At 64.5% G+C, this 113,009-nt stretch carries 103 protein-coding genes, 2 tRNA genes, 1 other RNA gene and 1 pseudogene (2 of these 107 running past the window's edge); 45 read left to right on the forward strand and 62 right to left on the reverse strand.

Annotated features, from left to right (window positions below; genetic code table 11):
* The 4 genes in view from ACOCG7_RS25795 to ACOCG7_RS25810 are tightly spaced (at most 25 nt apart) and all read right to left on the reverse strand, a layout consistent with a single transcriptional unit that may run on beyond the window.
* Positions 1-75, reverse strand: the beginning of a protein-coding gene (locus tag ACOCG7_RS25795; RefSeq protein ID WP_073431785.1) for a S49 family peptidase. It extends 930 nt beyond the left edge of the window; the window shows 75 of its 1,005 coding nt (coding positions 1-75); the start codon lies at positions 73-75; its stop codon lies off the left edge, out of view.
* A 25-nt stretch (positions 76-100) separates the two neighbouring features.
* Positions 101-502: a Rieske (2Fe-2S) protein gene (locus ACOCG7_RS25800; protein WP_083086578.1), complete on the reverse strand. Its 402-nt coding sequence runs from the start codon at positions 500-502 to the stop codon at positions 101-103.
* Positions 499-1,158 carry an HAD-IA family hydrolase gene (locus tag ACOCG7_RS25805; RefSeq protein WP_073431783.1) on the reverse strand — a complete coding sequence of 220 codons (660 nt, stop codon included), beginning with the start codon at positions 1,156-1,158 and terminating at the stop codon, positions 499-501. Before ACOCG7_RS25805 ends, ACOCG7_RS25800 begins: the two co-directional genes overlap by 4 nt.
* A complete protein-coding gene (locus ACOCG7_RS25810; protein ID WP_083086577.1) occupies positions 1,151-2,176 on the reverse strand; it encodes an RluA family pseudouridine synthase in 1,026 nt (341 codons plus the stop codon). Before ACOCG7_RS25810 ends, ACOCG7_RS25805 begins: the two co-directional genes overlap by 8 nt.
* Before the next feature lie 732 nt (positions 2,177-2,908).
* Between ACOCG7_RS25810 and ACOCG7_RS25815 the strand changes: the two genes are divergently transcribed.
* The 6 genes from ACOCG7_RS25815 (at position 2,909) to ACOCG7_RS25840 (ending at position 10,358) form a co-directional block, all read left to right on the forward strand.
* Complete coding sequence (locus tag ACOCG7_RS25815; RefSeq protein ID WP_083086575.1) at positions 2,909-6,205, forward strand: Rne/Rng family ribonuclease; 3,297 nt, start codon at positions 2,909-2,911, stop codon at positions 6,203-6,205.
* Positions 6,206-6,398: 193 nt separating this feature from the next.
* Entirely contained in the window at positions 6,399-7,508 is a 1,110-nt protein-coding gene (gene moaA / locus ACOCG7_RS25820; RefSeq protein WP_083086574.1) for a GTP 3',8-cyclase MoaA, read from the forward strand.
* 10 nt (positions 7,509-7,518) lie between these two features.
* Positions 7,519-8,133 (forward strand): molybdenum cofactor guanylyltransferase MobA, encoded by a 615-nt coding sequence (gene mobA, locus ACOCG7_RS25825; protein WP_083086572.1) that lies wholly within the window; start codon positions 7,519-7,521, stop codon positions 8,131-8,133.
* 74 nt (positions 8,134-8,207) lie between these two features.
* Positions 8,208-9,512, forward strand: coding sequence for a gephyrin-like molybdotransferase Glp (gene glp, locus ACOCG7_RS25830; protein WP_083086654.1), 1,305 nt, complete (start codon positions 8,208-8,210; stop codon positions 9,510-9,512).
* An 82-nt stretch (positions 9,513-9,594) separates the two neighbouring features.
* Positions 9,595-9,870 carry a hypothetical protein gene (locus ACOCG7_RS25835; protein WP_073431778.1) on the forward strand — a complete coding sequence of 92 codons (276 nt, stop codon included), beginning with the start codon at positions 9,595-9,597 and terminating at the stop codon, positions 9,868-9,870.
* Complete coding sequence (locus ACOCG7_RS25840) at positions 9,870-10,358, forward strand: GNAT family N-acetyltransferase (RefSeq protein WP_073431777.1); 489 nt, start codon at positions 9,870-9,872, stop codon at positions 10,356-10,358. The genes ACOCG7_RS25835 and ACOCG7_RS25840 overlap by 1 nt, the downstream gene beginning before the upstream one ends.
* Positions 10,359-10,399: 41 nt before the next feature.
* Here ACOCG7_RS25840 and ACOCG7_RS25845 read toward each other — a convergent pair whose 3' ends face one another.
* The 5 genes from ACOCG7_RS25845 to pncB all read right to left on the reverse strand — a co-directional run bounded on the left by ACOCG7_RS25845 (position 10,400) and on the right by pncB (position 16,359).
* Positions 10,400-11,848 carry a DNA recombination protein RmuC gene (locus ACOCG7_RS25845; RefSeq protein ID WP_083086571.1) on the reverse strand — a complete coding sequence of 483 codons (1,449 nt, stop codon included), beginning with the start codon at positions 11,846-11,848 and terminating at the stop codon, positions 10,400-10,402.
* Entirely contained in the window at positions 11,845-12,834 is a 990-nt protein-coding gene (locus ACOCG7_RS25850) for a 2-hydroxyacid dehydrogenase (protein WP_083086569.1), read from the reverse strand. Before ACOCG7_RS25850 ends, ACOCG7_RS25845 begins: the two co-directional genes overlap by 4 nt.
* Before the next feature lie 54 nt (positions 12,835-12,888).
* On the reverse strand, positions 12,889-14,319 hold the full coding sequence (locus ACOCG7_RS25855) for a sodium:proton antiporter (protein ID WP_083086652.1): 1,431 nt from the start codon (positions 14,317-14,319) through the stop codon (positions 12,889-12,891).
* 63 nt (positions 14,320-14,382) lie between these two features.
* The gene (locus tag ACOCG7_RS25860) at positions 14,383-15,045 is read right to left on the reverse strand and encodes a LutC/YkgG family protein (RefSeq protein WP_083086567.1); all 663 of its coding nucleotides are present in this window, start codon (positions 15,043-15,045) and stop codon (positions 14,383-14,385) included.
* A gap of 117 nt (positions 15,046-15,162) precedes the next feature.
* Positions 15,163-16,359: a nicotinate phosphoribosyltransferase gene (gene pncB, locus ACOCG7_RS25865; protein ID WP_073431812.1), complete on the reverse strand. Its 1,197-nt coding sequence runs from the start codon at positions 16,357-16,359 to the stop codon at positions 15,163-15,165.
* 281 nt (positions 16,360-16,640) lie between these two features.
* Between pncB and fdxA the strand changes: the two genes are divergently transcribed.
* The 8 genes from fdxA to ACOCG7_RS25905 all read left to right on the forward strand — a co-directional run bounded on the left by fdxA (position 16,641) and on the right by ACOCG7_RS25905 (position 21,609).
* Positions 16,641-16,964, forward strand: coding sequence for a ferredoxin FdxA (gene fdxA / locus ACOCG7_RS25870; protein ID WP_006052862.1), 324 nt, complete (start codon positions 16,641-16,643; stop codon positions 16,962-16,964).
* 82 nt (positions 16,965-17,046) lie between these two features.
* Positions 17,047-17,122, forward strand: a tRNA-Asn gene (locus ACOCG7_RS25875).
* A 62-nt stretch (positions 17,123-17,184) separates the two neighbouring features.
* Positions 17,185-17,260: transfer RNA gene (locus ACOCG7_RS25880), tRNA-Asn, on the forward strand.
* 184 nt (positions 17,261-17,444) lie between these two features.
* Positions 17,445-17,924: a CreA family protein gene (locus ACOCG7_RS25885; protein ID WP_083086566.1), complete on the forward strand. Its 480-nt coding sequence runs from the start codon at positions 17,445-17,447 to the stop codon at positions 17,922-17,924.
* A 100-nt stretch (positions 17,925-18,024) separates the two neighbouring features.
* The gene (locus tag ACOCG7_RS25890) at positions 18,025-18,855 is read left to right on the forward strand and encodes a helix-turn-helix transcriptional regulator (protein ID WP_083086564.1); all 831 of its coding nucleotides are present in this window, start codon (positions 18,025-18,027) and stop codon (positions 18,853-18,855) included.
* Positions 18,856-19,401: 546 nt separating this feature from the next.
* On the forward strand, positions 19,402-20,226 hold the full coding sequence (locus ACOCG7_RS25895; RefSeq protein ID WP_143326727.1) for an AzlC family ABC transporter permease: 825 nt from the start codon (positions 19,402-19,404) through the stop codon (positions 20,224-20,226).
* Entirely contained in the window at positions 20,223-20,546 is a 324-nt protein-coding gene (locus tag ACOCG7_RS25900; protein WP_083086560.1) for an AzlD domain-containing protein, read from the forward strand. Before ACOCG7_RS25895 ends, ACOCG7_RS25900 begins: the two co-directional genes overlap by 4 nt.
* Positions 20,547-20,847: 301 nt before the next feature.
* Positions 20,848-21,609 carry a DUF4088 family protein gene (locus ACOCG7_RS25905; RefSeq protein ID WP_073427218.1) on the forward strand — a complete coding sequence of 254 codons (762 nt, stop codon included), beginning with the start codon at positions 20,848-20,850 and terminating at the stop codon, positions 21,607-21,609.
* A 22-nt stretch (positions 21,610-21,631) separates the two neighbouring features.
* On the opposite strand, the gene ACOCG7_RS25910 is transcribed toward ACOCG7_RS25905, so the two are convergent.
* The 3 genes from ACOCG7_RS25910 to ACOCG7_RS25920 all read right to left on the reverse strand — a co-directional run bounded on the left by ACOCG7_RS25910 (position 21,632) and on the right by ACOCG7_RS25920 (position 24,963).
* Complete coding sequence (locus ACOCG7_RS25910) at positions 21,632-23,878, reverse strand: ATP-dependent helicase (protein ID WP_083086558.1); 2,247 nt, start codon at positions 23,876-23,878, stop codon at positions 21,632-21,634.
* A gap of 201 nt (positions 23,879-24,079) precedes the next feature.
* Positions 24,080-24,343: a hypothetical protein gene (locus tag ACOCG7_RS25915; protein ID WP_083086556.1), complete on the reverse strand. Its 264-nt coding sequence runs from the start codon at positions 24,341-24,343 to the stop codon at positions 24,080-24,082.
* A gap of 164 nt (positions 24,344-24,507) precedes the next feature.
* Positions 24,508-24,963, reverse strand: coding sequence for a hypothetical protein (locus tag ACOCG7_RS25920; protein ID WP_073427216.1), 456 nt, complete (start codon positions 24,961-24,963; stop codon positions 24,508-24,510).
* Between the two features lie 307 nt (positions 24,964-25,270).
* Here ACOCG7_RS25920 and ACOCG7_RS25925 point away from each other — a divergent pair, with 307 nt between their 5' ends.
* The 4 genes from ACOCG7_RS25925 (at position 25,271) to fumC (ending at position 30,615) form a co-directional block, all read left to right on the forward strand.
* On the forward strand, positions 25,271-25,489 hold the full coding sequence (locus tag ACOCG7_RS25925; protein WP_083086555.1) for an RNA-binding S4 domain-containing protein: 219 nt from the start codon (positions 25,271-25,273) through the stop codon (positions 25,487-25,489).
* A 313-nt stretch (positions 25,490-25,802) separates the two neighbouring features.
* Complete coding sequence (locus ACOCG7_RS25930; protein WP_083086553.1) at positions 25,803-27,230, forward strand: MATE family efflux transporter; 1,428 nt, start codon at positions 25,803-25,805, stop codon at positions 27,228-27,230.
* Positions 27,231-27,533: 303 nt separating this feature from the next.
* A complete protein-coding gene (locus ACOCG7_RS25935) occupies positions 27,534-29,198 on the forward strand; it encodes a phospholipase D family protein (protein WP_083086551.1) in 1,665 nt (554 codons plus the stop codon).
* A gap of 16 nt (positions 29,199-29,214) precedes the next feature.
* Entirely contained in the window at positions 29,215-30,615 is a 1,401-nt protein-coding gene (gene fumC / locus ACOCG7_RS25940) for a class II fumarate hydratase (protein WP_083086549.1), read from the forward strand.
* A 126-nt stretch (positions 30,616-30,741) separates the two neighbouring features.
* Here the strand turns inward: fumC and ACOCG7_RS25945 are convergent, their stop codons facing one another.
* The 3 genes from ACOCG7_RS25945 to ACOCG7_RS25955 all read right to left on the reverse strand — a co-directional run bounded on the left by ACOCG7_RS25945 (position 30,742) and on the right by ACOCG7_RS25955 (position 33,660).
* Positions 30,742-31,248: an acyl-CoA thioesterase gene (locus tag ACOCG7_RS25945; RefSeq protein ID WP_073427211.1), complete on the reverse strand. Its 507-nt coding sequence runs from the start codon at positions 31,246-31,248 to the stop codon at positions 30,742-30,744.
* Between the two features lie 169 nt (positions 31,249-31,417).
* Positions 31,418-32,488: a GlxA family transcriptional regulator gene (locus tag ACOCG7_RS25950; RefSeq protein WP_083086547.1), complete on the reverse strand. Its 1,071-nt coding sequence runs from the start codon at positions 32,486-32,488 to the stop codon at positions 31,418-31,420.
* A complete protein-coding gene (locus ACOCG7_RS25955; RefSeq protein WP_244744792.1) occupies positions 32,488-33,660 on the reverse strand; it encodes an MFS transporter in 1,173 nt (390 codons plus the stop codon). Before ACOCG7_RS25955 ends, ACOCG7_RS25950 begins: the two co-directional genes overlap by 1 nt.
* Before the next feature lie 82 nt (positions 33,661-33,742).
* On the opposite strand from ACOCG7_RS25955, the gene ACOCG7_RS25960 reads away from it, so the two are divergent.
* Positions 33,743-33,964, forward strand: a complete 222-nt coding sequence (locus ACOCG7_RS25960) for a hypothetical protein (RefSeq protein WP_143326726.1) — start codon at positions 33,743-33,745, stop codon at positions 33,962-33,964.
* On the opposite strand, the gene ACOCG7_RS25965 is transcribed toward ACOCG7_RS25960, so the two are convergent.
* Entirely contained in the window at positions 33,948-34,091 is a 144-nt protein-coding gene (locus ACOCG7_RS25965; protein ID WP_193615300.1) for a hypothetical protein, read from the reverse strand. The genes ACOCG7_RS25960 and ACOCG7_RS25965 overlap by 17 nt on opposite strands.
* Before the next feature lie 193 nt (positions 34,092-34,284).
* Here ACOCG7_RS25965 and ACOCG7_RS25970 point away from each other — a divergent pair, with 193 nt between their 5' ends.
* Positions 34,285-34,998: an ArsR/SmtB family transcription factor gene (locus tag ACOCG7_RS25970; RefSeq protein WP_083086543.1), complete on the forward strand. Its 714-nt coding sequence runs from the start codon at positions 34,285-34,287 to the stop codon at positions 34,996-34,998.
* A gap of 216 nt (positions 34,999-35,214) precedes the next feature.
* Positions 35,215-38,076 carry a DUF6600 domain-containing protein gene (locus tag ACOCG7_RS25975; protein WP_083086542.1) on the forward strand — a complete coding sequence of 954 codons (2,862 nt, stop codon included), beginning with the start codon at positions 35,215-35,217 and terminating at the stop codon, positions 38,074-38,076.
* Between the two features lie 116 nt (positions 38,077-38,192).
* Here ACOCG7_RS25975 and ACOCG7_RS25980 read toward each other — a convergent pair whose 3' ends face one another.
* Together ACOCG7_RS25980 and ACOCG7_RS25985 are read right to left on the reverse strand one after the other, a co-directional pair.
* The gene (locus ACOCG7_RS25980) at positions 38,193-39,164 is read right to left on the reverse strand and encodes a thymidylate synthase (RefSeq protein WP_083086540.1); all 972 of its coding nucleotides are present in this window, start codon (positions 39,162-39,164) and stop codon (positions 38,193-38,195) included.
* Positions 39,165-39,447: 283 nt separating this feature from the next.
* Entirely contained in the window at positions 39,448-40,845 is a 1,398-nt protein-coding gene (locus ACOCG7_RS25985; protein WP_073427204.1) for a sigma-54 dependent transcriptional regulator, read from the reverse strand.
* A gap of 789 nt (positions 40,846-41,634) precedes the next feature.
* Here ACOCG7_RS25985 and ACOCG7_RS25990 point away from each other — a divergent pair.
* Positions 41,635-42,135 (forward strand): dihydrofolate reductase, encoded by a 501-nt coding sequence (locus tag ACOCG7_RS25990; protein ID WP_073427203.1) that lies wholly within the window; start codon positions 41,635-41,637, stop codon positions 42,133-42,135.
* Positions 42,136-42,239: 104 nt separating this feature from the next.
* Here ACOCG7_RS25990 and pmbA read toward each other — a convergent pair whose 3' ends face one another.
* Positions 42,240-43,610, reverse strand: coding sequence for a metalloprotease PmbA (pmbA, locus tag ACOCG7_RS25995; protein ID WP_073427202.1), 1,371 nt, complete (start codon positions 43,608-43,610; stop codon positions 42,240-42,242).
* Positions 43,611-44,009: 399 nt separating this feature from the next.
* On the opposite strand from pmbA, the gene yjgA reads away from it, so the two are divergent.
* Together yjgA and mog are read left to right on the forward strand one after the other, a co-directional pair.
* Positions 44,010-44,621 carry a ribosome biogenesis factor YjgA gene (gene yjgA / locus ACOCG7_RS26000; protein ID WP_083086651.1) on the forward strand — a complete coding sequence of 204 codons (612 nt, stop codon included), beginning with the start codon at positions 44,010-44,012 and terminating at the stop codon, positions 44,619-44,621.
* The gene (gene mog, locus ACOCG7_RS26005) at positions 44,602-45,246 is read left to right on the forward strand and encodes a molybdopterin adenylyltransferase (protein ID WP_083086538.1); all 645 of its coding nucleotides are present in this window, start codon (positions 44,602-44,604) and stop codon (positions 45,244-45,246) included. Before yjgA ends, mog begins: the two co-directional genes overlap by 20 nt.
* Positions 45,247-45,268: 22 nt before the next feature.
* Here the strand turns inward: mog and orn are convergent, their stop codons facing one another.
* Entirely contained in the window at positions 45,269-45,877 is a 609-nt protein-coding gene (orn, locus tag ACOCG7_RS26010) for an oligoribonuclease (RefSeq protein ID WP_073427200.1), read from the reverse strand.
* Between the two features lie 145 nt (positions 45,878-46,022).
* Between orn and ACOCG7_RS26015 the strand changes: the two genes are divergently transcribed.
* The 3 genes from ACOCG7_RS26015 to ACOCG7_RS26025 are packed head-to-tail and all read left to right on the forward strand — an operon-like array spanning position 46,023 to position 48,581.
* The gene (locus tag ACOCG7_RS26015) at positions 46,023-47,282 is read left to right on the forward strand and encodes a M48 family metallopeptidase (RefSeq protein ID WP_073427199.1); all 1,260 of its coding nucleotides are present in this window, start codon (positions 46,023-46,025) and stop codon (positions 47,280-47,282) included.
* Positions 47,279-48,229, forward strand: coding sequence for a ribosome small subunit-dependent GTPase A (gene rsgA / locus ACOCG7_RS26020; protein WP_083086535.1), 951 nt, complete (start codon positions 47,279-47,281; stop codon positions 48,227-48,229). The genes ACOCG7_RS26015 and rsgA overlap by 4 nt, the downstream gene beginning before the upstream one ends.
* A 31-nt stretch (positions 48,230-48,260) precedes the next feature.
* The gene (locus ACOCG7_RS26025) at positions 48,261-48,581 is read left to right on the forward strand and encodes a DUF2007 domain-containing protein (protein WP_073427197.1); all 321 of its coding nucleotides are present in this window, start codon (positions 48,261-48,263) and stop codon (positions 48,579-48,581) included.
* A gap of 41 nt (positions 48,582-48,622) precedes the next feature.
* On the opposite strand, the gene ACOCG7_RS26030 is transcribed toward ACOCG7_RS26025, so the two are convergent.
* The 6 genes from ACOCG7_RS26030 to rpsP all read right to left on the reverse strand — a co-directional run bounded on the left by ACOCG7_RS26030 (position 48,623) and on the right by rpsP (position 52,925).
* Entirely contained in the window at positions 48,623-49,561 is a 939-nt protein-coding gene (locus tag ACOCG7_RS26030; RefSeq protein WP_083086533.1) for a CobD/CbiB family protein, read from the reverse strand.
* A gap of 114 nt (positions 49,562-49,675) precedes the next feature.
* A complete protein-coding gene (locus ACOCG7_RS26035; protein WP_083086531.1) occupies positions 49,676-50,398 on the reverse strand; it encodes a CoA pyrophosphatase in 723 nt (240 codons plus the stop codon).
* Positions 50,399-50,490: 92 nt separating this feature from the next.
* On the reverse strand, positions 50,491-50,880 hold the full coding sequence (gene rplS, locus ACOCG7_RS26040; protein ID WP_073427194.1) for a 50S ribosomal protein L19: 390 nt from the start codon (positions 50,878-50,880) through the stop codon (positions 50,491-50,493).
* A 152-nt stretch (positions 50,881-51,032) separates the two neighbouring features.
* Positions 51,033-51,800, reverse strand: a complete 768-nt coding sequence (trmD, locus tag ACOCG7_RS26045) for a tRNA (guanosine(37)-N1)-methyltransferase TrmD (RefSeq protein WP_083086529.1) — start codon at positions 51,798-51,800, stop codon at positions 51,033-51,035.
* 24 nt (positions 51,801-51,824) lie between these two features.
* Complete coding sequence (gene rimM / locus ACOCG7_RS26050; RefSeq protein ID WP_421377862.1) at positions 51,825-52,550, reverse strand: ribosome maturation factor RimM; 726 nt, start codon at positions 52,548-52,550, stop codon at positions 51,825-51,827.
* 120 nt (positions 52,551-52,670) lie between these two features.
* The gene (rpsP, locus tag ACOCG7_RS26055) at positions 52,671-52,925 is read right to left on the reverse strand and encodes a 30S ribosomal protein S16 (RefSeq protein ID WP_006050280.1); all 255 of its coding nucleotides are present in this window, start codon (positions 52,923-52,925) and stop codon (positions 52,671-52,673) included.
* A 170-nt stretch (positions 52,926-53,095) separates the two neighbouring features.
* Here rpsP and ACOCG7_RS26060 point away from each other — a divergent pair, with 170 nt between their 5' ends.
* Both ACOCG7_RS26060 and ACOCG7_RS26065 read left to right on the forward strand, forming a co-directional pair.
* Complete coding sequence (locus ACOCG7_RS26060; RefSeq protein WP_244744791.1) at positions 53,096-54,286, forward strand: PQQ-dependent sugar dehydrogenase; 1,191 nt, start codon at positions 53,096-53,098, stop codon at positions 54,284-54,286.
* 124 nt (positions 54,287-54,410) lie between these two features.
* Positions 54,411-54,878, forward strand: coding sequence for an NINE protein (locus ACOCG7_RS26065; RefSeq protein WP_083086525.1), 468 nt, complete (start codon positions 54,411-54,413; stop codon positions 54,876-54,878).
* 14 nt (positions 54,879-54,892) lie between these two features.
* Here ACOCG7_RS26065 and ACOCG7_RS26070 read toward each other — a convergent pair whose 3' ends face one another.
* The gene (locus ACOCG7_RS26070) at positions 54,893-56,020 is read right to left on the reverse strand and encodes a PA0069 family radical SAM protein (protein ID WP_083086523.1); all 1,128 of its coding nucleotides are present in this window, start codon (positions 56,018-56,020) and stop codon (positions 54,893-54,895) included.
* A gap of 82 nt (positions 56,021-56,102) precedes the next feature.
* Complete coding sequence (locus tag ACOCG7_RS26075; RefSeq protein WP_073427188.1) at positions 56,103-56,591, reverse strand: Lrp/AsnC ligand binding domain-containing protein; 489 nt, start codon at positions 56,589-56,591, stop codon at positions 56,103-56,105.
* Positions 56,592-56,756: 165 nt separating this feature from the next.
* Here ACOCG7_RS26075 and ACOCG7_RS26080 point away from each other — a divergent pair, with 165 nt between their 5' ends.
* Positions 56,757-58,043, forward strand: coding sequence for a D-amino acid dehydrogenase (locus ACOCG7_RS26080; RefSeq protein WP_083086521.1), 1,287 nt, complete (start codon positions 56,757-56,759; stop codon positions 58,041-58,043).
* Positions 58,044-58,135: 92 nt separating this feature from the next.
* On the opposite strand, the gene ACOCG7_RS26085 is transcribed toward ACOCG7_RS26080, so the two are convergent.
* From ACOCG7_RS26085 to ACOCG7_RS26110, 6 genes are all read right to left on the reverse strand, one after another.
* Positions 58,136-59,926 (reverse strand): acyl-CoA dehydrogenase, encoded by a 1,791-nt coding sequence (locus ACOCG7_RS26085; protein WP_073427186.1) that lies wholly within the window; start codon positions 59,924-59,926, stop codon positions 58,136-58,138.
* 100 nt (positions 59,927-60,026) lie between these two features.
* On the reverse strand, positions 60,027-60,962 hold the full coding sequence (locus ACOCG7_RS26090) for an electron transfer flavoprotein subunit alpha/FixB family protein (RefSeq protein ID WP_176035728.1): 936 nt from the start codon (positions 60,960-60,962) through the stop codon (positions 60,027-60,029).
* Between the two features lie 22 nt (positions 60,963-60,984).
* Complete coding sequence (locus tag ACOCG7_RS26095) at positions 60,985-61,734, reverse strand: electron transfer flavoprotein subunit beta/FixA family protein (protein ID WP_073427184.1); 750 nt, start codon at positions 61,732-61,734, stop codon at positions 60,985-60,987.
* Positions 61,735-61,972: 238 nt separating this feature from the next.
* Complete coding sequence (locus ACOCG7_RS26100) at positions 61,973-62,773, reverse strand: MetQ/NlpA family ABC transporter substrate-binding protein (RefSeq protein WP_073427183.1); 801 nt, start codon at positions 62,771-62,773, stop codon at positions 61,973-61,975.
* Positions 62,774-62,826: 53 nt separating this feature from the next.
* Positions 62,827-63,480: a methionine ABC transporter permease gene (locus ACOCG7_RS26105; protein ID WP_073427182.1), complete on the reverse strand. Its 654-nt coding sequence runs from the start codon at positions 63,478-63,480 to the stop codon at positions 62,827-62,829.
* Positions 63,470-64,504 (reverse strand): methionine ABC transporter ATP-binding protein, encoded by a 1,035-nt coding sequence (locus ACOCG7_RS26110; protein WP_073427181.1) that lies wholly within the window; start codon positions 64,502-64,504, stop codon positions 63,470-63,472. Before ACOCG7_RS26110 ends, ACOCG7_RS26105 begins: the two co-directional genes overlap by 11 nt.
* 256 nt (positions 64,505-64,760) lie before the next feature.
* On the opposite strand from ACOCG7_RS26110, the gene ACOCG7_RS26115 reads away from it, so the two are divergent.
* Positions 64,761-65,663 (forward strand): alpha/beta hydrolase, encoded by a 903-nt coding sequence (locus ACOCG7_RS26115; RefSeq protein ID WP_073427180.1) that lies wholly within the window; start codon positions 64,761-64,763, stop codon positions 65,661-65,663.
* A 90-nt stretch (positions 65,664-65,753) separates the two neighbouring features.
* On the opposite strand, the gene ACOCG7_RS26120 is transcribed toward ACOCG7_RS26115, so the two are convergent.
* Both ACOCG7_RS26120 and ACOCG7_RS26125 read right to left on the reverse strand, forming a co-directional pair.
* The gene (locus ACOCG7_RS26120) at positions 65,754-66,554 is read right to left on the reverse strand and encodes an enoyl-CoA hydratase (protein ID WP_073427179.1); all 801 of its coding nucleotides are present in this window, start codon (positions 66,552-66,554) and stop codon (positions 65,754-65,756) included.
* A gap of 54 nt (positions 66,555-66,608) precedes the next feature.
* The gene (locus tag ACOCG7_RS26125; RefSeq protein ID WP_073427178.1) at positions 66,609-67,532 is read right to left on the reverse strand and encodes a histone deacetylase family protein; all 924 of its coding nucleotides are present in this window, start codon (positions 67,530-67,532) and stop codon (positions 66,609-66,611) included.
* A 210-nt stretch (positions 67,533-67,742) separates the two neighbouring features.
* On the opposite strand from ACOCG7_RS26125, the gene mltB reads away from it, so the two are divergent.
* Positions 67,743-69,011 carry a lytic murein transglycosylase B gene (mltB, locus tag ACOCG7_RS26130; RefSeq protein ID WP_421377875.1) on the forward strand — a complete coding sequence of 423 codons (1,269 nt, stop codon included), beginning with the start codon at positions 67,743-67,745 and terminating at the stop codon, positions 69,009-69,011.
* Positions 69,012-69,157: 146 nt separating this feature from the next.
* On the opposite strand, the gene cysM is transcribed toward mltB, so the two are convergent.
* From cysM to gyrA, 17 genes are all read right to left on the reverse strand, one after another.
* On the reverse strand, positions 69,158-70,060 hold the full coding sequence (gene cysM, locus ACOCG7_RS26135) for a cysteine synthase CysM (RefSeq protein WP_073427176.1): 903 nt from the start codon (positions 70,058-70,060) through the stop codon (positions 69,158-69,160).
* A 338-nt stretch (positions 70,061-70,398) separates the two neighbouring features.
* Positions 70,399-70,791, reverse strand: coding sequence for a ComEA family DNA-binding protein (locus ACOCG7_RS26140; protein WP_073427175.1), 393 nt, complete (start codon positions 70,789-70,791; stop codon positions 70,399-70,401).
* A gap of 77 nt (positions 70,792-70,868) precedes the next feature.
* Positions 70,869-71,861, reverse strand: coding sequence for an ADP-glyceromanno-heptose 6-epimerase (gene rfaD / locus ACOCG7_RS26145; protein ID WP_073427174.1), 993 nt, complete (start codon positions 71,859-71,861; stop codon positions 70,869-70,871).
* 145 nt (positions 71,862-72,006) lie between these two features.
* Positions 72,007-73,014, reverse strand: coding sequence for a D-glycero-beta-D-manno-heptose-7-phosphate kinase (gene rfaE1 / locus ACOCG7_RS26150; RefSeq protein WP_073427173.1), 1,008 nt, complete (start codon positions 73,012-73,014; stop codon positions 72,007-72,009).
* Positions 72,968-74,383, reverse strand: coding sequence for a UDP-glucose dehydrogenase family protein (locus tag ACOCG7_RS26155; RefSeq protein WP_073427172.1), 1,416 nt, complete (start codon positions 74,381-74,383; stop codon positions 72,968-72,970). The genes rfaE1 and ACOCG7_RS26155 overlap by 47 nt, the downstream gene beginning before the upstream one ends.
* Before the next feature lie 159 nt (positions 74,384-74,542).
* The gene (lapB, locus tag ACOCG7_RS26160) at positions 74,543-75,718 is read right to left on the reverse strand and encodes a lipopolysaccharide assembly protein LapB (protein WP_073427171.1); all 1,176 of its coding nucleotides are present in this window, start codon (positions 75,716-75,718) and stop codon (positions 74,543-74,545) included.
* Positions 75,719-75,790: 72 nt separating this feature from the next.
* Positions 75,791-76,084, reverse strand: a complete 294-nt coding sequence (locus tag ACOCG7_RS26165) for a LapA family protein (RefSeq protein ID WP_073427170.1) — start codon at positions 76,082-76,084, stop codon at positions 75,791-75,793.
* Between the two features lie 260 nt (positions 76,085-76,344).
* Positions 76,345-76,668, reverse strand: coding sequence for an integration host factor subunit beta (locus tag ACOCG7_RS26170; protein ID WP_073427169.1), 324 nt, complete (start codon positions 76,666-76,668; stop codon positions 76,345-76,347).
* Positions 76,669-76,778: 110 nt separating this feature from the next.
* On the reverse strand, positions 76,779-78,512 hold the full coding sequence (rpsA, locus tag ACOCG7_RS26175) for a 30S ribosomal protein S1 (RefSeq protein ID WP_073427168.1): 1,734 nt from the start codon (positions 78,510-78,512) through the stop codon (positions 76,779-76,781).
* Positions 78,513-78,676: 164 nt separating this feature from the next.
* A complete protein-coding gene (gene cmk / locus ACOCG7_RS26180; RefSeq protein ID WP_073427167.1) occupies positions 78,677-79,363 on the reverse strand; it encodes a (d)CMP kinase in 687 nt (228 codons plus the stop codon).
* A gap of 34 nt (positions 79,364-79,397) precedes the next feature.
* On the reverse strand, positions 79,398-80,702 hold the full coding sequence (gene aroA, locus ACOCG7_RS26185) for a 3-phosphoshikimate 1-carboxyvinyltransferase (protein ID WP_073427166.1): 1,305 nt from the start codon (positions 80,700-80,702) through the stop codon (positions 79,398-79,400).
* An 18-nt stretch (positions 80,703-80,720) separates the two neighbouring features.
* Entirely contained in the window at positions 80,721-81,662 is a 942-nt protein-coding gene (locus ACOCG7_RS26190; RefSeq protein ID WP_073427165.1) for a prephenate dehydrogenase, read from the reverse strand.
* 51 nt (positions 81,663-81,713) lie between these two features.
* Entirely contained in the window at positions 81,714-82,826 is a 1,113-nt protein-coding gene (gene hisC / locus ACOCG7_RS26195) for a histidinol-phosphate transaminase (RefSeq protein ID WP_073427164.1), read from the reverse strand.
* Between the two features lie 71 nt (positions 82,827-82,897).
* The gene (gene pheA, locus ACOCG7_RS26200; protein WP_073427163.1) at positions 82,898-83,980 is read right to left on the reverse strand and encodes a prephenate dehydratase; all 1,083 of its coding nucleotides are present in this window, start codon (positions 83,978-83,980) and stop codon (positions 82,898-82,900) included.
* Between the two features lie 63 nt (positions 83,981-84,043).
* On the reverse strand, positions 84,044-85,126 hold the full coding sequence (gene serC, locus ACOCG7_RS26205; RefSeq protein ID WP_073427162.1) for a 3-phosphoserine/phosphohydroxythreonine transaminase: 1,083 nt from the start codon (positions 85,124-85,126) through the stop codon (positions 84,044-84,046).
* A 282-nt stretch (positions 85,127-85,408) separates the two neighbouring features.
* Positions 85,409-86,011, reverse strand: coding sequence for a DUF2059 domain-containing protein (locus ACOCG7_RS26210; protein ID WP_073427240.1), 603 nt, complete (start codon positions 86,009-86,011; stop codon positions 85,409-85,411).
* A gap of 123 nt (positions 86,012-86,134) precedes the next feature.
* Entirely contained in the window at positions 86,135-88,723 is a 2,589-nt protein-coding gene (gene gyrA, locus ACOCG7_RS26215) for a DNA gyrase subunit A (RefSeq protein WP_235004793.1), read from the reverse strand.
* A 523-nt stretch (positions 88,724-89,246) separates the two neighbouring features.
* On the opposite strand from gyrA, the gene ompA reads away from it, so the two are divergent.
* The 6 genes and pseudogenes from ompA (at position 89,247) to ACOCG7_RS26245 (ending at position 92,990) form a co-directional block, all read left to right on the forward strand.
* Positions 89,247-89,894 carry an outer membrane protein OmpA gene (gene ompA / locus ACOCG7_RS26220; protein ID WP_073427160.1) on the forward strand — a complete coding sequence of 216 codons (648 nt, stop codon included), beginning with the start codon at positions 89,247-89,249 and terminating at the stop codon, positions 89,892-89,894.
* A 211-nt stretch (positions 89,895-90,105) separates the two neighbouring features.
* Positions 90,106-90,804 carry a bifunctional 2-polyprenyl-6-hydroxyphenol methylase/3-demethylubiquinol 3-O-methyltransferase UbiG gene (gene ubiG / locus ACOCG7_RS26225; protein WP_073427159.1) on the forward strand — a complete coding sequence of 233 codons (699 nt, stop codon included), beginning with the start codon at positions 90,106-90,108 and terminating at the stop codon, positions 90,802-90,804.
* 31 nt (positions 90,805-90,835) lie between these two features.
* Positions 90,836-91,549, forward strand: coding sequence for a phosphoglycolate phosphatase (gene gph / locus ACOCG7_RS26230; protein WP_073427158.1), 714 nt, complete (start codon positions 90,836-90,838; stop codon positions 91,547-91,549).
* Positions 91,550-91,673: 124 nt separating this feature from the next.
* Positions 91,674-92,043, forward strand: a transfer-messenger RNA (tmRNA) gene (gene ssrA, locus ACOCG7_RS26235).
* Between the two features lie 227 nt (positions 92,044-92,270).
* Positions 92,271-92,534, forward strand: a pseudogene (locus tag ACOCG7_RS26240) (substrate-binding domain-containing protein); the annotation flags it as partial.
* A 96-nt stretch (positions 92,535-92,630) separates the two neighbouring features.
* A complete protein-coding gene (locus ACOCG7_RS26245) occupies positions 92,631-92,990 on the forward strand; it encodes a hypothetical protein (protein WP_073427156.1) in 360 nt (119 codons plus the stop codon).
* Between the two features lie 90 nt (positions 92,991-93,080).
* On the opposite strand, the gene ACOCG7_RS26250 is transcribed toward ACOCG7_RS26245, so the two are convergent.
* Together ACOCG7_RS26250 and ACOCG7_RS26255 are read right to left on the reverse strand one after the other, a co-directional pair.
* Positions 93,081-93,347 (reverse strand): hypothetical protein, encoded by a 267-nt coding sequence (locus ACOCG7_RS26250; RefSeq protein WP_073427155.1) that lies wholly within the window; start codon positions 93,345-93,347, stop codon positions 93,081-93,083.
* A 108-nt stretch (positions 93,348-93,455) separates the two neighbouring features.
* Positions 93,456-94,535, reverse strand: coding sequence for a substrate-binding domain-containing protein (locus tag ACOCG7_RS26255; RefSeq protein WP_073427154.1), 1,080 nt, complete (start codon positions 94,533-94,535; stop codon positions 93,456-93,458).
* Positions 94,536-94,668: 133 nt separating this feature from the next.
* Between ACOCG7_RS26255 and ACOCG7_RS26260 the strand changes: the two genes are divergently transcribed.
* The 4 genes from ACOCG7_RS26260 to ACOCG7_RS26275 are packed head-to-tail and all read left to right on the forward strand — an operon-like array spanning position 94,669 to position 99,939.
* Positions 94,669-95,154: an NAD(P)H-dependent oxidoreductase subunit E gene (locus ACOCG7_RS26260; RefSeq protein ID WP_073427153.1), complete on the forward strand. Its 486-nt coding sequence runs from the start codon at positions 94,669-94,671 to the stop codon at positions 95,152-95,154.
* Positions 95,151-96,719, forward strand: a complete 1,569-nt coding sequence (locus ACOCG7_RS26265) for a formate dehydrogenase beta subunit (protein ID WP_073427152.1) — start codon at positions 95,151-95,153, stop codon at positions 96,717-96,719. The genes ACOCG7_RS26260 and ACOCG7_RS26265 overlap by 4 nt, the downstream gene beginning before the upstream one ends.
* Before the next feature lie 15 nt (positions 96,720-96,734).
* Complete coding sequence (fdhF, locus tag ACOCG7_RS26270) at positions 96,735-99,680, forward strand: formate dehydrogenase subunit alpha (RefSeq protein WP_073427151.1); 2,946 nt, start codon at positions 96,735-96,737, stop codon at positions 99,678-99,680.
* Positions 99,681-99,687: 7 nt separating this feature from the next.
* On the forward strand, positions 99,688-99,939 hold the full coding sequence (locus ACOCG7_RS26275; protein ID WP_073427150.1) for a formate dehydrogenase subunit delta: 252 nt from the start codon (positions 99,688-99,690) through the stop codon (positions 99,937-99,939).
* Positions 99,940-100,050: 111 nt separating this feature from the next.
* On the opposite strand, the gene ACOCG7_RS26280 is transcribed toward ACOCG7_RS26275, so the two are convergent.
* The 3 genes from ACOCG7_RS26280 to ACOCG7_RS26290 all read right to left on the reverse strand — a co-directional run bounded on the left by ACOCG7_RS26280 (position 100,051) and on the right by ACOCG7_RS26290 (position 103,375).
* Complete coding sequence (locus ACOCG7_RS26280; RefSeq protein ID WP_073427149.1) at positions 100,051-101,784, reverse strand: FAD-dependent monooxygenase; 1,734 nt, start codon at positions 101,782-101,784, stop codon at positions 100,051-100,053.
* A 137-nt stretch (positions 101,785-101,921) separates the two neighbouring features.
* The gene (locus ACOCG7_RS26285) at positions 101,922-103,031 is read right to left on the reverse strand and encodes a cation diffusion facilitator family transporter (protein WP_347142893.1); all 1,110 of its coding nucleotides are present in this window, start codon (positions 103,029-103,031) and stop codon (positions 101,922-101,924) included.
* Positions 103,028-103,375: an ArsR/SmtB family transcription factor gene (locus tag ACOCG7_RS26290; RefSeq protein ID WP_073427147.1), complete on the reverse strand. Its 348-nt coding sequence runs from the start codon at positions 103,373-103,375 to the stop codon at positions 103,028-103,030. Before ACOCG7_RS26290 ends, ACOCG7_RS26285 begins: the two co-directional genes overlap by 4 nt.
* Before the next feature lie 140 nt (positions 103,376-103,515).
* On the opposite strand from ACOCG7_RS26290, the gene ACOCG7_RS26295 reads away from it, so the two are divergent.
* Positions 103,516-105,363, forward strand: coding sequence for a tetratricopeptide repeat protein (locus tag ACOCG7_RS26295; protein WP_073427146.1), 1,848 nt, complete (start codon positions 103,516-103,518; stop codon positions 105,361-105,363).
* Positions 105,364-105,491: 128 nt separating this feature from the next.
* Here the strand turns inward: ACOCG7_RS26295 and ACOCG7_RS26300 are convergent, their stop codons facing one another.
* Entirely contained in the window at positions 105,492-106,793 is a 1,302-nt protein-coding gene (locus tag ACOCG7_RS26300; protein ID WP_073427145.1) for an MFS transporter, read from the reverse strand.
* A gap of 304 nt (positions 106,794-107,097) precedes the next feature.
* On the opposite strand from ACOCG7_RS26300, the gene ACOCG7_RS26305 reads away from it, so the two are divergent.
* Positions 107,098-107,622 (forward strand): GNAT family N-acetyltransferase, encoded by a 525-nt coding sequence (locus tag ACOCG7_RS26305; RefSeq protein ID WP_073427144.1) that lies wholly within the window; start codon positions 107,098-107,100, stop codon positions 107,620-107,622.
* Positions 107,623-107,956: 334 nt separating this feature from the next.
* Positions 107,957-109,114, forward strand: a complete 1,158-nt coding sequence (locus ACOCG7_RS26310; RefSeq protein WP_084561346.1) for a hypothetical protein — start codon at positions 107,957-107,959, stop codon at positions 109,112-109,114.
* 76 nt (positions 109,115-109,190) lie between these two features.
* On the opposite strand, the gene ACOCG7_RS26315 is transcribed toward ACOCG7_RS26310, so the two are convergent.
* From ACOCG7_RS26315 to ACOCG7_RS26325, 3 genes are all read right to left on the reverse strand, one after another.
* Complete coding sequence (locus ACOCG7_RS26315) at positions 109,191-109,904, reverse strand: DUF2968 domain-containing protein (protein ID WP_073427142.1); 714 nt, start codon at positions 109,902-109,904, stop codon at positions 109,191-109,193.
* A gap of 530 nt (positions 109,905-110,434) precedes the next feature.
* On the reverse strand, positions 110,435-111,868 hold the full coding sequence (locus ACOCG7_RS26320; protein ID WP_412534839.1) for a gamma-glutamyl-gamma-aminobutyrate hydrolase family protein: 1,434 nt from the start codon (positions 111,866-111,868) through the stop codon (positions 110,435-110,437).
* A 307-nt stretch (positions 111,869-112,175) separates the two neighbouring features.
* Positions 112,176-113,009, reverse strand: the final stretch of a protein-coding gene (locus ACOCG7_RS26325) for a cation:proton antiporter (RefSeq protein ID WP_073427140.1). Its footprint extends 924 nt past the window's final position; the window shows 834 of its 1,758 coding nt (coding positions 925-1,758); its start codon lies off the right edge, out of view; its stop codon occupies positions 112,176-112,178.

Here is a 113,009-nt window from a genome sequence, read left to right on the forward strand (position 1 = left end):
CGGCTCATCGGCGGAGGTACGGGGGCGGCCAGTCAGGGAGGGTTCCTTCGGCTCGGGAGTCAAATTGTCGGACATGCGGTGCAATGGAAAGAGAAGGGAATCAGGGCGTGAGGGGGCGCAGTTCGCCGTCCGGCAGCCAGAATACGGCACGGCCTTCGGGCGTATCGCGTTCTTCCACTTGGACGGGGCGTAATCTGCCGCCGCGGCAGGGGCCACCGACGCATTTGCCCGTATCGGGCGCGTAAATCGCGCCATGTGTAGCGCACATCAAGTATAAACCTGACGATTCGAAGAACTGTCCCTCGGCCCAGTCGAGCTCCATCGGCACGTGGGCGCAGCGGTTCAGATAACCGTAGGCGCGGCCGTCGTAGCGAACGAAAAACACTACGACCTCGTCGTTCGCGAGCCGCGCGGCGCGGCGCACGCCAGCGCCGCCGTCCAACAGTTCGTCAGCGGCGCACACGCGGACAGCTTGCGCCGCCTCGGCCACGCCCGCACTCATGCGTTCTCTCGCAGCCAACCGGACAGCACACTGACGCTGGAGGCGACGAATTTCGGCGACAAAGCGCTCAAGGAGCCCGCCGGATGCGCGCCGTAAGTCACGCCGATGCCGGCGACGCCCGCATTGATCGCCATTTGCAGATCGTGCGTGGTATCGCCGACCATCACGGTGCGCAGCGGGTCCTGCCCCAGTTCGCGCGTGAGTTCGTGCAGCATGGCCGGATGCGGCTTCGAAAAGGTTTCGTCCGCGCAGCGCGTACCGTCGAACAGGCTGGTCAGGCGCGACTGGTCGAGCGCGCGGTTCAGCCCGACGCGGCTCTTGCCCGTCGCCACGGCCAGCAGATAACCTTGGTCGCGCAATTCCTGCAGCATCTCGCGCACGCCGACGAACAGCTCGGTGGTCTGATCCTTGACCAGATAATGGAAGCGGTAGCGCTCGGCGAGACGCGGATACTCCACCGGATCGAGCGTGGGCGCGGCGATTTGCAGCGCGTCGCGCAGCCCGAGACCGATGACGTAGCTCGCGGCCTCGTCGGCCGGCACGGGCAAGCCCAGGTCGCGGCACGCCGCCTGGATGCTGCGCGTAATGTGAGCGGTCGAATCCATCAGCGTCCCGTCCCAGTCGAAGACGATCAGGTCAAATTGCTCTCTAGCCATGCGTGGACGTCTCCGGGTGTGACCCATTTCGTAATTCGTTGAGCTGCGCGATGAAGCTGCGGCACTCGGCCGGCAACGGCGCCTCCAGTTGCAGCGGCGCGCCGGTTGCCGGGTGCGTGAGCTTGAGCCGGTAGGCATGCAGGAACATGCGCTTCAAGCCCGGCCTGGCGTTGGCGCGCGCCAGCGCCTTGTTCAGCGCGAAGTCGCCGTATTTGGCGTCGCCGACGATCGGCAGGTCCAGATGCTGCAAATGCACGCGAATCTGGTGCGTGCGGCCGGTTTTCAGTTCCGCCTCGAGCAGCGCGTATTCCGGCCAGCGATCGATCAGATTGAAGACCGTGTGCGACGCGAGGCCATCCGCCTGCACCCGCACGCGCCGCTCTCCGTCTGCTGTCAGGTACTTGTGCAGCGGTTCCTTGACCGCGCGGCGGCGGCCCCAATCGCTCGCCCAATCGCCGTGAACGCACGCATAGTAGCGCTTATCCATCCGGTTCTCGCGAATCTGCTCGTGCAGATCGACGAGCGCGGCGCGCTTCTTCGCGAGCATCAGGATGCCGGAGGTCTCGCGATCCAGCCGATGCACCAGTTCGAGAAATCTCGCCTGCGGCCGCGCCTCGCGCATCTGTTCGATCACGCCGAAGGCGACACCGCTGCCGCCATGCACCGCCACGCCGGCCGGTTTGTCGATGACCAGCAGATGCTCGTCCTCGAAAATGATCCTGAACTGCGCCGACGGCACCGCCGCTTGCGTGATCTGCTCATTGTGCTGGGCGACCCGAATGGGCGGCACGCGCACCAGGTCGCCAAGCTCGAGACGGTACTGCGCGTCGATCCGGCCCTTGTTGACCCGCACTTCCCCGCTGCGCAGGATGCGGTAAATATGGCTTTTCGGCACGCCTTTACAGACGCGCAACAGGAAATTGTCGATGCGCTGTCCGGCCGCACTGTCGTCGATCTCGATCATCGAGACCTGGTCGCTTGCGACCGATTTCTGGGATATTTTGCCTAACTCTTTCATTCTGAATATAATTTGCCCAGCAGTCTGCGGCGGCCGGCGCAGTGTCCGGAATTCGGGCGGATTGCGCGGGTGCAAGCGATAAACCGTTATTTTACTTGCGCCGGGGTCTGGTTGCTCACCCTCAAAATGAGATGCAACAAGTTGCACGCACGAAGTCAGTGCCCGGCAGGGACGGCGCCCACAGGCGCGTTCGGTCAAGGTCGGCTTCGACGGTAACGGAATTTTGGTAAAAAAGAATTTAACTTTCAGCTTCGGTATCGGGCGGTCTGACGCCCTGCTGTACGAAGCTGCCGGTTGCGAAAATACGGCGTGCGCCCAAGGCGTCTTGTAGAAAGTACAAGACATGGCGACGTCAAAATGAGGCGAGACACCCCCAGCAGGAAAAGACGCGCCGCTTGCGCGAACTTCCCGTTGCGGCATGACCGCAGCCTTCGACCCTCCGGTCACGCGCCCAGTCGGCGCACCGGCGCGAGTGGACGAATGGCTTATGAAGGTCTGCTGGCAGAACCCGCGGCGTGTCGGGTCGTTATTTGAAGCCGTGTTCGCATGTGCCCTGCGGCACCGCGCCCATGTTCAATGGGCCGGGCCCTCTCAGGCAATTCTCCCGCCAATTTTCCCGCTCCAGCGTGCTTGTGAAAACACAATAAGGCGCGGCATGCCGTTGCCCCCTGCGCTCTCGCGACTGACAACCGCGCGGCCAGGGGCCAGGCTAAGCCGCTCTGGAGCCGTTCAATGAAACGCATGTTGTTCAATGCGACGCAGCAGGAAGAACTGCGCGTCGCCATCGTCGATGGGCAAAAACTCATCGACATCGACATCGAAACCGCCGGCCGCGAACAGCGCAAAGGCAATATTTACAAGGGCATCATTACCCGCATCGAGCCGTCGCTCGAAGCCTGTTTCGTCAACTACGGCGAAGACCGCCACGGTTTTCTGCCGTTCAAGGAAGTCGCCCGCCAGTACTTCCGCGACGGCGTCGACATGCGCTCCGCGCGCATCCAGGACGCCCTGAAAGAAGGCCAGGAACTGATCGTTCAGGTCGAAAAGGAAGAGCGCGGCAACAAGGGCGCGGCCCTCACCACATTCATCTCGCTCGCCGGGCGGTATCTCGTTTTGATGCCGAACAACCCGCGCGGCGGCGGCGTATCGCGCCGTATCGAGGGCGACGACCGTCAGGAACTGCGCGAAACCATGGCGCAGCTGCAATTGCCGGAAGGCATGAGCATCATCGCGCGCACGGCCGGCATCGGCCGTTCCGCCGAAGAACTGCAGTGGGACCTGAACTACCTGATGCAATTGTGGCGCGCGATCGAAGCCGCGTCGCAAAGCGGTTCGGCCGGCCAGCCGATGCTGATTTATCTCGAATCGAGCCTCGTGATCCGCGCGATTCGCGACTACTTCCAGCCCGATATCGGCGAAATCCTGATCGACACCACCGAAATCCATGACCAGGCCCGCGCCTTCATGGACATCGTGATGCCCGACAATGTCAGCAAGGTGAAGCGGTATCACGACGACGTGCCGCTCTTCTCGCGCTTCCAGATCGAACACCAGATCGAAACGGCGTACTCGCGCACGGTGCCGCTGCCCTCGGGCGGCGCGATCGTGATCGACCACACGGAAGCACTGGTCGCGATCGACGTGAACTCGGCGCGCGCCACCAAGGGCGCCGACATCGAGGAAACCGCCGCGCGCACCAACCTCGAAGCCGCCGACGAAGTGGCCCGCCAGTTGCGCCTGCGCGACCTGGGCGGCCTGATCGTGATCGACTTCATCGACATGGAATCGGCCAAGAGCCAGCGCGAAGTCGAACAGCGCCTGAAAGACGCCTTGAAGCACGACCGCGCGCGCGTCCAGATGGGCAAGATCTCGCGCTTCGGCCTGATGGAACTGTCGCGCCAGCGTCTGCGCCCGGCCTTGTCGGAAGGCAGCCACGTGACCTGCCCGCGCTGTAACGGCACGGGCCACATCCGCGATACCGAATCGTCCGCGCTGCAAGTGCTGCGGATCATTCAGGAAGAAGCGATGAAGGAGAACACCGCGGCGATCCACTGCCAGGTGCCGGTCGAGGTCACCGCCTTCCTGTTGAACGAAAAGCGCTCGGAAATCAACAAGATCGAGTCGCGCTTCAAGGTCAACGTCGTGCTGGTGCCGAACAAGCACCTCGACACGCCGCACTACAAGCTGGAGCGTCTGCGTCACGACGATGCACGCCTCGACGAACCGCGTGCTTCGTGGAAGATGGCCGAGGAAGCGGCCCGCGAACTGGAATCGGAAACCGGTTACAGCAAGCGCACAGAGGAAGTGAAGCCGAAGCAGGAAGCGGCGGTCAAGGGCATCACGCCGGAGAAGCCCGCGCCGAGCGCGCCGGTTCGCCCGGTGGCGACAGCCCCGGCTCCGGTCGCGGTGACGCCCGCTGGCGGCGGCTTCATCGGCTGGCTGAAAAATCTGTTCGGCATGCAGCCGGCAGCCCCGGCGCCCGCGGCGCCGGCCACCGCCGAGAAGCAAGCGCGTCCGCAACGCGGCGAGCGCACGGAGCGCGGTGAGCGCACCGGCGAACGCGGCGGCGATCGCAACCGCAATCGCCGTGGCGGCGCAGCCGGCCGCGATGCGGCGGGCCGTGGCGAAGGCACGGGCGGCGGCCGTCAGGCTCAAGGGCAGCAGCCGTCGGCGCGTCGCGAGGAACGCGAACCGCGTGAAGGCCGCGAGGCACGCGAGGGCCGTGAGCCGCGTGAAGCACGTGAGCCGCGTGAACCGCGTGCCGGCCGCGAAGGCCGTGAGCCGCGCGAAGGTCGCGAGGGCCGTGAAAACCGTGATCGCGACAATCGCGGCGCCGAGCGCACGGAAACCGTCGAAGGCGCACCGCGGGGCGAGCGTCCGGAACGCGGCGAACGCCGTGAACGGGGCGAGCGTGTCGAACGCGGCGAGCGCCGCAAGCAGCAAGCGGAAACCACGGATGCGCTAACGACGCAGCCGGACGCGCAAGCGGCGGAAGAACTGGCGCAAAAGCAGGTCGCACTGGGCGAAAGCGGTGCGCCGGCCGATCAGGAAGCGGTGGCGCGTGAAGGTGAAGAGCGTCGCCGCCGCCGTCGCGGCCGTCGCGGTGGCCGTCGTGAGCGTGAAGAAGACGTGAACGGCAATCTGGCCGCCGATGTCGCGGAAGCTGAAGGCCAAAACGTCAGCGTGACCGACGAAGCGCCGGTGCGCACGACGCATCAGCCAGTCGAGCATAAGGCCGAAGTCAGCGCCGAAGCCGACGAAGCGAAGCAGGTGACGCCGGTGGAAGTCGTGGTCGCAGCTGTCGCCACTGACTCGGCTGTGGTGAGCGAACTGCACGCGGCAACCGAGACGCCGGCTCTGGCCGCCGAGAAGGCCGCCAGGACCGAAACGGTCGTTCCGGTCGCAGAGGCGCCGGCGGCACCGGCGGCAATCGAACCGGCAACGGAAACGCCGGTTGCGCAAGCCGCCGCGGCACCCGTTGACGCCGCGCAAGCGACGCCGGCCGCAAGTGAAACCGTTTCGCTGGTCGAACCGGTCGCACGTGCCGAAGCTCCGGTTCAGGCGCAGGCTGAAACGCCTGCACCGGCTCCGGCTGTCGAGGCGCAAGCCGCGCCGGCTCCGGTGGAAACCGTGGCTCCGGCCGCAATGGTCGAGACGCCGGCCGCCGAGCCGGCGCCGCAAGCCGAGATCGTCGAACCGCAGCCGATCGTAGCAGCGGTTACGCCGGCGGCGGAACCGGCGGAACCTGCGAAACCCGCGGCGGCCGAGGCGCCTGTCGCCGCCGCACCGTTGGCGACACAGGCTCCGCACGCGGTACGCAATGGCGCCGTGTCGGCGGAAGCCCTGAAACCGGTGCTGGAACAAGCCGGTCTCGTCTGGGTGAACACCGACGCCGAGAAGCTGCGCGCAGCGCAGGAAGCCGCTGCGCAGGCCGCCAAGCCGGCCCGCGTGGTGCGCGAGCGCAAGCCGTTGCCGCCGCTCGATAGCGCGCCGATGCAACAAGTGGAAACGGGCAAGCACACGCAGTAAGCCGCCCCGTCGTCCTCGAAAAGCCCGCCTTCATCGGCGGGCTTTTTTTATGCGCGAGGAAAGCAGGTTGGACACCGCGCCGGACGCGGCTCCCCGTATACCCGCAGAGGCGCCAGGGCTCCATCAGTCGCGCAATGCATTTCCGATAGAATGAACAGGCCGCTTTTCATTCCAGCACCGAGCCAGGCCATTCATGTCCCGACGCATCATCCCTGTTGCCGATCTCAGCGCGGTGCCGGTCATCTCCGGCCCGGCGCAGGCGCCCAGCGGCGCGTTGCACGATACGCTCGCCCGGCCGCTGCGCGACCTGCGCATTTCGGTGACGGACCGCTGCAATTTCCGCTGCGTCTACTGCATGCCTCGCGCCGTGTTCGATAAGGATTACGCGTTCCTGCCGCACAGCGCGTTGCTGAGCTTCGAGGAAATCGAGCGCCTCGCGCGGCTCTTCGTCGCGCATGGCGTCGAGAAAATCCGGCTCACGGGCGGCGAGCCGCTGCTGCGTAAAAACCTCGAATTCCTGATCGAACGGCTCGCGCGGCTCTCCACGCCGGCAGGCCGCCCGCTCGATCTGACGCTGACCACCAACGGCTCGCTGCTCGCGCGCAAGGCGCAAAGCCTGAAAGACGCCGGCCTGAGCCGCGTGACCGTGAGTCTCGACGCGCTCGACGACACGCTGTTTCGCCGCATGAACGACGCCGACTTCGCCGCGGCGGACGTGCTGGAGGGCATCGCCGCGGCGCAAGCGGTCGGCCTCGCGCCGGTCAAGATCAACATGGTGGTCAAGCGCGGCACCAACGACAGCGAGATCCTGCCGATGGCGCGCCATTTCAAAGGCTCCGGCGCGGTGCTGCGCTTCATCGAATACATGGACGTCGGCAGTTCGAACGGCTGGAACATGACCGAGGTGCTGCCGTCCGCCGACGTGGTCGCGCGCATTGCCGAGCATTTCCCGCTCGTGCCGCTCGAAGCGCACAGCGCTGCCGAGACCGCCCAGCGCTGGGGTTATGCCGACGGCAGCGGCGAGATCGGCGTGATTTCGAGTGTGACGCGCGCCTTTTGCGGCAGTTGCACGCGAGCGCGTCTATCGACCGAAGGCAAGCTGTATCTGTGCCTGTTTGCATCGTCCGGTCACGATCTGCGTGCGTTGCTGCGCGCCGGGGCGAGCGACGTCGAGATCGCCACCGCCGTCGCCGAAATCTGGCAAAGCCGCGGCGATCGTTATTCGCAACTGCGCGGCAGCAGCGCAGCCGAACCCCACGCGCAGGAAGGCCGCCGCGTGGAAATGTCGTACATCGGCGGTTGAGCCGCGGCGCATGAAGCCAGGCCGCGAACACATCACGGGGCTGGTGCTCGCCGGTGGCCGCGGCATGCGCATGGGCGGTGCCGACAAGGGTCTGCAGGCGCTGCATGGCGAACCGCTCGCCGCGCATGTGCTGAAGCGCCTCGCGCCGCAAGCCGGCGCGCTGCTGATCAGCGCCAATCGTCATCCCGAGGCGTACGCCGCGCTTGGCGCGCCGTTCGGCGCCACGGTAGTGGCCGATACCCTGCCCGGCTTTCCCGGCCCGCTGGCCGGGCTGCTCGCGGGGCTGCGCGCGGCCGGCAGCGCTTACGTGCTCAGCGCGCCGTGCGACACGCCGGGCCTGCCCGACGACCTCGGCACCCGCCTCGCGCACGCGCTCGATTCGAGCGAGGCCGACATCGCCACGGCCACGACCTGCGACGCGCAAGGTCAAGTCTCCCTTCATCCGGTGTTCGCGTTGCTGCGCACCGATCTCGCGGACGACCTGTCCGCCTTTCTGGACGCCGGTGAGCGCAAGGTGCGCGCGTGGTACGCGCGCCACAAGACGGTGGAAGTCGCCTTTACCGACGAGCGCGCGTTTTACAATATCAATTCGTTACAAGAACTCGCCGACCTCGAGCGTCATTGAGGCCCCGGTTGAAATCCCGCTCCGGCCGCACGGCAACAGCCGCTCCCGCCTTCGGCCGCGACGTCCAGCTCTTCATGACCACGCTTAACGAATTTTCCCGCTGCGTCGCGCAGTACGATCCCCACGCGCTACCGGTTTCGGCCGCCCAGGCGATCGTCCGGCAGTGGGCGACGCCGGTCACGGCAATCGAACGCGTGCCGTTGCGCGACGCGCTCGACCGCGTGCTGGCCGCCGATATCGTGTCGCCGATCGACGTCCCCTCGCACGACAACTCCGCGATGGACGGCTACGCGTTCAACCGCGCGGCGCTGGCAAGCAATGCGTCCGCCGTCGAGTTGGCGATCGTCGGCAAGGCGCTGGCCGGGCATCCGTTCGCGGGCCGCGTGGATGCGGCGACGCAATGCGTGCGCGTCATGACGGGCGCCTCGATGCCGGCGGACTGCGACACGGTGGTGCCGCAGGAGCTCGTCGAACGGGCCGCCGACGCCGCCTCGATCCGCTTCGCGGCGAATGCCGTCGCCGCCGGCGCCAACCGGCGCCGCGCCGGTGAAGACCTCGCGCGCGGTCATGCGGCACTGCGCGCCGGGCGCATCATGCGGGCGTCGGATCTCGGCCTGCTGGCGTCGCTTGGCATCGGGGAAGTCAACGTGCGGCGGCGCTTGCGCGTCGCCTTCTTCTCGACCGGCGACGAATTGCGCTCGCTCGGCGAACCGCTCGACCCGGGTTCCGTCTACGACAGCAACCGCTACACGCTGTTCGCGATGCTCCGGCGCCTGAACATGGACACGCTCGATCTCGGCGTGGTGCGCGACGAGCCTGCCGCGCTCAAGGCCGCGCTGCGCAGCGCCGCGGCCAGCGCCGACGTGGTGTTGACCTCGGGCGGCGTCTCGGTCGGCGAGGCGGATTTCACCAAACAACTGCTGCAGACATTCGGCGACGTCGCCTTCTGGAACCTGGCAATGCGACCCGGCCGGCCGCTCGCTTTCGGCCGTGTCTGGTCCGGCGAGCGACCGGGGCTCGGGCTTCCCGCGCTATTCTTCGGTTTGCCGGGCAACCCGGTCGCGGTGATGGTGACGTTCTATCAGATCGTGCGCGAGGCGCTGTTGCTGATGTCGGGCGCGACGCCGCAGCCGCTGCCGGTCATTCACGCCGCCAGCCGCCAGGCGATCCGCAAGCGCGCCGGGCGCACCGAATTCCAGCGCGGCGTCGCCGCACGAGACGCGCAGGGGCAATGGCACGTCGCGCCAACCGGTTCGCAAAGCTCCGGCGTGCTGAGTTCGATGAGCGAGGCGAATTGTTTCATCGTGCTCGGGCACGATGAAGGCGACATTGCCGAGGGAGAGCGCGTCGCTATCATGTTGTTCGACGGCCTCATCTGACGCCTCGCCCGCCGAAGGCGTCCATTACCGGTCATTTGCAGCTGTACCCATTACCACTACGACATATACGGGTTTGACTTACATGAAAAAACAGATCTCGTTCATCGCACCGGGACAAACGGCCAAAGCGCTCATCCTTGTTTACCTGACCTTCTCGGTGCCGATCGTGCTGCTGGGCGTGCTCGTCGCGTTCATCCGGTACGGCTCGGTGGAACTGAGCACGGTGTTCAGCGCGCTGCTGCTCAATGCGATCCTCGGTTTCATCTTGTTGTGGATCGCATGCCACGCGTATAACTGGGTGGCTTCGCGCTTCGGCGGCATCGAAATCCAATTGACCGACGTGCCGGAAGAAGCCTGATGTCCGCAACGATCCGCCCCGCCACGCCGGCGGACACCGGCGCGATCTTCGCGTTGGCGTACGAACTGGCGGAATTCGAAAAGCTCACGCACATCTTTGCCGCGACGGAAGACGGTTTGCGTGACGCGCTGTTCGGCGCGCGGCCCTCGATCGAGGCGCTGGTGGCCGAAAACGAAGGCCGCATCGTCGGCTATGCGCTGTTCTTCCACAATTACTCGAGTTTCGTCGGCAAACGCGGGCTGTATCTCGAAGACGTCTACGTGCAACCGAGCCAACGCGGCAGCGGTCTGGGCACGGCGCTGTTGCGGCGTCTCGCGGCGTTGGCCGTGGAACGGCGGTGCGGGCGATTCGAATGGACCGTGCTGGACTGGAACCAGCCGGCCATCAGCTTCTACGAAAAAATGGGCGCGACGGTCATGCCGGATTGGCGTGTCGTGCGGCTGACGGGGGATGCGCTCGAACGGCTGGCCCAAGGAGTGGCGGCCTGACTCAGCGCCACGTCCCAAGCCGAAGGAGCACCCCAACCACCTCAGTGCTCCTCGGACTCCACGCCCGATAACGCATCACCGAGCAAACCGCTCGCCTCTTCGCCCGGCAGCGCCTCGACATCGCGCAGCTTGCGGGTCATGACGCGAGTGCGCGTTTCCGCGGCTTCGATCGAACGCGTGACGGTTTCCAACTGCGCCTTGGTCCTCGCCAGCACGTCGCCGAATTTGCCGAACTCCGTTTTTACCGCGCCGAGCACCTGCCACACCTCGCTCGAACGCCGCTCGATTGCGAGCGTGCGAAAACCCATCTGCAAACTATTGAGCAATGCGGTGAGCGTAGTCGGACCGGCGATCGTCACGCGATAGTCGCGTTGCAGCAGATCGGTGAGACCCGGCCGACGCAACACCTCCGCGTACAGGCCTTCGGTCGGCAGGAACAGCAGCGCGAAATCGGTGGTGTACGGCGGCGACACGTATTTCTCCGCGATGCTGCGCGCCTCGGCGCGAATGCGCGCTTCGAGCGCGCGCGACGCCTCTTCCACCGCGATCGGATCGGCACGCTCCTGCGCTTCGATCAGGCGCTCGTAGTCTTCGCGCGGAAACTTGGCGTCGACCGGCAACCAGACCGGCGTGGCCGCGTCCCCCTGCTCGGCCCGCCCCGGCAGCTTGATCGCAAATTCGACGCGCTCGGCGCTCTTCGGCACGGTCGCGACATTTTTCGCGTACTGGTCCGCGGTGAGCATCTGTTCGAGCAGGGCCTCGAGCTGCACCTCGCCCCATGTGCCGCGCGTCTTGACGTTGGTGAGCACCTTCTTCAGATCGCCGACGCCGGCAGCCAGCGTCTGCATTTCACCCAGCCCGCGATGCACCTGTTCGAGCCGGTCGGACACCAGCTTGAACGATTCCCCGAGGCGCTGTTCCAGCGTGGCGTGCAATTTTTCGTCGACGGTGCGGCGCATTTCCTCGAGCTTGGTCGAGTTGTTCGCTTCGATATCCTTCAGCCGCTGTTCGATGGTCGCGCGCACCTCGGCGAAGCGGCGATCGTTCGCCTCGGTGAGCTGCCCGAGTTGCAAGCTCAGCGTCTCGCCGAACTGCTTGAGCGTTCGCGCCTGTTCGTCGCGCGCCTGTTGCGCCTGCTGCTGCAGGCTGTGACGCACCGCGTCGAGTTGCTGCGCGAAACCGTCGATCTTGCCGCCCTGCACCGTCGTCATACTGCTGAACTGCGAGGCCAGCGTTTGTTGAAAGTGCGCGAAGCCGCCGCTCTGCTCGGCACGCGACACGCGCGCCGTCTCGGTGATGTCGTTGCGCAGTTGCCGTTCGAGCCGCTCGTAAGCGTGCGCCTGCGCATCGGCGGCGGCGTCGATACGTTCGCCAAGCAACTCGAACTGCTCGCGCTCGTCGACGCGGTCTTGCCCGCGCATCAACAACGCCAATGCGATCACCAAGGCGATCGCCAGCACCGCGACGGCCGCCACCAGAAGCATTGTCATGAGCGCGCCCGGCCGATGACCTCGGGATTGATCGGGTTCGGCGGCCGGCCGGCGCGCGGGCCTTCGTCCAGCGCCGCGATCAAGTTGTCCGCGGCGAGATTCGCCATCGCGCGGCGCGTGGCTTCGGTCGCGCTGGCGATGTGCGGGGTCAGCACGACATTCGGCACCGTCAGCAGGTCGGGATTCAGCTTCGGCTCGCCTTCGAATACATCGAGACCGGCCGCCGCGATCTGTTTCGAGCGCAGCGCCTCGACCAGCGCCGCGTCGTCGACGATCCCGCCGCGCGCGATGTTGGTGAGCGTCGCGCTCGGCTTCATGAGCGCGAGTTCGGCCGCGCCGATCGTGTGATGATTTTCCTGCGTGTACGGCAACACGAGCACGACGTGATCGGCACGCCGCAGCAAGTCCTGCTTCGACACGTATTCGGCATTCAACTCGGCTTCGATCTCCGGCGCGACGCGCGAACGGTTGTGATAGATCACCTGCATGTTGAAGCCTTTCGCGCGCCGCGCCAGCGCCTGGCCGATCCGGCCCATGCCGATCACGCCGAGCGTGGAACCGTGCAGATCGCCGCCGAGAAACGCGTCGTACGCCCACTTCTCCCATTTGCCCGCGCGCAGCCAATGCTCCGATTCGGCGATGCGGCGTGCCGCCGCCATCATCAGCGCCCAGCCGAAATCGGCGGTGGATTCGTTCAGCACGTCCGGCGTATTGGTGCCGAGCACGTTCGCCGCGTTGAACGCCGCCATGTCGAAGTTGTTGTAGCCCACCGCCATGTTCGACACCACGCGCAAACGCGGCGCCGCCGCGAGCACGGCCGCGCCGACCGGATCGCCCGCGGTCAGCGCGCCGTCCTTATCCGCGAGACGGCGCGTGAATTCATCGGCGGGCAATACGTCGCCCTGATTCCAGTCGACGTCGAAATACTGCTTGAGCCGTTCGATCACATCGGGAAAGATCGGACGGGCGACGAGGATCTTCTGCATTGCAATTCTCCGAATAGCGCGTCGAGTTCGACTGTCTCGGCGTCAAAGCCTGCGTCAAAAAAAGAGCCATCCGGTCACGACGAAGAGCGGCAACAACACCGCGCCGGACCAGCCCAGATACGCGAAGAAACCCGGCATGCGAACGCCGCGCGACTCCGCGATCGCTTTCACCATGAAGTTCGGCGCATTGCCGATATACGTGTTCGCACCCATGAACACCGCGCCGGCCGAAATCGCGGCGAGCGTGGTGGCGCCGGTGGTCATGAGCGTTTGCGCATCGCCGCCGGCCAGGTTGAAGAACACCAGGTAGGTCGGCGCATTGTCGAGAAACGAAGACAACAGACCCGTCGCCCAGAAATACATCGCGTCGTGCGGCTGACCGGTCGAGTCGTTGACCAGATGGACGATGCCCGCGAAGGCGCCCGCCTCGCCCGCGCGCAGGATCGTGATGACCGGCGCGATGGTCAGGAAGATACCGGCGAACAGCTTGGCGACCTCTTCGATCGGCGCCCAGTTGAAATCGTTGCCCGCGCGAGCCGCACGCGGCGTGAATGCCAGCGAGAGCAGCGTGACGCCGATTAGCGCGATGTCGCGCACCGCATTTTGCAAGGCGACGTGCGTGCCGAACACGTCGAACGTCACGCCCGGTTTCCACAGCCCGCTCATCAGCACCAGCGCGACCACCGCGGCCAGAAACAGAAAGTTGATCTTGCCGTCCATGCCGAGCGACGGCGAGTCCGGTGTGGGATCGAGAAAGCGCGAGCGCTCTTCCTCGCGCCGATGAAAATAGTACGAGTCCAGTGCATAAAATCCGGCGAGCAACACGCTGCAAACGAACAGCATGGGCAGCGCGAGATGCGTGGTGGTCCAGAAGAAACTCACGCCTTGCAGGAAACCGAGAAAGAGCGGCGGGTCGCCCAACGGCGAGAGCGAACCGCCCGCGTTCGCCACCAGGAAGATGAAGAACACCACCACGTGAACGACGTGCTTGCGGTTGTCGTTGGCGCGCAGCAATGGACGGATCAGCAGCATCGCGGCGCCGGTGGTGCCCATGATGCTGGCGAGGACGGTGCCGAGCGCAAGAATCGCCGTGTTCAGGCGCGGCGTGCCATGCAGATTGCCGCGCACGCAGATGCCGCCCGCCACCGTGTAGAGCGCGCTCAGCAACACGATGAACGGAATGTATTCCTCGAGCAACTGATGCACCAGCGTGCCGAGCGCGACGCCCGCGCCGAACGTGAGCGCGAACGGCACGAGAAACACAAGCGCCCACGCTGCCGTGATCTTGCCGAAATGGTGATGCCAGAACCTTGGGGCGAACAGTGGAAACGCCGCGATCGACAGCAACACGCCGGCGAACGGCAGACCCCATAGCGCCGACAAGGTCGCGCCCTCGAGCGTCGCGGCGCTGGCGAGTTGAGGCCAACCCGCGAGCGTCAGTACGGCGGCGAACATCATGCTCGCCGACACGGCATGCCGTTTCATATTCTTGAAGTCCTTGTCATGACGGACGGCGACTGGTGCCGTGAAAGCCAGCCGCTCGCCCACTCAGGCGCCCTGCACGACGATCACATGGACCCGGTAAGGCCCATGCGCGCCCAGCACGATGGTCTGTTCGATATCGCCGGTGCGCGAAGGCCCGGAGATGAAATTGACGGCGCGCGGAAGTTCGCCGCGCTCGCTGCGGATCAAGGCGAATGCCTCTTCGTGTCCCGCGACGATGCGCGAAGCCGGCACGATGGCAATGTGCGTTTCCGGCAGCAGGCCCGCCGATGCATAGGTCTGCGGCCCGGACAGCAAGACGAGCGTGCCGGTCTCGGCGGTCGCGCAGAAGCAGCCGGTGAGACCGACCACGTCGCCGTCTCGCGGCTTGCGGAACTCGACGGCAAGACCGGCTTCGTCCCACGGTAGATCCTGCAGCGTTTGCCATGCGATCGCCTGCAGCGGCAACGCATGTTGCGCAAGGTAGCGATGCGCCGCGGCCGGCGCTTCGCTCAATGCCTGAACCGTGTCGACCGTGGTCGCCATTTTCTGCGCTTCCTCGATGAAGCGCGCGCTCAGATCGGCCGGCATCTCCGGGCGCGGGCCTGACGGATGACGCGCGAGATAGTCCGCCGCTGCCTCGCGCTCGGAAGCGGACGGCTCGGGCTCGCGCCCTTGCGCCGCGCGGATGCGCGCCAGGATGTTGCGGCGGGCAATCGATGTGTCCATATGCGAGATCCTCGTGTCGACAGCCGTGCGATGTGACGAGAATTATACCGGCCACCCCGCGCGCGAACACCTTGGCCGAACGGCCAGGCTGCGCGTCGGAGCCGCGTATGAACCGCGTTAATTCACGTCTTCTTCCACCGGCTGCGCGATGCCGAACACCTGCCGCAGATAGGCGAGATAGGCTTTGTCGTCGCACATGTTCTTGCCCGGCGAATCGGACAGCTTCGCCACCGGCTGACCGTTGCAGCGAACCATCTTGATGACGATCTGCAGCGGGTTATAACCCAGGTCGTTGGTCAGATTGGTGCCTACACCGAATGCCAGCTTGCAGCGCCCGCGGAATCGCTCGTACAGTTGCAGCACCTTCGGAATGTCGAGCGCGTCGGAGAACACGAGGATCTTGGTGCGCGGGTCGCAGCGGTTTGCCTCGTAGTGCTTGAGCAGACGCTCGCCCCAGTCGAACGGGTCGCCGGAATCATGACGCGCGCCGTCGAACAGCTTGCAGAAGTACATGTCGAAGTCGCGCAGAAACGCCTGCATGCCGTACACGTCGGACAGCGCGATACCCAGGTCGCCGCGATATTCCTTCGCCCACATTTCAAAGCCGAAGGTTTGCGAGTCGCGCAGCCGCGGCCCGAGCGCCTGGCATGCCTGCAAATACTCATGCGCCATCGTGCCGAGCGGCGTGAGGCCGTGTTTCATTGCGTAGAAGACGTTGCTGGTGCCGGCGAACTGTTCGCCCAGACCGTCTTTCAGCGTGAGGATCACCTCTTCGTGCCACTGCTTCGAGAAACGGCGGCGGGTGCCGTAGTCGGCGATCTTGCAGTCGGCGAACTCCGGGCGCGCCCCTAGCAGTTTCATCTTGTCGACGAGGCGCCCACGCCCTTCGCCGTAAGCCGGCTCCTGCTGCGTATTGCGGAAGTACACCTCGTTGACGATCGCCAGCATCGGGATCTCGAACAGGATCGTGTGCAGCCACGGCCCCTTGATCTCGATGTCGATTTCGCCATTGCCCTTGGGCGACGGTTCAATCGATATGTATTTCTCGTTCAGATGGAACAGCGCGAGAAACTCGATGAAATCGCCCTTGATGAAGCGCATGCGCCGCAGGTAGTCGAGTTCGTCGTCGGTGAAACGCAGTTGGCACAGCTTGCGCATCTCGGCGTGAATCTCGCCGATGTACGGCACGAGATCGACATTCGGCGTACGGCAGCGGAAGCGATACTCCACATTCGCCGCGGGAAAGTGATGCAACACCACTTGCATCATCGTGAACTTGTACAGATCGGTGTCGAGCAGCGAAGTAATAATCATGATGGTGCGAACTGGACCGCGATAGAAACGGAAGGCCTGACATGGAAGGCCCGACTTGCCCATGCGCATGCGACGCGCCCCGAGCGCGCCGACTGATGCATGTTACCCGAATGCGCCCCCATTCAGCGCGCCGCCGGGCGGCTCTTGCCGGAGCCCATAAACTAATCACGAAAACGTATAAAAGGCGCTATCCGATGCTGCATGCGGCTCTTGACGTTACGTTACAATAACGCTTTTGGCGCTTGGCGCCGTTCTCTGATCCGCATGCAGGAGCTGCCTGAATGACTCACGTTGTGACCGAAAGCTGCATCAAGTGCCGCTATACCGACTGCGTCGATGTGTGCCCGGTGGACTGCTTTCGCGAAGGTCCCAACTTCCTCGCGATCGACCCCGACGAATGTATCGACTGCGCCGTGTGCGTGGCCGAATGCCCGGTGAACGCCATTTACGCCGAAGAAGACGTGCCGGGCGACCAGCAGAACTTCATCGAACTGAATGCCGATCTGGCGAAGAACTGGCCGAGCATCACCAAGACAAAAGCGCCGCTGCCGGAAGCCGACGAGTTCAAGGACGTGAAGGAAAAGCTCGCGCTGCTCGTCCGCTGAGCGTTGCGGCGCGTAAGCACAAGGTATTGACAGGCGCGTAAGCTGCTCCTACAATTTCGTTTCTCTGCTGTTGTTGTTCTGTTCCTCGATAGCTCAGTCGGTAGAGCGCCGGACTGTTAATCCGTAGGTCCCTGGTTCGAGCCCAGGTCGAGGAGCCAAGAATTGCAAAGGCCCGTTAACCAAGACGGGCTTTTTTATGTAGATCAGGTTGTACTGCTGTTCCTCGATAGCTCAGTCGGTAGAGCGCCGGACTGTTAATCCGTAGGTCCCTGGTTCGAGCCCAGGTCGAGGAGCCAAAATTCTGGAAGGCCCGCATCCGTGCGGGCCTTTTTGTTTTGGCGTGGCGCTCGCCTGCGTCGATCGCACTCGCCCCCGTGACGGCACGCCGTTATACGATGGCGGTTTCCCGGCGCGCATGTCACGCCCGGTCCCGGCATCCCGTCCATGCGTCCAATCCCGACGCTCATTCACGACCCTCTTATGAAACCGATCTCGTCGCGCCTCGCGCTCGCAGTTGCCGCCGCACTAGTCCTCATACCGACGGCACACAGCGAGGAAGTCGCCAGCGTCAATACCAACTTCCGCATCACCGGTTCGGACCGCGTGGTCGTCGAGGCTTACGACGATCCCGCGGTTCAAGGCGTGACCTGCTATGTGTCGCGAGCGCGCACCGGCGGCGTCAAAGGCACGCTCGGCATCGCGGAAGATCCGACGGAGGCGTCCATCGCCTGCCGGCAAGTCGGCGCCATCCATTTCACCGGCCCGCTCAAGCAGCAAGCCGACGTGTTCTCCGTGAGCATGTCGCTAGTCTTCAAGTCGCTGCACGTGGTGCGGGTGGTCGACGCGAAGCGCAACGCGCTGGTGTATCTGACCTACAGCGACCGGGTCGTCAGCGGCAGCGCGAAGAACAGCGTGAGCGCGGTGCCGATGCCGGCCGGCACGACGATCCCGGTCAGGTAAGCGCCGCATCCACGGCAAACCGCACGCAAGATACGCGCATCGGCCCACGCGCCGGCAGGTCACGGCGCGCTACACTGGGCAGTCTCGCCGGACCTTCACCATGACCGCCGCCCATCGCTTTCAGGACTCCGCCCGTTACTGGCGCACGCCGCTTCTGCCCGGCACGGACCTGCTCACGGCCGAATACCACGACCACGAGTTCACGCCGCATTGGCACGACGCATACACGATTCCCGTGATCGTGGCGGGCGCCGAGGGCTATCGCTATCGCGGAACGGATTATGTTGCCGAGGCCGGCAGCGTCCCGATCATCAATCCGGGCGAATTGCACACGGGCTCGAGAGCCGTCGAGGCCGGCTGGCGCTACCGGGTGATGTATGCGCCGGTGCATTTCATTCACGCGCTCGCCGATGAAGTCGCCGGCAAGCGAAAGGCGCTGCCGTGGTTCGCACCCGGCGTGATCCGCGACGCCGATCTCGCACGACGGTTGGCGCGAGCGCATCGTCTGCTGGAGGCGGGCGACGACGCGCTCGCCGCCGAGGCCGCCATGTTCGACGCGTTGTCCACGCTATTGGTCCGCTACGCGCAAACGCAGCCGGAGCCTGCGCGGCTCGCTACCGACGACGCCCGCGTGGCGATCATGAAAGAGCGTCTCGCGGGCGACCTCGTCACCCCCGTCACGCTGACCGATGTCGCGCGTGCGGCGGGCCTCTCGCCGTTTCACGCGGCGCGCCTTTTCACGCGGGCCACCGGCCTGCCGCCCCACGCGTGGCGCAATCAGGTGCGTCTGCAACGCGCGCTTGCGCCGCTGCGCGCCGGCGTTTCGGTGACGGAGGTCGCCGCCGCCAGCGGCTTCACCGATCAAAGCCATTTCACGCGGCATTTCCGGCGCATGTTCGGGGTGCCGCCTGGGCGCTGGCAAGGGCGCTGAAGCGGCGCGGGCGAGCGGCGTGGGCGTTGGCCCCCTTTGGGGCAACAACGCAGCCGCTCTTCGCCCGCTGCTTGCTGCCCCCGCCTTCTGCCCGTTGCCCGTTGCGCTCTGCCGTCCTCTTCGCCCTCCGCCCTCCGCCCTCCGCCCTCCGCCCTCCGCTCTTCGCTCTTCGCTCTTCGCTCTTCGCTCTTCGCTCTTCGCTCTTCGCTCTTTGCTCTCCGCTCTCTGCTCTCCGCTCTCTGCTCTCTGCTCTCTGCTCTCTGCTCTCTGCTCTCTGCTCTCTGCTCTCTGCTCTCCGCCCTTCGCCCTCCGCCCTCCGCCCTCCGCCCTTCGCCCTCCGGCCTTCGCTCTCCGCCCTCCGCCCTCCGCCCTTCGCCCTTCGCCCTTCGCTCTACGGCCTTCGCTCTACGGCCTTCGCTCTACGGCCTTCGCTCTCCGCCCCTCGCCCTCGCCCTCGCCCCAGTCCCCGCCCCCGCCCCCGCCGCCCCCGCCCCCGCCCCCGCCCCCGCCGCAAGAACGTACAAGCCTCGTCCACCACCGCCCGCTATGCTTCCCGAACCAAGGAGGCAACGATTGACCCATCCCACCCCAAGCCGGCCCACCCACCCAGGCCATCGAAAAGAATTCATCGCCGGCGCACGCGACATCATCCCGATGATGGTCGGCGCGGCGCCCTTCGGCGTCATCTTCGGCACGCTCGTCGCATCGGGGCCGCTGCATCCCTGGCACGGTCAGTTGATGTCGCTCGCCGTGTTCGCCGGCTCCGCGCAGTTCATCGCGCTCGGCCTGATCGCCGGCCACGCGAGCTTCGCGGTGATCTGGGCGACGACGCTCGTCGTCAATCTGCGTCACGTGCTGTACAGCGCGACGCTCGCGCCGCACGTCGCGCATCTGCCGGCTCGCTGGCGCTGGGTGCTCGGCGCGCTGCTCACCGACGAAGTCTTCGCCGTCGCGTGGGAGCATTACCGGCACAGGGCGCCCGGCACGGTCGGCCCGCACTATTTCTTCGGCGCGGGCCTCGCGATGTACCTGAACTGGCAGCTCTGGACCGTCGCGGGCCTGTTGTTCGGCGCGGCGTTCCCCGGTTTGCAGTCGCTCGGGCTCGATTTCGCGATGGTCGCCACCTTCATCGCGATCGTCGTGCCGCAACTCGTCGCGCTGCGCTACATCGCGGCGGCCATCACCGCGGGCATGCTGGCGTTTTTCTGGCAGGCGTGGCCGTACAAGCTCGGCCTGCTCGCCGCCGTGTTCGCGGGCGTCGCGGTCGGCGTGCTGCTGTCGCTCTCGCGGCCGAACTCGCGACGTAGCCGGAAAACGGCCCAGGAACACGCGCGAAGCAATGCCCGGAAAACGGCGGGAGCGTCGCAATGAGCTATGTCGTCCTGATTCTCGGCATGGCGGTCATCACGTGGGTGATTCGCGCCGCCGTCTTCGTTCTCGGCGACCGGCTGGTGTTCCCGCCGCTCGTGCGCACTGCGCTCGGCTTCGTGCCGGTGACCGTGCTGACCGCGATCATCGTGCCGATGGCGGTTTCGCCGCACGGCGCGAGCGCCGAACTGACGTGGCGCAATCCACAACTGGTCGGCGCGCTGGCCGCCGTCGCCGTCAGCGCGCTGACGCGCCGTCCGCTGCTGACCATCGCGGCCGGCCTGACGGTCTTTTTTATCTGGCAATGTGTCGTGCTCAAATAACGCGCGAACCGTGAGCCGCATACGCCGACCGCGCGCCGTACCGGCGCTGCCGGCCGTGCGGCACCCGCGCATGCCGGGCGACGCATCGCTTCAAAGCCGGCGCCATCGCAGGCGCGCCCTCAAGTTTCCGTCGAATCCGCCGATATGCAGTCGAGGTCCGCTCGTCGGGATACAGGTCCCGCTGGTTACGCGGCAACAGGCAGGAATCAACCGCGCCGGCATCCGGCGTCGCGTCTCACCGGGTCCGCACGCGGCCGAACGACACGACGAGGCCGCGCGGCAGGACCAAACGGGATATCACATGGGTCAAATCACCCTCACGCTCAAGGACGAGACCATTGCGACGCTGCGCAAGGATTTCGACGCTTTTCTGCGCGTCTCGCTAAAGCTCGATCCGCAGTTCGCAACGCCGTCGTTCGAAGATTTTTTGCGCGCCAAGCTGCTCGACAACATGGTGCCGTTGACCGAACACGCGGTTCAACGGATGTTGCAAGGCGGTCAATACGCGTGGGCGAAGCGCACGCTCGACAAGGAATTCCCCGACGTGGTCGCGATTCTGATGCGGCAGGCGGGCGAATTCGGTTTCGGCTTCGCGGCGCGCTCGGAATGGACGCCGGAAGAGCTCGCCAAGCAATGTCGCGACTGGGCGGCGGCGATCGTCAAGGAAGCGGAAGGCGACGCGGTGCTGGTCGATCCGCTCGCGGCGCAGATCAAGAGCGCGGTGCAGGACATTCAGGCGCTCGAGGAAATCATGCAGACGCCGGCCTGGCGGCTGGCGGAGTCGCTGCGCCAGCGCGTCTACGAAGCCAAGGTGGCGTGCGAAACCGGCGTGGGCAGCACCGCGCGCGAGAAGCTCGGCGAGTTGCGCGGGCTGCTGCGCCTGGGCATTTCGCACGGCTCGTTCCAGAAGCAGGAAGCGCAGCAGATCATGGAGTACCTGCGCCTGCTGAAGCCGGAGATTTTCGTCGAAGAGCCGTACGATGTGTTCTCGCGCATGGCCGCATGGCTGCGCAATTTCTTCGTGCCGCCGCGTCCGCAACAGCAGCAGCGGCAGTCGCGGTAACCCTGAGACCGTCGCTTGGGGCTCAATCCCACATCTTCCTGAGCTTCGCCCCGATCTCGATCTTCGCCTGCGCCGCGGCGGCCAGCCCCGCCGCCGTGGGCGCGGCCGGCACCGGCACGCGCGGCCACGCATACGCGTCGAACAACGGCAGCAGATGCGCGGGGATGAAGCGCGTGCGCGACGCCCACACGTGACGGTCGCCCAGATGCGTCTGGTTGTGCACGTAAAAGCGCTGCGGCACGACGATGTGCAGGTCTTCCTTCGCACGCGTCATCGCTACGTATAACAGACGCCGCTCCTCGTCGATGTCCTCTTCGCTGCCGGTGGCGAGATCGGACGGCATGCAGCCATCGACGCCGTTCAGCACGAACACGTTGCGCCACTCCTGGCCCTTCGCCGAATGGATCGTGGAGAGGATCAGGTAGTCCTCGTCGATCAGCGGCACGCCGGATTCGTCGCTCGTGGCGTCGGGCGGATCGAGCGTCAGTTCGGTCAGAAAGCGTTCGCGCGACGGGTAGGTGCCCGCGATGCTTTCCATCTGCAACAGGTCGGCGTGGCGGATCGCCGCGTCTTCATGATTGCGCTCCAGATGAGGCTCGTACCAGCGCCGCACCATTTCGAACTCGGCGGGCCACGGCGTTTGCCGCCCATACACGCTCGACATGAGCTTGACGAACGGATGCCAGTCTTCCTGCGCGCGAGCGGGCGGCGCGAACGCGGCCAACGCGCCGGCCGCGCTGTTGGTCGCGCGGTCGGACGCATTGCCGGACGCATTGCCGGACGCACCGCCGGCCGGCTCACCGTTGCCGGCGCGCGCGGCGACTTCGTCGAGCACCCTCGCCGCGGTGGCCGGCCCCACGCCCGGCAGCAACTGCACGACGCGAAACCCGGCGACGCGGTCGCGCGGATTTTCCGCCCAGCGCAGCACGGCGAGCACGTCCTTCACGTGTACGGAATCGAGAAACTTCAGCCCGCCGAATTTCACGAACGGAATGTTGCGGCGGGTCAGTTCGATCTCCAGCGCGGCACTGTGATGCGCGGCGCGAAACAGCACCGCCTGCGACTTGAGTTTCATGCCCTGCTCACGCGCTTCGAGCACCTGCTCGACGACATAGCGGGCCTGATCGGCTTCGTCGGCCACCGTGACGAGACGCGGGCGCTGCGCCGACGCCTTGTCGGTCCACAGATTCTTCGTGTAGCGCTCGCTGGCGAGTTCGATCACCGCATTCGACGCCGCCAGGATCGGCCCGGTCGAACGGTAGTTGCGCTCCAGCGTGACCTGCCTCGCGGGCGGATCGAAATGCGCCGGAAAGTCGAGAATATTGCGCACGGTCGCGCCGCGAAACGAATAGATGGACTGCGCGTCGTCGCCGACCACGGTCAGGCCGCGGCCGTCCGGTTTCAACGCGAGCAGAATCGACGCCTGCAGGCGGTTGGTGTCCTGGTACTCGTCGACCAGCACGTGATCGAAGCGCGCCGACAGATCGGCGGCGATCGCCGGCTCCGCGGCCATGTGCGACCAGTAAAGCAGCAGGTCGTCGTAATCGAGCACGCTCTGCTTCTGCTTCGCTTCGACGTAAGCCGCGAACAGCATGCGCAGATCGGCTTCCCATTCGCGGCACCAGGGAAACGCCTTGTCGAGCACCTGACCAAGCGACGCGCCGGTGTTCACGACGCGCGAGTAAATGGCGAAACAGGTGCTCTTGGCCGGAAAGCGCCGCTCTTTCGCCGACAAACCGAGTTCATGGCGCATGAGGTTCATCAGGTCGGCGGAATCCTCGCGGTCGTTGATCGTGAAGGCGGGCGCAAGGCCGATCAGATCCGCGTATTCGCGCAAGAGACGCGCGCCGACGCTATGGAACGTACCCGACCATGTGAGCCCTTGCGCCAATGCGGCCCGCGTGCCCAGCGCCGCGCCCGCGATGCGCGTGACGCGGCGGGTCATTTCGAGTGCGGCGCGGCGCGAAAACGTCAGCAGAAGGATGCGGCGCGGATCGGCGCCCTTCACCACCAGATTGGCGACGCGGTGCGCCAGCGTATTGGTCTTGCCGGAGCCGGCGCCCGCGATCACCAGCAGCGCGCCCGGCGGCGCGGTGGGTGTGTCGGCGCCGTATTCGACGGCTTCGCGTTGCGCGTCGTTGAGCGTGGCCAGCCAGGCGGCGGTATCGAACGGCGGCGGAGATTCGGCGACGGAGGGCAAAATGGCGTTTGGCGTTTGGCGTTTGGCGTTGGATTGGATTTGGTACGGCGACGCACACTGTATATCCATACAACCACTGCCGACAAGCGACCCTTTTTTGCGGCACGTGCCTTGCGCCGTTCAACGCTGCGCCGCTCGCTCGAATACGCCGTTCACGACCAGCGAGCATGAAGCGACCGCCCGAAAAAATGGCCCGAAGCGCATCCGCGCATCAGGCCACTTTTTTCGTGCACGGCAGAACGTGTGTTGACGCCCGCGCGCAGCCGAACCCTACTGCTTCTTCGCATCCTTCAGCTTGGCCTCGGCGTTTTCCTCATCCGCGTCGGCCTGAGCCTCGGTCTTCTTCTTGTCCGCCTTGGCTTGCGCAACCGACGACTTCTTGTCGGCCTTCGCCTGTTCCTTGGCCGCCTTCTTGTCGGCGTGGGTCACGGGCGCGGCGGCGGGATCGCTCGCCTGCGCGAACGCCACCGACGACAGGCAAGCCGCGATCAGGGCGGCACAAAGCTGGTTCCTGGTGGACTGATTGATGCTCATGCGATACCTCCGTTTAATGCGATGCGGGACGAGCCAGCGCGCTTCGAATCGGACAGATCGTCACGCGGCAAGCTGGGCGAAGCATCCGGTCCGCATCCTTTCAAGCGCGCCCGGTTGCGGCCAGCGTGCCGGCCCAATCAGCCGGCACGCCTGCCGCCTCCGGCTTAGTGCTTCACGTCGGCCCCATCGGTCTGCTCGACCGACTGGCCCTGCATGTTCATCTTCATCTCGTTGCTGGCGGCCTGCTTGTCCGCCTTCTGGTTGATCTTGGCGTCGCGCACGTGTTCCTTGTATTGCGACTTGGCGGCCTTCTGCTCTTCCTTCAACTCCGCCTTGGACGCCTTCTTCGACGCCCGGTATTCGGCATTGGCCTTGGCGTTGGCGTCGCGCTTCTGGACCAGCGGATCGGTTGAACCCGGCGCGGTCAGCACCGTCGGCGCGGGTGTTACCGGTTGCACGCCTTGCGCGGCCGGCGCCGCGGGCGCGAGATCGGCCCCTTGGGTCTGAACCTGTGCCTGGCCGCTCACACCGGCGGACGGTTGCGCGGTCTGCGCGACAGCGGCAGTGGCGGCAAAAGCCGTGAGGGCGGTACCGATCAGGAGGGTGCGAATCTTGGTCATGGCTAATCCTCTCTAAGATTGTTGTGACGCGGGCGTCGTATCGAGCGCGGCGGCCGCAAGGCTGGAGCCGCTGCCGGTTCTCGCCCGGTCTACTGCTGCCGGAAAATCCAGCAGGCTTTGCTACTGGATCCAACTTTACGAGTGAAGTCCGCGATACACGACCGGTGTTACGCAAGGTTTCACTTTCCGACAGAAACCTAACAACTGCTTGCATTTGCTTGAGCGAGGTCTTCGCTACACGCTGTGTTTCATCCAGGGCAAGCTTGTGGCTTATGATGCGAACCCTTTGTCTGAAGGCGCAAACGCCATGCCCAATCTCGATTTCACGCTGACCGGCGACTATGTCGAACTGCACAATCTGCTGAAGATAACGGGCCTCGCGGACAGCGGCGGCTCCGCGAAAATGATGGTGGCGGAGGGCGCGGTCACCGTCGACGGCCGCGTCGAAACGCGCAAGACCTGCAAAATTCGCGCAGGCCAGGTAGTGCTGCTCGGCGATACGCGAATCGCGGTCCACGAGGCGTGACAAGCGGTCGGACGTGCATTCCGGGAACTCGGAGGAAGGCGCGCACCAAAATCGTGCCTTATCCATCGACATCGTGACGGCATCGCAATAAGCTGTCGGTTTCCACAGACAAACCATTGGGCTGACAGCCGCCCTACGCGCTCGCCGAAGGACCGCAAGGCACGGCAAGCCTCGCCGGAATCAGGCCGGGCCGCCGCCGCATCTCGCCGCATCTCGCCCGTCAGCGCCGCCGCGCTCGTGCGACTTGCGTCCGCGGCCGCGCTGCCGCCCGCTGCCAACCGCTGCTGTCACCATTTCCGCCGCCAGGCGCTCCATGACTGAATCCAGCTTTACGAGGGTGGCCGCCCGGCCCCCGACCTTGACCCGCCACGCCGCCGACACCGCCCGGCTTGCCGCGCCGCTTGCCATCGCGCAGCTTTCGCAAATGGCGATGGCCGTGACCGACACGATCCTGCTCGGCTCGCTCGGCCCCGATGCGCTCGCCGCCGGCGGCCTCGGCGCCAACCTGTTCTTCGTCGTGGTGACGCTGTTGCAGGGCGTGCTGACCTCGGTCAGCGTGAGCGTGTCGCACGCGCGCGGCGCGCAGGACGAAGGCCGCGTTCCGCATATCTACTGGACCGGCTTCGTGCTGTCCGTGCTGCTCTCGGTGCCGGCCTTCTTCCTGCTGTCGTTCGCCACGCCGATCCTGCTGGCCTTCGGCGAGCCGCCGCTGCTCGCGCGCAACGTCGGCGAATACGCGGCGGTGCTGCGCTGGGGCGCGCTCGGCAGTCTGATCGGCGTCGGCTTGATGCGCTCGTTCCTGCCGGCGATCGGCGCGGCGAAGCGGCTTCTGTGGGTGTCGATCGTGAGCGTGGGGGTGAACGGCTTTCTGAATTACGGCCTGATCCACGGCGCGTATGGTCTGCCGCGCCTCGGTTTTCTCGGCTCGGCGGCCGCCACCTCGATCACCGTCTGGCTGAGCGCACTGGTGTTGATGGCGCTGCTGCATTTGCGGCCGCGCTACCGGCATTTCGTGGTGGCGACGCGGCCCAACGTGCCGTTGATGGGCGAACTGTTCGGCATCGGCTGGCCGGTCGCGATCACCTACGGTGTCGAGTCGACGCTGTTTCTCGCCACCGGTCTGATGGTCGGGCTGCTCGGCGAATCGCAACTGGCCGCGCATCAGATCGCGCTGAACGTGGCCTCGGTGGCCTTCATGGTGCCGCTCGCGATCGGCCAGGCGGCCAACGTGCGGGTCGGCTTCTGGTCGGGCGCCGGGCAGCCGCTCGCCGCGCGGCATGCGGGCTTCGTCGCGCTGGCGCTGGGCGTCGGCTTCATGACGCTGTCGGGCATCGTGCTGATCGCCGCGCCGCACTGGATCGTCGGCCTGTATCTGCATCTCGACGACCCGGGCAACGCGGCCACCGTTGCGCTGGCGAGTTCGCTGCTCGGGGTGGCCGCGATTTTCCAGATCGTCGACGGCATGCAGACGGTCGGCTCGGGTTGCCTGCGCGGCTTGAAGGACACCCGCGTGCCGATGATCGCCGCGGCGTTCGGCTACTGGGTGATCGGCTTTCCGACCGGCTACACGCTGGCGTTTCACTTCGGCCTCGGCGCGCGCGGCTTGTGGTGGGGGCTCGCGGCGGGCCTCGCGAGCGTCGCGCTACTGATGACCCTGCGTTTTCATAAGCTGAGCTTGCGGCGCGTGCCGGCGGCGCCCGACGTGCCGGCTGGCGGGTCGGCGCGAGCGCCGGATCGCTAAACGTAGCCGTGGGTTCGCCGGCGTCTTGGCAGCACCGCTAATCGCGCGTCTTTATGTGACGGCAACGACCGCCGTCGGCATCATGTCAGGCCAATGAGCACCTGCGAATCGTCGTGGGTCTCGTTGGCCGTTGCCTGTTCAGCAAGACCCTTCCATCCGCGGTCCAGGGCCATTGGGCGCACCCCGCAGCCATATGGAAGGACAAAAACCCGTCAGCCTGATTCCCCTTAGAATGGATTTCTCGACAGCGTGAGCTGACCGCCCGCGCTGCCGATTAGAACCAGAAAACAAGGGAGATAAAGCGTGCCGCGGCATCAAGATCAACAAGAGGTTACACAGCGGGCTACCCAGCGAGACAAGCGCGCGTTCAGCACCGTCAGACATCTCTTCCTGCTGGCCTGCGCGACCGCCTTGCTGAGCGCCTGCGCCGACAAACCGCCCGCCACCGCGTTCGACCGTCCGGTCACGCACGCGCTGCCCGCCAGCGACGCCACCCCGCTTCGCACCGCCCTCGCGCCGCTCGAAGCCGCGCACCGGGATCAGTCCGGTTTTCGGGTGTTGTCGAGCGGCACCGACGCGTTGCAGATGCGCATCGCGCTCGCCCGCGCCGCGACCAAAACCCTCGACATGCAGTACTACATCGCCAACGAGGACACCACCGGCAAGCTGTTGCTCGGCGCCGCGCTTTACGCGGCCGATCACGGCGTGCGCGTGCGCATGCTGGTCGACGATCTGAACTTCAAGGACATCGACCGTTTGATGGCCGGCTTGAATTCGCACGACAAGATCGAGATCCGCGTATTCAATCCGTTCGGCAGCGCGCGGGAAAATCTGGTCCAGCGCACGACGAACGTGTTCACGCAGATCGGTCATTTCACGCGGCGCATGCACAACAAGGCGATGATCGCGGACAACCAGTTGGCGATCGTCGGCGGCCGCAATCTCGGCGACGAATACTTCAGCGCCAGCGATACGCTGCAGTTTCGCGATCTCGACGTGCTGGCCGCCGGCCCGATCACCGCCGACATCTCCGCCAGTTTCGACGACTACTGGAACAGCAGCATGGCGTATCCATTGCGCGTGCTGAACAAGCAGAAGTTCGAGGCGAAGAAACTGGACGAGACGCGCGACGAGTTGCGCCAACACTGGCGCACCAACGCCGACCCGTATAACGCGAAGCCGCTGAACGCCACGCCGCTCGCTTCGCAGATCGCCACGCAGCAACTCGGTTTGACCTGGGCGCGCGCCGAATTCAAGGTGGACGTGCCCGAGAAAATCGAACATCCGTCGCCGGACTACGTCAGTCCGCCGTTCAAGCGGCTGGGCGAATTGATGCGCGACGCGCGGAAGGATCTTCTCGTCGTGTCGCCCTACTTCGTGCCGCACGAGGCGGGCGTCAAGGCGGTCGGCCAGTTGACGCGGCGCGGCGTGCGCGTGGCGATCCTGACCAATTCGCTCGCCGCGACCGACGCCGTCGCCGTGCAGGCGGGCTACAGTCCGTTTCGCGTGCCGCTGCTGAAACAGGGCGCCGAGTTGTACGAGTTCAAGCCGCAGCAGCAGGACGGGCCGCCGGCAGGCTTCGCCGGCTCGCAATCGCGCGCGAGCCTGCACGCGAAAGCCTATGTGATCGACCGCCAGATTCTGGTGATCGGCTCGATGAATCTCGATCCGCGCTCGGCCAACCTGAACACCGAGCTGGCGCTGGTGATCCATAGCCCGCCGCTCGCCGCACAGGTCGCGCATATCTTCGATCTCACCACGAAGCCCGAAGTGAGCTATCGCGTGACGCTCGCGGACGACGCGCAAGTCGCCCATCTGCGCTCGATCGGCGCGCCGTCCTCGCCGCTCGTGTGGACCGACATCGAAAAAGGCGCGCGCCGCACCTACATTTTCGACCCCGAGGCCGGGTTATACCGGAATGCGCTAACCGGGCTATTCTCCCTATTGCCCGTCAACGCAGAACTTTGAAAAGCGGAGTTGAACCATGAGTGAAGATGTTCGAATGGAGCGCGACACGTTCGGTGAGATCGGCGTGCCGAACGCTCGTCTATGGGGTGCGCAGACCCAGCGCTCGCTGCAGAATTTCCGCATTTCCACCGAGAAGCAGTCGCCCGAACTGATCACCGCGCTGGCCGTGATCAAGCGCGCCGCCGCCGAGGTCAACCTGGGCCTCGGCGTGCTCGACGAAAGCAAGGCGAAGGCGATCATGCAGGCGGCCGACGAGATCATCGACGGCAAGCATCCCGACGAATTTCCGCTCGCGGTGTGGCAAACCGGCTCCGGCACGCAGACCAACATGAACCTCAACGAAGTGATCGCGAACCGCGCGAGCGAACTGCTCGGCGGCGAGCGCGGCGAAGCGCGCAAGGTGCATCCGAACGACGACGTGAATCGCGGCCAGTCGTCGAACGACGTGTTTCCGACGGCGATGCACGTGGCCGCCGCGTATGGGATCGTCAAGCATCTGCTGCCCGCGCTGAAGACGCTGCGCGATACGCTCGACGGCAAGGCGAAAGCCTTCGCCGACATCGTCAAGATCGGCCGCACGCACTTGCAGGACGCCACGCCGCTCACGCTCGGCCAGGAGTTTTCGGGTTACGTCGCGCAACTGGACCAAGGCATCCGTCATGTGGAAGCGGCGCTGCCGCATCTGTATGAACTCGCCCAGGGCGGCACGGCGGTCGGCACCGGTTTGAACGCGCATCCGCAATTCGCCACCCAGGTCGCCGCCGCGATCGCCAGGCTGACTGGCGTGCCCTTCATTTCGGCCGCGAACAAATTCGAAGTGATGGCCGCGGCCGACGCGCTGGTGTTCGCGCACGGCGCGTTGAAAACCGTGGCGGCAAGCCTGAACAAGATCGCCAACGACGTTCGCTGGCTCGCGAGCGGCCCGCGCTGCGGCCTCGGCGAACTGTCAATTCCGGAGAACGAGCCGGGTAGCTCGATCATGCCGGGCAAGGTCAATCCCACTCAGTCGGAAGCGTTGACGATGCTCTGCGCGCAGGTATTCGGCAACGACGTCGCGGTGAATATCGGCGGCGCGAGCGGCAACTTCGAGTTGAACGTGTTTCGGCCGATGATCGCGCACAACGTGCTGCAATCGATCCGCCTGCTCGCCGACGGCGCGCTCAGTTTCAACGACAACTGCGCGGTGGGTATCGAGCCGAACCGCGAGCGTATCGACACGTTGCTCAACGAATCGCTGATGCTGGTGACGGCGCTCAATCCGCACATCGGCTACGACAAGGCCGCGCAGATCGCGAAAAAGGCGCACAAGGAAGGCGCCACGCTGAAGGCGTCGGCACTGGCGCTCGGCTACGTCACCGAGCAGCAGTTCGACGAATGGGTGCGGCCGCACGACATGGTGGGGCATTCGGCGAGTTGAGGATGCTGGGGGGCGGCGGTTGCGGTTGGTCTCAGCGGTCCGCCCCAACGGCCGGCGCTTGCACTTGGCCTCAGCGCTTGGCCCCGCCGCCAGCGCCCCGTGCGCCACGCCAAAAGCGAGCGCCGCTTAAACCTTGCCCTGCGCCACTTCTTCGGGCTTCAGCTCGACGATCGCATCGAGCGCTTCCTTCACGTCCATCGCGTATTTGGCGAGGCGCTTCTGTTCATCCGTCTCCGGCACGAACGCCGGCACCGGCACCGGGTGGCCGTTTTCGTTGACGGCCACCATCACGACCAGACAATCCGTGGTTTGCAGCAGCTCACCGCCCTTCGGGTCGCCCGCCTGCACCGACACGTGAATATGCATGCTGGTGCGGCCCGTCGCCACGACCCGCGCGCGCAGTTCGACCAGGTTGCCGACCAGGATCGGCCGGCGAAAGCGGATATTGCCCACGCTGACCGTCACGCAATAGCGCCCCGACCAGACCGCCGAGCACGCGTAGGCGGTCTCGTCGATCCACTTCATCAACGCGCCGCCGTGCACCTTGCCGCCGAAGTTGACCGAGCTCGGCTCGGCGAGAAAGCGGAAAGTGGTTTCGGAACGGTCCAGCGGCGCTACGAGATGGCTGCTCATCTTGACTCCGGTCAATCGGATGCATTGAAAGGAGGCGATTATACGAGCGCAATATTGACAGCGTCGCGGGTTGGCTGGGTCGGATACGCGGAATTTTTGCCGGGGCGAGGACGCGCTCGCGCATGGGGCTTCGGGTAATGACTCGGTTGCGTCGCGCCCGAATCGCGGCTCAGCCCGCCCTCGCTTCCTCGGACGCCGCCGCGCGCTGCGGCGCGACCGCCGACATGAAGCGCTGCCGATAATCGAGCGGCAGCACGCCGAAGCGCCGCACGAACGCGCGCCGCAAGTTCTGTTCGCTGCCGAAGCCGCAATCCAGCGCGATCCGCTTGAGCGGCCGGCGCGATTCCGCCAACGCCCGCGCGGCCGCTTCGAGCCGCAGCGCAGAGACGGTTTTGGCCGGCGTGCGGCCGACCTCGTCGACGTAGCGTCGCGCGAAGGTCCGCGGGGTCATCCGGGCGCGCTCGGCGAGCCGTTCGACCGACAGGTCGTCGCGTAAATGCGCCGCCATCCAGCCGTGCAACGCCTCGAACGGTCCATGCGCCGAGGCCTGCGCCGTCAGCGCCGCGCTGAACTGCGACTGTCCGCCGGGCCGCTTCATGAAGACGACCAGGCGGCGCGCGGCCTGCATCGCCACCGCGTGGCCGAGGTCTTCGTCGATCAGCGCGAGCGCCAGGTCGATGCCCGCCGTCACGCCCGCCGACGTCCATACGACGCCCTCGCCTTCACGATGCCCCGCATCGCGGATGAAGATCGGATCGGCATCCACCTGCACGTTGGGAAAGCTGCGTGCGAGTTGCGCCGCGCTGCGCCAGTGCGTGGTCGCGCGGCGGCCGTCGAGCAGGCCCGCCGCCGCCAGATAGAACGCGCCGGTGCACACCGAGCACACGCGCCGCGCCCGCGGCGCGTGGCGCCTGATCCACGCGACGAGTTCGGGTTGCAGCGTGCCCTGTTCATCGATCGGCACGCCGGGGACGATGAGCGTGTCGATCGGTTGGTCGTCGAGCGAGTCGAGCCGTTCGGTGACGACCGGCAAGCCGGGAAAGGTTTGCAGCACGCCGCCTTCGATCGACGCGACCGTCGTGCGGTAGGCCACCGGGTGGGCCGGTTTGACGCCGGAGTCCGCAGCCGCCGCGGTAGCCGCCGCAGCCAGCTCCGCGCGCCAGAACGCCTCGAGCGGCCCGCACGCGTCGAGCAGCACGAGCTCCGGAGCGACCGCGAAAACGATATGACGGACAGCCATCACGACACCACCTCCGCCGCTGCCTGCTTTCTCGACCACGCGTAGGCAAGCGTGGCCAGCGCCGCGATCCCGAGCAGCGGAAAGATCGCGGCATTGATCGTCGCCCAGCCGAAGCGCGTCAGCAATTGGCCGGCGAACAGGGAACCGAGCGCGGAAAACGCGAAGGTCGTGAATTCGCTGGTGGCCTGCGTCTTGGCCCGTTCCGACGGCCGGTACGATTGCGCGAGCAACGTCGAGCCGCCGACGAACATGAAGTTCCAGCCCACCCCAAGGCACGCGAGCGCCGCGTAGAAATGCGGCAGATCGGTCGACCGCAACGCGAACACGCCGCATAACGCGGACAGGCCGATGCCGGCGCCGATCACCGGCAGCACGCCGAAGCGCCCGATCAGGCGGGCGGAAAAGAGCGACGGCGCGTACATGCCGACCAAGTGCCATTGGATGATCGCCGCGCCGTCGCCGATCGTATGGCCGCACGCGACCGCGGCGATCGGCGTCGCGGTCATCACGAACATCATCACGGCGTAGCCGAGCGCATTGTTGGCGAGCGCCGCGGCAAAGATCGGCTGCCGCACGATGTCGCCGAGCGGCCGCGCCGCTTCGTGGGTGGCGGTGACGCGCGCGAACGGCGCGGCGTCGCGATAGAGCAGCGCCAGCAACGCAATCGACACGAGGCCGAAGCCCGTCACCAGCACGTAGGAACCGGCGAACGCGACCGGCGTGAGCCAGTCCTTGCTCCACGCGGCGAGCAGCGGCCCGCACACGGCCGCCACCACGCCGCCCGTGAGCACCGTCGAAATCGCACGGCTTTTGCCGTCCATGCCCACGGCGTCCGCCGCCGCGAGCCGGTAGTACTGCGCGAACGCCTGGAACACGCCGACCGTCGCCGTTCCGGCGCAAAAGGCCCAAAAACTGTGGTGAAAGATCGCCCACACGGAGACCGCGCCGCCCAGCGCACCGACGCCCGCGCCGAGCATGAAGCCCGCGCGCCGGCCCACGCGCGCCATCAGGAACGACGCGAAGATCGTCGTGAGCGCGGCGGCGACCGTGATCAGCGAGAACGGCAGCGTGGCGAGCGCCTTGTCGTCGGCGAGCGTGTAGCCCACCAGACCGGTCAAGGTCAGATCGATCGATACCGACGACGTGTAAAGCGCCTGGCAGACGGCCAGCACGCGGGCAGCGCGCCGGCCGTGCGGGTCGGGGCGGTGAACGTCGGTTTCGGCGGTGGCGGCGGCGGCCGAGGCCGCCGGAGGAGTGGCCGTCGGCGAGACGGCGAAAGTGGCTGAAGCGGCTGAAGTGGAGAAAGCTGACGAAGTGGCGGACGGCGGCATCGGCGAGACCTCTGGCGGCGAAAATGGCGATGCCCTGATCGTCACACGAGCGGTGGTGGCAGAAATGACAATGATGCATCATTCTCTGCCAGCCGGTTCGGTTCGTCCGCCTGGAAAAGCGCCGGTCTTTATTTGCGGAAGGTGATTCCTTCGTCGATCGTGCCGTACATCGTGATGCTGCCGGTGCCCGCACCCGGGCCCGAATCGGCGCCGCCATGCGCGCAAGCACTCAACAGCATGACCGCGGCGGCAACGGCGAAAAGAGTTTTCATGACAGCGTGTTCCTGCAAGGACCGGGTTTCGATTCTAGCCTGGCGATTTCGCGTGACGCCGAAGCCGCGCGTTCGAAACGCGTTTGCGTAGCTGCCGCACTCCATCGTTCACGCTAAGCTGAAACATCGAATGCCGCGGCCCGATACAGTGACCGCATGACGCCCCATCCGCGCCGCCAACGGAGATACCCGAATGACCGCTACGCTTGCAGACCAACAGAACCATTTTCCGGGGCTGAGCCGAATCGGCGCATTGCTCGCCGACCCCGGCCGTGCCGCGATGCTATGGGCGTTGATGGACGGCAGCGCCCGCCCAGCCGGCGAACTGACGATGATCGCCGGGCTCTCGCCCTCGGCGGCCAGCGCGCACCTCGCGCGGCTGACCGACGGCGGCTTGCTCGCCCTCGAGGTGCGCGGCCGGCATCGCTATTTCCGCATCGCCTCGGCTGACATCGCCGCGTCGATCGAAGCGCTCGTCAACGTCGCACAAGCCAGCGCGCCGCAGCGGCCCGTGCCGCGCGCGGCGCGCACCGTGCCGCTCGACATGCGCTACGCCCGCACCTGCTACGACCACATGGCCGGCGAGCTGTCGGTGCGGGTGTTCGCGCGACTTGTCGAGCGAGGTCTGCTGACGCTGCACGGCACGTCGCTCGAAGCCACGCCTGAAGGCGCCGTTCGTTTCGCCGACTGGGGCATCGACCTGTCCGCGCAGAAGAGCCGGCGGCGGCGCTTTGCCTGCACCTGTCCCGACTGGAGCGAGCGGCGTCCGCATCTGGGCGGCGCGCTCGGCGCGGCCCTGCTGGATTCGTGGTCCACGCACGGCTGGGTCGAACGCACGGAGCGCCCCCGAATCCTGCGCGTCACGCCCGCCGGGCATCGGCATTTCGATGCGTTTCTGGCCGCTTGAATCACGGCTGAAAAACACGGCTCATCGAGCGCTCCGATTACAGAAAATCCGCAATCGGCTTACGAAAGACCTTCCCGGAAGCCTTCTCCGGCTTGGGCGAGACCTTTTGTTACACGCTGGTGAGGCGGCCTTACAAAAGTGGGGGCCTTGAAACAAACGCTGCGGGTACAGTGGGTTCACGGTTGCTGCACATGCACCATCCGTCGGAGAGAGCTCATGAGAATAGTGACCACACCCCAGCATTCGAAACGCCGCCCCACCCGCCCTACGCCGATCGCCAGGGCGGTCTGTCTCGCGACCTGTCTCGCGGGATTGCTGTTCACGACGCACGCCGCGCTGGCGCAGGAAACCGGCGAGGCGCCCCAGGGCGCGGCCAGCCAGAACACCGATCCGCCCGGACGCGTCGCGCGTCTGAACTACATGGCCGGCACCGTGACCACTGAGCCGGCCGGCGCCAATGACTGGTCGTACGCGCAGATCAATCGGCCCCTCACCACGGGCGACCAGTTGTGGAACGATCAGAACGCGCGCTCGGAGTTGCACATCGGCTCGACCGCGGTGCGCCTCGGCCAGTCCACCAGCCTCGACCTGCTCAATCTCGACGACAACAGCGCGCAGCTAAAAGTCGCGCAGGGCACGCTGTCGGCACGGGTGCGAGAACTGCCGCCGGGCTCGTCGTATGAAATCGACACGCCGAATCTGGCGCTCGGCCTGAACGGCCCCGGCGATTATCGGGTCGACGTCGCGCCGGACGGCAGCAGCACCACCGTCACCGTGCGCAGCGGCAGCGCGACCGCGTACGGCGACGGCGGCCAGGTGCCGGTCGCGGCCGGCCAGCAAGTGCGCTTTGCCGGCACCAACCTGCAACAAGTCGCCAACGACGGCGCGCCCGGTCCCGACGGCTTCGACCAGTGGGCCGCGAGCCGTGACGCCGCGGAAGACCGCTCGGTGTCGGCGCGCTACGTATCGCGCGAAATTCCCGGCTACCAGGATCTCGACGCCAACGGCACGTGGCGCAGCAGCCCCGAATACGGCGAAGTGTGGGTGCCGCGCGCCACGCCCGCCGGCTGGGCGCCCTACCACGACGGCCATTGGGTATGGCAGGCGCCGTGGGGCTGGACGTGGGTCGACGACGCGCCGTGGGGCTTCGCGCCTTACCACTACGGCCGCTGGGCCTATGTCGACGACTCGTGGGCATGGGTGCCGGGACCGGTGGTGGTCAGCCAGCCGCCGGTGTATGCGCCGGCGTTGGTGGCCTTTGTCGGCGGCGGTGGCGGCGGCGTCGACTGGGGCGTGAATCTGGCCATCGGCGGCGCCGCCGCGGCCGGCGTCGCGTGGTTTCCGCTCGGGCCGGGCGAGCCGTGGCATCCGCGCTGGGGAGATCGCGATCATTGGAGTCCGCGTTACTACGAACGCGTGAATCAGACGACGATCGTCAACAACTACAACCGCAACGTGACGAATGTGAATGTGACCAACATTCACAACACCTACGTCAACTATCGCGCCCCGGGCGGCGTGACCGCGGTGCCGGCGACGGCGTTCGTGCATGGTCAATCGGTCGGGCGCTTCGCGCAGAAGGTCGATCCGCAGCAATGGCGCAATGCGCGGATCAATCCGGGGGCGCCCGGTATCGCGCCGGTGCGCGAGAGCTTTGGGCCGGGCCTGCGCAACGCCAATTACCGGCCGCCGGCGGGGGTGATGGCGCGTCCGGTGGTCGCGACGCGCAATCCGGCGATGCCGGCCGCCTACCACGACAGTCTCGCGCAGCGCTTCGCGCAAGGCGGCGGACGGGTGCCGGGCGCCGGTCAGCCGATCGTCCGAACCTCGGTCCCGGCGCGCATGGCGGGCGGTCCGGGCGCGCTGCCGGTGCAGAATGTGCGGGTCGTGCAGTCGCATATCCCCGGACGTCCGCCAGGGGTAGCGCCGGGTGCGCCGGGTGCGCCTGGTGGAACGGTGGGCTCGTCGGCCGCGCCGGGGACGCCTGGTGCGCGGGGAGCGGCGGGTGCGCCGGGTGGACCCGCGCCAGTCGGTGCGCTTGGGACGACCGGTGGGCGGGAAACGCCCGGAGCGCCGGGCGGGCCGACGGGCATGCAGCAGCCTGGACAGCGGCCTCGGCCTGGCGAAGCACCGATTAACCAGCGTGCCGGCGAACCGCAAGGGCGGCCCGGCATGCCGCCGCAGACCGCCAACGGGCGCCAGCCGCCTGGCGACGGGGGTCATCCGTCAAATGGCGTGCCGCGCCCGCCACAAGCGGCGGTTGGTGGCAATCCAAACGCTTTCGTCCAGCAACGCGGCGGGCCGCAGCAATCGGAAGCGAACGGACGCCATGAGCCCGTCTGGACGCAGCCGCATGCGCCGATGGCCCAGCAGGCGCAATCCGGGCAACCGGGACAGGCGCGCGGTGGTTCGCAGGAGCAGGCCGCACGGCCGGGCTTCGCGCCGCAGCCTGGCGCCGATGCGCGCGGCGGAATGCAGCCTCGCGGTGTGCCGCGTCCGGCGGACAACATGGCTTCGGCGCAGCAGATGCAACGTCAGCCTGAAGCGCAGGTGCCGCGTCCGGCGGATGTCCCGCAGATGCGGCAGGAGCCGCGCCAGGACGCTTATGCGCAAGCGGCGCAGCAGCAAGCGCGTCAGGAAGCTCGTCCGCAACCGACACCGCAGCCTCGCCAAGAGCCGCGTCCGCAGCAGGTTCAGCAACAGCCGCGTCCAGAGTTCCATCCGCAGCCGGCGCCACAGCCGCGCCTTGAGCCGCGTCCGCAGCAAGTTCAGCAACAACCGCGTCCAGAGTTCCATCCGCAGCCGGCGCCACAGCCGCGTCCCGAACCGCGTCCGCAGCAAGTTCAGCAACAACCGCGTCCAGAGTTCCATCCGCAGCCGGCGCCACAGCCGCGTCCTGAGCCGCGTCCGCAGCAGGTTCAGCAACAGCCGCGTCCGGAGTTTCATCCGCAGCCGGCGCCACAGCCGCGTCCCGAGCCGCGCCCACAGCAGGTTCAGCAGCCGCGCCCGCAACCCCAGCCGCAGCACGGCGAGCAGCATTCAGGCGGCGGCAATCGCGATGAGCATCACAAAGGTTGAGCGCCAGCCGAATTCCAGCGCCCTTCGCTCCGCGTGCTCATAGGCAGGAAGAAAAAACCCCCGCGATTCACGTCGCGGGGGTTTTTCCTTGATCAGCCTGCCTGCCGGGTGGACGCTCAAACCGCCATCGGCGCCGTCAACGGCTCGTGATGCCGGTAACCCACCAGCGAGAAATCCGACGGCTCGATCTTCTCGAGCCATTCCGGCTCGTAAACGCCGGTTTTGGCATAGTCCGGCACGCGATCCGAGATCGCGAAGGACGGGCTGTCGTAGGGCTCGCGCCCGAGTTGTTGACGCAGCATGTCGAGCTGATTCTCGTAGATATGCGCGTCGCCGATGAAGTAGGTGAACCAGCGCGGCGTGTACCCCGTCAGGCGGCCGACCAAGTGCAGCAAGGCCGCGCCTTCGGTCAGGTTGAACGGCGTGCCGAGGCCGACATCGTTGCTGCGAATGTACAGGCACAGCGAAATCTCGCGGCGCGCCACGTTCGGCAGAAACTGGTAAAGCAGGTGGCAAGCCGGCAACGCGATCTGATCCAGCACCGCGGGGTTCCAGGCGTGAAACAGAATGCGCCGGTCGGCGGGGTTCTGCATGATCGTGTCGAGGCACTGGCGCAACTGGTCGATCGCCTTGTACAGCAGCACCTTGCGGCTGCCGTCTTCCTCGAATTCGGTCACGACGCGGAAGCCGCGCGCGCTCGCGTCGGCCAGCTGCGCGCTCGCGCTTGCGTCCAGCACCTTGTACGCCGGCCACTGACGCCACTGCACGCCGTACACGTCGCCGAGATCGTCCGGACCCTGGCGATACGGATTGGCGAGCCACTGCGGATTCTGGTTGGCGTTCGCGTCCCACACCTTGCAGCCGAGGTCGCGGAAATCGGCGGCGCTGCGCGACGCGCGCAGGAACCCGACCAGTTCGCCCACCGCCGACTTGAACGCCAGCTTTTTCGTGGTCACTGCGGGAAAGCCCTGCTGGAGATCGAAGCGCAACATGGCGCCCGGCATGCTGATGGTGCGGATGCCGGTGCGGTTCTCCTGCCACGTGCCGGTATCGAGGATCATGCGGACGAGGTCCAGGTATTGTTTCATGCGGTTTCCTTCGACGAGGCGCGTGCCGCCGTCAGTACGCGTCACGGGGATTGAGCGAAAAACCGATTTTAGCAAGCGCGGGCAGGCAACGTCCGGTCGCGGCGTGCATCGAGGAAAACATCGCGGAAGGGAGCGCTATGGGCAACGCTGGGCAAGATGGAGACGCGCGCTCGGTCCAGGCCGTTGGCGGCCTCCGGCAAACTCGCATGAAGCGCATGCCGGGCTCGCCGACACGCATCGAGACCCGCTCGGGACTCGTCAGGACCCCAGGCTGACCTCAGGCTCAGAGGTGCGGCACCGAAGCCGGCAAGTCTCCGCCGTGCGGCGCGGCGAGCGGTTCGCCTTCCATATGGCGCATGCCGTGCGAGCACAGCAGACGATACAGCGTCACCCGCGAAATGCCGAGTTCCTGCGCCGCGTCGCCAAGCCTTCCGCGATGGCGCAGTAGCGCCAGTTCGATCGCCTGGCGCTCCGCCGCTTCGCGCGCTTGCGCGAGCGAGACCGGCACGATCTCGACGTATTCGGCCAGTTCCAGATCGCGCGCGGTGATCGCGCGCCCTTCGGACATCACAATGGCCCGCCGCACGCGGTTGATCAATTCACGCACGTTGCCCGGCCAGCCGTAGTTATGCAGCGCCGCGATGGCGTCCGGCGCAAAGCCGCGCAAGCGCCGGCTCGCATCCTTCTTGAAACGCTCCAGCATGTGCCGCGCGAGGAGTTCGATGTCCTTGCCGCGCGCGCGCAGCGGCGGTTCGTCGATTTGCAGCACGCACAGGCGGTGATACAGGTCGGAGCGGAAGCGCCCTTCGATCATCGCCGCGGTCATGTCCACGTGAGTGGCCGAAATGATCCGCACGTCGACGTCGATCGCGCCGTGGCCGCCCAGCCGCTCCACCTTGCGCTCCTGCAGGAAACGCAGCAGGCTCGCCTGGCTTTCGAGCGGCAGGTCGCCGATTTCGTCGAGAAAGAGCGTGCCGCCGTTGGCCGCTTCCACCCGGCCGATCTTGCGCTGGTTGGCGCCGGTGAACGCACCGCGCTCGTAGCCGAATAATTCAGATTGCAGCAGATGCGGCGGAATCGCGCCGCAGTTGATCGGCACGAAGGGCGCGTTGCGGCGCGCCGAGCGTTCGTGAATCGCGACCGCGGTCAACTCCTTGCCGGTGCCCGATTCGCCCGAGATGAATACCGGTGCGTCGGTCATCGCCACTTTGCGAATGGAGCGGAACAGCGCGAGCATGGCGTCGCACGAGCCGACCATTTCGCCCTCCGCGCCTTGCGAACCATCGTTCGAAGCCGGTTCGCCCAGCGAGATCATTCCGTAGGCGTGCCCGACCGAATCGACGATCCTGTCGCCCGCATACGGCACCGTGACATAGTCGAAACAGTAGTCGCGCACGAGCCGGCGCAAGGCGGCGTCCTGCAATTGCCCGGGCATGGTGGCCGCGACCCAGCCGACATTCGGCATGGTGAGGCAGGATTCGAACGCGGCGATTTCGTGCGGCTGAAAATGGCTGGACAGATCGAGCAGTCCGCCCGCGGCCATTCCGGCGCGAACGGCACGGCGCACGTCGCGCGCCGATCCCACGACCTCGACTTGCCAGCCGCGCTGGTGAAAGCGGGTATTCAGTTCCGCGCTCGGATCGCGCGAAACGTAAATCAGTTGCCGCGTTGCGGGTTCCATTATTCAGATCCTCTCGTCAACGAACGTTAAGGATGACGCACGTACCTGAACCACGTTCAGACACGCTGACTCGTCCGGGATTCGCGAAATAGCAAAAACCGAACGGCCATTCCATTCCGTGCGGACAGCTGATCCCCAAGAAAAGCGGCGTGTGTGTTTGAAACGGCCCGTGAGTGGGCTTTTTTAAATGCGAAGCTGTTTTTACAGAGCTTACTATACGCGCGTCGCTTGGAAAACAACTATGCGAATTTAATCAGCGGATCATTGGAGCAAGGGATGGAGCGCCAATAGACCCTTATTCAGCCGACGAATTAAACAAATCCCGGCAAGCGCTTTTTCGTGTTCGCCGTCCATGTAGTTCATACCATGCGAATTAAGCCATTGCAGTATTTTCCATCTGCCGTTTCAATGCTGAAACATTTCTGCCCGTTTCGCTTATTGCCACGCCAGGAATTACCGATCCCATCCCTATCCGCCAATGGATTGCCAGCGATGGCACGCATTTCGCTAAATAATCCCCATCAAGGAGATATATCGTGCGATCCGCTTTGCGCCGCGATCCCGGGGATATTCCGGCTCGCGTGATCTTATGGGACGAACTTGCGCCGCCTTCGCCGCTGCCGATCCCCGTGGACGCCGCACGGAGTAATGCCGCCAATCATCTGACAAGGTAGGCGGACCGGATCGAACTGCGCGAACAGGTGCAAGCCGCCGCACCGGAGCCTGACGAGGCGGCGCCCGCCACCGCGTCAGGTAGAATCGCTCCGGTTATGTTCCCTTTCCCATTCGATGACGACGCTCACCCTGATCGTCGCTCGCGCCAATAATGGCGTGATCGGCCGCGACAACCAGTTGCCCTGGCGACTTCCCGAAGATCTTGCGTTCTTCAAGCGCACGACCATGGGTGCGCCCATCATCATGGGCCGCAAGACGCATGAATCGATCGGCCGGCCGCTGCCGGGACGCCGCAACATCGTCGTGACGCGCGATGCCACGCGCCGTTTTCAGGGTTGCGACACCGCGACGACGCTGCAGGAGGCGCTCAAGCTCGCCGCGCGAGATCAGGCGCCCGAAGCGTTCCTGATCGGCGGCGCGCAGTTGTATGAGGAAGGTCTGCGTCGGGCCGACAAGCTCATCGTCACCGAGATCTCCGCCGACTTCGAAGGCGACGCAACCTTCCCCGCGCTCGATGAAAACGAGTGGCAAGAAGTCGCGCATGAAACGCATCGCGCGCATGCGCCGAATGATTTCGACTACGCGTTCGTCACCTATAAACGCAAGGGCGTTTAAGGTTTTTGCGGCGCCCATGAAAAACGCCACGCAATCACTTGCGTGGCGTTTCCGTTTGCAGCGCCGGGCATGCTGCACAACCGGCGGCCAAAAACCAGAACCGCTTACTGGCCCGCGATCGTCATCCGCTCGATCAGCACCGAGCCGGTTTGCTTGGTGCCGCGCGTGATCGTATCCGCGCCGATTGCGACGATATGGTGGAACATTTCCTGCAACGTGCTCGCCACCGTGATTTCCTCGACCGGATACTGGATCTTGCCGTTCTCGACCCAGAAGCCCGACGCGCCACGCGAATAGTCGCCCGTCACGTAATTCACGCCCTGGCCCATCAGTTCGGTGAGCAACAGGCCCGTGCCGAGTTTCCTCAGCATCTCCTCGAAGTCGTCCTCCGCGCGCGTGGTCGAACTGCGCAACGACAGATTGTGCGAGCCGCCCGCATTGCCGGTGGTCTGCATGCCGAGCTTGCGCGCCGAATAGGTGGAGAGGAAATAGCCTTCCACCACGCCGTCTTTCACGACCGAACGCTGCCGCGTGCGCACGCCTTCCTCGTCGAACGGCGCGCTACCCATTGCACGCGCGACATGCGGATCCTCGACCACCTGCACGTGCGGCGCGAACACCGGCTTGCCGAGGCTATCGACCAGAAACGACGTCTTGCGGTATAGCGCGCCCCCGCTCGTGGCCTGCACGAACGCGCCGAGCAGGCCGGCGGCGAGCGGCGCTTCGAACAGCACCGGCACCTTGCGAGTATCGAGTCCGCGCGCGCCGATGCGCGCCAGCGCGCGTTGCGCCGCGTAACGGCCGACCGCTTCAGGATCGGCCAGGTCTTCCGCGCTGCGGGTGGACGTGTACCAGTCGTCGCGCTGCATGTTGCGGCCGCTACCGGCGATCGGCGCGCACGCGACATAGTGGCGCGAGTACGGATAGCCCGCGAGGAAACCGCGCGAGGTGGCGAGCACGAACTGCGAGTGCTGCGCCGAAACGCTTGCGCCTTCCGAGTTCTTGATTTGCGGATCGGTGGCGAATGCGGCGTCTTCCGCGCGGCGGGCGATTTCGACGGCTTCGTCCGCCGAGAGATTCCACGGGTGATACAGGTCGAGGTCGCGCGGCGCGGTTTCGAGCAACTCCGCTTCCGCGAGACCCGCGCAGTCGTCTTCAGCGGTGAAGCGCGCGATGTTGTACGCCGCCGCCACCGTGTCCTTCAAGGCCTGCGACGAAAAATCCGAAGTGCTCGCGTTGCCGCGCTTGTTGCCGATGAATACGGTCACGCCGACCATCTTGTCGCGGTTGTGCTCGATCGTCTCGACTTCGCCGCGCCGCACGGAAACGGACAGGCCGTCGCCCTCGGAAATCTCGGTTGCCGCGTCGGTGCCGCCGAGCGACTTCGCGTGACGAAGGATGTCCGAGGCGATTTCCTTCAGTTCATCCTGGGTATGCGGAAAAAAGCGCTGCTTGACGTCCATGTCTGCTGCCATTGTCGTTGCCGTCCTGTTCGGGGCCGGGCGGCCCTGTGGGTTCACACATGCCACGCACTTGCGTGCGCATTTGCATCGTTAAGCATCCCGCGATCATAGCAAGGTACGCGCTGGTGTACCTGGCATTCGCGGCTGTTTCCCTGCATTCTCCGGGCCTCGTGGTGCCGCTGCTTCGCTGCCGCTTCGGGGTGTTGCCTGGGCACTGCCTGGTTGTGGCTTTCGTGCCGCCCAGGTGCGGCTTGAATGCGGCTCGAATGCGGCCTGGATGCTGCCGCTGTGCCGTCGAGCCGCGGCTCAGTTACGACCGGCTGCCGCTTTAACGCCGCCCGTTGTCCCGCGCGATGCCGTATGGGCGACAACACGGCGGGTTCAGCAAGCCCGGCACGCTACAATATCGGTATGACACGCAAAACCCGCATTCAACCGATCGAATCCGCCGAGCCGGAAGTCGACGAAAACGGCTACGACCGTCCGAGCAAGTCCCAGCTCAAGCGCGAAATGCACGAGCTGCAGGAACTGGGCTCGGCGCTCATCGCGCTGCCCAAGGACGCGCTCAAGCGCATGCCGATGCCCGAAAAGCTCGACGACGCCGTGCGTGAAGCGCGCCGCATCACCGATCACGAAGGCAAGCGCCGCCAGGTGCAATACGTGGGCCGCGTCATGCGCTCGCTGCTGGACGACGAAACCGCCGCGCTGCGCACCGCGCTCGACACGTACAACGGCGTCAACAAGGCGGAAACGGCCAAGCTCCACTGGATCGAACGCACTCGCGAGAAACTGCTCGCCGACGACGCCGCGCTCACCGAGTTCATCCGCCAGCATCCGAACGCCGACCCGCAGCAGGGCCGCACGCTGATCCGCAACGCGCGCAAGGAAGCGCAGCAGAGCAAGCCGCCGCGCTACTTCCGCGAACTGTTCCAGTGGATCAAGAATGCGGACGGCCCCGCCGCCGGCACCGATTCCGCAGCCGACGACGCCCTGGAAGACGACGATGACGACCGCGACGAATAAGCTGACGCGTCAGCACCCCGACGAAATCGTGATCGGCCTCGTGTCGATCAGCGACCGCGCCTCCACCGGCGTGTACGAGGACAAGGGGATTCCGGCCTTGCACGAATGGCTCGCCGCCGCCTTGACCTCGCCGTGGCAGGTGGTCACCCGCCTGATTCAGGACGACGCGCCCACCATTTCCGCCACGCTCACCGAACTGGTCGACGAAGCAGGCTGCGATCTGGTGCTGACGACCGGCGGCACCGGCCCGTCGCGCCGCGACGTGACGCCCGAAGCGACCCTTGCGGTGGCGACGAAGGAAATGCCCGGCTTCGGCGAGCAGATGCGGCAGATCAGCCTGAATTTCGTGCCCACCGCGATCCTGTCGCGCCAGGTGGCGGTGATCCGCGAAACCGCGGACCACGCGGCGCTGATCATCAATCTGCCGGGGCAACCGAAGTCGATCAGGGAAACGCTGGAAGGCCTGCGCGACGCCGAAGCGGGCGGCGCCGTGAAAGTGCCGGGCATCTTCGCCGCGGTGCCCTATTGTCTCGACCTGATCGGCGGCCCGTATGTGGAAACCAACGCCGCCGTGGTGAAGGCGTTCCGGCCGAAGAACGCGGTGCGCGCCCCCCGGCAGGCTTGACTCGCGAACAGCGCTTGCCGCGTTACATCACCACCGGCGCTTGCGGGGCCGTCGGAATCAGGAAATGCTCGCGGTAGTACTTGAGTTCCTCGATCGACTCATGAATGTCGGCCAGCGCCGTGTGCAGCGCGCGCTTCTGGAAGCCCTTGTAGATGGCCGGCTGCCAGCGGCGGCACAGTTCCTTCAGCGTGCTCACGTCGAGATTGCGGTAATGGAAGAAGCGCTCCAGATCCGGCATCCAGCGCGCCATGAAGCGGCGGTCCTGGCAGATCGAGTTGCCGCACATCGGCGATTTGCCCGGCGGCACGTAGGCGCTGAGAAAGTCGCGGATCTGTTCGGTGGCGTCGGCTTCGCTCACCGTCGAGGCCTTCACGCGGTCGATCAGACCCGAGCGGCCATGCGTGTTCTGGTTCCACTGATCCATCCTGGCGAGCGTCTCGTCGCTCTGATGAATCGCCAGCACCGGCCCCTCGACCATCCTGTCGAGCGTCGAATTCGTCACCACCACCGCGATTTCGATGATGCGGTCGGAATCCGGTTCGAGCCCGGTCATTTCCATGTCGAGCCAGACGAGATTCATGTCGCTGCGCACGAGCGACGGATGTTCGATGGAGGCGAGGATGTCAGTCATGAAGGGCAGCCCTGTATCCGCGCAGACGGCCTCCCAGGAAGCCCGCTTGCCGCGGCGAATGTTCGTTTGAAATTGGTTTGAGCGTGTCCCGCCTGGCGGCGGGAAGAAACATATAATTCTCGCATAGATACCACGGAATCCCTGGATGCCTACCCTGTACTTCACCGTCCTGTTCGTCGTCGCCGTCGTGGCGATGGTCGGCACCAAACTGTGGCTCGCGTCGCGGCAGATCCGCTTCGTCGCCGGCCATCGCGAGCAGGTGCCGAGCCAGTTCGCGGGCACTATCGCGCTCAGCGCGCATCAGCGCGCCGCGGATTACACCGTCGAGCGCACCCGTCTGACGATGATCGAGGTCGTGGTCAGCGCGGCCGTGTTGATCGGCCTCACGTTGCTCGGCGGCGTGCAGGCGCTCGATCTGGCGATCTCCGATTGGCTGGGCCGCGGCTATGCCGGCCAGATCGCGCTGGTCGCGGCGGTCATCGCGATCACCAGCGTGATCGACCTGCCGTTCGATTACTACCGGCAATTCGTGGTCGAGCAGCGCTTCGGCTTCAACCGGATGAGCAAGGGCATTTTCTTTCTGGACCGTCTGAAGGGCGTGCTGCTCGCCGCGGCGTTCGGCCTGCCGCTGCTGTTCGTCGTGCTGTGGCTGATGAACCGCGCCGGCAGCCTGTGGTGGCTGTGGACGTGGATCGTCTGGGTGGTGTTCCAGATGCTCGTGCTGGTGCTGTATCCGTCGTTCATCGCGCCGCTCTTCAACAAGTTCGAGCCGCTCAAGGACGAAGCGCTGAAAAGCCGCATTGAAGCGCTGATGAAACGCTGCGGTTTCGCCGCCAAGGGCCTCTTCGTGATGGACGGCAGCCGCCGTTCGGCGCACGGCAACGCGTACTTCACCGGCTTCGGCGCGGCCAAGCGGATCGTGTTCTTCGACACCTTGCTCGCGCGCCTGTCGGGCAGCGAGATCGAGGCGGTGCTTGCGCATGAACTCGGCCACTTCAAGCGCCGTCACGTGATCAAGCGCATGCTCGTTACCTTCGCGATCAGCCTTGTGATGCTCGCCCTGCTCGGCTGGCTGAAGGAAAGCGTGTGGTTCTATGAAGGGCTGGGCGTGCGGCCGTCGCTGCTCGGCGGCAATGACGGACTTGCGCTGGTGCTGTTCTTCCTTGCACTGCCGGTATTCATCTTCTTCGTCACGCCGCTCGGCAGCCTCAGTTCGCGCAAGCATGAGTTCGAAGCCGACGCGTTCGCCGCCACGCAAACCGATGCACATGACCTCGTCAACGCGCTCGTCAAGCTCTATGAAGACAACGCGTCGACCCTGACGCCCGATCCGCTCTATACCGCGTTCTACTACTCGCATCCGCCGGCGTCGCAGCGGATCGACCGCCTGCTGCGGCACGCATGAGCGGCCGCTCCCCGAAAGCGCCGCGCGCTCCGTCCAGCACGCGCGTAGGCGGCCTCGTGGTGGCGGCTCATGGCCGCCATTACCTCGTCGCGCCGGAAGACGGCGGCGCCATGCTCCAGTGCTTCCCACGCGGCAAACGCAGCGAAGTGGCGGTCGGCGATCGTGTGATCTACGAGCCGACCTCGGCGGATCAGGGCGTGATCGTCGAGATCGGCGAGCGGCGCAATCTGCTGTACCGCTCCGATCAGTACAAGTCGAAACTCTTCGCGGCGAATCTCGATCAGTTGCTGATCGTGCTCGCGACCGAGCCGCATTTCAGCGAGGACCTGCTCGGGCGCGCGCTGGTCGCCGCCGAGGCGCACGAGCTGAAGCCGTTGATCGTGCTGAACAAGATCGACGTTGTGGCAGAACTGGAAGGCGCGCGTACCCGGCTGGAACGCTATCGCGCGCTCGGCTATACGGTCGTGGAAGTGTCGATCAAGATGCAGCCCGATGCCGCGCGCGCGGCGTTGATCGAGCATCTGCACGGTCATTCGACGCTGCTGCTCGGGCAGTCGGGCATGGGCAAGTCGACGCTGGTCAATCTGCTGATTCCGAACGCCGAAGTCGCCACGCGCGAGATTTCTACCGCGCTGAACAGCGGGCGTCATACCACCACCTTCACGCGGCTCTACCCGCTGCGTGACAGCGCGGACGGCGACGGCGGTGCGTTGATCGACTCGCCCGGCTTCCAGGAATTCGGCCTGCACCATCTGACCGAAGGCCGGCTCGAGCGCGCGTTCCCCGAATTCCGCCCGCTGCTGCCGAATTGCCGCTTTTACAACTGCCATCACTTGCACGAGCCGGGTTGTGCGATTCTCGAAGCGGTCGCCGACGGCCGCATCCGGCGCGAGCGGCACGCGTTGTACGCGCAACTCGTGCATGAAGCCAGCCAGATCGTTCGGTGAAGCACGTCGCCGTCACCCTCCTGGACTCACGATGAAATTGATGCGAGCGCCGAACCTGATCATCGGACAGCATTGGGTCAATGTGCTCGAAGCGGCGGGCATTGCCTGCGAGTTGCACAACCGCTACCTGAACGGCGCGCTCGGCGATATTCCAGCGGATCAGTGCGCGCCGGAATTATGGCTGGTCGATGAACGGGATGAGGCGATGGCGCGGCAGTTGATCGATGCCGCTTCGCGTGGGCCTGCCTCGGGGTCGCCTGCGTGGCAATGTCGCAAGTGCGGTGAGACGCTCGAAGCGCAGTTCACCGTATGCTGGCAGTGTGGGACGGCGCGGGATCCGCGAGACGGGTGAAGCGGTTCGGGGCTGCCCTTAGGCAAGCCTCGAACGGAGCCTCAAGCGAGCCATACGGCGATCGTCAGCATCAACAGCAGAATCATCCACAGCACCACCGCGCGCCAGACGAGGCCCACGGCCGATTGGAGCGTGCGAGGCGTGCAATCGTCACCGACCTGCATCGGACCGCCGTCGCCGGTGGCGAGCGCGTCCAGACTCGACGGCTCGGCAAGCGGCCCGCTCAGCCGCGCGCCCAATGCGCCGCTGCCCGCGGCCAGCAACACGCCGTCGTTGGCATCCGGCCACTGGCGCGCATGATTGCGCCACGCGTAAATCGCGTCCTCGAAATTACCGACGATCGCGAAGCCCAGCGACGTGAGCCGCGCCGGCACCCAGTCGATCACGAAGAAAGCGCGCTGCGCGAAGCTCGAAAACGCGATGGTGCGATCGTCGACCGGCCGTGCCCACGTGCGTGCCAGATATTCGGCGATCCGATACAGCACTGCGCCCGCCGGCCCGACCGGAATCAGGAACCAGAAGAACACGCCGAACACATGGCGATGCGAAGCGACCACCGCGTGAATCAGCGTATGACGCACGATCTCGCTGACGGGCATGTCGACGGTGTCGAGCCCGGTCCATTCACTGAGGATTTCACGCGCGCGCGGCACGTCGTCGTTGTTCAGCGCGAGGTGGATGTCCGTGAAGTAATGGCTGAACTGCCGGAAACCGAGCGTGAAGTACAGCACCGCGACGTTCCACAGGAACGCCAGCGCAAAATGGATGTGATACAGCACGTAGTAGACGAGCGCGACGGCCAGCGTCCAGGGCACCACCACCACGAGCCAGGCAAGCAAGCCATGCTTCGGCTTGCCGGCATCGAATCCGTGCGCCGCCGACTCCGCATGGTATTGAAGCAACGCCGATACGGGATTGTTCGGCGATAGCGCGCGTACCTGTTCAATGATCAGAGCCAGCAATACAGAGAAAAAAGTCATGCGGTGCGCCGTGCTTTTCGAGTTTTACGATTGTTATATAACGATAGCACAGGGTCGGATGCGACTGAGCGTGGACCTCGACAAACATCCGACAACCGCACAGTCTGCGTTGGCTTACGCCGCGAGAAAGCGATAGAAGTTGCGCAGCATCGCCGCCGTCGCGCCCCAGATGAAATAGTGGCCGCCTACTGAATTTGCACTTGCGCCGCCGTCGGATTCCAGCGACGCCGTACGCGGATACGGCATGGCGAAAAAGCGCCGCTCGCCGTTTTCCCAGCGGAACACGCGCTCTTCGTGATGCGCGGGGTTCATCAGAAAGGCGAGCGGCACCTCGAAGACTTCGGCCACTTCAAGCGCGTCGGCTTCCAATGTGAACGGCGGGTGCACGAGGCCGATCACCGGCGTGACGCGAAAACCGGTGCCCGTCAGATAGTCGGGCAACGCACCGAGGATCTCGACACGCGACGGATCGAGGCCGACCTCTTCCTGTGCTTCGCGCAGGGCGGTGGCGGTGGCGTCCGCGTCGAATGGCTCCTGACGGCCGCCTGGAAAGCTCACCTGGCCGGCATGATCGTTCAGATGGTCCGCGCGCTGGGTCAGCAGCACGGTCAGGCCGTGATCGCGGACCACCAGTGGCACCAATACCGCCGCGACTCGGGGATCGACGTGCGTATCGCGCCAGGGCGCTTCGACAATGGGTTCAGGCGCCCATGAAAGACGCTGTTCGAAGCGTGCGCGCAGACCGTCGGGCGTGAGACGTCCGCCGGACACCGGCGGCAGATCGGCGCCCGTCGCTTCGACAGGCAGGGTTTCAGGTTCAAAGACGGGGCGGATCAACGGGTCTCTCGAACGAGCGGATAGGGGACATGCCGCTATTTTGACCTGGCAAACAAAAAAGCACCCGCGAGGGGTGCTTTTTCTTACAGCATTTACGCTTGGGGAGCAGCGCGGTCTTTCTTCATGACCAGCTTTTCCTTGATCCGGGCCGACTTGCCCGAACGGTCGCGCAGGTAGTACAGCTTCGCACGACGCACGTCGCCGCGGCGCTTCACGACGATGCTTGCCAGCAGCGGCGAGTAAGTCTGGAACGTACGCTCGACGCCTTCGCCCGACGAAATCTTGCGGACGATGAACGACGAATTCAGACCACGGTTACGCTTGGCGATCACGACGCCTTCGTAAGCCTGAACGCGCTTACGCGTACCTTCAACCACGTTCACGCTGACGATCACCGTATCGCCGGGGGCGAAATCGGGAATGGTCTTATCGCCGAGGGCGCGCGCGATTTCTTCCTGCTCGAGTTTTGCAATCAGATTCATCACTGACTCCTAGGTCCATCTTGTCGGCGTTCGTACCTGCCTTGCGCGGAGTTTGTTTGCGCTCGGCTACGGCCCCGATAGAGGATGGGTTCACATCAGGCGCCGTACACGCATGTGCGGCACCGCCTATGTCCGCTCGAAAGATCGGGGCTTTACGCCTTCGACGCTTCCTTCGCGAGACTCGCGAGCCATGCCTCGTCGGCACGGCTCAACATCTTGTTCTTTCTGGCCTTCACGATCAGATCGGGCCGTTTGTTCAACGTGTTGCGCAACGCTTCACGCCGGCGCCACGCTTCGATTTCCGCATGATGGCCGCCGAGCAGCACATCGGGCACGCGCACGCCGTTGTATTCCTCGGGGCGCGTGTAGTGCGGACAATCCAGCAGCACGTCGACGAAACTGTCCTGCACCGCCGATTGCGAGTCGTTCAGCACGCCGGGCAACTGGCGCACGACCGCGTCCATCAAAGCCATGGCCGGCAATTCACCGCCTGACAGCACGAAGTCGCCAAGACTGACTTCTTCGTCCACGACACGGTCGAGCAAACGCTGATCGATCGCTTCATAGCGCCCGCACAACAGAATCAGACCGGGTTCGGCCGCGAACCGCATGACACGCTCGTGATTCAGCGTAGCGCCTTGCGGCGACATCATCACGACGCGCGATGCACCGATGCCCTGCTCCGCCTGCGCCGCTTTCGCCGCGCCGATCGCGTCTTCCAGAGGCTTGGCCAGCATCACCATGCCAGGTCCGCCGCCGTACGGGCGATCGTCGATCGTGCGGTAGTTGTCGGTGGTGAAATCGCGTGGATTCCACGTGCGCAACGCGTAGCGCTCCTGCTTCGCCGCCCGACTGGTGATACCCCAATCGGTCAGCGCGCGAAACATTTCAGGAAAGAGCGTGACGACATCGAACTGCATCGCTCTCTCCATTCAGCGAATTATTTAGTAATCGGCTTCCCATTCGACGACGATCTGCTTCGCCGCCTGGTCCACCGTTTTGACAAAGACGCCGACGAACGGGATCAAGCGCTCACCGGTGACCGGCTTGCCGCTTTTGTCGGCGGCCGGATATTCGATACGCATTACCGAGTGCGCACCGTTGTCGATCATGTCCGCAACCTTGCCGAGATGGACCCCGGCAACGTTCACCACATCCAGGCCGAGCAGGTCGACCCAGTAGAATTCGTCGGCTTCGAGAGCCGGGAATTCACTGCGGCTGATATAAACGCGGGAGCCGCGCAGTGCCAATGCGACATCGCGGTCAGTGACGCCGCCCAGATGGGCCACCACACTGTCGCTATGTATTTTCGCCTGCAACGACGGCGCCGACTTGCGCTCGTGACCTTTCAGCAGCCACCAGCGCTTAGCGCTCAGCAACGCGTCGCCGCCATGCCCGGCATCCGCATGAGCGGCTACCTTGACCCAGCCTTTGAGGCCGTAAGCGTCGACGATCGCGCCGACCTCGACCGCGTCGGCCGGCCAGCTTTCGGCCGTTTCCGCGCGCATTTCTGCTGCCCCGGAAGCGGCGCTTGCAACCTTGGCTTTCGCCTTGCCCTCGGCTCGTTCGACCGGCTTGCGGACGAATGCACCGAACGGCGCCTGATCAGACGTCTTCGCACGCGGGACGGTCCTGGCGGGACCTGAACTACCGGAATCACGCTCAGACATAAGAGAACCTCGCTGCCAACTTCGACGTCTGCTTCAGCACAACACTTCGCGCATCGGACTGCTCACGCAAGCGGCGCGAGCCGCCGGCCGAACCGACGACGATACGCATGCGAGCGGCCATTAAGCAGCCGGCTGCGCCTTTTGCGCTTCTTTCACGAGACGCTCGACGGTCGGCGACAGTTGCGCGCCAACGCCTTGCCAGTACGTCAGGCGGTCTTGAGCGATACGCAGCGATTCACCCTTCGTAGCGACCGGGTTGTAAAAGCCAACGCGCTCGATGAAGCGGCCGTCACGACGGTTACGCGAATCGGTTGCGACGATGTTGTAGAACGGGCGCTTCTTGGAGCCGCCACGAGCCAAGCGGATGATGACCATACTAGAATCCTTGAAAACCGGGGTTCGGAACGACTGAAACACGCGATTATAGCGGGAAACCAACGCCTTAACAAACACTTACCCGGATAAACTGGGCGACGACGTGGCCCCGGCCATACCGCGGGGCTCCAGATCATATCCAAACGCCCGCACCACCTGATGGAGCGCCTGTGAAATTCCCGCCGCCAACTGTGCTTTTGCTTGCGTTATTCACCCTCTTCGCGCGGCTTGCCGGCCTGGCGCGCTCCTCACGCCTTCGCGCTCGGGCCCGGCGCTCCGCGACAGCCCTGTGGCTCGCCGCCATAGTCCCGCCGGCGCTTGCCGCGCCGCCGATCGAACGTATCAAAGTTCCGCCCGGCTTCCACGTCGAGGTCTTGTCGGACGCCGTACCAAGCGCGCGCGCCATGGCGCTGTCGCCGAAGGGCATTCTCTATATAGGAAGCTTCGACGGCCGCGTCTACGCGCTCGAACTGCAAAACGGACGCGCGACCGCACGCCATGTGCTCGCCTCCGGCCTCGACATGCCCGTGGGCGTAGCTTGGCGGGATGGCGCGCTGTATGTGTCCGCCGTGTCGAAAATCTTGCGTTTCGATGCGATCGACACCCGTCTGAACAATCCGCCCAAGCCCACCGTCGTTACCGATAAATTGCCCGCCGAGACACACCACGGCGCCAAATTCATCGCTTTCGGGCCGGACGGCAAGCTGTATGTGCCGCAAGGCGCGCCGTGCAACGTCTGTCTGAAGGACCGCAGCCGGTACGCGCTGATCGGCCGGATGGACCCGGACGGCAGTCATTACGAAGTCGTGGCGCGCGGCATCCGCGACACGGTCGGCGTCGACTGGCATCCGGTGACCCACGAGTTGTGGTTCACCGACAACGGCCGCGACCTGATGGGCGACGACGTGCCGGACGACGAACTCAACCGTGCGCCGCGCGCCGGCATGGACTTCGGTTTTCCGTATTGCCACGGCGTCGGGACGCCCGACCCCGAATTCGGCAAGGATCATCCGTGTAGTTCATTCACGCCGCCAGCGTTCAAGCTCGGCGCGCACGTCGCGGCGCTCGGCATGCGGTTTTATAGCGGCTCGATGTTTCCGCCCGCCTATCGGAACAATATTTTCATCGCCGAACATGGTTCGTGGAATCGCAGCAAGAAAGTGGGCTACCGGGTAGTGCGGGCAACGCTCAACCCGGACGGCGGCGACGCCCGCCAGGAAGTATTCGCCGAAGGTTGGCTCCAGCCCGGCGAAGCCGTGTGGGGCCGCCCCGCCGACGTGCTGCCGATGCCCGACGGCTCGCTGCTGATCAGCGACGATTACGCCGGCGCCGTCTACCGCGTGACGTATTCAGCGCCTTAGCCCGCCGCGGCGCGACCGCCCGCCACGTGCCCGGCGGCGCGTGGCGGGCGTAGAATGCGCACCGGTCCGCGCCCACCGGTGCGCCGCTCCTTTCGACCGCCCCGTTACTTCTGCCCTCGCCTACATGTCCACCCTTGCTTCGACTTCATCGCGGTTCAAATCCAAGACAATGACCGCCGCGCTGGCGTTCTTCTTCGGCAGCCTCGGAGCTCACCGCTTCTATCTCCACGGCATGCGCGACATTTACGGCTGGGCGCATTTGCTCGGCACGCTGATAGGCATTCCGGGCGCCATGCTGGTGGTGGCGAGCGAACGCGCTTCGATGCTCGGCTGGGCCTTGGCGTTTCCGGGCGCGGTTTCGCTGCTCGCCGCGTTTCTTGCCGCGATCGTCTACGGGCTGCGTCCCGACGAGAAATGGGATGCGCAGTTCAACGCGCGGACCCAGCGCAAAAGCCGCTCCGGCTGGACCGTCATTTTCATCGTGATCTTTTCGTTGCTGATCGGCGCGTTCCTGCTGATGACAGGCCTCGCCATTTCATTCCAGACCTACTTCGAAGGCCAGGTGCAAGCAGCTAAAGCACTCTCGCAATAACAGCCGCGCGTCGGCTAGAAAAGATCCAGTTGGGAATCGTCACGCGCCGGTTCGACCCGACGGAAGTGCGACATATCGAGAATGCCGCGGTCACGCCGGTTCAATCCCAGACGGCGCACGGCATTCTGGAAGCGCTGCTTGAGCAGATCCGCCCACAAGCCTTCTCCCTTCATTCGTTTGGAGAAGTCGGAGTCGTAGTCCTTTCCTCCCCGCATATCGCGCACACGGCCCATGACCCGTTCCGCGCGATCGGGAAAATGCGCCGCGAGCCAGTCTTTGAATAGCGGCGCCACTTCCCACGGAAGACGCAGCACGATATAGCTCGCATTGCACGCGCCGGCTTCGGCACACGCCTCCAGCACACGCTCCATATCCGGTTCGGTGACGAACGGGATCACTGGCGCGATGCTGACGCCGACCGGAATGCCCGCCTCACTCAACGTGCGGATGGTGCGCAACCGGCGCGACGGCGTGGCCGCGCGCGGTTCGAGGGTGCGGGCGATTTCCGCGTCCAAGGTGGTAACGGTGATCGCCGCCATGAATTGACCACGCGCCGCCATTGGCGCGAGCAGATCGAGATCGCGCTCGATCAGCGACGATTTCGTGATCGCCGCAAACGGATGGTTGCGCTCGCCAAGCACCTCCACCACCCGCCGCGTGAGCCGCAAATCGCGCTCGACGGGCTGCCAGGCGTCGGTATTGACGCCCAGCGCGATCGGCTCCGGCACGTAGGATTTTTTCGACAGTTCGCGCTGGAGCAATTCCGGCGCGTTCACCTTCGCGTAAATGCGGCTTTCGAAGTCGAGCCCCGGCGACAGCCCCAGATAACTATGCGTGGGCCGCGCAAAACAATAAATACAACCGTGTTCGCAGCCGCGATACGGATTGAGCGACACGCCGAACGGAATGTCCGGCGACGCGTTGCGCGTGAGAATGCTTTTGGCGCGCTCTTCGAACACCTGAGTGCGCAAGGCCTTGGGCTCGCCCTCTTCCTCTGCCGCGGACAGCCAGCCGTCGTCCACCGCCTCACGCTGGTCGACTTCGTAGCGGCCTTGCAGATTCGTCACGGCCCCCCGCCCCTTGCGAGGGGTGGGCGGAGCAATCGGAAATTCGGATGCGAAGCGGATGTGGGAGTTGGTCATGGGTAGGCACGCAAAAACACCTGTATAAATATACAGTGTTTACGCCGTTTGTCGAGCCCTGCTTTGCGCGCCGCGCGGCGGTTTATTCGCCGACCGCGATCGTTAGCGTTTCCTTGATCTCTTCCATCACCACATAGCTTTTCGACTGCACCGCGCCGGGCAGTTGCAGCAGGATGTCGCCCAGCAGCTTGCGGTAATCCGCCATTTCGCCGATGCGCGCCTTGATCAGATAGTCGAAGTCGCCCGACACGAGGTGGCATTCCAGCACCTCGGGGATCTTCTGCACCTCGCGGCGGAACTGGTCGAACATGTTGCCGCTTTTGTGATCCAGCGTGATCTCGACGAATACGAGCAGCGCCGCGCCAAGCTCGGCGGGGTTCACGCGCGCGTGGTAGCCGGTGATCACGCCGTCGCGTTCCATTCGCTTGACGCGCTCGATGCACGGCGTAACCGACAGCCCGACCTGTTCCGCGAGGTCTTTCATCGCCATCCGGCCGTCCTGTTGCAGGAGCCGCAGAATCTTGTGATCGAGTTTGTCGAGGGACCGGACCGGTTGGCGTTGTGTACGCATGGTGTTTTTGCTGAAAATCCTGAAAATACAATAACAAAAACTGCCTGACTGTTAATAGTATAGCGGTTAACACTGGTTGGTCCGCGTTGCACCTCGTTAATCGAACGAATCCAAACGAATCGGCGAGCGCGCGCCGTCCTATCTCTTCCGTTTCCTGGAGCATCTATGCGAGTCGTCGTTTTGGGCAGTGGCGTCGTCGGGGTGACGAGCGCGTACTATCTGGCGCGCGCCGGCCATGAAGTGACCGTCATCGATCGCGAGGCGGGCCCGGCGCTCGAAACCAGTTTCGCCAATGCGGGGCAAATCTCGCCGGGTTACGCGTCGCCGTGGGCCGCGCCGGGCGTGCCGCTGAAAGCCGTCAAATGGATGTTTCAAAAGCATGCGCCGCTGGCCATTCGGCTCGACGGCACGCAATTCCAGTTGCAATGGATGTGGCAGATGCTGCAGAACTGCACGTCGTCGCGTTATGCGGTGAACAAGGGCCGCATGGTCCGGCTCGCCGAATACAGCCGCGACTGCCTGCAGGCGCTGCGCGCCGAAACCGGCCTTCAGTACGAAGGGCGCACCGGCGGCACGCTGCAGGTGTTCCGCACCCAGCAGCAATTCGACGGCGCCGCGAAAGACATCGCCGTGCTGCGGGAAGCCAACGTGCCGTTCGAACTGCTGTCGCCGGCCGAACTGGCGCAAGCCGAACCGGCGCTCGCCGCGGTGTCGCACAAGTTGACAGGCGGGCTGCGTCTGCCGGGCGACGAAACCGGCGACTGCCAGATGTTCACCACGCGCCTCGCCGCGCTCGCCGAGCAACTGGGCGTGAAATTCCGCTACAACACGCCGATCGACGCGCTCGCGTTGGCGGGCGACCGCATCGCGGGCGTACAGTGCGGCGGTGAACTGGTGCGCGCCGATTCGTTCGTCGTCGCGCTGGGTTCGTACTCGACCCAATTCCTGTCCGGTCTGGTCAAGATTCCGGTCTATCCGCTCAAGGGTTATTCGATCACCGCGCCAATCGTCAACGAAGCGGCGGCTCCCGTTTCAACCGTGCTCGACGAAACCTACAAGATCGCGATCACGCGTTTCGACAACCGCATTCGTGTCGGCGGCATGGCGGAGATCGTCGGCTTCGACAAATCGTTGCGCGAGGCGCGCCGCGAAACGCTCGAGATGTGCGTGAACGATCTGTTCCCCGGCGGTGGCGATACGTCGAAGGCGAGCTTCTGGACCGGTCTGCGTCCAATGACGCCCGACGGCACGCCGATCGTCGGCCGCACGCCCGTGCCGAACCTGTTTCTGAACACGGGCCACGGCACGCTGGGCTGGACCATGTCGTGCGGCTCGGGCCAGTTGCTCGCCGACGTGATGTCGGGCAAGCAGCCGGCCATCAAGGCGGACGATCTGTCGGTGCATCGCTATCTCGGCGAGACCGGCGGTGCGCATCGGCCGGCTTATGCTTGAGGTTTAACGCCTGGCGGTTCGCCAGCGGTCTTCCAAAAACAAACGGCGCCTTCAATCAAGGCGCCGTTGTTGTTTAGCTCAAGCGTGCAACGTCAGAACTGGTCTTCCGACAACGCAAGCACGCCCTCGCCGCCCTTCGCATTGACGATCGACGCTTCCAGCGCCGACGCCAGCGGCAGCACATGCTCCGCGTAAAACTGCGCGGTCGCGATCTTGGCGCCGTAAAAGGACGGGTCCTCATCGCGCTTCTGAGCCGCCACGAGCAGCGCGCGCGCCATTTGCCAGCCGCCGAGCACGATGCCCGCGAGCTTCAGATACGGCACGCTGCCGGCAAACACCGCGTTCGGATCGCCCTTCGTATTCGCCACCACGAAATCGACCACCGCGCTCAACGAGCGATGTCCCTGCGCCAGATACGTCTTCATCGAATCGAACGCCGCCCCTTGCTGCGAACCCAGCGCCTCCACCGTTCCCGCAATGCCGGCGAGCAGCGACTTTGCCACCTTGCCGCCGTCACGCACGGTCTTGCGGCCGATCAGGTCGTTGGCCTGAATCGCGGTCGTGCCTTCGTAAATCGGCAGAATGCGCGCGTCGCGGTAATACTGCGCGGCGCCCGTTTCCTCGATGAAGCCCATGCCGCCATGCACCTGCACGCCGAGGCTCGCGACGTCGATCGACAACTCCGTGCTCCAGCCCTTCACGATCGGCACGAGAAATTCGTAGATCGCCTGATGTTCAGCGCGCGTGCCTTCATCGGGATGACGATGCGCGATATCGCAGTGAGCGGCGGCGACATAGGCGAGCGCGCGCGACGCTTCGGTGAGGCCGCGCATCGTCGCCAGCATGCGGCGCACGTCGGGATGCTGAATGATCGCCACCGGCTGCTTCGCGGAGCCATCCACCGGACGGCTTTGCACGCGATCCTTCGCGTACGCCACCGCTTTCTGATACGCGCGATCCGACACGGCGACCCCCTGCATCCCCACCGCAAAACGCGCCGCGTTCATCATGATGAACATATATTCGAGGCCGCGATTTTCCTCGCCGATCAGATGGCCGATCGCGCCGCCATGATCGCCGAATTGCAGCACGGCGGTCGGGCTCGCCTTGATGCCGAGCTTGTGCTCGATCGACACGCAATGCACGTCGTTGCGCTCGCCGAGCGAACCGTCTTCGTTGACGAGAAACTTCGGCACGATGAAGAGCGAAATGCCCTTGACGCCCTCGGGCGCATCCGGCGTGCGCGCCAGCACGAGATGGGCGATGTTCTTCGCCATGTCGTGCTCGCCCCATGTGATGAAGATCTTCGTGCCGAACAGCTTGAACGAACCGTCGCCCTGCGGCTCGGCGCGCGTGCGCACCAGCGCGAGATCGGAGCCGGCTTGCGGCTCGGTCAGGTTCATCGTTCCGGTCCATTCGCCGGAAATCAGCTTGGGCACATAGGTCTGTTTTTGCGCTTCGGTGCCGGCGGTGAGCAGCGCTTCGATCGCGCCGTCGGTCAGCAACGGACACAGCGCGAACGACAGGTTCGACGCGTTGAGCATTTCGACGCAGGGTGTCGCGATCAGCTTCGGCAGGCCCTGGCCCTCGTAGTCGACCGGATGCTGCACGCCTTGCCAGCCGCCTTCGGCGAACTGGCGGAACGCGTCCTTGAAACCCGGCGTGGCGGTGACCACACCGTCTTTCCAACTGCTCGGATTGCGATCGCCTTCGACGTTCAGCGGCGCCAGTACTTCGCCGCATAGTTTCGCCGATTCTTCGAGCACGGCCTGAGCCGTGTCGAGGTTCGCGTCCTCGAAGCCCGGCAGCGTCGCGATTTCCTCGAGACCGGCCAGTTCCTTCATCACGAACAGCATGTCCTTGATGGGCGCCGTATAGCTCATTTCAGTTCTCCTCCTGCCTTGATATAAAAAAAGGGCGCCGGACTTGATGGCCCCGCGCCCTTTCCTGTTTTGTCAGACGCCTTTTACGGCGCTGCGGCGTTTAGCCGAGCTCACCAACGAGCTCAGGCACAAGCGTGAACAGATCACCCACCAGACCATAATCGGCGACGCTGAAAATCGGCGCTTCCGGGTCCTTGTTGATCGCGACGATCACCTTGCTGTCCTTCATGCCCGCCAGATGCTGGATCGCACCGGAGATGCCGACCGCGATGTACAACTGCGGCGCGACGATCTTGCCGGTCTGCCCGACCTGATAGTCGTTCGGCACGAAGCCCGCATCGACCGCCGCGCGCGAGGCGCCCAGCGCCGCGTTCAGCCTGTCGGCCAGCGGCTCGAGCACCTTCGTGTAGTTCTCGCCATTGCCCAGACCGCGGCCGCCCGAGACGATGATCTTCGCCGAGGTCAGTTCGGGACGGTCCAGCTTCGTCAGTTCACGGCTCACGAACTGCGAGATACCCTGGTCCGCCGCGGCGTCGATCTTTTCCACCACTGCATTGCCGCCTTCGGCCGCGACCGCATCGAAACCGGTCGTGCGCACGGTGATCACCTTGATCGGATCAGCCGACTGCACCGTGGCGATCGCATTGCCCGCGTAGATCGGGCGCTCGAACGTGTCGGCCGAATCCACCGCGGTGATGTCGCTGATCTGCGCGACGTCCAGCTTCGCGGCGATACGCGGCGTGATGTTCTTGCCGTAAGGCGTGGCCGGCGCGAGGATGTGCGTGTAGTCCTTCGCGATGTCGAACACCGTCGCCTCGACGTTTTCCGCGAGGCCCGCTTCCAGTTGCGGCGCGTCGGCCAGCAATACCTTCGACACACCCGCGATCTTCGCGGCCTCGTCCGCCGCGGCCTGCGCGTTGTAGCCCGCCACCAGCACGTGAATGTCGCCGCCGATCTTCTGCGCCGCTGCGATCGTGTTCAGCGTCGCCGGCTTGATCGATGCGTTGTCATGTTCTGCCAATACAAGATTCGTCATTTGCCCTGTCTCCGCGTTTTACTTAAAGCACCTTGGCTTCATTCTTCAGCTTCTCGACCAGCGTCTTCACATCCGCCACCTTCACGCCAGCGGAGCGCTTCGGCGGCTCGGCGACTTTCAGCGTCTTCAGGCGCGGCGTGACGTCAACACCGAGGTCCTCGGGCTTGAGCGTTTCCAGCGGCTTCTTCTTCGCCTTCATGATGTTCGGCAGCGTCACGTAGCGCGGCTCGTTCAGGCGCAGATCGGTCGTGACCACGGCGGGCAGCTTGAGCGACAGCGTCTCGGCACCGCCGTCCACTTCGCGCGACACGGTGGCCCTGCCGTCGGCCACGACAACCTTCGACGCAAACGTCGCTTGCGGCAGGCTGGCGAGCGCGGCAAGCATCTGGCCGGTCTGGTTCGAATCATCGTCGATCGCCTGTTTGCCGAGAATGACCAGTTGCGGCTGCTCCCGGTCGACCAGCGCCTTCAGCAGCTTGGCGACCGCCAGCGGCTGCAGTTCCTCATTCGATTCGATCAGCACGGCGCGGTCCGCGCCGATCGCCAGCGCCGTGCGCAGCGTTTCCTGCGACTGCGTGACGCCGCACGACACCGCGATCACCTCGGTCGCCACGCCCGCTTCCTTCAGACGCACCGCCTCTTCCACCGCGATTTCGTCGAACGGATTCATCGACATTTTCACGTTCGCGATGTCGACGCCCGTGCCGTCCGACTTCACCCGGACTTTCACGTTGTAATCGACCACTCTCTTGACTGGCACCAGGATTTTCATGCACACGCTCCAAAGTTACGAATACGTCAACCCAGCGAACATTATAACGACTGCCCTTGCGGGAGCCTTGTCGCGGGTGCTTTAGCAGGAGGATATCGCTCCCCAGCGGCGTGACGGCAATAGCGAACGATCGTTCTATTTTAATCACGAAAAAACCCGGGTGACAACCCCGGGCTCCGATTCACGACTCTAAATTTGCATTGCCGTCGTGCTTGCCATGTTCACATGGCTGCCGGACTCACCAGGCGGTAATCACCGCGCCGCCGAACTTGCCTTCAACGAACTGCTTCACTTCCGGCGAGTGATACGCCGCAACCAGCTTGGCGACCCACGGCTTGTTCCTGTCGGCTTCGCGAATCGCGATGATGTTCACGTACGGCCCCTTCGGATCTTCGATCGCAATGGCGTCCTGTTTGGGCTTGAGACCCGCTTCCATCGCGAAGTTCGTGTTGATCGCGGCCGCTTCCACGTCGTTCAGCGAACGCGGAATCTGCGCGGCGTCGAGTTCGACGATCTTCAGCTTCTTCGGATTCTCGACGATGTCGAGCGGCGTCGCCTTCAGCCCCGCGTCGGCGCGCAATTTCAGCAGACCCTGCTTTTGCAGCAGCAAGAGTGCCCGGCCGCCATTGGTCGGATCGTTCGGCACCGCGATCTTCGCGCCCGGCTGCAGTTCGGCCAGCGTCTTCACCTTCTTCGAATAGATGCCCATCGGATAGGTGACCGTGTCGGCGACGCGAATCAGCTTGTAGCCGCGGTCCTTCACCTGCGCCTGCAAGTACGGCTCGTGCTGGTAGCTGTTCGCGTCCAGATCGCCGCCGGCGAGCGCGGCGTTGGGCTGCACGTAGTCGGAGAATTCGACGACCTTGATGTTCAGACCGTTCTTCGCCGCGACCGTCTTCACGACTTCCATGATCTGCGCGTGCGGACCGCCCGTGACGCCGACCTTGATCGTGTCTTCAGCGTGAGCCGCCGTGGTGGCGGCGAACAGCGAGGCGGCGCCGAGCGCGGCGGCCAGCTTGAGGATGAAACGACGTTGCATGATGGACCTTCCGAATCTATCGATTCTGTTTAGCGGGCAACGATGGCCCCTGTTTATTTATGGCTCAAACGACGCACGAGCCAATCCCCGAACGACTGCACCAGTTGCACGAAGACGATCAGAATCACCACGACCGTCAGCATGACCTCCGGCAAAAAACGCTGATACCCGTAACGAATGCCCAGATCGCCGAGTCCGCCGCCGCCGATCGCGCCGGCCATCGCCGAATAGCCGACCAGCGACACGAACGTGATCGTCAAACCGGCGACCACGCCCGGCAACGATTCCGGCAGCAGCACCTTGAAAACGATCTGGCTGGTGGTCGCGCCCATCGCCTGCGCGGCTTCGATCAGGCCACGGTCGACTTCACGCAGCGCGGTCTCGACCAGACGCGCGATGAACGGTGCGGCCGCGATCGTCAACGGCACCACGGCGGCGGCCGTGCCGATCGACGAACCCACCACCAACCGGGTAAACGGAATCACCGCGACCAGCAAAATGATGAACGGCGTCGACCGCACCGCATTGACCACCACGCCCATCGCGCGATTCACCGCGACGTTCTGCAACACGCCCTGACGGTCCGTCAGATACAGCAGCACGCCGAGCGGCAAGCCCACCAATGCGCCGACCAGTCCGGAAATGCCCACCATCACGAGCGTTTCCCAGAACGACTGGACGAACATATCCAGCATTTCACTCAACATACGAGAGCTCCTCCACCACCACACCCTGTTCACGCAGATACGTCAGCGCCTGCGCCACCTTCTCCGGTTGGCCGCCCGCGAGCACCGCGAGCGAGCCGAACGCCTGCCCCTGGATCTCGTCGATCTGGCCGTGCAGGATGTTGAAGTCGAGCTCGTAACGGCGAATCGTCTCGGACAGTATCGGCTGATCGACGCCCGAGCCGGTGAACGCGAGACGCAGCAGATGACCGCTGCCCGTCTTCAAGCGCTCGGCCACGCGCGCCTTCATGGCGGGCGGCAATTCCTGCGCGATCACGTCGCCGATCAGCGCGCGCGTGACGTCATGATGCGGCTGAAGGAACACGTCGATCACCTTGCCCTGCTCGACCACGCGGCCCGCGTCCAGCACCGCGACGCGGTCGCAGACCTGCTTGATCACGTCCATCTGGTGGGTGATCAGTACGATCGTCAGGTTCAGTTCGCGATTGATGCGCTTGAGCAGATCGAGAATCGAGCGTGTGGTTTCCGGATCGAGCGCGGAGGTCGCTTCGTCGGAGAGCAGCACTTTCGGCTTGCTCGCCAGCGCGCGCGCAATGCCGACGCGTTGCTTCTGCCCGCCGCTGATCTGCGCCGGATACCGATCCTTCTGCGCCGACAGGCCCACCAGGTCGAGCAGCGGCACCACGTTCGCCTCGATCTCGTCGCGCTTCAGGCCGGCGAGTTCGAGCGGCAGCGCCACGTTCTCGTACACCGTGCGCGACGACAGCAGGTTGAAGTGCTGGAAGATCATGCCGATTTCGCGGCGCGCCTCGCGCAATTGCGCGGCGGGCAGCGTGGTGAGATCGCGGCCGTTGACGACGATGTTGCCTTCGGTGGGCCGTGTCAGCAGATTGATGGTGCGCACGAGCGTACTTTTGCCCGCACCGCTGCGCCCGATGATGCCGAACACCTCGCCCGGCGGAATCGACAGATTGACGTTGTGCAGCGCTTCGACCCAGCCCCGGGGTCCGGCGAACCGCTGGGAGATATTGCGTATTTCGATCATGGAAAAACGAAACGGCGGAGTTTGTCGGCGAGCGTTGAATGCTCCCGGCAAGCGGCCGCCGTTGCTTTTATTAGGATTTGAGCCGGCAATTCTACCGCAGCCCCGACATCCCCTTTAATAATCAATTACGATCTTTTCATAACCAGACGGCATTAAAGCGCTACCCCGGATAAGCAACGATCGCGCGCGCGGATTCGCTGCGGCTATGATCGGACGGAGTCAATGCAGGACACACCTCGGACACGACATGGCAGCCATGGAGACAATCCCCACCGGTAATGCAAGGCCCGCCGCGGGCGCCCGCAAAGGCGGCGCCGCGCTGCGCTCGACGGTTACGACAAGCGACGGCGTCGACCTGCCGTTGTATCGCTGGCCGGCCACCGCGCCCCTGCGCGCCACGGTCGCGCTGCTGCACGGGCTCGCGGAACACGCCGGGCGTTACGCGGCGCTCGCGGATCGGCTAAGCCCGGCCGGCATCGAACTGGTCGCCGTCGATTTGCGCGGACATGGGCTGGCGCCGGGCAAGCGCGCGCGAATCCGCCGCTTCGACGACTATCTGCTCGACGCCCAGGCTTTGCTCGATGCGGCTGCCACGAGTTGCGCACCGCTCTTTCTGATGGGCCATAGCATGGGCGGCGCAATCGCGGCGCTCTACGCGATCGAGCGGCTGGACGCGAGCGGGCGTCGCTTGAGCGGACTGATTTTGTCGAGCCCCGCGCTCGCGCCAGGGCACGACGTTCCGCGTTGGATGCTCGGCTTGAGCCAGTGGATCAGCCGCGTATGGCCGGGTTTCCCGGCGATGAAAATCGACGCCGCCTTGCTCTCGCGCCTTCAGCCGGTGGTGAACGCCAATCGCAACGATCCGCTCGTTCATCACGGCTCGATTCCGGCGCGCACCGGCGCCGAACTGCTGCTGGCGATGGCGCGAATCGAACGCGGCCGCGCGAGCCTGCGCGTGCCGTTATTGGTCTATCACGGCACGGCGGACAAGCTCACCGAACCCGAAGGCAGCCGCGCATTCGGCCAGCACGCGGGCTCGCCGGACAAGACGCTCACGCTGCACGAAGGCAGTTATCACGAGACGATGAACGATATGGATCGCGATCGGGTGATCGGGCAATTGATCGAATGGATCGAAGCGCGGGTTGCGAAGTCCTGAGCATGTGATGGTTTTCGCAGCACAGGCTGCGATGCGAAACGCGTTGAACGCCGCCGCGCCGGAGGTCGGCGGATACCTTGCTCACGCCGTTCAACGCTTCCAGTCGGGCGGGCGTTTGTCGATGAATGCCTGCACGCCTTCGAGCGCCGATTCATCCATCATGTTGCAGGCCATCGTCTGGCCGGCGAGCTGGTAAGCCGCTTCAACGCCCATTTCCAGTTGCCGGTAGAACAGGCCCTTGCCGGCGCTCACCGCTTCCACCGGTTTCGCGCAGATGCGGGTGGCGAGCCGCGCGACTTCGGCGTCGAGCGCGTCTGCCGGGACCACGCGGTTGACGAGCCCTTGCTGCTGCGCTTGCGCCGCGTCGATGAAATCGCCGGTGAGCAGCATTTCGAGCGCCGCCTTGCGTGACAGATTGCGCGACAGCGGCACCGAAGGCGTCGCGCAGAACAGCCCCAGATTGACGCCCGACACGGCAAAACGCGCTGTCTCGGCGGCGACCGCCAGATCGCACATCGCGACCAGTTGACAACCGGCCGCCGTGGCGATGCCGTGCACACGCGCGATCACCGGTTGCGGCAAGCGCTGGATCGTCAGCATCAGCTTCGTGCAGCGCGCGAACAGCGCCTGGTAATAAGCCAGCGACGGCGCCGCGCGCATTTCCTTCAGATCGTGTCCCGCGCAGAACGCGCGGCCCGCGCCGGCGATCACGACCACGCGCGCGTCCGTCCGCGCGATGTCGGTCAATGCTTGTTGCAGGTCGTCGAGCAAGGCTTCGGAGAGCGCGTTGAAGGCATCGGGCCGGTTCATCGTCAGGCGCACGACGCCCGCCACACTGTATGCGTCGCGTTCGATCTCCACCAGTGACGCGCTGCGGATCTCGGCGTTCATGGCTCGCTCCTCATTACGTTGATGCGGCTTGCGCGGTTCGCGCGCCGCCGCGCGTCAGATTCCGGCCAACGCCCGCACGTGCGCGACCACGCTGCGCCCGAGCGCCGACAGGTTATAGCCGCCTTCGAGACAACTGACGATCCGGCCACGCGCATAGCGTTTGGCGATTTCGCGCACCTGGTCGGTGATCCACGCGTAGTCGTCCTCGACGAGGCCCATGTTGCCGAGATCGTCCTCGCGATGCGCGTCGAAACCGGCGGAGATGAAGACCATCTCGGGCTTGAAGTCATGGAGACGCGGCAGCCACAGCAGGTCGACCGCCTCGCGCACGGCCATGCCTTTCGAGCGCGCCGGCATCGGCACGTTGCACATGTTGGGCGCCTGGTTCTCGGCGCCGGTGTACGGATAGAACGGATGCTGGAAGATGCTGCACATCAGCACGCGCGAATCGCCGGAGAAGGCCGCTTCCGTGCCGTTGCCGTGATGAACGTCGAAGTCGATGATCGCCACCCGCTGCAAGCCGTGCACTTCGAGCGCATGACGCGCGGCGATCGCCACGTTGTTGAAGAAGCAGAAGCCCATCGCGCGCGCCGGTTCCGCATGGTGGCCGGGCGGGCGCACGCTGCAGAAGGCGTTGTCGAAACGGCCTTCGATCACGGCATCGGTCGCGGCCACCGCGGCGCCCGCCGCGCGCAACGCGGCTCGCAGGGTATGCGGATTCATCGACGTATCGGGGTCGATCTCGGCGAGGCCTTCGGCGGGCGAACAGTTGCGGATGTAGTCGATGTGCGCCTGCGTATGCACGCGCAGGAGCGCGGCTTCCTCGGCGAGCGGCGGCGACTCGCGCTCGATCAGCGAGTCGATGCGGCTCGCGATCAATTGGTCTTCGATTGCCTGCAGGCGCGCCGGGCATTCGGGATGCCATTGCCCCATATCGTGCAGCAGACAGTCGGCGTGGGAATAGAAGCCTGTTGCCATGATCCTCTTGCGCGGCGCGGCGCCTCGAGGCGCGCGCGGCGTGTCTCCGTAGAGGGCGCGCGCCCTCGGCGCGCCAACATTTATCAACTTACCACACGAGGCGGGTGTGACGTGTCCGGCACAGTTTTGCGGAAGGCGTCGGGTATACTGCCCCGAACCGTTTTCCCTGTCTGTTTTCCTGTCTCTTTCGCACTGCGCCCTCAGCTCACTATGACCGTCAAGCTTGCCCTGTCCGCACGAAACCGGCTACGCATCAAGACTCTCGCCGCCGCACTCTCCGTCGCATCGTGCATGTTCATGGCAACCAGTCCGGCGATAGCGCAGAGCGCCGGCAAAAAACCACCGCTGCTGGTGCAAAGCCAACCGCAACCCGCGGTGCAGCAAGGGCAAACCTTCGAAGAAGAAATCATCCCGCAGCGCTACGCGAACAATCCCAATGTCGACGCGTTCATCAACGACATGGTCGCGCGCTACGACTTCGACGAAGCCGCGCTGCACGCGCTCTTTGCCGGCGTGAGTTATTCGGCGACCGCCGTCAAGCTCGTGACGCCGTCGCCCACGCCCTCGGTCAAGAACTGGCGCGCGTATCAGTCGCGCTTTCTCGACCAGGTTCGGATCAACGCGGGCGTGCGCTTCTGGCGCGCCAATCAGGCAACGCTGCAACGCGCCTACGAAGAGTTCGGCGTGCCGCCGGAAGTGATCGTCGGCATCATCGGCGTGGAGACGATTTACGGGCGTTTCATGGGCAACTTCCGCGTGCTCGATGCGCTCACCACGCTGACCTTCGACTACCCCGACACCGCCAACCGCGCTGACCGTCAGGCGACCTTCCGCAAGAATCTCGAAGATTACCTGGTGTGGACGCACGATGCGCAGATCGATCCCAACACGGTACTCGGTTCCTACACGGGTGCGATCGGTATTCCGCAATTCCTGCCGAGCAGCATCGTGCAATACGCGGTGAACTATGACGGCAACAAGCGCATCGACCTGCGCACGAGCGAGGCGGATGCGATCGGCAGCGTGGCGAATTACCTGCGGCAACACGGCTGGGAAAACGGCCGGCCGGTGGTGTGGAAGATCGGCACCGACGCCGGCAGCCTGGGCGTTGCGCAGGCCGCCGCCGACGGCCAGCCCGAGCCGCACTGGCCGCTCGACCAATTGCTGCGCGCCGGGCTGCTGCTGAACGAACCGCAAGTGAATGTCGCCTCGGAAGCCGGCACGCCGGTAACGATCGTGGATCTGCCGTCGCCTGGACGTGGCACCGAGTACATGCTGGGCCTGAAGAATTTCTATGTGCTGACGCGCTACAACCGCAGCTTCTTTTACGCCCTCGCGGTGTATCAGTTGGGCGAACGGGTCAAGGCGCAGATGGCCTCGAGCGATGCGGTGAATGGCAATGGCAATGGCAATGGCAATGGCAATGGCAATGGCAATGGCAATGGCAATGCTGCCGTGCCCGGTGCGGCTTCGCAATAAGCCGCGGGCGTTGATTCCCGCGGGCTTGTGAAAAAAAGCGCCGGTTTTGCCGGCGCTTTTTTGTTGAGCTCGTGTGACCCATGCAGACGTGCATGCGGGAATGTGGGCGTGCTTGCGCGCGCAAACGAATCCGCAACCAACTCCGCTTACGCCGGAAACACCCCGGTCGACAGATACCGATCGCCGCGATCGCAAACGATGAATACGATTGTCGCGTTCTCGACCTGACGCGCGATGCGCAATGCCACTTCACACGCGCCGCCCGACGAGATGCCGGCGAAGATGCCTTCGACCGACGCCATGCGCCGCGCCATCGCTTCGGCGGCGGCCTGGCTCACGTTCTCGACACGATCCACGCGGCTGCGGTCGAAAATCTTCGGCAGATACGCTTCCGGCCATTTGCGGATGCCCGGGATGCGCGAACCTTCTTCCGGCTGCGCGCCGATGATCTCGATCGCCTGGTTCTGTTCTTTCAGGTAAGTCGACACGCCCATGATCGTGCCGGTCGTGCCCATCGACGATACGAAATGCGTGATGCGCCCTTCCGTATCGCGCCAGATTTCCGGGCCGGTGCCTTCGATGTGCGAGGCCGGATTGTCCGGATTCGCGAACTGGTCGAGGATGATGCCCTTGCCTTCGCGCTGCATCTGCTCGGCCAGGTCGCGCGCGTATTCCATGCCGCCGGTGACCGGCGTCAAGACGATCTGCGCACCGTACGCGGCCATGCTTTGACGGCGCTCCACCGACAAGTCCTCCGGCATGATCAACACCATCTTGTAGCCGCGGACCGCAGCCGCCATCGCGAGCGCGATGCCGGTGTTGCCGCTGGTCGCTTCGATCAGCGTATCGCCCGGCTTGATGCGGCCACGCGCTTCCGCTTTCTTGATCATCGACAGCGCCGGACGGTCTTTCACCGAACCCGCGGGGTTATTGCCCTCGAGCTTCGCAAGGACCACGTTGTTGCGGCTGCGGATCTCGTCGTCGGGAAGCCGGACGAGTTGCACGAGCGGCGTATTGCCGATCGTGTCTTCAATCGTTTTGTAAGCCATATGGATTTTGAACTGTCGATGCGCGGAGTCTTGATTCATCGATTCTAAACTACCGTGCCCGCCGCTGCCGCGCGGCCCTTCTGACCGCATGGATGCAGGCGTTCACCGGCGAGCGCGCGCGAAGCTCGGGGCAAGCGAGCATGACGCCCCGCGTCGAACCGAAAAAACCATGGAAAGCCGCCGCTCGATCCACGCAAAAAGCCCGCGGCCGAGAACCGCGGGAGCCAGTCATCTGCATGACAGCTGAAGGAGTGCTCTTGCCAACTCCAACCATGAAGGGAACGACAGTGACGGGCCGCGTGCGCGGGTGACCATGCCCGCGCACGGCCCGCCTCAGGCTACTTCTTCACCGCCACCGCGGCGTTGCTCTTTTGGGCGTTGCCCGCGTTCGCCGCATTAGCCGCATTCGTCGAAACGGCCGGCTCCCTGGCCTGTGCAGACGCCGCAGCCTGCGTGCCAGCAGCCGCGCCAGCCGGACCGACAGCGAGACCCTCCGCCTGCAGGCGCTCGACGGTATGCCCGCCCATGCCCTTGACGCGCTTGCCGAGATCGGCCGGGTCCTTGAACGGACCATGCGCTGTACGCTCGTCGAGAATGGCTTTCGCTTTGGCGGGACCGATACCCTTGACGCCGCGCAGCGCGTCCTCGTTAGCCGTATTGACGTCGACCGCCGCATACGCGTGGCCGAAAGCGGCCAGCATGGCCGCGGTAACCAGAATTTTTCGAAACATATGGAACCTCCCTCGTACAACCGGTTGGCGACCATCACCAACCGGGAGATTCCAGTGTAAAGAGGTACCCGAAAAATTTACACCTGGCCGAATAGCCAACGTACGTAGCGATCGACACCTTCCTGAACGCTCAGGAACGGCGCGTCGTAACCGGCCGCGCGCAGCTTCGACTGATCGGCTTGCGTGAAGCACTGGTATTTGCCGCGCAATGCATCGGGGAACGGAATGTATTCGATCAACCCGCGCTGCACCTGATCGGCGAGCGACAACGGCGGCTCGTTGTTCAGCGAGCGCAGCGTGTTGACGACCGTCGTGGCGATGTCGTTGAAGGGCTGCGCGCGACCGCTGCCCAGATTGAAGATGCCCGACTTGTCAGGGTTGTCGAAGAAGAACAGGTTGACCTTCACCACGTCTTCAACAGAGACGAAGTCGCGCGTCTGTTCGCCCGCGGCATAGCCGTTGTATTCGCCGAACAGCTTCACCTTGCCCTCGGCGCGGAACTGGTTGAAGTTGTGAAACGCCACCGACGCCATGCGCGCCTTATGCGTTTCGCGCGGGCCGTATACGTTGAAATAGCGGAAGCCGGCGATCTGGCTTTTCGCGCTGGGCAGCACGCGGCGAATCACCTGGTCGAACAGGAATTTCGAATAGCCGTATACGTTCAGCGGCTGCTCGACCTCGCGCTCCTCGACGAAGCGGCTCGACCCGCCATACGTGGCCGCCGACGACGCGTACAGAAACTGGATGTTCTGCGCGAGGCAGACATCGAGCACGTCGCGGCTGTAGCGGAAATTGTTGTCCATCATGTAGCGGCCGTCGGTTTCCATCGTGTCCGAGCAGGCGCCTTCGTGGAAAATCGCGCGCACCTTGCCGAAGTCGCCCCGCTTGAAGCGTTCGACGAATTCGGTCTTGTCGACGTAATCCTCGATCTCGCAATCGACGAGGTTCTTGAACTTGTCGGCGCGTGTGAGATTGTCGACCGCGATGATGCGTTGCTCGCCGCGCTCGTTGAGCGCCTTCACGAGATTGCTGCCGATAAAGCCGGCTGCGCCGGTGACGATGAGAGTCATGATGAGCCTGCGGTAATGAGCTTTGCATGGGATCGGAGCCAGCGCTCAAGCGCTAACCCCGATCGACAGCTTCGGTTGACGCCCCGCGGATCCCTTTTGCGCGCCGTCAAGCAGCGCGAAGCGAGGGACCGGCGGGCCGCATCAATCAAGGAAAGAGTTCGTCGTAGTCGACGGTGGCGGTGCCGAGCTTGCCGACCACGATGCCGGCCGCGCGATTCGCGAGCCCGACCGCCTCGATCAGCGTGAGACCCGCGCCGAGCATGGCGGCGAGCGTGGCAATCACGGTGTCGCCCGCACCCGAAACATCATACACTTCGCGCGCGACGGCCGAAGCGTGCAGGATGCCGTCGTCGGAGAAGAGCGTCATGCCCTCTTCCGAACGCGTGAGCAGCAACGCCTTGAACTGCAAATCGGCGCGCAGCTTCGTCACACGCGCGATCAGATCTTCTTCCGACTTCCATTGCCCGACGACCTCGCGCAACTCGGCGCGGTTCGGCGTGATCAACGTCGCGCCGCGGTAGCGGTCCCAGTCGTCGCCCTTCGGATCGACCAGCACCGGCTTGCCCGCCGCATGCGCCTTCGCGATCATCTGCGTGACATGCGTGAGGCCGCCCTTCGCGTAGTCGGACATGAGGATCACGTCGTGCGAAGGCAGCAGGTCGTCGAAACGCTGGAGGCCCGCGAGCAGCACTTCGTGCGCCGGCGTGTTTTCGAAGTCGACTCGCAGCAACTGCTGCTGACGCGACAGCACGCGCAGTTTGATAGTGGTGAGTAGATCCGGATCGCGTTCGAGATGCGGCGTCACGCCGCTTTCGCTGAGCAACTGCACGATGCGCTCGCCGGGTTCGTCGCGGCCGACCACGCACAGCAAACCCGCCTGCGCGCCGAGGGCGACCGCGTTGCGCGCGACGTTCGCCGCGCCGCCGAGGCGGTCTTCCTGCCGCTGGACGTGCACCACGGGCACCGGCGCTTCCGGCGAAATGCGGTTCACGTCGCCGAACCAGTAGCGATCGAGCATCACGTCGCCGACCACCAGCACGCGGGCGGCACCGAGCTGTTTGCGCGGCACCACGGTCAGCGTCGGCGCGAGTGAGGACACAGCGGCCTCAGGCATCGTCTGAGACATCGGCCGAGACTCCAGAGGGTTGGGCATAAGGGCGTCCAATCGAGTGATAGTCGATGCCGAGTTCGGTCATCGCATCCGGTTCGTAGAGGTTGCGGCCGTCGAAAATCAGCGGCGACTTCAGCACCGATTTCAGGTGCACGAAATCCGGACTCTTGAATTCCTTCCATTCGGTCACGATCACGAGCGCGTCGGCGCCGGTGAGCGTTTCGTCCTGCGTATTCGTGAACGTGAGACGCGCAAGCTGGTCCGGCGCATCATGCAGATCCATCGCGAACACGCGGCGCGCTTCGGCTACCGCGACGGGGTCGTATGCGCGTACCTGCGCGCCGCGCTTGAGCAATTCGGCGATCACGCGGCGGCTCGGCGCCTCGCGCATGTCGTCGGTATTCGGTTTGAACGCGAGCCCCCACACGGCGAACGTGCGGCCGCTCAGATCCTCGCCAAGCGTGGCGGTGACCTTTTGCACCAGCACGTCTTTCTGCCTGTGGTTCACTTCCTCGACCGCTTCGAGAATCCGCAGGTTGTGGCCGCTTTCGCTGGCGGTGCGAATCAGCGCCTGCACGTCCTTCGGGAAGCACGAACCGCCGTAGCCCGCGCCGGCATACAGAAAGTGATAGCCGATGCGTGGGTCCGAGCCGATGCCGCGGCGCACCGCTTCGATGTCCGCGCCGACCCGATCCGCGAGATTCGACATCTCGTTCATGAACGAGATGCGCGTGGCGAGCATCGCATTGGCCGCGTACTTGGTGAATTCGGCCGAGCGCACGTCCATCGTCAGCGTGCGTTCGTGATTGCGGTTGAACGGCGTGTACAGACGCTTCATCAGTTCCCGCGCGCGCAGACCGGCTTCGTCGTCGTCGCTGCCGAGCACGATGCGGTCGGGCCGCATGAAATCGTCGACGGCCGCGCCTTCCTTCAGAAACTCAGGATTGGAGACCACCGAGAAACGATGCTGCGCGCTGTTCGCGAGCCCCCGCTTCGCCAGTTCTTCTTCCACCACGGCACGCACGCGCTGCGCGGTGCCGACCGGCACCGTCGATTTGTCGACGATCACCTTGAAGCCGTTCATCGTACGGCCGATGTTGCGCGCCGCTTCGAGCACGTATTGCAGATCGGCCGAGCCGTCTTCGTCGGGCGGCGTGCCGACTGCGATGAACTGCACGTCGCCGTGCGCCACGCTCGCCGCGATATCGGTCGAAAACGTGATGCGCCCCGCCGCGCGTGTGCGGGCGATGATCTCCTGCAAGCCCGGCTCGTGGATCGGCACACCGCCGTTGTTCAGGATGTCGATCTTGCGCTGATCGACGTCGAGGCAAAAAACGTCGTTGCCGAGTTCAGCGAGGCACGCGCCAGTGACGAGGCCGACATAGCCGGTGCCGATAATGGTGATTTTCATACGCTTTCCGGTGGAAGATTCCGGTGATGATTCCCGGCGATGAAGCCGGTCAAGAACACGCCGCGAGATCCGCCCGCGCGGCTGCTGCTGCCATGCGCGCGGCGAGACGGCTGCCGCGCCCACGTAGACACCGACGTTGGCACGGCCCCCGTCGGGGCGTCAGTTCGACGTCGTGATCGGTTCGACTCGACGCGGCGCATAGGTTTCCCAACCGCTGCAACCGGGGCACTGCCAATAGAATAGCCGCGCCCTGAAACCGCAATTCTGGCACGTGTAGCGCGGCAGATTCTTGGTGCGCTGACGAATCAGCGTGCGCATCAGTTCGAGTTCGCTGCGCCGCGGCTCTTCGGCGACGGCTTGCTGCGCCTCCAGAAGACGCGTCATACCCGCGAGATTCGGCGACTTCTGCATCTGCGAGCGTGCCAGCGCGTGCGCCGCATCGGGGCCCCGCAGCGACGCGACGTGCTGATACGCAACGTCGAGCAGATCGTTCGAGGGATAGCGGTCCACCCACGTGGTGAGCAGGTCGGCGCCGTCCTGAGGACGGCCGAGCGCATCGTAAGCCTTCATCAGCTTTTCGGCGACGAGCGGCAGATAAGCCGGATTCTGCTCCTCGACGCGCCGCCACTGCGCGATGGCCGCTTCTTGCGCACCGCCGGCCGCGTCGACATCGCCGAACAGGATCGTGGCGCGCACGTTGGTCGGATTCGCTTTCAAGGCGAGGCCGAGTTGTCGGCGCGCCTCATCCGGGTTTTGCTGTTGCAGCGCTTCCTGGGCGAGTTCGCAATGGAATTGCGCGATCTCCTTGTCGAGCGATTCCGAACCCATGGTTTCCAGATGACGCGCTGTGTCGATCGACTTGATCCAGTCCTTCTCGATTTCGTAGATGGTGAGAAGCGCGCGTTGCGCGCCCAGCGCATAGTCGCCCGTCTCGAGCGAACGGAAGGTTTCCTCGGCGCGATCGAGCAGGCCCGCTTTCAGAAAGTCTTGCCCCAGTTCGTAGAGCGCGTGATCGCGCTCGCTGACCGGCAGATCGGCACGGCTCAGCAGGTTTTGATGCACGCGGATCGCGCGGTCGGTTTCACCGCGGCGGCGAAACAGATTGCCGAGCGCGAAGTGCAACTCGATCGTTTCCGGATCGAGCTTGACGACTTCGATGAAGGCGTCGATCGCCTGGTCCGGCTGCTCGTTGAGCAGGAAGTTCAGGCCGCGAAAATACGAGCGCGGCAAGTTGGCGCTTTCCGACAGCAGCGTCTTGAGGTCGTAGCGCGCGGCCATCCAGCCGAACGCGAATGCGACGGGTATGACCAGCAGCCACCAGAAGTCTAGATCCATGCGATTGATGCAAACGTGCGGGAAAGCGAAAACGGAAAGCCGCGCCCACCAAGGCGCGCGGCGGAAGACAACTTAGATCAGCGGCGGCATGGGCGGCTGTTCGACCACCACCGGGGCCTCGCGCGCCACCCGCAACTCACGCTTGAGCCGGCCGTTTTCCATGCGCAGGCGCAGCATGGCCGGCAGCGACGACACGAGCCCGGCCACCAGCCCCACCACGAAGAACGCCAGGCCGATCAGGATCAAGGGCGCCGACCACGCGTAGCCAGCGAGGAAATTCAGCGTAGCAGGTTGTGTATTGGAGAGCGCGAGCACCAGCAGCAGCACGAACACCAGCACCCGGATCAGCCAAACGATAAATTTCATGAATAGGTCTCTTGACGGCAGTTGCGGGGTGACGCCGGCTTGATGACGCGTCGCGCCACGGTGTTGCCCGCGCCGAAGTGACCCGTATTGTAATTGAAGCCCTCGCGGCTGGGCAGGAACTGGCCGATTGTGGGCTTACGCGAGGTTTATTTTGCGGTGGGCGAAAAAAAAGCGCCCGAAGGCGCTTTTCTGTTTTTTTGCCGACTGGCTCTAGCCGCTGACGCTACCAAGGCCACGCTGCTTATCACCCAGCCTGGCATTTAGAGATCGTCGTCCGGCTCTTCAGCCTTCAGCGGCTCTCCCGCACGGCGATCTACCCGCTCGCGCAATTCCTTGCCCGGTTTGAAATGCGGTACGTGTTTCTCGGGTACCAGCACCTTCTCGCCCGACTTTGGGTTACGCCCGACACGGGAGGGACGACGGTTGAGACCGAAGCTGCCGAAGCCGCGAATTTCGATGCGATGACCTTTGGCAAGCGCCTCCGACATCGCATCAAGCATCGTCTTCACCGCGAAGTCCGCATCTTTGAGTACAAGCTGCGGGAATCGCGTAGCCAGCTGGGCGACCAATTCCGATTTGGTCATACTGCAGCAGACCTCTTAAGAAAACGCCGGGCCGCCCCCAATTTTTCCGTTCCGCAGGTGGTCCCCTTGCGGGACTGGTACGAAGCGACAGGGTTGGGGGCGCTCCTCAATTACTGGTTCTGACCGTCGAGCTTGGCCTTCAGCAACGCGCCGAGGTTCGTCGTGCCGGTGGCAGCCGAGCCCGAATCCGACGAAGCCAGGCCGCGGATCGCTTCCTGTTGTTCAGCCGAATCCTTGGCCTTGATCGACAGGTTGATACCACGCGACTTGCGATCGATGTTGATGATCATCGCGTTGACCTTGTCGCCTTCCTTCAGCACGTTGCGAGCGTCTTCCACGCGGTCTTGTGCGATTTCGGAAGCGCGCAGGTAACCTTCGACTTCAGCCGACAGCTGAACCACTGCACCCTTCGCGTCCACCGTCTTGACCACGCCGTCGACGATCGAACCCTTGTCGTTCATTGCAACGAAGTTGCTGAACGGGTCGCCTTCGAGCTGCTTGATACCCAGCGAGATGCGTTCCTTCTCGACGTCGATGCCAAGAACGATCGCTTCCACTTCGTCGCCCTTCTTGTACTTGCGAACCGCTTCTTCGCCCGTTTCGCTCCAGGACAGGTCCGACAGATGAACCAGACCGTCGATGCCGCCCGGCAGACCGATGAAGACGCCGAAGTCGGTGATCGACTTGATTGCGCCTTGCAGCTTGTCGCCCTTCTTGAAGTTGCGGCTGAAGTCGTCCCACGGATTCGGCTTGCACTGTTTCATGCCGAGGCTGATACGGCGGCGGTCTTCGTCGATTTCGAGAACCATGACTTCGACTTCGTCGCCCAGCTGTACAACCTTCGACGGTGCAACGTTCTTGTTCGTCCAGTCCATTTCCGACACGTGGACGAGGCCTTCGATGCCCGATTCCACTTCGACGAATGCGCCGTAGTCGGTGATGTTCGTGACCTTACCGAACAGACGCGTGCCCGACGGGTAACGGCGCGAGATGCCTTCCCACGGGTCGTCGCCCAGTTGCTTGATGCCCAGCGAAACGCGGTTCTTCTCTTGATCGAACTTGAGGATCTTCGCGGTGACTTCCTGGCCAACCGACAGCACTTCGCTCGGGTGACGCACACGACGCCATGCGATGTCGGTGATGTGCAGCAGGCCGTCGATACCGCCGAGGTCCACGAACGCGCCGTAGTCGGTGATGTTCTTCACCACGCCTTCGACGATCGCGCCTTCCTTCAGCGTTTCGAGCAGCTTTGCGCGCTCTTCGCCCTGGGTCGCTTCGATCACGGCACGGCGCGACAGCACGACGTTGTTACGCTTGCGGTCGAGCTTGATGACGCGGAATTCCAGCGTCTTGCCTTCGTACGGGGTCGTGTCCTTGACCGGACGCGTATCGACCAGCGAGCCTGGCAGGAATGCGCGGATGCCGTTGACCATGACGGTCATGCCGCCCTTGACCTTGCCCGTGATCGTGCCGGTCACGAGTTCGTTGTTGTCGAGCGCTTTTTCCAGCGACAGCCACGAAGCCAGGCGCTTCGCCTTGTCGCGCGACAGGATCGTGTCGCCATAGCCGTTTTCCAGCGCGTCGATCGCGACGGAAACGAAGTCGCCCGCCTGCACTTCTACCTCGCCCGCGTCATTCAGGAACTCTTCGAGCGGGATGTAGGCTTCGGACTTGAGACCAGCGTTGACGACCACGAAGTTGTGGTCGACACGCACGACTTCGGCGGAAATCACTTCGCCGGCGCGCATGTCTTGCTTGGTCAGCGACTCTTCGAACAGAGCCGCAAAAGATTCGGTATTCGGGGTAGAGGTTTGCAGGTCGGACATAAAAATCAAAATTTGCATGGTTCTCGCGGTGCCCGGCTGGCCGGACGGTCAGCAACTTCGGCGAAGAAGGCGAATGCCACGCGGGGTTAAAGGGTTAAAACACGCTCCACGACGATCGCGGAGCACCTACTGATTACGCTACTTCTACTGCGCCCGCTGCTTATGCACAATGCGTACATTCATCAGGCATGCGGGACTAACGCTTCGTACCACTGCACCACTTGCTCAACCGCCTCGTCGATCGACAATGCGGAGGTATCAAGCAGCTTTGCATCCGCTGCGGGCTTGAGCGGCGCGGCAATGCGCTGACTGTCACGCTCGTCGCGCTCACGCAAATCCCGGAGCAAGTCATCTATATTAGCAGAAAAGCCTTTTTGGATCAATTGCTTATGCCGTCGCGCCGCGCGGGCCTCGACGCTGGCGGTCATGAATACCTTCAGCACGGCGTCCTGGAAGATCACCGTGCCCATGTCGCGGCCGTCGGCAACCAGCCCCGGTTCCTTGCGGAACGCCCGCTGACGCGCCACCAGCGCGGCTCGCACGGGTGCGTGCACGGCGATCGCGGAAGCGCGGCTGCCGACTTCCTCGGCGCGGATGTCGGCGGAAACGTCGACACCGTCGAGTTGCGCCAGCCCCTCGCGAAACGTGATGTGCAGATCGTCGATGAGTTTTACAAGGGCGTCGGGATCATCCGCCCCGATGTCGTAGCGCAGGCTCGCGAGCGCCGCGAGCCGGTACAGCGCGCCGCTGTCGAGCAGGTGGAAACCGAGGCTCGCGGCAACCAGCGCGGCCACGGTGCCTTTGCCGGAGGCACTCGGGCCGTCGATCGTAATGACGGGCGTCTGGTGAAAGGGACGGGTCGGTTTCATCGAAAAAGTCGCACGTCAGTCGATTCGGGTCGAATCAGGGTTGGGCAAGCGCGGTAAAGCGCTCGAAATAATCAGGAAACGTCTTGCCGACGCACTTGGGGTCGTTGATCCGGACCGGCACCCCGCCGAGGCTCACCAGCGAGAAGCACATGGCCATGCGGTGATCGTCGTAGGTGTCGATCGCGGCGTTCGGAATCAGCTTTTCAGGCGGCGTGACGACGAGGAAATCCTCGCCCTCCTGCACCTTCGCGCCGACCTTGCGCAGTTCGGTCGCCATCGCGGCGATCCGGTCGGTTTCCTTCACGCGCCAGCTGGCGATATTGCGCAGCGTGGTCGTGCCGTCCGCGAACAACGCCGCGACGGCGATCGTCATCGCCGCGTCGGGAATCAGGTTGAAGTCCATGTCGATCGGCTCGAGCTTGCCGTTGTCGTGGCCGACGCCGCGCACCTCGATCCAGTCGTCGCCCATCTGCAGGTTCGCACCCATCCGGATGAGCGCATCGGCGAAGCCGACGTCGCCCTGAATACTGGCCCGCCCCACGCCCTCCACCCGCAGCGGCCCGCCGCCGAGTGCGCCGGCCGCGAGAAAATACGACGCCGACGACGCATCGCCCTCCACCATGATCGTGCCCGGCGACTGATATCGCTGCCCCGCCGGAACGACGAACTGGTGCCAGCCGTGGCGCTCGACCTCGATGCCGAAGCGCGCCATCAGCTTGATCGTGATCTCGATGTACGGCTTCGAGATCAGCTCGCCGTCCACCTGCACGGTGCTCACGCCGCTTTCGGTGCGCAGAAGCGGCAACGTCATCAGAAGCGAAGTCAGGAACTGGCTCGACACGTCGCCGCGTACGCGAATCGGCGCCTCGGCCGAAATCTGCGCCGGGCGAATCCGCAGCGGCGGATAACCTTCGTTCTCTTCGTAGTCGATCCTCGCGCCGATCTGCCGCAAACCGTCCACCAGATCGCCGATCGGCCGCTCGTGCATGCGCGGCACGCCATGAATGCGGTAGTCGCCGCCGTTCACGGCCAACGCCGCGGTCAGCGGACGCACTGCCGTGCCGGCGTTGCCGAGGAACAGATCAGCCGTGCGCGCCGTGAATGCGCCGCGCGTGCCGGTCACGACGCACGTGTCGCCCTCGCGCTTCAGACGCACGCCGAGCTTTTCGAGCGCCTCGAGCATGACGCGCGTGTCGTCGGAGTCGAGCAGATTCGTGATCGTGGTTTCGCCTTCGGCGAGCGCGGCGAGCAGCAGCACCCGATTCGAAATGCTCTTCGAGCCGGGCAGCCGGATCGTGCCGGACGCACGGGAAAATGGTCCGAGATCGAGGAATTCCATGATTGTGTCCAGTTCCGGTTATTTCGACGCGTCGCTGTTGCTCACGCCCGCAGCGCGCTGTTCCTGCCATTCGGTGCGCGCCACGCGCGAGCGCGCGAACACGGCTTCGAGGGCGGCGCCGTCGGCGGCTTCGATCGCCGCGCGCAAGCGCGCGAGCACCGCCGTGTAGGCGTCGAGTTCATCCAGCAACGCGGCGCGATTCGCGACGCACACGTCGCGCCACATTTCCGGGCTCGACGCGGCGATGCGCGTGAAGTCGCGGAAACCACCGGCGGCGAATGAAAATTTCAACGCGGCGTCGGGCGAATTGAGAATCTGCTCGACGAGCGCGAACGACAACACATGCGGCAAATGGCTGACCGACGCCAACACGCGGTCGTGCTGCGCCGGCGTCATGTCACGCACGACGGCGCCGGTGGCGCGCCACATCGCCGCAACGCGCTCCACCGCTTGGGGGGCGTTCTCCGGCAACGGGCACAACACGACATTGCGGTCGACATACAGGTCGGGCAACGCCGCATCGACGCCGCTCGCTTCACGGCCGGCAATTGGATGCCCCGGCACGAACTGGCCGATGCGCGCGCCGAGCGCCGCACGGGCCGCCGCGACGACATCCGACTTGGTGCTGCCGGCGTCGGTGACGATCGTGGCCGCGTCGAGAAACGGCGCGATGCGCTCGAGCAACGGCTGCGTCTGCGCGACGGGCGCCGCGAGCAGCACGAAATCGGCGCCGGACAGCGCTTCACGCAACGCGGCGTCGTCATTCAACGCTGCGGCGCCGTCAATCACACCGAGTTCCAAAGCCCGCGCGCTCGACGCGGCCGAACGCCCGACACCGATCACCGCGCGCGCGCCCACCGCCGCGCCCCGCTCGCGCAGCGCGCGCGCAAGCGATCCGCCGATCAGGCCGACCCCAAAAATCACCAGCTTGTTAAAAGAAAACGCGGCCACGTCGGTCACAGAAAAAGCGCGCCTTGATGCCAATGAGGTGCGCGGGTCAAGGATTACCGCTTAGGCGGTGGCGAGCGTTCTTTCCAGCGCCGCAAGGAACGCTTCGTTTTCTTCCGGCAGGCCGATCGTGACGCGCAACCATTGCGGCAGACCATAGTTGCCCACCGGCCGCACGATCACGCCCTGCTTCAGCAATTCGAGGTTGACACGGTTGCCGGCCGCGTCGTCGTTGCCGACGCGCACCAGCACGAAGTTGCCGTCCGACGGCACATACTCGAGACCGAGCTTGTCGAACGCTTCGGTCAGACGGCGATAGCCTTGCGCGTTCAACGCCGCGCTTTTTTCCAGAAACGCCGTGTCGTTCAGCGCCGCGATCGCCGCGGCTTGCGCCAGCGTGTTGACATTGAACGGCTGACGCAGACGATTCAGCAGATCGGTCAACTCAGGCTGCGCGATCGCAAAGCCGACACGCAAGCCCGCCAGACCGAACGCCTTCGAGAACGTGCGCGATACCAGCAGGTTCGGATAACGGCGCACCCACGCGATCGAGTCGTAGCGCTTGGCTTGCGGCAGATATTCCGTGTACGCCTCGTCGAGTACGACGGCCACGTTGCGCGGCACCTTGTCGAGAAACGCCTCGAGCTTCGGACCTTCGATAAATGTGCCAGTCGGGTTGTTCGGATTGGCGACGAAGATCAGGCGCGTGTCGTTCGTAATAGCCGCGAGCATCGCGTCGAGGTCGTGACCGTACTTGACGGCGGGCACGATGATCGCGCGCGCGCCCACGCCCTGCGTGGCCAACGCGTAGACCGCGAACGAATACTGCGCGTAGACGATCGACTGATCCTTTTCCACGAACGCGTGCGCCGCGATTTCAAGGATGTCGTTGCTGCCGTTGCCCAGCGTGATCCAGTCGGCCGGCACGCCGTAGCGTTCGCTCAGTGCCGCCTTCAACTCGAACGCATTCGCGTCCGGATAACGGCCGAGTTCGCCAGCTGCCTGCGCCATTGCGCGCTGCGCCGATTCCGGCATGCCCAGCGGGTTCTCGTTCGAGGCGAGTTTCACGATGGTCGCTTCGTCGAGGCCGAACTCACGCGCCACTTCCGAAATCGGTTTGCCCGCGACGTAGGGCGCAATCGCGCGCACATAGGAAGGGCCGAAAGACGCTGTCATGAAATCTCCGAACGATTATTAGCTAATGAGTATGCGGTTGACCTTGCAATGCCGCTGAACGCCGTTTGAAGCTATCGGGCGCGCGGGTACGAGCCCAGGATCTTCAGGAACGCGGCCTTCTCGCCAAGCTCGACGAGCGCGGCGGCGACCGACGGATCGTCCCGATGGCCTTCGACGTCGATGTAAAAGTAGTACTCCCACGTGCCGACGCGCGCCGGACGCGATTCGAAACGCGTCATCGAAACGCTGTGGCGAGCGAGCGGCTCGAGCAGCTTGAACACCGCGCCCGGCTCGTTCGCCACCGAAACGATCAGCGACGTCTGGTCATGCCCGCTCACGCCCGTGCGCTCCTTGCCGATCATCACGAAGCGGGTGCGGTTGTGCGGGTCGTCCTGGATCTGCGCATACGCGACTTGCAGACCGTAGTGCGTTGCCGCCCGATCGCCGGCGATGGCCGCGACGGTGGGATCTTCTGCCGCCATGCGCGCCGCTTCCGCGTTGCTCGACACCGCCTGGCGCTCCAGATGCGGTGCGTTCGTCGCGAGCCAGCGCTGACACTGAGCGAGCGCCTGCGCGTGCGCGCACACGCGCGTCACGCCCGCGAGATCGCCGTTTTGCGTCAACAGGTTGTGGTGAATCGGCAAAGCCAGTTCGCCGCCGATCGTCAGCTGGGTTTGCAGCAGCAGATCGAGCGTGCGCGACACCGCGCCTTCAGTGGAATTCTCGACCGGCACGACGCCGAATTCCGCGGCGCCCGCCTCGACCGAGCGAAACACTTCGTCGATCGACGGGCAAGGCAGGCCTTCGATCGACTGACCGAAGTACTCGTGCATCGCCTGTTCGCTATAGGTGCCGACCGGTCCCAGATACGCAGCCTTGATCGTCTTTTCGAGCGCGCGGCTCGCGGCCATGATCTCGCGCCAGATTGCGCTGATATGCTCGCTCGCGAGCGGGCCCTCGCTCATGTCCTGCAAGCGCGCGATCACCTGCTGTTCGCGCTCCGGGCGGAACACCGGCGCGTTGAAGTGCTTCTTCACCTCGCCCACTTCGAGCGCCACCGCCGCGCGCTGATTGAGGAGCGCAATGAGTTGCGCGTCGATCTCGTCGATACGTTCGCGAAGAGGTTTGAGTCGGGTATTGAGTTCGTCGTCCATGCTTGAAAACGGCCTTGCCGGTAGCTGCTGGAAAGATGCGCGCGCCTGAATGTCCTGACAGTTTCAGGCGCTGCGCTGTTCGAATTCCTTCATGTATTCGACAAGCGCTTTGACGCCTTCGAGCGGGACAGCGTTATAAATCGACGCCCGCATGCCGCCGACGGACTTGTGGCCCTTTAGCTGCACCATTCCCCGCGCTTTCGCGCCGGCCAGGAAATCTTCGTTGCGCGACTCGTCAGCGAGGAAAAACGGTACGTTCATCCGCGAGCGCGAGCCGCGCTCGACCTTGTTCAGATAGAAGCTGCTCGAATCGATCGCGTCATACAACAGCTTCGATTTTTCGAGGTTGCGTGCTTCGATCGCGGCTAGGCCACCCTGCTTCTTCAACCACTTGAACACCAGCCCCGCGACGTAAATCGCATAGGTGGGCGGCGTGTTATACATCGAATTATTCTCGGCAACGATCTTCCATTCGAATGCCGACGGACAAATCGCTTGCGCGCGATTGAGCATGTCTTCGCGCACGATCACGACCGTCACGCCCGCCATGCCGATGTTCTTCTGCGCACCGCCGAAGAGCACGCCGTACTTGGCGATGTCCATGGGACGCGACAGGATGTGCGACGATGCGTCGGCCACGAGCGGAATATCGCCGAGATCGGGAATTTCGAAAGTTTCGACGCCGTGGATGGTCTCGTTCGTGCACAGATGCACATAAGCCGGATCGTCCGACAACTGCCATTCCGAACGCTTCGGCGCGCGCGTGAAACCGTCGGCCGTTTGGCCGCTCGCAGCCAGATGCACGGTGCCGTACTTTTGCGCTTCCTTGAAAGACTTTTGCGACCACGAGCCGGTGACGACGAAATCCGCGCGCGGCTTCGCGCCCATCAGATTCATCGGCACGATCGCGTTTTCACCCAGACCGCCACCTTGCAGGAACAGGATGCGATGGCTCGCCGGCACCTCGAGCAACTCACGCAGATCGACGAGCGCTTCCTCGTGGATCGACATGAACTCTTTGCCGCGATGGCTCATCTCCATCACGCTCATGCCGCTGCCTTGCCAATCGAGCATCTCGTCGGCAGCCTGACGCAGCACTTCTTCTGGCATGGCCGCGGGGCCCGCGGAGAAATTAAAGACGCGCATCGTGAGATCCTGGAAGCAGGCGCGAAAACGGGAAATCGCGCAAAAAAACGGCGAAGCTGGGAGCCGCGAAGGCAACCATCATGAAGCTGACAACGCGATCCTGACGACCGCATCGCCAATAATTCCGCGCCGAAAAGAAAATGGCCGTTCGCGCTTGTGCGCAAACAGCCATTATCGCATTGTCGCCGCCAACCCGCCAAACCCCGCATGCCGTATAGCTTGCCGGGCGGCGGCTAGCGCGACATCAGCGCAGCCTTTCGACCTTTAGCTTGCCTGGCAGGCTTACTTCGCCGGCTTGACCGAAGCGACTTCCTTGTCGGCCTGGTCACGCGTTGCCTTGATCGATTGCGGCATGTACTTTTGCATGAGACCGTTCACGACGTCGCGGCCAACCTGGTCTTGCACCTGGATGAACTTGCGGCCGGTCGGGCTCTTGTAGAACGCGGTCAGGTCCTTGATTTCCGACGTGCTGTAGTACTTCGCGTATGCGTCGTATTGAGCTTGCATCGCGTCCTGACGGAAGCTGTCGGTTGCGAACACCTGGCCCGCGCCGTCAACCAGCTTCGGCACCGCATTTTTTTGCAGCGCCGGGACGGAAGCCTGCTTCTGCTTGTCCGTCATCGTCTTGTTTTCGCTCAGGGCGTCCGACAGGATGGCCGGAACCAGTTGCTTGGCTTGCATCTGCGCGCTGTTGCCAATTGCGCCGACGAGCTTCTGCGCGTCGATTGCGTCCAGCAGTTCCTTGATGGCAGCCTGCTTGGCCGGATCAACCGGTGCCGCGGCAGCAGCCGGCGCCGCCGGAGCCTGGCTCTGAAGCGCTTGAGCCATGGCAAGGGTCGGCACGAAAGCAGCCAGCAACATCAGTTGTTTGAATCGTTTTTGCATCATTACTCCCTAATAGAAATGAACTTGAACTGCGAGCTGCGCGAGACGCGTATCGGCCCGACACGCCATTATTCTCCGCGCAGCTTTCAACTCGTTACTGAGACTGAAAGCAGCCGACGCGGATCAAACCGCATCGCCATTTTCACCGCCGTTGTCGCCTTCGGCTGGACCTTCGACGTCGGCTTCCACATCGACATCCGCTTCCGCCTCAGCAACCTGTTGCAGACCTGAAAGCTTGGTCCCTTCGTCAAGGCTGATGAGTGTAACACCTTGGGTTGCGCGTCCCATTTCTCGAATTTCCGACACACGCGTGCGGATCAGCACACCAGTAGTCGTGATCAGCATGATCTGCGCCTCCTGGTCCACCAGCGTGGCGGCGACGACCTTGCCGTTGCGCTCCGACGTCTGGATTGCGATCATGCCCTTCGTACCGCGCCCATGACGCGTGTACTCGGTGATCGGGGTGCGCTTGCCGAAACCGTTCTCGGTTGCGGTCAGCACCGACTGCTGCTCGTCGCCCGCCACCAGCAGCGCGATCACGCTCTGGCCGTCTTCGAGCTGCATGCCGCGCACGCCGCGCGCCTCACGGCCCATCGGCCGCACGTCGTTCTCGTCGAAACGAACCGCCTTGCCCGAATCGGAGAACAGCATCACGTCGTGCTGGCCGTCCGTGATGGCCGCGCCGATCAGGTAGTCGCCGTCATCCAGACCGACCGCAATAATACCCTTGCGCAACGGTCGGCTAAAGGCTTCCAGCGGGGTCTTCTTTACCGTTCCCAAGGCGGTGGCCATGAAGACGAACTTGTCGGCCGAGAACTCCTTGACCGGCAGCACGACCGTAATCTTTTCGCCTTCCTGCAGCGGGAACATATTGACGATCGGCCGGCCGCGCGAATTCCGCGAACCCTGCGGCACTTCGTAGACCTTGACCCAATAAACACGGCCGCGATTCGAGAAGCACAGAATGTGATCATGCGTGTTGGCGATGAAGAGCGTGTCGATCCAGTCGTCTTCCTTCATGGAAGTGGCCTGCTTGCCGCGACCACCGCGTTTCTGAGCGCGATATTCGGACAACGGCTGCGATTTCACGTAGCCGGTATGCGACATGGTCACGACCATTTCCTGCGGCGTGATCAGATCTTCGGTGTTCAACTCGGTTGCGTTCAACTCGATCTTCGAGCGGCGCGCGTCGCCGAATTCGGCTTTGACCGACGTCAGTTCGTCGACGATGATCGCCGTAATGCGTTCCGGGCGGGCCAGAATGTCCAGCAAGTCGGCGATTTGCGCCATTACTTCGCGGTATTCGCCGATGATTTTGTCCTGCTCCAGACCCGTCAGGCGTTGCAGACGCATCTGCAGGATTTCCTGAGCCTGGGTATCGGAGAGACGGTAGAGTCCGTCGGACTGCATGCCGAAGGACGGATTCAATCCGTCCGGACGATAGGCTTCGCGACCACCGGCCGACGCGTTTTCCGTCTCGGCACGCGCCAACATCTCGCGCACCAGCGACGAATCCCACGGACGCGCCATCAATTCCTGTTTGGCGATCGGAGGAGTTGGTGCGGCCTTGATGATCGCGATGAACTCGTCGATGTTGGCGAGCGCCACCGCGAGGCCCTCGAGCACGTGGCCGCGTTCGCGGGCCTTACGCAGTTCGTATACAGTGCGCCGCGTCAGCACTTCCCGGCGATGCGACAGGAAGCACGACAGCATTTCCTTCAGGTTCAGCAGCTTCGGCTGGCCATCGACCAGCGCGACCATGTTCATGCCGAACGTGTCCTGGAGCTGGGTGGCCTTGTACAGATTGTTGAGCACCACCTCGGGCACTTCGCCGCGCTTGAGTTCGATCACGACGCGCATGCCGCTCTTGTCCGACTCGTCGCGGATGTCGGAGATGCCTTCGAGCTTCTTTTCGTTGACCAGTTCGGCGATGCGCTCCAGAAGCGAGCGCTTGTTCACCTGATACGGCAACTCGTCGACGATGATCGCCATGCGCTGGCCGCGATCGATTTCCTCGAAGTGCGTGAGCGCGCGCATCACCACGCGGCCACGGCCCGTGCGGTAGCCGTCGCGCACGCCGGCCACGCCGTAGATGATGCCGGCGGTCGGGAAATCAGGCGCCGGGACGATCTCGATCAGTTCGTCGATCGTGGCTTCCGGGTTCTTGAGCAGATGCTGGCACGCGTCGACGACCTCGTTGAGGTTGTGCGGCGGGATATTGGTCGCCATGCCGACCGCGATGCCGGACGAGCCATTGATCAGCAGATTGGGGATGCGCGCCGGCAGAATGGCCGGTTCGTTTTCGCTGCCATCGTAGTTCGGCGTGAAGTCGACCGTTTCCTTGTCGATGTCGGCCAGCAGTTCGTGGCCTATCTTCGCCATGCGGATTTCGGTGTACCGCATGGCCGCGGCGTTGTCGCCGTCGACCGAACCGAAGTTGCCTTGGCCGTCCACCAGCATGTAGCGCAGCGAAAAATCCTGCGCCATCCGGACGATGGTGTCGTAGACAGCGGTGTCGCCGTGCGGGTGATATTTACCGATCACATCGCCGACGATACGCGCCGACTTCTTGTAAGCCCGGTTCCAGTCGTTGTTGAGCTCGTGCATGGCGTACAGCACGCGCCGGTGCACCGGCTTCAGGCCATCGCGAACATCGGGAAGCGCACGCCCCACGATCACGCTCATCGCGTAATCGAGATACGAACGGCGCATTTCCTCCTCTAGGGAGATTGGCAGAGTCTCTTTGGCGAATTGATCCATTATCCGTATCTTTTACGTGCCAAGGCGGCAGTAAACCGCGCCTTCGCGTAAGCATTGCAGGCGCAACGCATCACGCGATTCTAACATGCCGCGTATTCCGCCCTGGCGCGGGTACGTATACCTATTAGCGGGCGCGCGTGAAGAGCGCGCCGCCGCCCCACTTTCGAGCCGAAGCAGGCTCGAATTGTGCGTGGCGCAATCCGCCGCTGAGCCATGACTGGCGGCCCGTCCAGGCGATTGCTTTTGTTGCGCATGCACCACAATTGGAGGGCGATTCGATCGGGGGCGGATTTTTTTATCGTCGGAAGGGAACGATATGGCAAAATGCCAACGCACAAAGAGTTAGACACTGCTCGAAGTCTACACAGCACCTTTTTTGTTCTGCACCGATGTTATACTTCGAGCAATGTATGACTTGTCTTCGTCAACAGGCTCGCAGTAAACCTGCGGTAATCTCAATTTCGAGAGGAGAAATATGAATAAACTTTCAAAGCTCGCGTTCATTGCAGCTACCGCGGTTATGGCTGCATCCGCCATGGCACAGTCGGTGCCGGCGTCGCGACAAGCTACGAACGACAACTGGGTGAATGGTACCGGCGAATACGTGTGGATGAACGGCACGAACGAACTCTGCTGGCGCGATGCATTCTGGACGCCGGCAACGGCCAACGCCAAGTGCGACGGCGCCCTGGTTGCTCAGGCTCCGACGCCGCCGGCTCCGGTCGCACCCGCACCGGCCATCACCAGCCAAAAGATCACGTATCAAGCTGACGCACTGTTCGACTTCGACAAGGCGATCCTGAAGCCGGCAGGCAAGGAAAAGCTGAACGATCTCGCATCGAAGATCCAAGGCCTGAACCTGGAAGTCGTCGTCGCAACGGGTTACACGGACCGCATCGGTTCGGACAAGTACAACGACCGTCTGTCGCTGCGCCGCGCTCAAGCTGTCAAGGCATACCTGGTCAGCAAGGGCATCGAATCCAACCGTATCTATACGGAAGGCAAGGGCAAGCGCAACCCGGTCACGACCGGCTGCAACCAGAAGAACCACAAGCAACTCGTCGCCTGCCTCGCACCGGATCGTCGCGTGGAAGTCGAAGTTGTCGGTACTTCGAAGCAGTAAGCTACAAATTACCGCAGTATCGAAAAGCCCCGCTTCGGCGGGGCTTTTTTTGTGTCTGCCCTCTGCGGCGCCAGCCGGTTCCCGAAACGCGGGCGCAATGCCTCCTCTAAATGCTTCGTGGCGCCGATGGACGGCATTTTGCCGCCTCGCCCCTCCGCCTATATACTCACGGTTTATCCTCGAGCACCCTCTCATCGAGGCAGCTTTCGCCATGACCAACGCCGATCCCCACGAACTACAGAAATTTAGCGATCTAGCGCATCGTTGGTGGGACCCGAATGCCGAATTCAAACCGCTGCACGAACTTAACCCGATTCGCCTGAGCTGGATCGACGCCCATGCACATTTGCCCGGCAAGAACGTTCTGGACATCGGCTGCGGCGGAGGCATTTTGTCGGAATCCATGGCAGGACTGGGCGCGCACGTTAAAGGCATCGATTTGTCGAACCAGGCGCTCGGCGTCGCCGATCTTCACAGCCTTGAAAGCGGCGTAACGGTTAGTTACGAAGAAATCGCCGCCGAGGCACTCGCAGCCCGCGAACCGGGAACCTACGACGTCGTTACCTGCATGGAAATGCTGGAGCACGTACCGCAGCCGGCCGCCATTGTCGAGGCATGCAAGACACTGGTGAAACCCGGCGGCTGGGTGTTCTTCTCAACGCTGAACCGCAATGTGAAGTCGTACCTGTTCGCTGTGATCGGCGCCGAATACATCGCGCGAATGCTACCGAAGGGCACCCATGACTACGCGCGCTTCATCCGCCCGTCGGAATTGGCGGGTTTCGTGCGCGCCGCCGGCCTGCGCACGGCCGATATCAAGGGCATTGTCTACAATCCGCTCAGCAAGCATTTCACGCTGTCCGCCGACACGAGCGTGAACTACATGCTCGCCTGCCGCCGCGACGTCTGATCCGCCCCGACCCGCCGGACCTGGACTATTAATGAGCGATCCCACGCCCCTGCCCCAACGCGAAGACAACGACGATGCGCTCGGTCTTTGCCAGGCCGTACTGTTTGACCTGGACGGCACCTTGGCCGACACGGCGCCTGATCTCGCGGCGGCCGTCAACAAAATGCGACATGATCGCGGCCTCGCGATGGTGCCGCTCGAAAACCTCCGCCCACTTGCTTCCGCGGGAGCGCGCGGGCTGATCTGCGGCGCGTTCGGGATTGGCCCGGAGGATCACGAGTTCGCCTCGATGCGGGAAGAATTCCTCGCTAACTACGAAGCCGACCTGTGCATCGAGACCACGCTGTTTCCGGGCATTCCCGAATTACTCGACGAACTCGATGCACGAGGCGTGCGCTGGGGCGTCGTCACGAACAAGGTCGCGCGGCTCACCGAGCCGTTGATCGCGCAACTCGGCCTCGAGGAGCGCGCGGGCTGCGTGGTGAGCGGCGACACGACGGCGCATTCGAAGCCGCACCCTGCACCTTTGCTGCACGCCGCGCGCGAACTGGACGTGGTGCCCGAGCGCATTGTCTACGTTGGCGACGACCTGCGCGACGTGCAAGCGGGCTTCGCCGCCGGCATGAAGACGGTGGCGGCCGCGTACGGTTACTGCGGCGACGACATTCCGCCGACGCAATGGCACGCACAACACGTCGTGCAATCACCGGCTGAATTGCAAAGACTGCTGCGCGAGATCGGCTAACATGCGCGCGGACTGCGCTGCGGCCGCGACAGCACAAGGCCGCGCCGCAAACAATCAGCGAGGACGCGGCGTTCAAACTATTGTAAAATTGCTGTTGGCCCATAAGTACTGGGCAACGAACCGCGGGGGCGACCTGGTTTCGACAGGGGTTGCGAAGCGGCTAGGGCATGTCGAGGACCCGTCACCTCGTTAATCAATGGGAAAAACGTAACTGCAAACGACGATACGTTCGCACTGGCAGCCTAAGGGCCGCCGTCCTCTGCCTAGTTCACTGACGGGCTAGAGTCGCAAGACCGGTAGCAATACCGACAGAGGTCATATACGTCAGTTAAGCCTTGGCGGTGTCACGACGTCCGGGTCGAAAATCTAGTGAATCGCCGTAGTGCAGCGTGTTCGTCCGCGTCGCTGCGGTTAAATCAAAAGACTGAACTAAACATGTAGAACTGGTCGTAGAGTGCTTCTGGACGCGGGTTCGATTCCCGCCGCCTCCACCAAATTCTGTTCCAGCAGAGTCCTAGAACCCGCGATAGCTTTTGCTTCGCGGGTTTTTTGCTGCCTGTCGCTGTCCTTCCCGCCGGCCACCCGCTCTGCCTGGCCGCCGCAACAAACCCGGGTTCACAAAACACCGCTCATGATGGAAGATGCGCCGCATCCGCGCGCGCGCCGCCGCCCACACGACGCATTTCTCATAGTCCATTCTCCAGTTCTGTCCCAAGGCGACCGTGTCCCCGATCGGCTCGTCGTCGCGAACGGCGAATATCATTTGGGCTTTCAGCAGGTCAGCGAGTCGCTTCCGGTGCCAACCCAGCACCAGTTCGTCGGCAAGATTCCGGAACCGCTGCAGTCGGTCACGCGCTACGCCGCCCACATTCCCACCCGCACGCGGCATCCGCAGGAAGCGCGGCAATTGCTGCAGCTTCTCGCCTCGCCCGAAGCCGCCGCCGACATCGCCGGAACCGGTCTCGACCCGCCGAACAAGAAGTGAATGGAATAAACGGCAACGCTCGATCGTTTGTACGTCACGCGCGGCCGCACGCCGCGTTCCGCGCGAGACCAACACCAAAATTCAGGAGCCGACAACATGCGCAAGACTCTCTTCTGCCTCGCCCTTCTCGCACTGCAGCAGACGGCGTTCGCCGAGGCGCCGAAAGTCGTCGACGGCCGCTTCGTCACCGCCGACGGCATGACGCTTTACACCTTCGACAAGGACACCACGCCTGGCGTGAGCGCCTGCACTGGCGGCTGCGTGAATTATTGGCCCGCGGCAACAGCTAGCCCATCGGACAAGCCATCGGGCGACTGGACGCTGATTCCCGGCGCCGACGGCAAGCAGCAGTGGGCGTACAAGGGCCGTCCGCTCTATCGCTACGCGGCCGATAAGCAGGCGGGCGATACGAAGGGAGACGGCTTCAAGGACGTGTGGCATACGGCGAAGCCCTGAACGAGCGTCAGTCCCAAACAGCCAGGCAGTACGCCCAAACGCAAAACGCCGGCAGAACGCCGGCGTTTCGCCAACAAACAGAACCCCCGCTTACTCGTCTTTCGGACACTGCAGGTTGCAGCCGTTCGGGTCGCCCATGTCGCCGCGCTTGCGCTTGGCCGACTTGTTGCCGTGCTGATATTTGTCCGAAGGCGCGGATGCGGCGAACGGCATTTGCGGATGTTCCGCGAGGCGGAACTCGTCCTGCAAGATGCCGCCCGGCACACCGGGCGAATTCTGTGCAAAGGCAACCGAAGCAGTGGCGACCAGCACACCGGCCGTCGCGGCGGCAACGCATGCGTGAAGAAATACTTTCATGTCGATTCAGCGCGTTCGCGCGCGGTTAGGGTCAAAGCGGAAAGCTGAGAGAGTATCCCAAACGGACACCCCGCGCAGTGCCCAACCCTGCTTTATGTTTACAACGGCTTACGCCGCGGCTTCGCCGAGTCCAAACTCCAGGTCGAGCAGCTTGCCGCAGTCGCGCGGATCGTAGCCTTCGAGGTGGTCGACGCTCTGCCGGAACGCCGCGCCGCGCAGCAATTCGATCACCGTCGCGAGCGGCCCGCGCTCGAGCCGCGCGCGGTCGCACGCGAAGTAATAGTCTTCGTCGACGACCGGAATGAAGTCGAGCCCGAAATGATGCGCGGCGGGCTCCACGCCGAAGCCCGCATCCGCCATGCCGCTCGCCACGAACGCCGCGATCGCCGAGTGCGTGAGCTCGGTCGACGCATAGCCGTTGACGCGATCCGGATCGACCCCGACTTTGCGTAGCGCAAGATCGAGCAGCATGCGCGTGCCCGAGCCGGGCTGGCGAGTGACGAAGCGAATATCGTCGCGCGCGAGATCGCTCAGGCCGCCGATTCCCTTCGGATTGCCCTTGCCGAGGAAGAGCCCCTGCTTGCGCCGCGTCAGATGCACGAGCACATGACGCTGCGGATCCAGCCAGCGCCGATAGGTATCGGCACAGACCGCGCGAAACTCGCCGAGCGGCAAATGAAAGCCGGCCAGATCGCATTCGCCGCGCGAGAGCGCAATGACCGAGTCGGCGCTGTCGCGGTACTTGATATCGACCGGCAGATCGTTGGCGACCAACGTCGTGACGAGCGCGGCCACCGCGTAGCCATGCGACGCGTGAATGCGCACGTTCTCGGTGGGCGGCGCGAGCCAGCGGTTCAGATCGCTTGCCACCTCGCTCGCGAGCGCCCGCATGTTGCCGTCGAGCCGCTCGCCGCACAGACGTTGCGCGCGCAGCACCGCTTGCCCGAGTTCGGAGAGCACGGAGCCGCGGCCGCGTTCCTTCGCGATCAGAGGGCCGCCCAAACGCTCCTCGATACCACGCAGCAAACCCCACGCGTGACGGTAGGACAAACCCTTAAGCGTCGCCGCCTGCGCGATGCTGCCGGACTCGTCCACCAACGCGAGCAGCGGCACCACGTCCGACAGGCTTACCTCCCGGCCGTCCGGACCCTTCACCACCAGTTGTGCCTGGCACTCTATCCTGATCATATATGCTCAATCATTTCCTATTGCGCAAGCCGTTCCTGCCGCATATCGTTGGGTATCTTATATATCTAACAAGCCATACGTGCACGCATTATGAATCACAAGTGCATATATATGACTTTGGAGGAGCCCCCACTTGGACGATTCAAACGCCATCGCGCCGGAGCAGATCGTGCAGCGTCACGCACAACCGGGAATGTCGCTGCTAGCGGTACTGCACGCGATTCAGGACGAACTCGGCTACGTGCCGCCTGACACGGTCGCGCCGCTCGCACGAGCGATGAACCTGTCGCGCGCGGAAGTGCACGGCGTCATCACCTACTACCACCACTTTCGCACGCATCCCGCCGCGCCTGTCACGGTGCAACTGTGCCGCGCCGAGGCATGCCGCAGCATGGGCACCGAAGCGCTCGCGCAGCATATCGAGGCGCATACCGGTTGTCGATTCGACGCGGAGCATCAGCATGATGCGACGGTCGAACTGGAATCGGTGTACTGCCTCGGCCAGTGCGCGCTGTCACCGGCGCTGATGCTCAACGGCACCTTGCACGCCAGGGTCACGCCGCAGAAGTTCGACGCCATCTTCGCGGCCGCCAGCAAATGTGTGGAGGTGACGGCATGACGCGCATCTACGTTCCCTGCGACTCCTCCGCGCTGGCGCTCGGCGCCGATGCGCTTGCCGAAGCAATCGCGGCCGAGGCTGCACGCCGCGGCATCGAAATCGAACTGGTTCGCAACGGGTCGCGCGGCCTGCTGTGGCTCGAGCCGCTCGTCGAGGTCGCAACCGCGGCAGGCCGCATCGGCTACGCGAACATCGAGGCGAGCGACGTCGCGGCGCTCTTCGACGCCGGCTTCGTGGAAGGCGGCGAGCATGCGCGGCGCGTCGGCGTGGTCGACGACATTCCCTACCTGAAGAAGCAGCAGCGCCTGACCTTCGCGCGCATCGGCATCACCGATCCGCTTTCGATCGACGACTACGCCGCTCACGGCGGCCTCGAAGGTCTGCGCAACGCATTGCAAACCGACGGCGACGCCGCCTGCGAAGCCTTGATCGAATCCGGTCTGCGCGGCCGCGGCGGCGCGGCCTTCCCGGCCGGCATCAAATGGCGCACGGTGCGCGGCGCCAAGGCGGCGCAGAAGTACATCGTCTGCAATGCGGACGAGGGCGACTCCGGCACCTTCTCCGATCGCCTCGTGATGGAAAGCGATCCCTACGTGCTGATCGAAGGGATGATCATCGCGGGCGTTGTGACCGGCGCGACGGTCGGCTACATCTACGTGCGCAGCGAATATCCGCATTCGATCGCGACGCTCGAAGCCGCGATCGCCAAGGCGCGCGCCGCCGGCTGGCTCGGCGACAGCGTGCTCGGCTCGGCGCATCGCTTCGACCTGTTCGTGGCGAAGGGCGCCGGCGCTTACGTGTGCGGCGAGGAAACCGCGCTGCTCGAATCGCTCGAAGGCAAACGCGGCATCGTGCGCACGAAGCCGCCGGTGCCCGCGCTCGTCGGTCTGTACGGCCAGCCCACGGTGATCAACAACGTCATCACGCTCGCCACCGTGCCGATCATCTTCGCGCGCGGCGCGGCGTTCTACAAAGACTTCGGCATGGGCCGTTCGCGCGGCACGCTGCCGTTCCAGCTCGCCGGCAACGTGAAGCAAGGCGGCCTGGTCGAACTCGCGTTCGGCGTGACGCTGCGCGAACTGCTGTACGACTACGGCGGCGGCACGGCAAGCGGCCGGCCGGCGCGCGCGGTGCAGGTGGGCGGCCCGCTCGGCACGTATCTGCCGGAAAGCCAGTGGGACATTCCGATGGACTACGAGGCGTATGCGGCGGTCGGCGCGGTGGTCGGCCACGGCGGCCTCGTCGTGCATGACGACACGTCGAACCTCGCCGAACTCGCGCAGTACGCGATGCATTTCTGCGCGCTCGAATCCTGCGGCAAGTGCACGCCATGCCGGATCGGCTCGACGCGCGGCGTCGAGGTGATCGCACGGATCCGCAACGGCGATACCTCCACGCGGCAAGTGCAGTTGCTGCGCGATCTGTGCGACACGATGGTGTCCGGATCGCTGTGCGCGATGGGCGGCATGACGCCGTTCCCGGTTCTCTCCGCGCTCGACCATTTCCCCGAAGACTTCGGTCTCGCCAACCTAGACGATAGCGCGCCCAAAGCGGCCGCGGCCTGACCCAGGAGCCCCACCATGTCCGACATGCTCAACTCCCCTGCCGGCGGCTGCGGCTCCGGCAACTGCGCGTGCAAATCGCAAGCGCAACAACGCGCGACCCGCTCGGTGTACGACGACACCGACTACGGCACGCCGGCGCGCCACGCCGACATCGACGTCACGCTCGAAATCGACGGCCAGTCGATCACCGTTCCAGCGGGCACTTCGGTGATGCGCGCCGCCGCCGAGGCCGGCGTGAACGTGCCGAAGCTCTGTGCGACCGATTCGCTCGAACCGTTCGGCTCGTGCCGTCTGTGTCTGGTCGAGATCGAAGGCAAGCGCGGCTATCCCGCGTCGTGCACGACGCCGGTCGAAGCCGGCATGAAGGTCCGTACGCAAACGGATCGTCTGCAATCGCTGCGCCGCAACGTGATGGAGCTGTACATCTCCGATCACCCGCTCGATTGCCTCACCTGCCCCGCCAACGGCGACTGCGAACTGCAGGACATGGCGGGCGTGACCGGCTTGCGCGAAGTGCGCTACGGCTTCGACGGCGCGAATCACCTGAAGGACAAGAAAGACGAATCGAATCCGTACTTCACGTATGACCCGTCGAAGTGCATCGTCTGCAATCGCTGCGTGCGCGCGTGCGAGGAAACGCAAGGCACGTTCGCGCTGACCATCGCCGGGCGCGGTTTCGAATCGCGCGTGGCGGCGAGCGAAAACAAGCCGTTCATGGACTCGGAATGCGTGTCGTGCGGCGCGTGCGTCGCCGCGTGCCCGACCGCAACCCTGCAGGAGAAAACCGTCATCATGCTCGGCCAGGCCGAGCACTCGGTCATCACCACTTGCGCGTATTGCGGCGTCGGCTGCTCGTTCAAGGCGGAGATGAAGGGCAACGAGGTCGTGCGCATGGTGCCGCACAAGAACGGCGCGGCCAACGAAGGCCACGCCTGCGTGAAGGGCCGCTTCGCCTGGGGCTATGCAACGCACAAGGACCGCATCACCAAGCCGATGATCCGCGCGAAGATCACCGACCCGTGGCGCGAAGTCAGCTGGGAAGAAGCGCTCAACTACGCGGCTTCGGAGTTCCGCCGCATTCAGGCGAAGTACGGCCGCGATTCGATCGGCGGCATCACGTCGTCGCGTTGCACGAACGAGGAAACCTATCTCGTGCAAAAGCTCGTGCGCGCCGCGTTCGGCAACAACAACGTGGACACCTGCGCGCGCGTGTGCCACTCGCCCACCGGCTACGGCCTGAAGACCACGCTCGGCGAATCGGCGGGCACGCAGACCTTCGCCTCGGTCGACAAAGCCGACGTCATCGTTGTAATCGGTGCGAATCCGACCGACGGCCATCCGGTGTTCGGCTCGCGTCTGAAGCGCCGCGTGCGTGAGGGCGCGAAGCTGATCGTCGTCGATCCGCGCCGCATCGATATCGTCGATACGGCGCACGTGAAGGCCTCGCATCATCTGCAATTGCGCCCCGGCACCAACGTGGCCGTCGTGAATGCGCTGGCTCACGTGATCGTGACCGAAGGCTTGCTGAACGAAGCGTTCGTCGCCGAGCGTTGCGACACGCGCGCCTTCCAGCAATGGCGCGATTTCGTGGCGCTGCCGGAGAACGCGCCGGAAGCGACCGAGCAAGTCACCGGCGTGCCGGCGCAAGCCGTGCGCGAAGCCGCCCGCATCTACGCCACCGGCGGCAACGCCGCGATCTACTACGGCCTCGGCGTCACCGAACACGCGCAAGGTTCGACCACGGTGATGGGCATCGCGAATCTGGCGATGGCCACCGGCAACATCGGCCGCGAAGGCGTGGGCGTGAATCCGCTGCGCGGTCAGAACAACGTGCAGGGCTCGTGCGACATGGGCTCGTTCCCGCATGAGTTGCCGGGCTACCGCCACATCAGCGACACGGTCACGCGCACGCTGTTCGAGCAAGCGTGGAACGTCACGCTGCAGCCGGAACCGGGTCTGCGCATTCCGAACATGTTCGACGCGGCGCTCGACGGCAGCTTCATGGGCCTGTACTGCCAGGGCGAGGACATCGTGCAGTCCGACCCGAACACGCATCATGTATCGGCGGCGCTGTCGTCGATGGAATGCATCGTCGTGCAGGATATTTTCCTGAACGAGACCGCCAAGTACGCGCACGTGCTGCTGCCGGGTTCGTCGTTCCTCGAAAAGGACGGCACCTTCACCAACGCGGAGCGCCGCATTTCGCGCGTGCGCAAGGTGATGCCGCCGCTGCCGGGTTACGCGGACTGGGAAGTGACCATACTGCTCGCGCGTGCGCTCGGCTACGAGATGGACTACACGCATCCGTCGCAGATCATGGACGAGATCGCGCGTCTCACGCCGACTTTCCACGGCGTCTCGTACAAGAAGCTCGACGAGCTCGGCAGCATTCAGTGGCCGTGCAACGAGAACGCACCGGACGGCACGCCGACCATGCACATCGACACCTTCGTGCGCGGCAAGGGCAAGTTCGTCATCACGAAGTTCATCGCGTCGCCGGAAAAGGTCACGCGCAAGTTCCCGCTGCTGCTCACGACGGGCCGCATCCTGTCGCAGTACAACGTGGGCGCGCAAACGCGCCGCACCGAGAACTCGCGCTGGCACGACGAGGACCGGCTGGAAATCCATCCGCACGATGCCGAGGAACGCGGCATCAAGATGGACGACTGGGTCGGCATCGAATCGCGTGCGGGGCAGACCGTGCTGCGCGCGAAAATCACTGAACGGATGCAGCCGGGCGTCGTCTACACGACGTTCCACTTCCCCGAATCGGGCGCGAACGTGATCACCACCGAGAGCTCGGACTGGGCAACCAACTGCCCGGAATACAAGGTGACCGCGGTGCAGGTGATGCCGGTCGAACAGCCGTCGCAATGGCAGAAGGACTACTCGCGCTTCAACACCGAGCAGCTGGATCTGCTGAAGCATCGCGAGTTGGCCAACGTGACGTCGGGCAAGTGAGGCGAGCATGGACAAGCAGAACCTGATCGACATGGCGAACCGGATCGGCGAGTTTTTCGAGTCGATGCCGGATCACGACGAAGCACTCGCCGGCGTCGCCGATCATATCCACCGCTTCTGGGAGCCGCGCATGCGGCGCGCATTGCTGGCGTCGCTGGATCACCCGGACGCCGACGGCATTGCGATGTCGGCGATCGTCAAGGAAGCGCTCGTCAAGCATCGTGAGGCGCTGACGCCGGCTGCGCCCGCCACGGCCTGAGCAGGCGCGGCTGTCGCCATGTTTTGGCGCAAGCGGGCGGCAATTGCCGCCCGCCCGTCACCCCACCGCAACCCACCGCAACACCCCGCAGCCAGCACGCGAGGCGGCCCCTCACAGGGCCGCCTGCTCCGGTATCTCGCCACTCACCGCAAACCACGCTTCGCAGTGCCGCGCCAGGCCGTGTAGATCGGAGCCGGTGCGCCCGCGCGCGCTGATGTAGCCGTCCGGCCGCACCAGATAGAACGACGGCCGCGTGCGTCCATACGATTCGGCGAGCGCGGGACCGCCGTCGCCGGTCGTATCCGTGATGCGCCAGATGCGCACCGCGCCCGGCAGCAACGTCTCCACTTCGGCGGCGAGCCGCTCCAGTTCCGCGTCCGGCGGCGGCGCGTGCTTCGCCGCGGGATCGAGCGGCGTTTCGTCGACGGGCAACGGCGGCACCAGCAGGAACAGCGAGAAGAACGCCGGGTCGTGCAGATCGTAAATGCAGCCGACGCCCGGCGCGCGGCCGAGCGGTCCGTCCACCACATGCACCAGCGCATCGGGCGCCCTTTCGCCGGCACGCGGGCCGCCGTCGAGCACGCGTTCAAACGTAAGCGGACTGCGCCGGTACTGGATCGACAACTCGCTGATGGTCAGGCGCGCCGCATCGCGCAGCGGCCCAAGCGCGGCGAGCACCGGCATCACGCGCTCGCGCAGCAGCTTCAACGGCCCATGATCGGCCTCGGCCATCTGCGTGATGAAGCCGGTCTGCCGCAGCACGTCGCGTTCGATTGGATGACGTTCGAGATGATAGGTGTCGAGCAAACGGTCCGGCGCCGCGCCCTTTAAAACGAGCGCGAGCTTCCAGCCGAGATTGAACGCTTCCTGAATGCCCGTGTTCATGCCTTGCGCGCCGGCCGGACTGTGGACGTGCGCGGCGTCGCCCGCGAGGAAGATGCGGCCGACGCGCAGCCGCTCGACCATCCGGCTGTTCACATGAAAATACGACGACCACGCGAGATCCGACACGTCGACTCGTTCGCGCACGCGCCGCGCGATCAGCGCCTTGCATGCTTCGAGCGACGGCGCCGGCACGCTGTTGAGCGGCGGCTCGCCCAGCACCGCGGGCGTCGCGAGCATGGCGCGCGACACGCCGCCAGCAGGCTCGGCCGCATGATCCGCGATCAGACGATGCCGGCCATGGCCCATCGGAAACAACGCGACCAGGCCCTCGCCGGAAGCGAAAATATGGAATTCGTCTTCGGGCCAATCGGTTTCGGCGTGCAGATCGGCGAGCAGGAAAGTCTGCTCGAAGGTCTTGCCCGTGAAGCTCAAACCCAGCCGATGACGGATCGCGCTGTGCGCGCCGTCGGCGGCGATCATGTACGACGGACGCAGCGTTTCCGTGTGGCCGTCCGCGCGCCGCAGCGTCGCCTGAATGCCCGCGGCGCCCTGCGAAAACATGGTCAGTTCGACGCCCCGTTCGACCGTCACGCCGAACTCCGCCAGATGCTCGGTCAGCAGACGTTCAGTCACCGACTGATCGAGAAACAGCAGATACGGATAGCGCGTGTGCAGCGGATCGAAATCGAGCTGCGCGAGCCGCATGCCGTTGGAAAAAAGGTTAGCGGCACGCGCGCGATGACCCCGTTCCAGAAACCGCTCGACCAGCCGATGCTGCTCGAGTAGTTCGAGCGTGCGCGCCTGGATGCCGATGGCCCGCGAGTACGGGTTCGGTCGCATCGCTTTGTCGATCAGACGCACGGGGATGTGGGCACGCGCGAGACTCATCGCCGCGGCAAGCCCGGTGGGCCCCGCCCCGACGATCAGCACCGGCGACGCGTCGTTTGCAGCAGCGTCCATGCAGAACTCCGGAGACAACGGTGCGCTCTAGTGTACGCCGCCAACCGCTTGCTCAACGGTGCGCCGCATCAATCGCGGGGGCGCGGACAAGTGTGCGGCTGTTGCGCTTCGTCGCGATGCCGTGCGTGTGCCGCGCGTCAATGCGCATGCGGCGGATGGTCCATCGCGCAACGATGCTCGGTCGTGCCGAGGTCGACTTGCAGCGTCGCATGCTGCATCGAAAAACGTTCGCGCAGCGTGACGACGATGCCGTCGAGCGATTCGTCGCCGGGATGGCCCGCCGGCATCACCAGATGTGCGCTGAGCGCGTTGCCGGTAGTCGACAGCGCCCAGACGTGAAGATCGTGCACGTCGACGACGCCCGGCTGATCCGCAAGATAGTCGCGAATGCGCTGCATATCGACGCCCGGCGGCACGGCGTCGAGCGCGAGATGCGCCGAATCGCGCAGCAGACCCCACGTGCCGTACACGATCACCGCGACCACGAGCAGGCTCATCACCGGGTCGAGCCACGTCCAGTTGGTGTAGAGAATCGCGAGGCCGCTGAGCGCGACCGCCGCGGAGACGCCGGCATCCGCGGCCATGTGCAGGAAGGCGCCGCGAATGTTCAGGTCTTCCTTCTGACCGCGCATGAAAAGCCATGCGGAAATCCCGTTGACCACCATGCCCACGGTGGCGACGACGAACACCGCGAGTCCGGCGACCGGCGCCGGATTCATCAGGCGCCCGATCGCCTCGGCGACGATCACGCCGCACGCGAACAGCAGCAGCGCCGCGTTGGCAAGCGACGCGAGAATCGACGAGCTCCCGAAACCGAACGTGAAGCGTGCCGACGGACGCCGCGTGGCGAGCCATGTGGCGCCCCACGCGAGCAGGAGGCCGAGTACGTCGGAGAGGTTGTGGCCGGCGTCGGCGAGTAGCGCGGTGGAATGCGCGATCACGCCGTAGACGGCTTGCATCATCACGATCGCGACGTTCAGCGCGACGGCGAGCGCGAATGCGCGACCGTGGCCGGCGGCGGGCGCGTGGGCGTGGGCGTGGTGGGCGTCGCTGTGGCTGCCGCTGCTGTGGCTGCCGCTGCTGTGGCTGCCGCTGCTGTGGCTGCCGCTGCTGTGGCTGCCGCTGCTGTGGCTGCCGTCGCTGTGGCTGCCGTCGCTGTGGCTACCGCCACCGTGGCTGTGGCTATGGCCGACGTGTTCGTCCTCGCGCTCGTCGTCAGGGCGGTTCGGGGCAACGTTGTTCTTCATGTCGAATCCAGAGGAAATTCGCTGGCCGGTTCGGCCACGTGCTCGAGCATCCCGGCCAGCATCGCGCTGATGTGGCGGTCCGCGGCGAGGTAGAACACCTGCTTGCCCTGCCGCTCCGCGCGCACGATTCGCGCGGCGCGCAGCAGCCGCAAGTGGTGGCTCACCAGCGACGGCGATAGACGCAGCGCCTGCGCCAGCGCGCCGACCGCGCGCCGTTCGTCGGCGCACGCCAGCACGATGCGCAACCGCGTCGGGTCGCCGAGCAGGCGGAACAGATCGGCCAGCGGCACGAGGGTGTCCGCGGAACGCTCTTCAGGGCTGCTCGGCGGCGCGGAAGAAACCATGACAGGCGGTAGCGTGAGCGTACATATGAACAGGTATTCATACGTTATACATTATTGAGACGACCGGTCAAATCGCAGCGCGGTCCGGCGAGTGTGGGAAAATGCGGCGGTTCGTTTCATCCGGCCCACCCTTCCCCGTCATGCAACCTGTATTTGACCGCGCTTTCGCGGCGCATCGTGACGGCCGCCTCGACGACGCCGAACGCGGCTACCGCGCGACGCTCGACGGCAATCCCGCGCACGTCGATGCGTTGCATCTGCTGGGCGTTCTGCGCCACCAGCAAGGCCAGCACGCCGAAGCCGCCGAGCTCGTGCGGCGCGCGGTGAACCTGCGCCCGCAAGACGCCGCGCTGCAACTGAATCTCGGCAACGCCCTGAAGGCGCTCGGCAAACTCGAGGACGCCATCGAACGATTCCGCAACGCGCTGACGCTGGCGCCGTCCTTCCCGATGGCGCACTACAACCTCGGCAACGCCTATGCCGCCGCGGGCCGTCATGAAGACGCCGCCGATGCCTTCGCGAAATCGCTGCGCCTGCAACCGAACGACGCCTCGTCGCACAACAACCTCGGCAATGCGCTGCACGCGCTCGGACGCCACACGGAGGCGATCGCGTCGTTCCAGCGCGCGCTCGAACTGCGTCCCGGCCACGCGGGCGCGCTCAATAACATGGGCATGTCGCTGAACGCGCTGGGTCGCGCGGACGAGGCGATTCCGTGCTTCCAGGCCGCGCTCGCCGCCGAGCCGCGCTTCGTCGCCGCGCACTTCAATCTCGCCAATACCTTCGACGCCACCGGCCGTCACGCCGAAGCGGTCGCGTCATTCGAGGCCGCGCTCGCCTTGCAGCCGAACCTGCCGCCGGCCATCTACGGCATGGGCAATGCGCTCGCGGCGTTGGGGCGTCATGCGCAGGCGCTGCCGTATCTGGAGCGCGCGGTCGGTCTCGATCCGCAATTCGCGCTCGCATGGCTGAGCCTCGGCGCCGCGCATCAGGCGCTCGGCGCGCACGCCACGGCCGTGCGCGCGTTCGACCAGGCGTTGCGCTTGCGCCCCGACCTCGCGAGCGCGCACATGAACCGCGCGCTGGCATGGCTCGCATTGCGCGATTTCACACGCGGACTGCCGGAATACGAATGGCGGCTGCAAACGATGGCGCAACCGGCGATCCAGACGCTGCCGCGCTGGCACGGCGAGCCGATCGAACAGCGCACGCTGTTCATTCATGCCGAACAGGGTTTCGGCGATACGCTGCAATTCGTGCGCTTCGTCCCGCTGGCCGCGCAGCGCGCGGCGCGCGTCGTGCTCGAAGTGCAGCCGCAACTGCTGCCGCTGCTGGCGACGGCTGCGGAAGCCTGGCGCGTCACGCTGATCGCCCAGGGCGCGCCGCGCCCCGCCGCGGATCTGCACTGCCCGCTGCTGAGCTTGCCGCTCGCGCTCGGCACCACCTACGACACCATTCCGGCCCGCACGCCCTACCTCAGCGTGCCGCCCGCCTATGCCCGCAAATGGCGCGGCTCGCTCGGCGGTCAGGCAAAACGCAAGATCGGCATCGCGTGGTCGGGACGCATCCAGCAAAACGAAACACGTTCGATGCCGCTCGCCGCGCTCGATCCGCTCTTCGCGCTCGACGGCATCGACTGGATCGTGCTGCAACCGGAACTGAGCGCCGAGGAACGTGCGGCGCTCGACGCACATTCGCGGGCGGCGTCGATTCATCGTTTCGACGAGCGGATCGGCGATTTCGCGGACACCGCGGCGATCATCGCGCGGCTCGACGCGGTGGTGTCGGTGGATACGTCCATCGCTCACCTTACCGGCGCGCTGCGCAAGCCGCTCTGGCTGATGCTGCCGTTCGCCGCGGATTGGCGCTGGTTTGCCGGCGAGACGCGCAGTCCCTGGTATCCGGGCGCGACGCTCGCGCGTCAGCCGCGGCCTGGCGCATGGGGTGAGGTGGTCGAGGCGGTGGCGGACGAATTGCGCCGCGGCTAGGCGCGCCGTTCGCCCTGCGTCGTTCGGCGATCGCGGCGATCGCGTTGCCTCGGCAGCGGCAAAAGAAAAACCCCGCGTTCTCACGAACGCGGGGTTTTTCTTCTATTGCCCGAATGAACGGGCGACCGTCAGGCCGTCCGATACTGATCGCGTGATCCCGGCGTGCGATACAGCGCCAGCGTCGCAACCAGCCCACAGACCGCCGCAAGGCCCAGGAACAGACCAGGCGCGGCCTTGTTGCCCGTGTCGTGAATCAGCAGCGTCGAAATAGCCGGCGTGAAGCCGCCGATCGTCGTCGCCAGGCTGTAAGCCAGAGAGAAGCCGGCCGTACGAACTTCGACAGGCATGACCTCGGTCAGCGCGACGACCATCGCGCCGTTATAGCTGCCGTACAGGAACGACAGCCACAGTTCGACGCCCAGCAGCCGCGCGAAGGAAGGCTCCGCGACCAGCCATTGCAGCGCCGGATAGGCGGTGACGATCGTCAGCGCGGTGAAGGCGAGCAGCACCGGACGGCGGCCGATGCGGTCCGACAGCGCACCCGCGAGCGGCAGCCAGATCAGGTTCGACAAGCCGATGCAGACGGTGACGACGAGCGTATCGATCGACGAGAGCTTAAGCACTTCCTTGCCGAAGGTCGGCGTGTACGCGGTGATCATGTAGAACGACACGGTGGTCATGATGACCATGCCCATGCCGCCGAGCACGGTGCCCCAGTTGGCGGCCATCGTCTTCACGATCTCACCCATGCCCGGATGATGCTTGCGCGCCTCGAACTCCTCGGTTTCCTTCAGCGAACGGCGGATCAGGAACAAAAACGGCACGATCAGACAGCCAATGAGGAACGGCACGCGCCAGCCCCAGGCGACCATCTGGTCCGCCGGCAGCATCTTGTTGAGCACCACGCCGATCAGCGCGGCGAACACCACAGCAACCTGCTGACTGCCCGACTGCCACGCGCAATAAAAGCCCTTGTTGCCCTTGGTGGCGATCTCCGACAGATACACGGAAACGCCGCCCAGCTCCACGCCGGCGGAGAAGCCTTGCAGCAGACGGCCGAACAGCACGAGCACCGGCGCGAGCACGCCGATCGTCGCGTAGCCTGGGATCGCCGCGACCGTGAGCGTGCCGAGCGCCATCAGGGCGAGCGTGAGGATCAGGCCCTTGCGGCGGCCGTGATGGTCGATGTAGGCGCCGAGGACAATCGCGCCGAGCGGCCGCATCAGGAAGCCCGCGCCGAACACCGACAGCGACAGCATCAGCGAAGCGAATTCGTTGCCGCTCGGAAAGTAGGTCTTGGCGATCGCGGAGGCGTAATAGCCATAGACCATGAAATCGTACATCTCAAGAAAGTTGCCGCTGACGACGCGGAAAACTGTCTTGAACTTGGATTCTTGCGATGAGGAAGCGGCGTGTGACGCAGTAGACATGACACTCTCTAATGAGCCCTTCGCCATGCGTGCGCGCGGCGATCAGGCAGTTGGTACGATCCATGGGATTCGGCAAGCGGATGCCACGCGCGGATAGAAGAGCGGACGCGCCGGGGGCGCTGCATTCTCTTATTCAAATCATTTGCGTGGTATCAGGGTAAACGTTGTGAATCACGCGAAACCCCGTCCGCATAATGTTAGCGTTGATTGCGCTGTGGCGTAATTCATACAGTTTCATTACCGAACAGCGCCGTCGTAACCTCGCGGTAAACTTTGCAGCCAGCACTTTCGTCGAGCACTACCGATGCAAACCACCCGCGCTCTTTCGCTGCGCCCCGCGACCCTCGCGGACTGCGCGCTCATTGCATCGATCCACAGCACCAGTTGGCAGGCCACCTATCGCGGCCTGCTGCCGGACGCCTTCCTCGACGGCGAAGTCACGCGGGAGCGTGCCGCCTATTGGGAAGCCCGACTGAGCGCACCGGGCGGCGAGCGCCGCGCCGTACTGATCGCCGAGTTGGCGGGCGAGCCGATCGGTTTCGTCTGCGTGGAACGACAACCGGACTCCGCGTGGGGCGTGCTGCTGGACAACCTGCACGCGTTGCCCGCGTACCAGGGCATCGGTGCGGGCAAGCTGTTGATGCGCGCCGCCGAGGATTGGGCTCGCGCGCAAGGCGAGGCGCAGTTATATCTGTATGTGCTCGAAGGCAATACGTCGGCGATCGGCTTCTACGAGCGGCAAGGCTGGCAGTTCGTCGGCGCGGAGCCGGATCATATGGGCGGCGTGGATATTACCGCCTTGCGCTATGTGTACCGGCTGGATCGATAAAACAGGCGCGCGCGTCGTTTGATCGTCGGCCAGACGATCGCGGGCGAAGGTCGATCCGCATTGCTTTTCGGAACAGTCCGATCGTTTGTTCGGCGGCCTCTTGGCATTATCTTCGCCACTCCGATGGCTTCACAGTAAAACGCCCACGCGCCCACGTGCTCCCCGGAGCGCGGCACTTCCCTGCAACGTCGACCCACCCACACACGCCAGGCGTTTCGCTCGCATCGTCCTGAAGCCTGAGTCCCTAGACCTGCGTCCGCTGATCGGCGGGCTACCTTAAAGGCGCTGGAACAGACCGATGCTCACCATTCCACTCACCCCAATCGTAGGCGCCATGGCGCTGCCGCGCTTGCGCCCGCTTGGCCACTTGCCGGCGTCTTTCGGTCACGACTGGACGCTGCTGCCGCCGGTCCGCAGTTTGCGTGCGGAACTCAAGGCGCTCTACGCAGCGATGCTGCGTACCTTCTGCATGAGCGAAGAGACCATCCGCTCGCTATGCAAATGGGTGCCGCTGGAGGAACGGCGTGCGACTGCGCCGACAGTATTCGATGCGCCGTCCAACCACTTCCCGCCCATTACCGCTGAAGGGCAGCCCTTCGAGCGAATCAGGATGCCTGCATTCGAGCCGGAATCGCATGGATCGTCGGTACATTGGAGCGCAATAGCGGGTGGTGCCTGCGCACTCGGCGGCGCTGCGATGCTTGCATGGATCGCTGTCGGTCAGTTGGGCCCTCGCCCGACACTTGGCGACAGTATTTTCGGCAGTTCGTTGACGGTCGATCGCGGCTCACCGTCGGCCGATGATCGCAGGGCTGACGCAGCAGCGACTCAGCACGCGGCCGCGAACGGCGAAGCAAATCGGCGAGCGCCGGGTGGGCAGTCGGCGCATGTGAGCGCAGGTGCCTCACCAACGGATGCAACCGCGAACGCAACCGGATCTTTCAAGGAGTCCGCAGTCGCGACCGCGTCGGAGGCCAACACACCGCGTCCAACGGGTCCGATTCCGTCGCGTCATGCCGAAAAGACTTCTCCCGATGCAATCACGGCTCGTGTCGCAACCGCCGCCACCGTCTCATCCGTGCAGGCCCCAGCGGGCAAGGCCGTCTCACAGCGCCGCAGCAAGTTTCGCGAGAAGGCTGCCGGCCTGCACGGCAAGAGCTACCGTCAAAACAGCCATAACGGCACGGTAAAGCGGCTTCCGTATCAGCCGGCACCGAACGATGACATCCCGCCTATCGCGGCTCCCTCGACTACGCAATACACGCTCGCGAAACCATCGGCGGCGGGATCTTATTCGCCACTGGAGCCATCGCGGCTTGGCGTCGACGAATACACGTCCGTGGCGATGTCCGCCGGCACGCACCTTCAAGACATCGCGCGGTCGCCGCGCGCAGCTTCCACAAGTCATCCGTCTGGAACGAATGGAACGGAATGGATGAATCACATGTCGCAGCGCCGTGTAACCGAAGTCCCGGATCAATTCGCCAGGTAAGCGCAACGCCGTCGCGAACTCGCGGCGCAAAAAAAAAGCCCGGCCATGCATGGCCGGGCTTTTTACCTTCATACCCTTACTTCTGGCCTGGCAGGCCAAGTTCCGTTTGCCGCTGCAGTTGCATCACTTCGTTCTGCACCTGACGCAGTTGCGCCTGCGCCCTTTCCTTTTCCGCGTGCAATGCGGCCGCTTCGCCTTGAGTCTGCCGCTGGTAGTCGTTGACCTTGGCCTGCTGCGTGCGCGCGACGTCGAGATCCGCTTGCAAGCGCTTCGCGCGCTCCGCCGACAACGCGATGATGTCCTCGATGTAAGCCTTTTGGGCCTGCAACTGTGTGCGACGAATCTCGACCTCCGCGAGTTGCGCCGTCTGCTGGACGAAGCCCGCATAGATCGCCTCGGCTCGGCCCGCGTTCTCCGACTTGATCACGCGCCAGAAATGTTTGTCCTGAAATAATGCGACGTAGTAGGCCATCTCCCGAGGATAGAAGAACAGGCTCGCGCCGTAACTACCGTTATATGTGGTGCGCAGTTCGCTCAGCTTCGCGTCGTGAATCATCTGCATCAGTTCGGCGACGTTGCCTTGCGCGTCCGCGGCGGCGGGCGTGCCTGAGGCCGCGCTGCGCAGCGCGGCGGCCACCGGCTCCGGTGTCAACGTGTTCATGGCCGGTCGCGTGCCGACCAGAGGGGCGGCCTCGTCGCTTTGCGCTGCCAGCACAAAACCGCCATGCTGCAACAGCGCACACGAGGTCGCGAGCAGCATGGCGCGCCGTACAATCAAGGGGTACTTCATACGTGCATGCTCCATGCAAATCCAGATCAGCCTAGGATTATCGCGCGGATTAGTCGTTAAGCGAAGCGTTCAGATGTTGCGCGCACAGACTTTAAATCGAGATAAATCGCCGGCGAATGGATTGGCCAAATAACTCGGGTAATCGCGGAATAAAAAATTTCAGATAGGACCGAAACGCAACGATCCGCCTTTTGTGGACTGCGGTCGGATCACGTTAATTTGACGGAAATCCAACGATATGCGGGCTTGCAATACGGAGATAGATTGCTTGTCGTTAAATTCGCGTGCCGTCGATCTTGGTTCATCAACAACTCGCCTTCCTCGCCGCCTTAAAAGCGACCGGTAATCAAGCGGCGGACAAAAGCATTGCTGCATCGACAAGCCAAGACTCGGTGAGACTGCGGAGCGTGGACCGAAAGACAACGACCGGGAAACCAACGCGAGGCGCGCCGCCAAATCCAACAGCAACGCGCCCCCGACAAATCCACCTCGCGGGACGCGCTTTTGACCACGCGCGAATCTCAGCACCGTCAAAACCGCGTTTCGCGCGCCACCCGCAGAAAGGTATCGAGCAATGGCGTGCAGTCGAGCAGTTCCTCGCCACCCGCGCGATGGAACTCCGGGTGCCACTGCACGCCCATCACGAACGGCGCCCGCCGATAGCGCACGGCCTCGATGATGCCGTCCGAAGCCGACACCGCTTCGATGTTGAGATCGCGGCCCAGCGTCTTGACCGCCTGATGGTGAATCGAGTTGACGATCGCATCGCGCCGGCCCGGAAACATATTCACCAGCGTGGAGCCGTCCGGGAAGTGAATCCCGTGCCGATGCTGATCATAGTTCTCGTTGACGTGCGCGCCCGCGGTCGGCACATCGGTAGCGATGTCCTGATACAAGGTCCCGCCAAACGCCACGTTGATCAGTTGACAGCCGCGGCATACACCCAACACCGGCTTACCCGACTCGATGAACTCGTGCAGCAGTTCGAGCTCGTACATGTCGCGCACACGGTCGCCCGGCCATTCGTGACTGGTTGCCGCTTCCGCGTAGGACTGCGGCGAGACGTCCGCGCCGCCTTGCAGCAACAGGCCGTCGAGATGCTTTGCATAATCGCGCAAACGGATATTGCTCGGGTGCAGCATGCCCTGATGACCGACCGTCGGAATCATGAACACCAGCACGTCGCGCGACATCACCCAATGCGCGATCGATTCCTCCAGGTACTGCAGCGTCTTGCCGCGCAAGCCCCTCGCCCCCGGCTCCGGATGAAAGATGCGCGCCGACACGCCGATGCGCAGCGTGCGCTGCGTGATCCGCTGGCCGGCGCGATCGAACAACTGGCGCGCGCGCGCCGCGATGATGCGGCCGAACACCGTCCACGCCGAATCGTTCTGCTTCAGATAACGCGGCGGCGACGGCGGCAATGCGTTCGGCGGCGGCGGATTGGACGCGCTGAAGTCGGGCGCGGCGCCGAAACCGGGCGGCGGCGAGCCGGCCGGGCGCCCGCTGGATGCCGCTGCCTGACCTGAAGCGGCGGTATCGCCGGCAGAGGTAACCAGTTCGCCGTCGATCGCTTCGCTGCTCGCGGGCGGCATGGGTGGCGGCGTCACGGGACGGGTGCCGACACGCTGCGCGTCACGCTCGTGAGCCGCCGCTTCCTGCTTCGCGGTGGATGCCGCCGCTGAACTGCGTGCCTCTTCGGCGTCGCGTTGCCGCGCCGTTTGCGAATCGGTGGGTGTGACGGCCGACGCGCTTTCAGGGTCGTCGGTGGATGACCGGACGGCGGCTCCCTCAGTTGCCGCAGATGTGGTGGAAGCACCGCTAGCGCTCGACGGCGAACCTTCCGGCAACACGCTGGAGCGCGGCGCGCCGGCGCTGGAATCCGCACCCGCGGCTGACGCCGCGGCGCGTGAAACCCCGCCCGCTGAAGGACTCGCGCCCTTGCCCGCCGTCCCCGAATACACCTGCGGCGTCACCGCATCCTTGATGGGAGATTGCGTGGAATCTTCATGCGAGGGAGGCAGCGAGGCTGCCGGCTCATTCGGCGCGATGTCGGATTTCTGTGCGCCCGGCGTGGCCGGCGACGCCGAAGGCGACGGTGGGCTGCCAGGCTCGCCGGCATTTTCAGGTTTGTTTTCGCTCATGACAGTCAGACAGGCGCCTTGCACGCGAACGAATGAATATGCCCTGATTATCCGCCAGCGGACCAAGCCCCGCAAACCCACACACAATTGGTCACATTGTTGCGGCGGGCAATGCACGCCATCCGACTCAAGGATCGGGCTGTTCGTCGAACGTTTCGCGCAGCGCGATCTGCATCGCCGCGTGGATTTTCACGCACCAGCGCCACACGAGCGCAAGCAGCAGCGCGGCGCAACCGAGCACCGCGATGAGCAGGCCGGTCGGCGGCAGGATGCCGCTCGAGAGCGCCGCGACCAGCAGGAACACGCCGACCATCGAGACCACCGGCACCAGGTCGGAGATCGCGTAACGGATCGCACGCGTGAAGCGCCCCGCGATCGCCGGCTGCACGCTGACCTCGGCGAGCAGCAGCGCGAGCGACTTGGTCTTGCGATAGACGGCCACCAGAAACGGCATCGATATGACCAGCGCAATGCTCCACAAGACCACGCGCTGCATGGGCTCGGCCGTCAGCCAGCGCGCGAGCAAGCCGCCGGTGTAAGGCGCGCTATACGACACGATCAGAAAAATCGCGGCGACCAAAGCCAGGTTCACGGCGATCTGCAAAATGATTCGCCGCGTCATGCTGAACAACGTCGGTTCACCGGTTCCAGTGCTCAGGCTGCGCACCCACTGGCCGTACATGCCGAACACGTTGGCGAGCGTGCGCGGCATCGCGTGACCCAGCCGCTGCGTCAGCGGGTCCGCGGCCCGGATCAGATAAGGCGTAAACAGCGTGGTCAATGCCGATACCGCGACCGCGATCGGATAGAGAAACGCGCTCGTCACTTTCAGCGTCAAGCCGAGCGACGCGATGATGAACGAGAACTCGCCGATCTGCGAGACGGTCATGCCGACCCGCATCGCCGTGCGTCCGTCCTTGCCGGCGAGAAAGGTGCCGAGCCCGCACGAGACGATCTTGCC

This window comes from Paraburkholderia sp. DD10 (assembly GCF_049177125.1).
In the GTDB taxonomy this organism is placed as follows: domain Bacteria; phylum Pseudomonadota; class Gammaproteobacteria; order Burkholderiales; family Burkholderiaceae; genus Paraburkholderia; species Paraburkholderia terricola.

What these genes read in the sequence shown, in the direction of transcription:
- ACOCG7_RS25800 (WP_083086578.1), bottom strand. Translation starts at nt 502, where the DNA reads ATGAGTGCGGGCGTGGCCGAGGCGGCGCAAGCTGTCCGCGTGTGCGCC.
- ACOCG7_RS25805 (WP_073431783.1), bottom strand. Translation starts at nt 1,158, where the DNA reads ATGGCTAGAGAGCAATTTGACCTGATCGTCTTCGACTGGGACGGGACG.
- ACOCG7_RS25810 (WP_083086577.1), bottom strand. Translation starts at nt 2,176, where the DNA reads ATGAAAGAGTTAGGCAAAATATCCCAGAAATCGGTCGCAAGCGACCAG.
- ACOCG7_RS25815 (WP_083086575.1), top strand. Translation starts at nt 2,909, where the DNA reads ATGAAACGCATGTTGTTCAATGCGACGCAGCAGGAAGAACTGCGCGTC.
- moaA (WP_083086574.1), top strand. Translation starts at nt 6,399, where the DNA reads ATGTCCCGACGCATCATCCCTGTTGCCGATCTCAGCGCGGTGCCGGTC.
- mobA (WP_083086572.1), top strand. Translation starts at nt 7,519, where the DNA reads ATGAAGCCAGGCCGCGAACACATCACGGGGCTGGTGCTCGCCGGTGGC.
- glp (WP_083086654.1), top strand. Translation starts at nt 8,208, where the DNA reads ATGACCACGCTTAACGAATTTTCCCGCTGCGTCGCGCAGTACGATCCC.
- ACOCG7_RS25835 (WP_073431778.1), top strand. Translation starts at nt 9,595, where the DNA reads ATGAAAAAACAGATCTCGTTCATCGCACCGGGACAAACGGCCAAAGCG.
- ACOCG7_RS25840 (WP_073431777.1), top strand. Translation starts at nt 9,870, where the DNA reads ATGTCCGCAACGATCCGCCCCGCCACGCCGGCGGACACCGGCGCGATC.
- ACOCG7_RS25845 (WP_083086571.1), bottom strand. Translation starts at nt 11,848, where the DNA reads ATGACAATGCTTCTGGTGGCGGCCGTCGCGGTGCTGGCGATCGCCTTG.
- ACOCG7_RS25850 (WP_083086569.1), bottom strand. Translation starts at nt 12,834, where the DNA reads ATGCAGAAGATCCTCGTCGCCCGTCCGATCTTTCCCGATGTGATCGAA.
- ACOCG7_RS25855 (WP_083086652.1), bottom strand. Translation starts at nt 14,319, where the DNA reads ATGAAACGGCATGCCGTGTCGGCGAGCATGATGTTCGCCGCCGTACTG.
- ACOCG7_RS25860 (WP_083086567.1), bottom strand. Translation starts at nt 15,045, where the DNA reads ATGGACACATCGATTGCCCGCCGCAACATCCTGGCGCGCATCCGCGCG.
- pncB (WP_073431812.1), bottom strand. Translation starts at nt 16,359, where the DNA reads ATGATTATTACTTCGCTGCTCGACACCGATCTGTACAAGTTCACGATG.
- fdxA (WP_006052862.1), top strand. Translation starts at nt 16,641, where the DNA reads ATGACTCACGTTGTGACCGAAAGCTGCATCAAGTGCCGCTATACCGAC.
- ACOCG7_RS25885 (WP_083086566.1), top strand. Translation starts at nt 17,445, where the DNA reads ATGAAACCGATCTCGTCGCGCCTCGCGCTCGCAGTTGCCGCCGCACTA.
- ACOCG7_RS25890 (WP_083086564.1), top strand. Translation starts at nt 18,025, where the DNA reads ATGACCGCCGCCCATCGCTTTCAGGACTCCGCCCGTTACTGGCGCACG.
- ACOCG7_RS25895 (WP_143326727.1), top strand. Translation starts at nt 19,402, where the DNA reads ATGCTTCCCGAACCAAGGAGGCAACGATTGACCCATCCCACCCCAAGC.
- ACOCG7_RS25900 (WP_083086560.1), top strand. Translation starts at nt 20,223, where the DNA reads ATGAGCTATGTCGTCCTGATTCTCGGCATGGCGGTCATCACGTGGGTG.
- ACOCG7_RS25905 (WP_073427218.1), top strand. Translation starts at nt 20,848, where the DNA reads ATGGGTCAAATCACCCTCACGCTCAAGGACGAGACCATTGCGACGCTG.
- ACOCG7_RS25910 (WP_083086558.1), bottom strand. Translation starts at nt 23,878, where the DNA reads ATGGATATACAGTGTGCGTCGCCGTACCAAATCCAATCCAACGCCAAA.
- ACOCG7_RS25915 (WP_083086556.1), bottom strand. Translation starts at nt 24,343, where the DNA reads ATGAGCATCAATCAGTCCACCAGGAACCAGCTTTGTGCCGCCCTGATC.
- ACOCG7_RS25920 (WP_073427216.1), bottom strand. Translation starts at nt 24,963, where the DNA reads ATGACCAAGATTCGCACCCTCCTGATCGGTACCGCCCTCACGGCTTTT.
- ACOCG7_RS25925 (WP_083086555.1), top strand. Translation starts at nt 25,271, where the DNA reads ATGCCCAATCTCGATTTCACGCTGACCGGCGACTATGTCGAACTGCAC.
- ACOCG7_RS25930 (WP_083086553.1), top strand. Translation starts at nt 25,803, where the DNA reads ATGACTGAATCCAGCTTTACGAGGGTGGCCGCCCGGCCCCCGACCTTG.
- fumC (WP_083086549.1), top strand. Translation starts at nt 29,215, where the DNA reads ATGAGTGAAGATGTTCGAATGGAGCGCGACACGTTCGGTGAGATCGGC.
- ACOCG7_RS25945 (WP_073427211.1), bottom strand. Translation starts at nt 31,248, where the DNA reads ATGAGCAGCCATCTCGTAGCGCCGCTGGACCGTTCCGAAACCACTTTC.
- ACOCG7_RS25950 (WP_083086547.1), bottom strand. Translation starts at nt 32,488, where the DNA reads ATGGCTGTCCGTCATATCGTTTTCGCGGTCGCTCCGGAGCTCGTGCTG.
- ACOCG7_RS25965 (WP_193615300.1), bottom strand. Translation starts at nt 34,091, where the DNA reads ATGAAAACTCTTTTCGCCGTTGCCGCCGCGGTCATGCTGTTGAGTGCT.
- ACOCG7_RS25970 (WP_083086543.1), top strand. Translation starts at nt 34,285, where the DNA reads ATGACCGCTACGCTTGCAGACCAACAGAACCATTTTCCGGGGCTGAGC.
- ACOCG7_RS25975 (WP_083086542.1), top strand. Translation starts at nt 35,215, where the DNA reads ATGAGAATAGTGACCACACCCCAGCATTCGAAACGCCGCCCCACCCGC.
- ACOCG7_RS25980 (WP_083086540.1), bottom strand. Translation starts at nt 39,164, where the DNA reads ATGAAACAATACCTGGACCTCGTCCGCATGATCCTCGATACCGGCACG.
- ACOCG7_RS25985 (WP_073427204.1), bottom strand. Translation starts at nt 40,845, where the DNA reads ATGGAACCCGCAACGCGGCAACTGATTTACGTTTCGCGCGATCCGAGC.
- ACOCG7_RS25990 (WP_073427203.1), top strand. Translation starts at nt 41,635, where the DNA reads ATGACGACGCTCACCCTGATCGTCGCTCGCGCCAATAATGGCGTGATC.
- pmbA (WP_073427202.1), bottom strand. Translation starts at nt 43,610, where the DNA reads ATGGCAGCAGACATGGACGTCAAGCAGCGCTTTTTTCCGCATACCCAG.
- yjgA (WP_083086651.1), top strand. Translation starts at nt 44,010, where the DNA reads ATGACACGCAAAACCCGCATTCAACCGATCGAATCCGCCGAGCCGGAA.
- mog (WP_083086538.1), top strand. Translation starts at nt 44,602, where the DNA reads ATGACGACCGCGACGAATAAGCTGACGCGTCAGCACCCCGACGAAATC.
- orn (WP_073427200.1), bottom strand. Translation starts at nt 45,877, where the DNA reads ATGACTGACATCCTCGCCTCCATCGAACATCCGTCGCTCGTGCGCAGC.
- ACOCG7_RS26015 (WP_073427199.1), top strand. Translation starts at nt 46,023, where the DNA reads ATGCCTACCCTGTACTTCACCGTCCTGTTCGTCGTCGCCGTCGTGGCG.
- rsgA (WP_083086535.1), top strand. Translation starts at nt 47,279, where the DNA reads ATGAGCGGCCGCTCCCCGAAAGCGCCGCGCGCTCCGTCCAGCACGCGC.
- ACOCG7_RS26025 (WP_073427197.1), top strand. Translation starts at nt 48,261, where the DNA reads ATGAAATTGATGCGAGCGCCGAACCTGATCATCGGACAGCATTGGGTC.
- ACOCG7_RS26030 (WP_083086533.1), bottom strand. Translation starts at nt 49,561, where the DNA reads ATGACTTTTTTCTCTGTATTGCTGGCTCTGATCATTGAACAGGTACGC.
- rplS (WP_073427194.1), bottom strand. Translation starts at nt 50,880, where the DNA reads ATGAATCTGATTGCAAAACTCGAGCAGGAAGAAATCGCGCGCGCCCTC.
- trmD (WP_083086529.1), bottom strand. Translation starts at nt 51,800, where the DNA reads ATGCAGTTCGATGTCGTCACGCTCTTTCCTGAAATGTTTCGCGCGCTG.
- rimM (WP_421377862.1), bottom strand. Translation starts at nt 52,550, where the DNA reads ATGTCTGAGCGTGATTCCGGTAGTTCAGGTCCCGCCAGGACCGTCCCG.
- rpsP (WP_006050280.1), bottom strand. Translation starts at nt 52,925, where the DNA reads ATGGTCATCATCCGCTTGGCTCGTGGCGGCTCCAAGAAGCGCCCGTTC.
- ACOCG7_RS26065 (WP_083086525.1), top strand. Translation starts at nt 54,411, where the DNA reads ATGTCCACCCTTGCTTCGACTTCATCGCGGTTCAAATCCAAGACAATG.
- ACOCG7_RS26070 (WP_083086523.1), bottom strand. Translation starts at nt 56,020, where the DNA reads ATGACCAACTCCCACATCCGCTTCGCATCCGAATTTCCGATTGCTCCG.
- ACOCG7_RS26075 (WP_073427188.1), bottom strand. Translation starts at nt 56,591, where the DNA reads ATGCGTACACAACGCCAACCGGTCCGGTCCCTCGACAAACTCGATCAC.
- ACOCG7_RS26080 (WP_083086521.1), top strand. Translation starts at nt 56,757, where the DNA reads ATGCGAGTCGTCGTTTTGGGCAGTGGCGTCGTCGGGGTGACGAGCGCG.
- ACOCG7_RS26085 (WP_073427186.1), bottom strand. Translation starts at nt 59,926, where the DNA reads ATGAGCTATACGGCGCCCATCAAGGACATGCTGTTCGTGATGAAGGAA.
- ACOCG7_RS26090 (WP_176035728.1), bottom strand. Translation starts at nt 60,962, where the DNA reads ATGACGAATCTTGTATTGGCAGAACATGACAACGCATCGATCAAGCCG.
- ACOCG7_RS26095 (WP_073427184.1), bottom strand. Translation starts at nt 61,734, where the DNA reads ATGAAAATCCTGGTGCCAGTCAAGAGAGTGGTCGATTACAACGTGAAA.
- ACOCG7_RS26100 (WP_073427183.1), bottom strand. Translation starts at nt 62,773, where the DNA reads ATGCAACGTCGTTTCATCCTCAAGCTGGCCGCCGCGCTCGGCGCCGCC.
- ACOCG7_RS26105 (WP_073427182.1), bottom strand. Translation starts at nt 63,480, where the DNA reads ATGTTGAGTGAAATGCTGGATATGTTCGTCCAGTCGTTCTGGGAAACG.
- ACOCG7_RS26110 (WP_073427181.1), bottom strand. Translation starts at nt 64,504, where the DNA reads ATGATCGAAATACGCAATATCTCCCAGCGGTTCGCCGGACCCCGGGGC.
- ACOCG7_RS26115 (WP_073427180.1), top strand. Translation starts at nt 64,761, where the DNA reads ATGGAGACAATCCCCACCGGTAATGCAAGGCCCGCCGCGGGCGCCCGC.
- ACOCG7_RS26120 (WP_073427179.1), bottom strand. Translation starts at nt 66,554, where the DNA reads ATGAACGCCGAGATCCGCAGCGCGTCACTGGTGGAGATCGAACGCGAC.
- ACOCG7_RS26125 (WP_073427178.1), bottom strand. Translation starts at nt 67,532, where the DNA reads ATGGCAACAGGCTTCTATTCCCACGCCGACTGTCTGCTGCACGATATG.
- mltB (WP_421377875.1), top strand. Translation starts at nt 67,743, where the DNA reads ATGACCGTCAAGCTTGCCCTGTCCGCACGAAACCGGCTACGCATCAAG.
- cysM (WP_073427176.1), bottom strand. Translation starts at nt 70,060, where the DNA reads ATGGCTTACAAAACGATTGAAGACACGATCGGCAATACGCCGCTCGTG.
- ACOCG7_RS26140 (WP_073427175.1), bottom strand. Translation starts at nt 70,791, where the DNA reads ATGTTTCGAAAAATTCTGGTTACCGCGGCCATGCTGGCCGCTTTCGGC.
- rfaD (WP_073427174.1), bottom strand. Translation starts at nt 71,861, where the DNA reads ATGACTCTCATCGTCACCGGCGCAGCCGGCTTTATCGGCAGCAATCTC.
- rfaE1 (WP_073427173.1), bottom strand. Translation starts at nt 73,014, where the DNA reads ATGCCCAACCCTCTGGAGTCTCGGCCGATGTCTCAGACGATGCCTGAG.
- ACOCG7_RS26155 (WP_073427172.1), bottom strand. Translation starts at nt 74,383, where the DNA reads ATGAAAATCACCATTATCGGCACCGGCTATGTCGGCCTCGTCACTGGC.
- lapB (WP_073427171.1), bottom strand. Translation starts at nt 75,718, where the DNA reads ATGGATCTAGACTTCTGGTGGCTGCTGGTCATACCCGTCGCATTCGCG.
- ACOCG7_RS26165 (WP_073427170.1), bottom strand. Translation starts at nt 76,084, where the DNA reads ATGAAATTTATCGTTTGGCTGATCCGGGTGCTGGTGTTCGTGCTGCTG.
- ACOCG7_RS26170 (WP_073427169.1), bottom strand. Translation starts at nt 76,668, where the DNA reads ATGACCAAATCGGAATTGGTCGCCCAGCTGGCTACGCGATTCCCGCAG.
- rpsA (WP_073427168.1), bottom strand. Translation starts at nt 78,512, where the DNA reads ATGCAAATTTTGATTTTTATGTCCGACCTGCAAACCTCTACCCCGAAT.
- cmk (WP_073427167.1), bottom strand. Translation starts at nt 79,363, where the DNA reads ATGAAACCGACCCGTCCCTTTCACCAGACGCCCGTCATTACGATCGAC.
- aroA (WP_073427166.1), bottom strand. Translation starts at nt 80,702, where the DNA reads ATGGAATTCCTCGATCTCGGACCATTTTCCCGTGCGTCCGGCACGATC.
- hisC (WP_073427164.1), bottom strand. Translation starts at nt 82,826, where the DNA reads ATGACAGCGTCTTTCGGCCCTTCCTATGTGCGCGCGATTGCGCCCTAC.
- pheA (WP_073427163.1), bottom strand. Translation starts at nt 83,980, where the DNA reads ATGGACGACGAACTCAATACCCGACTCAAACCTCTTCGCGAACGTATC.
- serC (WP_073427162.1), bottom strand. Translation starts at nt 85,126, where the DNA reads ATGCGCGTCTTTAATTTCTCCGCGGGCCCCGCGGCCATGCCAGAAGAA.
- ACOCG7_RS26210 (WP_073427240.1), bottom strand. Translation starts at nt 86,011, where the DNA reads ATGCAAAAACGATTCAAACAACTGATGTTGCTGGCTGCTTTCGTGCCG.
- gyrA (WP_235004793.1), bottom strand. Translation starts at nt 88,723, where the DNA reads ATGCGCCGTTCGTATCTCGATTACGCGATGAGCGTGATCGTGGGGCGT.
- ompA (WP_073427160.1), top strand. Translation starts at nt 89,247, where the DNA reads ATGAATAAACTTTCAAAGCTCGCGTTCATTGCAGCTACCGCGGTTATG.
- ubiG (WP_073427159.1), top strand. Translation starts at nt 90,106, where the DNA reads ATGACCAACGCCGATCCCCACGAACTACAGAAATTTAGCGATCTAGCG.
- gph (WP_073427158.1), top strand. Translation starts at nt 90,836, where the DNA reads ATGAGCGATCCCACGCCCCTGCCCCAACGCGAAGACAACGACGATGCG.
- ACOCG7_RS26245 (WP_073427156.1), top strand. Translation starts at nt 92,631, where the DNA reads ATGCGCAAGACTCTCTTCTGCCTCGCCCTTCTCGCACTGCAGCAGACG.
- ACOCG7_RS26250 (WP_073427155.1), bottom strand. Translation starts at nt 93,347, where the DNA reads ATGAAAGTATTTCTTCACGCATGCGTTGCCGCCGCGACGGCCGGTGTG.
- ACOCG7_RS26255 (WP_073427154.1), bottom strand. Translation starts at nt 94,535, where the DNA reads ATGATCAGGATAGAGTGCCAGGCACAACTGGTGGTGAAGGGTCCGGAC.
- ACOCG7_RS26265 (WP_073427152.1), top strand. Translation starts at nt 95,151, where the DNA reads ATGACGCGCATCTACGTTCCCTGCGACTCCTCCGCGCTGGCGCTCGGC.
- fdhF (WP_073427151.1), top strand. Translation starts at nt 96,735, where the DNA reads ATGTCCGACATGCTCAACTCCCCTGCCGGCGGCTGCGGCTCCGGCAAC.
- ACOCG7_RS26275 (WP_073427150.1), top strand. Translation starts at nt 99,688, where the DNA reads ATGGACAAGCAGAACCTGATCGACATGGCGAACCGGATCGGCGAGTTT.
- ACOCG7_RS26280 (WP_073427149.1), bottom strand. Translation starts at nt 101,784, where the DNA reads ATGGACGCTGCTGCAAACGACGCGTCGCCGGTGCTGATCGTCGGGGCG.
- ACOCG7_RS26285 (WP_347142893.1), bottom strand. Translation starts at nt 103,031, where the DNA reads ATGAAGAACAACGTTGCCCCGAACCGCCCTGACGACGAGCGCGAGGAC.
- ACOCG7_RS26290 (WP_073427147.1), bottom strand. Translation starts at nt 103,375, where the DNA reads ATGGTTTCTTCCGCGCCGCCGAGCAGCCCTGAAGAGCGTTCCGCGGAC.
- ACOCG7_RS26295 (WP_073427146.1), top strand. Translation starts at nt 103,516, where the DNA reads ATGCAACCTGTATTTGACCGCGCTTTCGCGGCGCATCGTGACGGCCGC.
- ACOCG7_RS26300 (WP_073427145.1), bottom strand. Translation starts at nt 106,793, where the DNA reads ATGTCTACTGCGTCACACGCCGCTTCCTCATCGCAAGAATCCAAGTTC.
- ACOCG7_RS26305 (WP_073427144.1), top strand. Translation starts at nt 107,098, where the DNA reads ATGCAAACCACCCGCGCTCTTTCGCTGCGCCCCGCGACCCTCGCGGAC.
- ACOCG7_RS26310 (WP_084561346.1), top strand. Translation starts at nt 107,957, where the DNA reads ATGGCGCTGCCGCGCTTGCGCCCGCTTGGCCACTTGCCGGCGTCTTTC.
- ACOCG7_RS26315 (WP_073427142.1), bottom strand. Translation starts at nt 109,904, where the DNA reads ATGAAGTACCCCTTGATTGTACGGCGCGCCATGCTGCTCGCGACCTCG.